General features: G+C 41.6%; 100 protein-coding genes, 1 tRNA gene and 1 other RNA gene (2 of these 102 cut by a window edge). 48 read left to right on the top strand and 54 right to left on the bottom strand.

The annotated features are described in order from the left end of the window. The 4 genes in view from I595_RS02710 to ribD are tightly spaced (at most 8 nt apart) and all read right to left on the bottom strand, a layout consistent with a single transcriptional unit that may run on beyond the window. Positions 1-302 carry the 5' end (the start) of an IMPACT family protein gene (locus I595_RS02710; protein ID WP_054557842.1) on the bottom strand. It extends 310 nt beyond the left edge of the window, so only the first 302 of its 612 coding nucleotides appear in the window; it begins with the start codon at positions 300-302; the stop codon falls past the left edge of the window. Between the two features lie 8 nt (positions 303-310). Next, positions 311-1,174 carry an EamA family transporter gene (locus I595_RS02705; protein WP_054557841.1) on the bottom strand — a complete coding sequence of 288 codons (864 nt, stop codon included), beginning with the start codon at positions 1,172-1,174 and terminating at the stop codon, positions 311-313. Continuing rightward, on the bottom strand, positions 1,174-1,776 hold the full coding sequence (locus I595_RS02700) for an HAD family hydrolase (protein ID WP_054557840.1): 603 nt from the start codon (positions 1,774-1,776) through the stop codon (positions 1,174-1,176). The genes I595_RS02705 and I595_RS02700 overlap by 1 nt, the downstream gene beginning before the upstream one ends. Next, a complete protein-coding gene (gene ribD, locus I595_RS02695) occupies positions 1,769-2,821 on the bottom strand; it encodes a bifunctional diaminohydroxyphosphoribosylaminopyrimidine deaminase/5-amino-6-(5-phosphoribosylamino)uracil reductase RibD (protein ID WP_054557839.1) in 1,053 nt (350 codons plus the stop codon). Before ribD ends, I595_RS02700 begins: the two co-directional genes overlap by 8 nt. A gap of 30 nt (positions 2,822-2,851) precedes the next feature. Between ribD and I595_RS02690 the strand changes: the two genes are divergently transcribed. From I595_RS02690 to ligA, 4 genes are read left to right on the top strand one after another with little or no spacing between them, the layout of a single operon-like run. Then, the gene (locus I595_RS02690; protein WP_054557838.1) at positions 2,852-3,340 is read left to right on the top strand and encodes a GNAT family N-acetyltransferase; all 489 of its coding nucleotides are present in this window, start codon (positions 2,852-2,854) and stop codon (positions 3,338-3,340) included. 3 nt (positions 3,341-3,343) lie between these two features. Continuing rightward, positions 3,344-4,201, top strand: a complete 858-nt coding sequence (gene prmC / locus I595_RS02685) for a peptide chain release factor N(5)-glutamine methyltransferase (RefSeq protein ID WP_054557837.1) — start codon at positions 3,344-3,346, stop codon at positions 4,199-4,201. Continuing rightward, positions 4,198-4,779, top strand: coding sequence for an LOG family protein (locus I595_RS02680; protein WP_054557836.1), 582 nt, complete (start codon positions 4,198-4,200; stop codon positions 4,777-4,779). The genes prmC and I595_RS02680 overlap by 4 nt, the downstream gene beginning before the upstream one ends. 16 nt (positions 4,780-4,795) lie before the next feature. Beyond that, a complete protein-coding gene (ligA, locus tag I595_RS02675) occupies positions 4,796-6,790 on the top strand; it encodes an NAD-dependent DNA ligase LigA (RefSeq protein ID WP_054557835.1) in 1,995 nt (664 codons plus the stop codon). A gap of 166 nt (positions 6,791-6,956) precedes the next feature. Here the strand turns inward: ligA and I595_RS02670 are convergent, their stop codons facing one another. The 4 genes from I595_RS02670 to I595_RS02655 all read right to left on the bottom strand — a co-directional run bounded on the left by I595_RS02670 (position 6,957) and on the right by I595_RS02655 (position 11,586). Continuing rightward, positions 6,957-8,003: a DUF3089 domain-containing protein gene (locus I595_RS02670; RefSeq protein WP_172675900.1), complete on the bottom strand. Its 1,047-nt coding sequence runs from the start codon at positions 8,001-8,003 to the stop codon at positions 6,957-6,959. A gap of 16 nt (positions 8,004-8,019) precedes the next feature. After that, positions 8,020-9,840: a Xaa-Pro dipeptidyl-peptidase gene (locus I595_RS02665; RefSeq protein ID WP_054557833.1), complete on the bottom strand. Its 1,821-nt coding sequence runs from the start codon at positions 9,838-9,840 to the stop codon at positions 8,020-8,022. 73 nt (positions 9,841-9,913) lie between these two features. Then, positions 9,914-10,828, bottom strand: coding sequence for a metallophosphatase (locus I595_RS02660; protein WP_054557832.1), 915 nt, complete (start codon positions 10,826-10,828; stop codon positions 9,914-9,916). After that, positions 10,825-11,586, bottom strand: coding sequence for a 5'-nucleotidase C-terminal domain-containing protein (locus I595_RS02655; RefSeq protein WP_054557831.1), 762 nt, complete (start codon positions 11,584-11,586; stop codon positions 10,825-10,827). The genes I595_RS02660 and I595_RS02655 overlap by 4 nt, the downstream gene beginning before the upstream one ends. A gap of 69 nt (positions 11,587-11,655) precedes the next feature. Here I595_RS02655 and I595_RS02650 point away from each other — a divergent pair, with 69 nt between their 5' ends. The 13 genes from I595_RS02650 (at position 11,656) to I595_RS02590 (ending at position 24,106) form a co-directional block, all read left to right on the top strand. Further along, positions 11,656-12,192 carry a DUF6913 domain-containing protein gene (locus I595_RS02650; protein WP_054557830.1) on the top strand — a complete coding sequence of 179 codons (537 nt, stop codon included), beginning with the start codon at positions 11,656-11,658 and terminating at the stop codon, positions 12,190-12,192. After that, positions 12,192-13,091, top strand: coding sequence for a 4-hydroxy-tetrahydrodipicolinate synthase (gene dapA / locus I595_RS02645; RefSeq protein ID WP_054557829.1), 900 nt, complete (start codon positions 12,192-12,194; stop codon positions 13,089-13,091). The genes I595_RS02650 and dapA overlap by 1 nt, the downstream gene beginning before the upstream one ends. Before the next feature lie 92 nt (positions 13,092-13,183). Then, entirely contained in the window at positions 13,184-14,017 is an 834-nt protein-coding gene (locus tag I595_RS02640) for an outer membrane protein assembly factor BamD (protein WP_054557828.1), read from the top strand. 15 nt (positions 14,018-14,032) lie between these two features. Further along, on the top strand, positions 14,033-14,359 hold the full coding sequence (locus I595_RS02635; protein WP_054557827.1) for a DNA-directed RNA polymerase subunit omega: 327 nt from the start codon (positions 14,033-14,035) through the stop codon (positions 14,357-14,359). Further along, on the top strand, positions 14,360-15,568 hold the full coding sequence (coaBC, locus tag I595_RS02630; protein WP_054557826.1) for a bifunctional phosphopantothenoylcysteine decarboxylase/phosphopantothenate--cysteine ligase CoaBC: 1,209 nt from the start codon (positions 14,360-14,362) through the stop codon (positions 15,566-15,568). Then, positions 15,561-16,451: a type IX secretion system protein PorD gene (gene porD / locus I595_RS02625; protein ID WP_054557825.1), complete on the top strand. Its 891-nt coding sequence runs from the start codon at positions 15,561-15,563 to the stop codon at positions 16,449-16,451. The genes coaBC and porD overlap by 8 nt, the downstream gene beginning before the upstream one ends. Positions 16,452-16,500: 49 nt before the next feature. Beyond that, the gene (gene recN, locus I595_RS02620) at positions 16,501-18,153 is read left to right on the top strand and encodes a DNA repair protein RecN (RefSeq protein ID WP_054557824.1); all 1,653 of its coding nucleotides are present in this window, start codon (positions 16,501-16,503) and stop codon (positions 18,151-18,153) included. Positions 18,154-18,200: 47 nt separating this feature from the next. Then, entirely contained in the window at positions 18,201-19,013 is an 813-nt protein-coding gene (locus I595_RS02615) for an enoyl-ACP reductase FabI (RefSeq protein WP_054557823.1), read from the top strand. Positions 19,014-19,180: 167 nt separating this feature from the next. Then, positions 19,181-20,194, top strand: a complete 1,014-nt coding sequence (locus I595_RS02610) for a glycosyltransferase family 2 protein (protein WP_054557822.1) — start codon at positions 19,181-19,183, stop codon at positions 20,192-20,194. A 41-nt stretch (positions 20,195-20,235) separates the two neighbouring features. Further along, the gene (locus I595_RS02605) at positions 20,236-21,144 is read left to right on the top strand and encodes a CdaR family protein (RefSeq protein ID WP_054557821.1); all 909 of its coding nucleotides are present in this window, start codon (positions 20,236-20,238) and stop codon (positions 21,142-21,144) included. Next, a complete protein-coding gene (coaE, locus tag I595_RS02600) occupies positions 21,141-21,731 on the top strand; it encodes a dephospho-CoA kinase (RefSeq protein WP_316934154.1) in 591 nt (196 codons plus the stop codon). Before I595_RS02605 ends, coaE begins: the two co-directional genes overlap by 4 nt. Before the next feature lie 71 nt (positions 21,732-21,802). Beyond that, on the top strand, positions 21,803-23,383 hold the full coding sequence (locus I595_RS02595) for a sensor histidine kinase (protein ID WP_054557819.1): 1,581 nt from the start codon (positions 21,803-21,805) through the stop codon (positions 23,381-23,383). Positions 23,384-23,389: 6 nt separating this feature from the next. Beyond that, positions 23,390-24,106, top strand: a complete 717-nt coding sequence (locus I595_RS02590; protein ID WP_054557818.1) for a response regulator transcription factor — start codon at positions 23,390-23,392, stop codon at positions 24,104-24,106. A 55-nt stretch (positions 24,107-24,161) separates the two neighbouring features. Here the strand turns inward: I595_RS02590 and I595_RS02585 are convergent, their stop codons facing one another. From I595_RS02585 to I595_RS02545, 9 genes are read right to left on the bottom strand one after another with little or no spacing between them, the layout of a single operon-like run. Further along, positions 24,162-25,496, bottom strand: a complete 1,335-nt coding sequence (locus I595_RS02585) for a GntP family permease (RefSeq protein ID WP_054557817.1) — start codon at positions 25,494-25,496, stop codon at positions 24,162-24,164. Next, a complete protein-coding gene (locus I595_RS02580; protein WP_054558021.1) occupies positions 25,496-25,996 on the bottom strand; it encodes a gluconokinase in 501 nt (166 codons plus the stop codon). The genes I595_RS02585 and I595_RS02580 overlap by 1 nt, the downstream gene beginning before the upstream one ends. Before the next feature lie 10 nt (positions 25,997-26,006). Next, positions 26,007-26,906: a tRNA (adenosine(37)-N6)-dimethylallyltransferase MiaA gene (miaA, locus tag I595_RS02575; RefSeq protein ID WP_054557816.1), complete on the bottom strand. Its 900-nt coding sequence runs from the start codon at positions 26,904-26,906 to the stop codon at positions 26,007-26,009. Continuing rightward, a complete protein-coding gene (locus I595_RS02570; RefSeq protein WP_054557815.1) occupies positions 26,903-27,745 on the bottom strand; it encodes an ion transporter in 843 nt (280 codons plus the stop codon). The genes miaA and I595_RS02570 overlap by 4 nt, the downstream gene beginning before the upstream one ends. 4 nt (positions 27,746-27,749) lie before the next feature. Continuing rightward, entirely contained in the window at positions 27,750-29,117 is a 1,368-nt protein-coding gene (locus I595_RS02565) for an exonuclease domain-containing protein (RefSeq protein WP_316934153.1), read from the bottom strand. Continuing rightward, positions 29,053-29,712, bottom strand: a complete 660-nt coding sequence (locus tag I595_RS02560) for a YggS family pyridoxal phosphate-dependent enzyme (protein WP_054557814.1) — start codon at positions 29,710-29,712, stop codon at positions 29,053-29,055. The genes I595_RS02565 and I595_RS02560 overlap by 65 nt, the downstream gene beginning before the upstream one ends. Before the next feature lie 10 nt (positions 29,713-29,722). Further along, a complete protein-coding gene (locus I595_RS02555) occupies positions 29,723-30,958 on the bottom strand; it encodes a DUF1015 domain-containing protein (RefSeq protein ID WP_054557813.1) in 1,236 nt (411 codons plus the stop codon). Position 30,959: 1 nt separating this feature from the next. Next, positions 30,960-31,847 carry a 3-hydroxyacyl-CoA dehydrogenase family protein gene (locus I595_RS02550; protein WP_054557812.1) on the bottom strand — a complete coding sequence of 296 codons (888 nt, stop codon included), beginning with the start codon at positions 31,845-31,847 and terminating at the stop codon, positions 30,960-30,962. A gap of 7 nt (positions 31,848-31,854) precedes the next feature. Further along, on the bottom strand, positions 31,855-32,817 hold the full coding sequence (locus tag I595_RS02545; RefSeq protein ID WP_054557811.1) for a Gfo/Idh/MocA family protein: 963 nt from the start codon (positions 32,815-32,817) through the stop codon (positions 31,855-31,857). A 103-nt stretch (positions 32,818-32,920) separates the two neighbouring features. Between I595_RS02545 and I595_RS02540 the strand changes: the two genes are divergently transcribed. Next, a complete protein-coding gene (locus I595_RS02540; RefSeq protein WP_054557810.1) occupies positions 32,921-33,562 on the top strand; it encodes a protein-L-isoaspartate(D-aspartate) O-methyltransferase in 642 nt (213 codons plus the stop codon). On the opposite strand, the gene I595_RS02535 is transcribed toward I595_RS02540, so the two are convergent. Beyond that, complete coding sequence (locus I595_RS02535; protein WP_054557809.1) at positions 33,559-36,036, bottom strand: DUF5686 and carboxypeptidase regulatory-like domain-containing protein; 2,478 nt, start codon at positions 36,034-36,036, stop codon at positions 33,559-33,561. The two genes, I595_RS02540 and I595_RS02535, sit on opposite strands and share 4 nt — an antisense overlap. A 55-nt stretch (positions 36,037-36,091) precedes the next feature. Continuing rightward, positions 36,092-36,553, bottom strand: a complete 462-nt coding sequence (smpB, locus tag I595_RS02530) for an SsrA-binding protein SmpB (RefSeq protein WP_054557808.1) — start codon at positions 36,551-36,553, stop codon at positions 36,092-36,094. A 44-nt stretch (positions 36,554-36,597) separates the two neighbouring features. On the opposite strand from smpB, the gene I595_RS02525 reads away from it, so the two are divergent. Continuing rightward, complete coding sequence (locus I595_RS02525; protein ID WP_054557807.1) at positions 36,598-37,350, top strand: DUF6503 family protein; 753 nt, start codon at positions 36,598-36,600, stop codon at positions 37,348-37,350. On the opposite strand, the gene I595_RS02520 is transcribed toward I595_RS02525, so the two are convergent. Continuing rightward, positions 37,347-37,883 carry a SixA phosphatase family protein gene (locus I595_RS02520; RefSeq protein ID WP_245628209.1) on the bottom strand — a complete coding sequence of 179 codons (537 nt, stop codon included), beginning with the start codon at positions 37,881-37,883 and terminating at the stop codon, positions 37,347-37,349. The two genes, I595_RS02525 and I595_RS02520, sit on opposite strands and share 4 nt — an antisense overlap. Positions 37,884-37,969: 86 nt before the next feature. Here I595_RS02520 and I595_RS02515 point away from each other — a divergent pair, with 86 nt between their 5' ends. Next, positions 37,970-39,391 carry a PorP/SprF family type IX secretion system membrane protein gene (locus tag I595_RS02515; RefSeq protein WP_054557805.1) on the top strand — a complete coding sequence of 474 codons (1,422 nt, stop codon included), beginning with the start codon at positions 37,970-37,972 and terminating at the stop codon, positions 39,389-39,391. Positions 39,392-39,394: 3 nt separating this feature from the next. On the opposite strand, the gene I595_RS02510 is transcribed toward I595_RS02515, so the two are convergent. Both I595_RS02510 and clpB read right to left on the bottom strand, forming a co-directional pair. Then, entirely contained in the window at positions 39,395-39,991 is a 597-nt protein-coding gene (locus I595_RS02510; RefSeq protein WP_054557804.1) for a TetR/AcrR family transcriptional regulator, read from the bottom strand. Between the two features lie 266 nt (positions 39,992-40,257). Beyond that, complete coding sequence (gene clpB, locus I595_RS02505) at positions 40,258-42,858, bottom strand: ATP-dependent chaperone ClpB (RefSeq protein ID WP_054557803.1); 2,601 nt, start codon at positions 42,856-42,858, stop codon at positions 40,258-40,260. Positions 42,859-42,999: 141 nt separating this feature from the next. Between clpB and ytxJ the strand changes: the two genes are divergently transcribed. Continuing rightward, positions 43,000-43,392, top strand: coding sequence for a bacillithiol system redox-active protein YtxJ (gene ytxJ, locus I595_RS02500; protein WP_054557802.1), 393 nt, complete (start codon positions 43,000-43,002; stop codon positions 43,390-43,392). Positions 43,393-43,407: 15 nt separating this feature from the next. On the opposite strand, the gene I595_RS02495 is transcribed toward ytxJ, so the two are convergent. Next, positions 43,408-44,595 carry a hypothetical protein gene (locus I595_RS02495; protein WP_083467468.1) on the bottom strand — a complete coding sequence of 396 codons (1,188 nt, stop codon included), beginning with the start codon at positions 44,593-44,595 and terminating at the stop codon, positions 43,408-43,410. Between the two features lie 229 nt (positions 44,596-44,824). Between I595_RS02495 and I595_RS02490 the strand changes: the two genes are divergently transcribed. Beyond that, positions 44,825-46,099 (top strand): serine hydroxymethyltransferase, encoded by a 1,275-nt coding sequence (locus I595_RS02490; RefSeq protein WP_054557801.1) that lies wholly within the window; start codon positions 44,825-44,827, stop codon positions 46,097-46,099. Between the two features lie 96 nt (positions 46,100-46,195). Here I595_RS02490 and I595_RS02485 read toward each other — a convergent pair whose 3' ends face one another. From I595_RS02485 to I595_RS02455, 8 genes are all read right to left on the bottom strand, one after another. Continuing rightward, on the bottom strand, positions 46,196-46,852 hold the full coding sequence (locus tag I595_RS02485; RefSeq protein ID WP_054557800.1) for a hypothetical protein: 657 nt from the start codon (positions 46,850-46,852) through the stop codon (positions 46,196-46,198). Positions 46,853-47,040: 188 nt separating this feature from the next. Further along, a complete protein-coding gene (locus I595_RS02480; RefSeq protein WP_054557799.1) occupies positions 47,041-47,709 on the bottom strand; it encodes a response regulator in 669 nt (222 codons plus the stop codon). 16 nt (positions 47,710-47,725) lie between these two features. Further along, positions 47,726-49,801, bottom strand: a complete 2,076-nt coding sequence (locus I595_RS02475; protein ID WP_054557798.1) for a tetratricopeptide repeat-containing sensor histidine kinase — start codon at positions 49,799-49,801, stop codon at positions 47,726-47,728. Between the two features lie 101 nt (positions 49,802-49,902). After that, a complete protein-coding gene (locus tag I595_RS17300) occupies positions 49,903-50,043 on the bottom strand; it encodes a hypothetical protein (RefSeq protein WP_157449628.1) in 141 nt (46 codons plus the stop codon). 149 nt (positions 50,044-50,192) lie between these two features. Then, a complete protein-coding gene (locus tag I595_RS02470) occupies positions 50,193-50,918 on the bottom strand; it encodes a LytR/AlgR family response regulator transcription factor (RefSeq protein WP_054557797.1) in 726 nt (241 codons plus the stop codon). Between the two features lie 289 nt (positions 50,919-51,207). Continuing rightward, complete coding sequence (locus I595_RS02465; protein ID WP_054557796.1) at positions 51,208-52,764, bottom strand: hypothetical protein; 1,557 nt, start codon at positions 52,762-52,764, stop codon at positions 51,208-51,210. Beyond that, positions 52,761-53,150, bottom strand: coding sequence for an acyl-CoA thioesterase (locus tag I595_RS02460; protein ID WP_054557795.1), 390 nt, complete (start codon positions 53,148-53,150; stop codon positions 52,761-52,763). The genes I595_RS02465 and I595_RS02460 overlap by 4 nt, the downstream gene beginning before the upstream one ends. Continuing rightward, positions 53,150-54,208, bottom strand: coding sequence for a glutaminyl-peptide cyclotransferase (locus I595_RS02455; protein ID WP_054557794.1), 1,059 nt, complete (start codon positions 54,206-54,208; stop codon positions 53,150-53,152). The genes I595_RS02460 and I595_RS02455 overlap by 1 nt, the downstream gene beginning before the upstream one ends. A 79-nt stretch (positions 54,209-54,287) precedes the next feature. Between I595_RS02455 and ffs the strand changes: the two genes are divergently transcribed. The 3 genes from ffs to fsa all read left to right on the top strand — a co-directional run bounded on the left by ffs (position 54,288) and on the right by fsa (position 56,219). Beyond that, positions 54,288-54,386, top strand: an RNA gene (gene ffs, locus I595_RS17065) — signal recognition particle sRNA small type. A gap of 251 nt (positions 54,387-54,637) precedes the next feature. Beyond that, positions 54,638-55,444 (top strand): SDR family oxidoreductase, encoded by an 807-nt coding sequence (locus I595_RS02450; RefSeq protein WP_054557793.1) that lies wholly within the window; start codon positions 54,638-54,640, stop codon positions 55,442-55,444. Between the two features lie 118 nt (positions 55,445-55,562). Further along, positions 55,563-56,219: a fructose-6-phosphate aldolase gene (fsa, locus tag I595_RS02445; RefSeq protein WP_054557792.1), complete on the top strand. Its 657-nt coding sequence runs from the start codon at positions 55,563-55,565 to the stop codon at positions 56,217-56,219. A 38-nt stretch (positions 56,220-56,257) separates the two neighbouring features. On the opposite strand, the gene I595_RS02440 is transcribed toward fsa, so the two are convergent. Then, entirely contained in the window at positions 56,258-57,676 is a 1,419-nt protein-coding gene (locus I595_RS02440; RefSeq protein WP_054557791.1) for a TlpA family protein disulfide reductase, read from the bottom strand. Positions 57,677-57,829: 153 nt separating this feature from the next. Between I595_RS02440 and I595_RS02435 the strand changes: the two genes are divergently transcribed. Further along, positions 57,830-59,458: an ABC-F family ATP-binding cassette domain-containing protein gene (locus I595_RS02435; protein ID WP_054557790.1), complete on the top strand. Its 1,629-nt coding sequence runs from the start codon at positions 57,830-57,832 to the stop codon at positions 59,456-59,458. Positions 59,459-59,473: 15 nt separating this feature from the next. Here I595_RS02435 and I595_RS02430 read toward each other — a convergent pair whose 3' ends face one another. Next, positions 59,474-60,190: a hypothetical protein gene (locus I595_RS02430; RefSeq protein WP_054557789.1), complete on the bottom strand. Its 717-nt coding sequence runs from the start codon at positions 60,188-60,190 to the stop codon at positions 59,474-59,476. A gap of 218 nt (positions 60,191-60,408) precedes the next feature. On the opposite strand from I595_RS02430, the gene I595_RS02425 reads away from it, so the two are divergent. Then, a complete protein-coding gene (locus I595_RS02425) occupies positions 60,409-60,978 on the top strand; it encodes a fasciclin domain-containing protein (protein ID WP_054557788.1) in 570 nt (189 codons plus the stop codon). 10 nt (positions 60,979-60,988) lie between these two features. On the opposite strand, the gene pheT is transcribed toward I595_RS02425, so the two are convergent. Beyond that, the gene (pheT, locus tag I595_RS02420; protein ID WP_054557787.1) at positions 60,989-63,415 is read right to left on the bottom strand and encodes a phenylalanine--tRNA ligase subunit beta; all 2,427 of its coding nucleotides are present in this window, start codon (positions 63,413-63,415) and stop codon (positions 60,989-60,991) included. A 130-nt stretch (positions 63,416-63,545) separates the two neighbouring features. On the opposite strand from pheT, the gene I595_RS02415 reads away from it, so the two are divergent. Continuing rightward, positions 63,546-64,769, top strand: a complete 1,224-nt coding sequence (locus I595_RS02415) for a TlpA family protein disulfide reductase (protein ID WP_054557786.1) — start codon at positions 63,546-63,548, stop codon at positions 64,767-64,769. Between the two features lie 69 nt (positions 64,770-64,838). Here the strand turns inward: I595_RS02415 and leuB are convergent, their stop codons facing one another. Both leuB and I595_RS02405 read right to left on the bottom strand, forming a co-directional pair. Further along, positions 64,839-65,957, bottom strand: a complete 1,119-nt coding sequence (leuB, locus tag I595_RS02410) for a 3-isopropylmalate dehydrogenase (RefSeq protein WP_054557785.1) — start codon at positions 65,955-65,957, stop codon at positions 64,839-64,841. A 9-nt stretch (positions 65,958-65,966) separates the two neighbouring features. Then, positions 65,967-67,139, bottom strand: a complete 1,173-nt coding sequence (locus tag I595_RS02405; protein ID WP_083467467.1) for a 2-isopropylmalate synthase — start codon at positions 67,137-67,139, stop codon at positions 65,967-65,969. Between the two features lie 146 nt (positions 67,140-67,285). Between I595_RS02405 and I595_RS02400 the strand changes: the two genes are divergently transcribed. Together I595_RS02400 and I595_RS02395 are read left to right on the top strand one after the other, a co-directional pair. After that, entirely contained in the window at positions 67,286-68,830 is a 1,545-nt protein-coding gene (locus I595_RS02400) for a hypothetical protein (protein WP_054557784.1), read from the top strand. Next, positions 68,831-69,697 (top strand): DMT family transporter, encoded by an 867-nt coding sequence (locus tag I595_RS02395; RefSeq protein ID WP_054557783.1) that lies wholly within the window; start codon positions 68,831-68,833, stop codon positions 69,695-69,697. A 60-nt stretch (positions 69,698-69,757) separates the two neighbouring features. On the opposite strand, the gene I595_RS02390 is transcribed toward I595_RS02395, so the two are convergent. From I595_RS02390 to panB, 3 genes are read right to left on the bottom strand one after another with little or no spacing between them, the layout of a single operon-like run. Continuing rightward, positions 69,758-70,279 (bottom strand): DUF4252 domain-containing protein, encoded by a 522-nt coding sequence (locus tag I595_RS02390; protein ID WP_054557782.1) that lies wholly within the window; start codon positions 70,277-70,279, stop codon positions 69,758-69,760. A 35-nt stretch (positions 70,280-70,314) separates the two neighbouring features. After that, entirely contained in the window at positions 70,315-71,016 is a 702-nt protein-coding gene (locus I595_RS02385) for an RluA family pseudouridine synthase (RefSeq protein WP_054557781.1), read from the bottom strand. A gap of 23 nt (positions 71,017-71,039) precedes the next feature. Continuing rightward, on the bottom strand, positions 71,040-71,858 hold the full coding sequence (gene panB / locus I595_RS02380; RefSeq protein WP_054557780.1) for a 3-methyl-2-oxobutanoate hydroxymethyltransferase: 819 nt from the start codon (positions 71,856-71,858) through the stop codon (positions 71,040-71,042). Positions 71,859-72,109: 251 nt separating this feature from the next. On the opposite strand from panB, the gene I595_RS02375 reads away from it, so the two are divergent. Next, positions 72,110-72,580, top strand: a complete 471-nt coding sequence (locus tag I595_RS02375) for a nuclear transport factor 2 family protein (protein ID WP_245628208.1) — start codon at positions 72,110-72,112, stop codon at positions 72,578-72,580. Between the two features lie 67 nt (positions 72,581-72,647). Here I595_RS02375 and I595_RS02370 read toward each other — a convergent pair whose 3' ends face one another. Further along, a complete protein-coding gene (locus I595_RS02370; protein ID WP_054557779.1) occupies positions 72,648-74,072 on the bottom strand; it encodes an L-serine ammonia-lyase in 1,425 nt (474 codons plus the stop codon). 475 nt (positions 74,073-74,547) lie between these two features. Here I595_RS02370 and dnaK point away from each other — a divergent pair, with 475 nt between their 5' ends. Then, a complete protein-coding gene (gene dnaK, locus I595_RS02360; RefSeq protein WP_054557777.1) occupies positions 74,548-76,464 on the top strand; it encodes a molecular chaperone DnaK in 1,917 nt (638 codons plus the stop codon). Positions 76,465-76,739: 275 nt separating this feature from the next. Here the strand turns inward: dnaK and I595_RS02355 are convergent, their stop codons facing one another. The 5 genes from I595_RS02355 to I595_RS02330 all read right to left on the bottom strand — a co-directional run bounded on the left by I595_RS02355 (position 76,740) and on the right by I595_RS02330 (position 82,029). Next, a complete protein-coding gene (locus I595_RS02355) occupies positions 76,740-77,369 on the bottom strand; it encodes a response regulator transcription factor (protein WP_054557776.1) in 630 nt (209 codons plus the stop codon). Positions 77,370-77,945: 576 nt separating this feature from the next. Further along, positions 77,946-79,586, bottom strand: coding sequence for a PorP/SprF family type IX secretion system membrane protein (locus I595_RS02345; protein ID WP_054557774.1), 1,641 nt, complete (start codon positions 79,584-79,586; stop codon positions 77,946-77,948). Between the two features lie 282 nt (positions 79,587-79,868). Further along, the gene (locus tag I595_RS02340) at positions 79,869-81,005 is read right to left on the bottom strand and encodes a TolB-like translocation protein (protein WP_083467466.1); all 1,137 of its coding nucleotides are present in this window, start codon (positions 81,003-81,005) and stop codon (positions 79,869-79,871) included. 149 nt (positions 81,006-81,154) lie between these two features. Then, a complete protein-coding gene (rluF, locus tag I595_RS02335; RefSeq protein ID WP_217997177.1) occupies positions 81,155-81,877 on the bottom strand; it encodes a 23S rRNA pseudouridine(2604) synthase RluF in 723 nt (240 codons plus the stop codon). 67 nt (positions 81,878-81,944) lie between these two features. After that, positions 81,945-82,029: transfer RNA gene (locus tag I595_RS02330), tRNA-Ser, on the bottom strand. 101 nt (positions 82,030-82,130) lie between these two features. On the opposite strand from I595_RS02330, the gene I595_RS02325 reads away from it, so the two are divergent. Then, positions 82,131-82,886, top strand: coding sequence for a sulfite exporter TauE/SafE family protein (locus I595_RS02325; RefSeq protein ID WP_054557772.1), 756 nt, complete (start codon positions 82,131-82,133; stop codon positions 82,884-82,886). A gap of 248 nt (positions 82,887-83,134) precedes the next feature. Continuing rightward, positions 83,135-84,331: a DegT/DnrJ/EryC1/StrS family aminotransferase gene (locus I595_RS02320; RefSeq protein ID WP_054557771.1), complete on the top strand. Its 1,197-nt coding sequence runs from the start codon at positions 83,135-83,137 to the stop codon at positions 84,329-84,331. Between the two features lie 44 nt (positions 84,332-84,375). Here I595_RS02320 and ribB read toward each other — a convergent pair whose 3' ends face one another. From ribB to I595_RS02280, 8 genes are all read right to left on the bottom strand, one after another. Then, on the bottom strand, positions 84,376-85,506 hold the full coding sequence (gene ribB, locus I595_RS02315; RefSeq protein WP_054557770.1) for a 3,4-dihydroxy-2-butanone-4-phosphate synthase: 1,131 nt from the start codon (positions 85,504-85,506) through the stop codon (positions 84,376-84,378). Positions 85,507-85,510: 4 nt separating this feature from the next. After that, positions 85,511-86,926, bottom strand: a complete 1,416-nt coding sequence (locus I595_RS02310; protein ID WP_054557769.1) for an LptF/LptG family permease — start codon at positions 86,924-86,926, stop codon at positions 85,511-85,513. A 132-nt stretch (positions 86,927-87,058) separates the two neighbouring features. After that, complete coding sequence (lolA1, locus tag I595_RS02305; RefSeq protein ID WP_054557768.1) at positions 87,059-87,709, bottom strand: outer membrane lipoprotein periplasmic chaperone LolA1; 651 nt, start codon at positions 87,707-87,709, stop codon at positions 87,059-87,061. A 2-nt stretch (positions 87,710-87,711) separates the two neighbouring features. After that, complete coding sequence (locus tag I595_RS02300; RefSeq protein ID WP_054557767.1) at positions 87,712-90,099, bottom strand: DNA translocase FtsK; 2,388 nt, start codon at positions 90,097-90,099, stop codon at positions 87,712-87,714. Positions 90,100-90,159: 60 nt separating this feature from the next. Continuing rightward, positions 90,160-90,525 (bottom strand): diacylglycerol kinase family protein, encoded by a 366-nt coding sequence (locus I595_RS02295; protein ID WP_054557766.1) that lies wholly within the window; start codon positions 90,523-90,525, stop codon positions 90,160-90,162. Then, on the bottom strand, positions 90,518-91,024 hold the full coding sequence (tpx, locus tag I595_RS02290) for a thiol peroxidase (RefSeq protein ID WP_054557765.1): 507 nt from the start codon (positions 91,022-91,024) through the stop codon (positions 90,518-90,520). Before tpx ends, I595_RS02295 begins: the two co-directional genes overlap by 8 nt. 85 nt (positions 91,025-91,109) lie before the next feature. Then, positions 91,110-92,585, bottom strand: a complete 1,476-nt coding sequence (gene nhaC, locus I595_RS02285) for a Na+/H+ antiporter NhaC (RefSeq protein ID WP_054557764.1) — start codon at positions 92,583-92,585, stop codon at positions 91,110-91,112. 70 nt (positions 92,586-92,655) lie between these two features. Further along, positions 92,656-93,879: an aminotransferase class I/II-fold pyridoxal phosphate-dependent enzyme gene (locus tag I595_RS02280; RefSeq protein WP_054557763.1), complete on the bottom strand. Its 1,224-nt coding sequence runs from the start codon at positions 93,877-93,879 to the stop codon at positions 92,656-92,658. A gap of 146 nt (positions 93,880-94,025) precedes the next feature. Between I595_RS02280 and I595_RS02275 the strand changes: the two genes are divergently transcribed. The 3 genes from I595_RS02275 (at position 94,026) to I595_RS02265 (ending at position 96,701) form a co-directional block, all read left to right on the top strand. Continuing rightward, positions 94,026-94,484 carry an Lrp/AsnC family transcriptional regulator gene (locus I595_RS02275; protein WP_054557762.1) on the top strand — a complete coding sequence of 153 codons (459 nt, stop codon included), beginning with the start codon at positions 94,026-94,028 and terminating at the stop codon, positions 94,482-94,484. A 77-nt stretch (positions 94,485-94,561) separates the two neighbouring features. Next, on the top strand, positions 94,562-95,968 hold the full coding sequence (gene lpdA, locus I595_RS02270; RefSeq protein ID WP_054557761.1) for a dihydrolipoyl dehydrogenase: 1,407 nt from the start codon (positions 94,562-94,564) through the stop codon (positions 95,966-95,968). A 10-nt stretch (positions 95,969-95,978) separates the two neighbouring features. Next, a complete protein-coding gene (locus I595_RS02265) occupies positions 95,979-96,701 on the top strand; it encodes a hypothetical protein (protein WP_054557760.1) in 723 nt (240 codons plus the stop codon). 403 nt (positions 96,702-97,104) lie between these two features. On the opposite strand, the gene I595_RS02260 is transcribed toward I595_RS02265, so the two are convergent. Beyond that, complete coding sequence (locus I595_RS02260) at positions 97,105-98,301, bottom strand: acyltransferase family protein (protein WP_054557759.1); 1,197 nt, start codon at positions 98,299-98,301, stop codon at positions 97,105-97,107. A 128-nt stretch (positions 98,302-98,429) separates the two neighbouring features. Between I595_RS02260 and I595_RS02255 the strand changes: the two genes are divergently transcribed. The 11 genes from I595_RS02255 to I595_RS02205 form a co-directional block, all read left to right on the top strand. Then, a complete protein-coding gene (locus I595_RS02255; protein ID WP_054557758.1) occupies positions 98,430-98,969 on the top strand; it encodes an NADPH-dependent FMN reductase in 540 nt (179 codons plus the stop codon). A gap of 3 nt (positions 98,970-98,972) precedes the next feature. Next, positions 98,973-100,289 carry an anthranilate synthase component I family protein gene (locus I595_RS02250; RefSeq protein WP_054557757.1) on the top strand — a complete coding sequence of 439 codons (1,317 nt, stop codon included), beginning with the start codon at positions 98,973-98,975 and terminating at the stop codon, positions 100,287-100,289. A gap of 9 nt (positions 100,290-100,298) precedes the next feature. Beyond that, positions 100,299-101,606 carry a tRNA lysidine(34) synthetase TilS gene (gene tilS / locus I595_RS02245; RefSeq protein WP_054557756.1) on the top strand — a complete coding sequence of 436 codons (1,308 nt, stop codon included), beginning with the start codon at positions 100,299-100,301 and terminating at the stop codon, positions 101,604-101,606. Continuing rightward, a complete protein-coding gene (locus I595_RS02240; protein ID WP_054557755.1) occupies positions 101,594-103,582 on the top strand; it encodes a protein-disulfide reductase DsbD family protein in 1,989 nt (662 codons plus the stop codon). The genes tilS and I595_RS02240 overlap by 13 nt, the downstream gene beginning before the upstream one ends. 143 nt (positions 103,583-103,725) lie before the next feature. After that, the gene (locus I595_RS02235; protein WP_054557754.1) at positions 103,726-106,119 is read left to right on the top strand and encodes a penicillin acylase family protein; all 2,394 of its coding nucleotides are present in this window, start codon (positions 103,726-103,728) and stop codon (positions 106,117-106,119) included. Positions 106,120-106,281: 162 nt separating this feature from the next. Further along, positions 106,282-109,032 (top strand): TonB-dependent receptor, encoded by a 2,751-nt coding sequence (locus tag I595_RS02230; RefSeq protein ID WP_316934152.1) that lies wholly within the window; start codon positions 106,282-106,284, stop codon positions 109,030-109,032. Between the two features lie 170 nt (positions 109,033-109,202). Continuing rightward, the gene (locus tag I595_RS02225) at positions 109,203-110,513 is read left to right on the top strand and encodes a DUF4249 family protein (protein ID WP_054557753.1); all 1,311 of its coding nucleotides are present in this window, start codon (positions 109,203-109,205) and stop codon (positions 110,511-110,513) included. Continuing rightward, on the top strand, positions 110,510-111,793 hold the full coding sequence (locus I595_RS02220; RefSeq protein ID WP_083467463.1) for a DUF4249 domain-containing protein: 1,284 nt from the start codon (positions 110,510-110,512) through the stop codon (positions 111,791-111,793). The genes I595_RS02225 and I595_RS02220 overlap by 4 nt, the downstream gene beginning before the upstream one ends. Beyond that, positions 111,790-113,148, top strand: a complete 1,359-nt coding sequence (locus I595_RS02215; protein ID WP_054557751.1) for a DUF4249 domain-containing protein — start codon at positions 111,790-111,792, stop codon at positions 113,146-113,148. The genes I595_RS02220 and I595_RS02215 overlap by 4 nt, the downstream gene beginning before the upstream one ends. Before the next feature lie 20 nt (positions 113,149-113,168). After that, positions 113,169-114,362, top strand: coding sequence for a DUF4249 domain-containing protein (locus I595_RS02210; protein ID WP_172675899.1), 1,194 nt, complete (start codon positions 113,169-113,171; stop codon positions 114,360-114,362). Positions 114,363-114,375: 13 nt separating this feature from the next. Then, a protein-coding gene (locus I595_RS02205) for a hypothetical protein (protein WP_054557749.1) crosses the window boundary here: on the top strand, positions 114,376-115,343 show its 5' portion. Its footprint extends 823 nt past the window's final position; 968 of the gene's 1,791 nt are visible here — the first part of the coding sequence; its start codon is at positions 114,376-114,378; its stop codon lies beyond the right edge, outside the window.

The raw sequence follows: 115,343 nt of genomic DNA, 5'->3' as shown, positions 1-115,343 counted from the left end.
GGTACGGCAACTAGAATATTGGTGTACCCAAAAGCTTTTATTTGGCCGTATATAGGCATCCCTGCGGAGTTATTGGGTTCGCCATCATCATTGGTACGATAGGTTACCGTATTCACCCCTAATTGCCAGGCAAAACAAACATGTCCGGCTGTGGGATGTCGTTTACGCAAATCCTCAATGATGGGTTTAACTTGATGCTCTTTGGTTATGGGATAGGCATACCCATAGAATTTACTTTTACGATTTTTGTATAAAATCTCTTGGGAAGCTTGCGCAATGGTCCTGTAACTATCCTTCTCCATAGCTTATTTTAGAATAATGCCACCAGCAGTATGCTGGCTATTGCCATCCCTATGCCAAGCCAGTTCTTCGTTCCCAATTTCTCCTTAAATAAGAGAATCCCAAGCAGGGTAGAAAACATGACTATGGCCACATTGTTTAGGGTAAAGACAGAGGCACTGTTCAATACATTATTTTGTAAGGCTCTTAATAAAAAGAAAATAGAGAAATAATTAGGGATGCCCAGTGCCAAACCACCTAAGATGTTTTTTACATTTATTTTTAAAGACTGTTTCATTGCTTTTAAACCAATAAATACAAAGCCGCTAATGGCTGCTGCCCCAAAAACGGTAGCAGAAAATAAAGGAAACTCATCTTCCGTTAATGCCGTTTGCCTAAAATAGTTAATACTGGCATCTATGATTCCAGAGCCCAAAAAAACCAAAATAGGCAGAATCAAAGTATTTTTTGAAAATTTGAAGTCCCTTTCTTTCATGGAGGCAAAATACACCGCGGCCATGGCCAATAAAATTCCAATGACCTTTAAAAAAGATAATTGCTCTTCGTAAGCAATCACTCCAACAAGTACAGGGATGACCAATGACATTTTTGTGGCCACCGAAGCTACGGAAACACCCACTGTCTGCGCCGTTTTAGCCATTATATTGAAGATGACAATAAATAAAACCCCTAACACTAAGGTTCCAAAAAACCAAGGTTTAGCAGGAATGGTTGCCAAATTAACCCCACTTTCATAAAAAAACAAACCTGTAGCGCAAGCAACCACATAATTGGTGATTATGGCAAAAAGTGTCTGTACCTTGTAGGTGTCAAATAGCTTAAAAACCACAAATATCAGTGAGGAACAAAGAACACTAAAACCTAAATCTATCATTATAGGTGCGCCTTTAAATCGGTAATATCTTCTTTCCCTACTTGTAAGTTCCAGACTTTTATACCTAAAGCCGCTGCTGAATCTGTATTCTCTTTGGTATCGTCCACAAAAAGCGTTTCTGAAGCTTTTAGTTTATTTTTCCTTAAAACAAATTGGAATATCTCTGTGTCCGGTTTGCGCATTCCCATTTCATAAGAAAGATAAAACACCTCAAAAGGGTTTTTAAAACGATTGAATTTTTCCTCTCCCATCGTTGCTTTCACATATTCAATATGGATGTCATTGGTATTGCTCAACAAAAACAGCCTGTATTTATTTTCCAATGCCAGTTTTTCCAAAAATTCCAAACGATAGTCCGGAAAATCCAAGAGAATGGCATTCCAAGAATCCGTCAGGTTTTGTTTAGTGGCCTTAGGAAACAATGCTCCCGTTGTTTCAAGAAATTCCTCAGAGGAAATCCCTCCCTTTTCATAGGTGTTAAAGAGTGTTTCAAGTTTTGGGGTAGTTTGCTTAAACCCATACTTTGTCATCTCCCTTGCTGTGGCTGTTTTGTCCAAATTGATAAAAATATCACCAAAATCAAGAATTATGTTTTTAATCATTTTTAAGGATGGTTAAGGTGTCGTTCAACACTTGTACTTTGCTTATAACTTTGCCTAGCCTTACAGGAGCTTTTAACCCTGTTTTAAAGACAACATCATTTTTAAATATTCGGGCTTCGTCCCATAGGTTGTTATCTATAAAGCTTTGTAAGGTTTTTGCCCCCCCTTCTACAATGACGCTGGTGATTTGGCGGCGGTGCATCATCGTGCAAAGTTGGGGTATTGGATCGTTGTTAAAATCCAAAGCCTCATAGTCAATACCATTAAAACCTAAAGGGGTATTTTGTATATCATGAACAACAATAGTGGGTGCATCAGGTTTAAAAATACGTTGATGCGGTTTAAGGCGTAGTTGCCTATCCAATATAATTCGGATGGGCGATTTTCCTTTCCAATCCCGGGCGGTCAATGAAGGATTGTCCTTAATTACTGTGTTGGTGCCAACCAGAATAGCCTGTTCCTGGCTCCGCCATTGATGGACCAGTTGTCTAGAGTAGGCATTGGTAATCCAGTAGGGTTCTGGTCTTAAATGACGTTTGGAAGTATCGGGTGCAAGATAACCATCCGCACTTTCTGCCCATTTTAAAATGATATAGGGACGGTTTTTGGTTTGGTACGTTAAGAACCTTTGATGGTGCTCTTCGCAATTTTTTTTAAGTACTCCTACATGAACCTCAATTCCGGCCTCGGTCAACTTTTTAATACCCTTTCCGGCAACTTTATCATGTGGGTCTTGAATGCCAATAACTACCTTGGGAATCTTATGTTTTATAATGACATCCGCACAAGGCGGAGTCTTGCCAAAATGGGAACAAGGTTCCAAAGTGACGTAAAGGGTAGCCGATGGAAGCAAGGATGTTTTGGACACACTTTCAATGGCATTGACCTCTGCATGTGGGCCGCCGTAGGCACTGGTGTAGCCTTCTCCAATAATTTTGCCATTTTGGACCAATACGGCACCTACCATAGGATTTGGTGCCGTAGTACCAAGTCCATTTTTAGCTAATTGAATGCAACGTAAAAGGTAGAATTCGTCTATATTCACACCGTAAAAATAGTATAATAAATCGGCAAGATGACAGGGCCAGTAATCCGTGAAATAGAAGCTAGGGATAATCTGCAGGTAGCAACCCTTATCCGCAGCGTTTTTGATGAGTTGGGAATTCCAAAGGTAGGAACCGCTTACCAAGACAAAGAGTTGGATAGGATGTTCCAAGCCTTTAAAGCTATTCCGAGGGCAAGCTATTATGTAATAGAGGAAGAAGGAAATATCATAGGTTGTGCAGGCGTTGCCCCTTTGGCCAACCAAGGTGAAAATATTTGCGAATTGCAAAAAATGTATTTTGACCCCGTGGCACGTGGTAGGGGGCTAGGTAGCCAGTTGATAGCCATTTGCTTAGATCAGGCAAGATCATATGGTTATGACCATTGTTATTTAGAAACCATGCCCTACATGGAATCTGCCCAAGCACTGTATAAGAAAAATGGGTTTGAGTATATTGATGCCCCCATGGGATGTACAGGACATAATGCCTGCCCAGTGTATATGCTCAAAAAGTTGTAGGGGATGCAGCTCAGGGCAATTAAAGATATCTTTCATAAAGAATTATTTCCCCAATACCCAAAAGGGGAGATAGATAGCTTTTTTTCCCTCTGTATTGAACATTTTCTAGGTCTTGGACAATTTACCCTTGTAATGCAGCCCGGTTACACCCTAACCCATGAGGAAGAAACCCCGTTGTTTCAAGCCCTAAGCAGATTAAAAACCAACGAACCAATCCAATACATTTTAGGTAAAGCCTATTTTAGGGATTTGATACTATCCGTGAATGAACATACCCTAATACCTAGACCTGAGACCGAAGAACTGGTGCAATGGGTGATCGATGATGTTAGGCATGCAACGGTAAACGATATCAAGATTTTGGATATTGGTACAGGTAGTGGTTGTATCGCCATTGCTTTGGCAAAAGAACTGTCCAATGCCCAGGTTTTTGCGCTGGATATAGCACCTGGAGCTTTAGAGTTGGCACAACAAAATGCGCAAGAAAACAAGGTAAAGGTTAATTTTATGGAGGCCGATGTGTTCCATATGAAATGGGACATGGAATTTGATATCATTGTTTCCAATCCGCCCTATGTCCGTGAAATGGAAAAAGTGCAAATGCATGAGAACGTTACATCCTACGAGCCAGGTACCGCACTTTTTGTGCCTGATAATGATGCCCTTAGGTATTATAGGGCCATTGCAGAATGTGCCCAAAAATGCCTAAGGCCAGATGGACTTCTTTATTTGGAAATTAACCAGTACCTCAGTACGGAGACCAAAACACTTTTTGAAGCACATTTGTTTCAGGAAAACCGGTTAAAAAAGGATATTTTTGGTAATTATCGTTTCTTGAGATGTAAAAAAATAGCAGAATGAAGCGGATTGTGGTTTTTTGCGGGAGTAGTCTTGGTGTGGAGCCAATGTATGCCAAGGAGGCTTATGCCTTGGGAAAAACCATGGCAAATAAACAGCTTACATTGGTTTATGGAGGTGCTAAAATTGGGGTTATGGGCGCCTTGGCAACTGGAGTTTTAGATCAAGGTGGTGAAGTCATCGGAGTGATTCCAGCGTTTTTGAAGAAAAAAGAGGTCTACCACCCTAATCTTACAGAACTCATCGTTACCCAAGATATGCACGAGCGAAAAATGAAAATGCACGAACTATCCGATGGAATTCTAATGTTGCCAGGAGGCTATGGCACCTTGGAAGAGTTTTTTGAAATGCTCACATGGGGACAGTTGGGCTTGCACAGCTATCCCATTGGTATATTAAACACCAACGGGTTTTATGATGCCCTGCTAAATATGCTTCAACATATGGTAAGCCAGGGGTTTGTGAAAGAAATAAATTACAGTATGCTTTTGGTGTCCAATAGTATTGATGGGGTTCTCCAAAAAATGGCAACCTACCAACCCATTCCCCTTCCACAGTGGATGACCAAGGACCAAACGTAAGTTGAATTTTTTTGTTATGGAAATAAAATCGAGGATTGAAGCCTTACGAAAAGAACTTAGGGAACATAACCACAACTATTATGTCCTAGATGCCCCTACGATTTCTGACTTTGAATTTGATGTAAAGCTCAAAGAGTTACAGGAAATGGAGGCCAAACATCCGGAATTTTATGATGCCAACTCGCCTACGCTTAGGGTTGGCGGGGCCATCACTAAAAATTTTGAAACGGTAAAGCATGAAACCAGAATGTATTCCCTTGACAATTCCTATTCCAAAGAGGATTTACAGGATTGGGAAAAAAGGATACAACGTAATTTGGGCGATGTGCCCATTGCATTTACCTGCGAGTTAAAATATGACGGAGCATCCATTAGCCTTACTTATGAAAGAGGACAACTACTTCGGGCGGTAACACGTGGCGATGGTTTTCAAGGAGATGATGTGACCAATAATATAAAGACCATAAAATCCGTTCCTTTACAATTAACAGGAGACTATCCAGAGAAATTTGATATAAGGGGAGAAATTATTTTAACCCTGGAAGGCTTTGCTAAAATGAACCGAGAGCGCTTGGCCAAGGGGGAAGAAGCGTACATGAATCCCAGAAACACAGCCTCTGGCAGTTTAAAACTACAAGATAGCGCAGAGGTGGCCAAACGTCCGCTGGAATGTTTGTTGTACAGCATCGTCGGAAAGGATTTAAATTTTAGCACCCAGTTTGACATGCTCCAAAAGGCACGTTCCTGGGGCTTTAAAGTGCCCACAGTGGCAAAACTTTGCAAAAACATGGATGAGGTTGTGCATTTTGTGGAAGAGTGGGACGTAAAACGGCATTCCCTACCTTATGAGACTGATGGCGTGGTGGTAAAGGTAAACAGGTTGCGGCATCAAGAGGAACTGGGCTTTACGTCCAAGGCACCGCGTTGGGCCATGGCCTACAAGTTTAAGGCGGAACAGGTCTCCACGGTTTTGCATAAAATCACCTACCAGGTTGGCCGTACGGGAGCCATTACTCCAGTTGCTAATTTAGAGCCTGTTTTGTTGGCAGGTACCACGGTAAAACGTGCCTCTTTGCATAATGCAGACCAAATAGCCAAATTGGACATTCGTGAAGGGGATACGGTTTTTGTTGAAAAAGGAGGTGAGATTATTCCAAAGATCATTGCCGTGGATTTCACGAAACGAACCTCAGATTCCCAGCCAACAGTTTACATTAGCCTATGCCCGGAATGTAACACGCCCTTGGAAAGAAAGGATGGGGAAGCACAGCATTTTTGTCCCAATGATACAGGTTGCCCCACGCAGATAACTGGCCGTATCCAACATTTTATTTCCAGAAAGGCAATGGATATTGAAGGTTTGGGGGCGGAAACGGTTGAGTTACTGTTTAAAGAGGGGCTCATTGCCAATTATGCGGATTTGTATACATTGACCAAGGAACAGATCATGCCGTTGGAACGGATGGCAGAGAAGTCCGCGGAAAATTTGGTGAACGGTGTTGCGGCATCAAAGGCAATTCCTTTTGAGCGTGTCCTTTTTGCATTGGGGATACGGTATGTGGGCGAGACCGTAGCAAAAAAGTTGGCAAAAGCTTATAAGAATATTGATGCTTTAATGGTGGCCACGCAGGAAGATTTGGTGCGCGTGGATGAAATTGGTGAACGCATTGCAGAAAGTGTGGTACAGTTTTTTTCCAATCCGGTTAACCAAGAAATTATAGCGCGTTTAAAGTCTTACGGACTAAGCTTTTCATTATCAGAGGAAGAATTGCAGAACCAGTCGGACACCTTTAAAGGGAAGACCTTTGTGGTTTCCGGTGTTTTTGAGAGCCTTGGCCGAACCGAGCTCAAGAAGTTAATTGAAGATAATGGGGGAAAGGTGGGGTCTTCCATATCTTCAAAAACCTCCTACCTCGTGGCCGGAGATAAAATGGGGCCTAGCAAGCGCACCAAAGCAACGGATTTGGGAGTTCCCATTATTACGGAACAAGATTTTTTGGGCATGCTGTGATTTTGTTACGGACTAGATTCCAACTGCTGTAAGCCGGTTGCCATGGACGATTCTCCGTGGACAAAACGGGCCATTTTATATCCTATGCTCCTGTGGATGTAATTATAAAAGTTGAGCTTAAAATATTGGTAGCCCAATAGAGGAATAAGCTGGCTAAAAGGATGGTTTAATTTCTGGCTTCCAACCATTTTTGCACCCTTAATTTGGCATTATTCCTAATGTCCACATAGTAGAAATTGATATCTGCGATATGATAATTCTTACGTCTCAATAAAAAACTCCAAGGGAATCTGGGTTTATTTGCCCAAAGAACACCCTCGTGAATTTGGGCATCCACCCGTTTTGTCAGGATTTTATTGAAATTACGTAGAACGGCACCTTCGTTTTTATTGGCCGAAACGTAGGTGGTATCCGTTGTCCAGCTCAACGGATTGGTAACCAAAATAGCGTCACCAACAGGCCTGTCGGTGGGGACGTATCCCTTTCTAAAAGTACGCCATGACGTAAAGCAATTTAAATCAGTTGGTGACTCGCATGGAAAAATTCGCTCAAAGTAGTCTTTGGATATTGGCATCCCCACAAGATAGGCGGCGACCAACTGCTGTTGAATTCTGCTGCCATCAAAGAACTCTTTGATTAAAGGACCTGCATGGGTGGTGCCTTGACTGTGGCTTGCAATGATTATTGGCCTGCCGTTATTGTAATATTTCAAATAATGTTCAAAAGCATTTTTCACATCGGCATATGCCAAAGCAAAGGCTTTTTTTGCAGAAAGCGTATCTGTACTGCTATAACTGACCAAGTGTGCCTGTCTATACCTTGGGGCAAACACACGTCCTGCAGCATTAAATGCGCTGGCTTGAAATTTAATGGTAGAATTGTCCACACGTTGATTTAGCTCCGTGTCATCGATACTGGGATTCCATGGTAAATCCTTGCCCTTGTCGTTATAAATGGTGGGGTGAATAAAGAATACATCCGCAGGCAAATTGCTTTTGGCAGTGCCATCAGAATCAGGAATCAAATCTGCATTATCCCGTTTATCCGGATGTGCTGCCCAGTTTCTTAGCTCCCCATAATTTATCCGTTTTGGATTTTGGTCGTTAAACACATTGACAGGTCCATAAGTCTTACAGCCCAAAAGGTTGATAACCAATACGGTAAAATAAAGTAATGGAATACGGATAAGGGTTGTTTTAGTTTTTAAAACCATCAAACCATAGGGTAGTTTAAAATTTAAATGATTCCTTACCATCAATTACGGGTAACGTTAGGGTAGTTTCATCTAAATCTACCGTTAGTTCCGTGCCTGGTTTAGGATGGAGCGTATATTCCTGGTCGCTACAAAATATCATGACCCCAATTTGCTGCCCCGCAGGGATAATCTGGTCATCCGGCATCAGTTCAAACTTCATCTCATAAAATTTTCCGGGTTGAAGTGGTTTGCTCTCAGTTAACGATTTGTAGTTTTGAGGGTCCGCCCACCCACGGGTAATTACGTTATCGGTAATTTTTGCTTTTGCATCACCATTCCACGGTAAGGACACCAACCAAACGGAAAGGTTTACCGCTGGTTTACTGCTAGCTACTTTAATTGCTATTTTTGGTGTTCCGGAGATGTTTATATCCTGTTGTAGTCTTGGGGTAACATATAACAACCGATGCTCGGAGGATGGCGAAGATGCTAATTGGCTACCGCTAACCTTGTAGTCATCAATCGCAGTTTCCTTGCCTTGTTTTTTAGTTTTCTTTAGACTTAGGCCGCCTAGGGTGTTTCCGCCATTGGTGGGGTAAAGCTTTACCATTTCCGCATTGGGATGTGGATAGTCCGGATATGCGGTGGGTTGGTCTTGTGCATCATTTTCCCTAACGATATATGCTTTTGGGTCTTGTTCCACCCCATTGTCCTCTCCATGCAGATACTTGGTGAACCAACGGTTCATTAAGCGTAATGGTGGCGGTCCGCCATGTCCGTTTTGGTGGTAGTAGATTTGCACGGGCAATCCTTTTTCTTTGGCGGCTTTGTAGATGCGGTAACTATGTTCTGGCATTACGTTCCAGTCGTTAAACCCATGGGACATCAACAAGGCTGCCTTCATGGGTCCCATGTCGTTGAGATAATCCCTGCCGGCCCAAAATTCATTATAATCCCCCGTAATTCTATCCATCCCATTTTTCATTTCCGTATCCCTTACGGTTTTGTTGTTGTAGGGACGTTTGGATTCCTCACCGCTATGGATAAAATCATACAGCACATCTATATCTTCCCCTAAGTATCCACCAGGGGAGCGTACCAAACCATTGGAGCGGTAATAGTGGTAATAAGAGGTGTTTGGAGCAATTGGGATAATGGCCTCCAATCCGTCCACACCAGTGGTTGCTGCTGCCAATGGTATGGTTCCGTTGTATGAGGTACCCGTCATACCCACCTTACCAGTGGACCAAAACGCTTCAACGGTTTCATCACCATAAGGCTCCGTGTAGCCCTTTGCACGTCCGTTTAACCAATCGATAACGGCTTTTGGCGCAAGGGATTCATTATCTCCCCCAACGGTTGGGGAGCCTTGGGATAATCCTGTTCCGGGAGAGGAGGAATGTACCACAATGTAACCCCGGGGAACCCATTTTTTAATATGGGAGTTGGAGATGATAGGACGTTCGCCCAGCCGTTTCACCTCTGGATGTACTCTGGGGTTTGGCATTTCCCCAAGCTCATGCTTTACGTCCCAAAAGAGCCCATCAACATTTGGGGCCACTCCCGCAAAATAAGGGCTTGACACATAAATTATTGGCAGCTTTAATCCTTGGGTTTCGGTTTGTTTTGGGCGGGTAACGGATACGTGCATCCTGTCCAATTTACCATCACCATCCGTATCAAATTCTGTTTCTACAAAAAGATCGTGGCGCAGCCATTCTGAAGGTTTTGAAAAAGCTGCTACAATTTGTGCTTCACCGTCTTTAAATATAGGTCTGGCTTCAGAAGCTCCCTGTCCAAAAGTGTTGATGGTGACCAACACTATTAAAAGGGTGTACCATGTTCTTAGTTTCATAAAAAAATTATTTACATTAAAAATACGAAAACCTGAAACAGGTTTCCCTCTGCTAGGATATTACATGCTGCCATTATATTTGTATGCTGACGCCTTCTGTGTTGCTGTTGTTCTGTTTATCAAAATAAAAATCAATTTTCCCCAAATGGAGCCCATAGCACCCTACTTGATTCACCAAAACGGGCTTGCCCACCGCGTTAGTCCTTACATCTGGCTTATCCAGAAAAGTATGGGTATGTCCTCCAATGATTAAATTGGTATGGTACGTGGCACTCGCTAGACGGACGTCATCCGGGCGGTTAGGGTTACCTTCATAATCATATCCTAGGTGGGATAGGCATATAATTAGGTCACATCCCTCATCTTCTTTTAAGATCCGTTCCATGTCCAAAGCCACTTCATACGGATCTTCATACTTAGTCTCTTTATAAAGTTTTGGGGTTACCAATCCATCCAAGGCAATGCCAAGGCCGTAAACTCCAACCTTAACCCCATCAACCGTAAAGATTTTGTAAGGTTTGACCACCCCATCCATCACGGTGTTTTTGAAGTCATAATTAGCGGAAAGAAGTTCAAATTTGGCATGTGGTGTTTGGGCATAGAGCCCATCAATGCCATTATCAAAATCATGGTTACCAATGGTTGCTGCATCATACTTTAGTAGGCTCATGAGCTTGAATTCCAATTCACCACCGTAAAAATTGAAGTAGGGTGTACCTTGGAAGATGTCGCCTGCATCAAATAGGAGGGTATTTGGGTTTTCCCGCCTAAGTTGTGTCACCAAGTTGGCCCGTCTGGCCAAACCGCCAAGATTGGCATAGCGGGCATGGTCACTTGGAAAGGGGTCGATATGGCTATGCACATCATTGGTGTGCAAAATGGTTATTTTTTTTGTTCCGTTAGGCTTGCAAGAGCCAAGTTGCATTCCTGCAAGGCCCAAAAAAGCACCTGTAGCTGTTGTTTTGGTAATAAAGGAACGTCTTTTCATGGTATTTGTATAAAACGGTCGTCAACATTGGCCGTAATGGTATCCATTTTTTTAAAATAATCTATGATGGCATTACGCACCAGGTAATCAAGATTGGTAATGCCACTACGGTTCTTAAAAAACCCCATATCATCCCCACCTTGCACTAAATAGTCATTGGTAGCCACAAAGTAGGTTTGGTTTTCATCAAACGGTTTGCCGTTGATTTCCATTTTGGTAAAAGTATTGGAGCCCTCTACAATCAACTTGGTATTGGCCACTGGGTGGGCCCTTCCAGAATTCGCTAAAAACGTAAAGAGGTCTTTTACCGAAGTCCCGCTCATTTCCACGACCACAATCGTATTCTCAAAGGGCATAAATTGATAGGCTGTGCGTGCATTGACGTTTCCTTTGGAGATGATGGAGCGGATTCCACCATGGTTAAGCACCACAAAATCTATCTGTTTCCCTGTTCTAGATGTAAAAATGGGATTGGCCTGTTCCAAAATGGCATCTGCCAAAAAGTTTCCCGCCGACGTATTGCGTTCACCGTCGTTTTTGACCAGGTCCTTGGGAACATACGCCAAGGTACTGTCTAAAACGGCATCAATTCGCTTTTTATAGGGAGCTATAAAAAATGTGATGGAATCATTCCCTATAATGCTATCGGAAACGGTTATTCTTGAGGCTTCAACTTTAGTCAGTTGTTGGGGATGTCGTTGGCAACCTACAGATAAAAAAGTTATAAATATAACAAAATGTTTTATTTTTAAACCCATTAGCTAAAGTATCTTCGTATTCGGATCGTTGGGATATTACCTACATTTGCAAAAATGCATAATTCGTAGATGATATTTCGTGCTATCCAGGATAAATTTAAGGTTAAGTCAGGTCTTAAATATTTAGAAGATGAGTTGCCCAAAAGAAAAGTGCCGGAAAACAGGCAAAAGGGCATACGTTCCATAGCCTGTATTGTAGATATGGACCATTTTCCAAACGCAGAGAAGTTTAATGCGCTTAAAAAGGAATTTGGGTTGCCGCCAAATGCCATCCAGATCATTGGTTACAGAAGGGGACAGGATAAAAATACACCGTTCTCCATTCAATTTTATACCGATAGAGATCTTGGCTGGAACGGTTCCATTGAAAACAGCCATGTGGCAGAATTTACCAGTAGGGACTATGATCTACTCATCAATTATTATGCGGAAGACCTATTGATGCTTAAGCTATTGACCGTAAAGGTAAACGCAAGGTTGCGCGTTGGTTTTTCCGGGGTAGCGAACAATATCAATGATTTAATGTTCAAAACGGACCTAAATGACTTTACCACCTTTACATCAGAACTAAAAAAGTATTTAAGGATTTTTAAAGAGATTGATTGATGGACAATGTAATAGGTACTGGCGTAGCATTGGTTACCCCGTTTGACGTTAAAGGTGGGGTTGATTTTGACGCCTTGACCAAAATTGTGGAATATCAAATTGCCAATGGAGTAGACTACTTGGTTGTATTGGGAACAACGGGAGAATCCGTAACCTTGACGACAGAGGAGAAAAAAAAGATCATGGCCCATGTTTCCTTGATCAATGCCGGAAGATTGCCCTTGGTGGTTGGGGTAGGAGGGAACAATACCCTTGCAGTGGTAGAGGAATTGGCCACCATGGACTATATGGATTTTGAGGCTGTTTTATCCGTTTCCCCAGCCTACAACAAGCCAACCCAAGAAGGCATTTACCAACATTTTAAGGCGCTCTCTGAAGCGTCTAAATTGCCTATCATCCTTTATAATGTGCCCTCAAGAACGGGTAGTAATATGCTACCGGAAACTACCCTGCGCTTGGCAAGGGATTTTGACAACATCATTGGGATTAAAGAGGCTTGTGGCAATATGCCGCAATTGGATATGCTACTTAAACACAAACCTGATGGTTTCCATATTATTTCTGGTGATGATTTTACGGCATTGGCCACTGTTCTTGCGGGTGGGAGCGGGGTCATTTCAGTACTGGGCCAAGGGTTGCCCGGTCCATTCTCTAAGATGATCCAGCTGGGATTGCAAGGTGAATCTGAGCAGGCTTATGAAATCCACCAAAGCCTGCTAAACGGTATGCACTTAATTTTTGAAGAAGGCAATCCCGCGGGAATAAAAAGCGTTTTTGCAGAACTTGGTTTTATGAATTCCGCGGTGCGTCTTCCACTGGTGAAAGTTTCCGTGGATTTAAGAAAACGGATTGCGTCTTTTCTAAAGGCGTTTCAGCCTACCATTGCTGCCGCACGTTAAAGTTTGCTAAAAGCAGGCATGCCATAAACATATGGTGTTACTTTAATCGCTATAAAACTTTGATTTCTACTTAGAATCATTAATTTTGCAGGATGTTTTTAAAAATGGCAAGGCAGTTTACCGCAATGGTTTGCTTCTCTTTATTTCTTCTTTCGTGCAATGAGTACCAAAAGGTGCTCAAGAATACCGAGGTGAAGCCAAAGTATGATATGGCCGAGAAGTTTTATAATGATGGGGACTATATGCGCGCCAAACGGTTATTTGAGCAAATTATGCCAAAGTATGTGGGCAAGCCGCAAGGTGAGCGGGTCATGTTCTTTTTCGCGGATTCCTATTTTAAGGATGGGGATTACTATCTCTCTGGATATCAATTTGAGCGATTCATCAAATCCTACCCTCAAAGCGAAAAGTTACAAGAAGCCCTGTTTTTGGAAGCCAAGAGTTATTATATGGTTTCCCCAAAATACTCATTGGACCAGACGGATACCAACAAGGCACTTGCCAAGTTACAGAACTTTATAAATACCTATCCAGATTCGGAATATTTTGAGGAGGCCAATACCATGGCACAGGAACTTACCAGAAAAAAACAAAAGAAGGAAATTGAAATTGCCAAACAGTATGAAAAGATTGGTGAATTTGATTTGCCAAGGTTGGTTTCCGCTGTTGCGGCCCTTAATAATTTTATTAGTGAAAATCCTGGATCCATCTACAAAGAGGATGCCCTTTATTATCGATTAAAAGCGGCCACATTTTGGGCAGAGAATAGTATTTTCTCCAGACAACCAGAACGTTTTCAAGAGGCTAAAGACTTTTATGAGGATTTAATAAAGGCTTATCCAGATACTAAGTTTGAAAAAGAAGCTTCCAGTTTGCTTAAAAAAATTGAAAAAAACCTGAACAGGGACAAAGCCCTGTCCAAATAACCTAGTTGTAATTCTATGAACGATTTAAAAAACACCAAGGCGCCGGTTTCAACCATTACCCATAATAAGAACGAGTTTGATGCGCCCACAGAAAATATCTACGAGGCCATTTCCATTGCGGCAAAACGTGCAGTCCAAATAAATTCTGAAATCAAGAAGGAACTGTTGGAAAAGTTGGAGGAGTTTGCTACGTACAGTGATAGCCTAGAAGAGGTTTTTGAGAATAAAGAACAGATAGAGGTTTCCAAATTTTACGAAAAACTGCCAAAGCCACACGCCTTGGCGGTGCAGGAATGGTTAGATGACAAAATCTACCACAGAAATACGGAGAAAGACTCATAAATGTTAAGCGGAAAAAATGTTCTCTTAGGGATTACCGGGGGAATCGCTGCTTATAAAACAACGTTTTTAGTCCGATTATTGATAAAAGCTGGTGCTGAGGTCAAGGTAATCCTTACCCAAAGTGCCAGCTCTTTTGTTTCTCCCTTAACGCTCTCTACCCTGTCCAAAAATCCCGTACTTATGGATTTTGTTAAGGAAGAGGATGGGAGTTTGTCTTGGAACAACCATGTAGACCTTGGCCTGTGGGCAGATATTTTCCTCATTGCCCCTGCCACGGCAAACACACTTTCTAAAATGGCCACTGGCAATTGTGATAATTTGCTCATGGCCACCTACCTTTCCGCTAAATGTCCGGTATTTTTTGCTCCGGCAATGGATTTGGATATGTACAAACATCCTTCTACCAAACAATCATTTAGGCAATTGTTAAGTTTTGGCAATACCATGATTCCCGCGGAGACTGGCGAATTGGCCAGTGGTCTTAGCGGCGAAGGCAGGATGGCAGAACCAGAAAACATCCTCCTTTTTTTAAAAAGGTCCTTGGCGGCGGGGTTGCCCCTAAACGGTAAAAAGGTTTTAATTACCGCGGGTCCAACGCATGAAGCTATTGACCCTGTGCGGTATTTAGGTAATAAATCCACGGGTACCATGGGTTTTGAACTGGCCAAGAAGGCTGCTGATCTTGGGGCTCAGGTGTTTCTAATTGCTGGTCCTACCGCCCTTACCGTTGCACACCATTCTATTTCGCTTATCCGTGTGACCTCTGCCGAAGAAATGTACCAAGCGGTGCACCAGCGTTTCGCTACGGTAAATATCGCTATTGGTGCGGCAGCGGTAGCAGATTATCGGCCTAAAGAAATTGCGGTCCAAAAAATTAAAAAAAAGAGCGATGCACCACTGACTCTGGCATTGGAACGTACCAAGGATATTTTGGCCGATATGGGCAAGCAAAAAGTACACCAGTATGTGGTGGGGTTTGCCCTGGAATCCCAAGATGGTCTAAAAAACGCCAAAATCAAACTTCAAAAGAAAAACCTTGATGCCATTGTGTTAAATTCCCTAGAGGATTCAGGGGCCGGTTTTGGTAGCAACACTAACAAAGTCACTTTTATAGACAAGAATTTGGTGGTTAAAGCGTTTAATTTGAAGGCGAAGTCAGAAGTAGCTTCCGACATTTGGGCAGAAATTATTCAGCGGATAGATGCGTAAAACAATTCTCTTATTAGTGTTGATGTGTGTGAATGCCATAAACTACGGGCAGGAACTTAATTGTGAGGTCACCGTAAATGCAGATCAGATTGCACAGACTAACCAACAGGTATTTGAGACCTTGGAACGCGAAATTGCGGATTTTGTCAATAAAAGCAAATGGACCAACAGGATTTATGAGGAGAATGAACGTGTAAATGCCCGGATTTTTATCACCATAACGGAGTTTGATTCCGATAGGTTTGAGGCTACCCTGCAGGTACAATCCTCTAGACCGGTATTTAACACCGCTTATGACACCTCTGTTTTTAATTATAAGGACAATGCCTTTAATTTTCAGTATCAGGAATTTGAGCCTTTGGTCTATAATCCAAATTCGTTCGACTCTAACCTTGTTGGCGTGTTGGCCTTCTATGTTTACATTATTCTAGGTTTGGATGCCGATACATTCGCATTGCAAGGAGGTGATGACTTCTTTAGGGAGGCGCAGAATATCGTTACGCAAGCACAGGGCACCAATTTCTCTGGTTGGGCACAGGAAACCGGGGAACGGACCAGGTTTGAACTGGTGGACAACCTCATGTCCAACACCTTTAGGGAATACCGCATCGCCATGTACAATTACCACCGCAAGGGACTGGATATTTTGGGAGATAACAATAGTAATGGCAAACAGGTCATCGCTGGCAGTTTGCGCCTATTTGAAACTTTGATAAAACGTAGGCCAAACGCCTTTTTGATACAAACTTTTTTTGATGCCAAAGCCGAAGAAATCCAGAATATTTTTTCCGATGGACCAAAGGTGGATATCGTAAAATTAAAAGAAAGCCTAAACAAGGTGGCACCGTTTTATTCCAATACCTGGAATAAAATCAAGTATTGATATATTTCCCGTCTATCAACTATCTTTGCGCACTTAAATGCGATAGGTAGTGCTAAACCAACTTTCCATACAGAATTATGCCTTAATTGATGCCCTTGAGGTGCATTTTAATCAAGGTTTTACCACCATCACGGGGGAAACAGGTGCTGGAAAGTCTATACTGCTAGGCGGCCTGTCCTTGGTCTTGGGTAAACGTGCAGACCTATCCGCCCTAAAGGAAAATTCAAGAAAATGCGTCATTGAAGCCCAGTTTGGTATTGCGGGTTATGGGCTGCAACCGTTTTTTAAAGTCAATGATCTGGACTACGAGCCACAGACCATACTTAGAAGGGAGATTTTACCAAGCGGCAAGTCTAGGGCCTTTATCAACGATACTCCGGTAACCTTGCAGATATTATCCAGTTTAGGGTCACGGTTGGTGGATGTACACTCCCAGCACCAAACCATGCAGCTTACGGAGAATGAGTTTCAGTTTAGGGTGTTAGATGCCCTCGCTGACAACGGCAAGCTGCTGCAAGATTACACCATTAACCTGCAAGAATTTAAAAAGGTGGAAAAATCCTTAAATTCCTTACTGGACAAAAAAGCAAATACCTTAAAAGAGTTGGATTATAATACCTTTCTCCTAGAAGAATTGGAAAAGGTAACGTTAAGAAGTGGCATGCTGGAAGCCTTGGAGGAGGAGCAGGAACAATTAAGTAACGTAGAAGATATTATGTTACTGTTGAGCCAAAGTGATCAGTTGCTCAATGAAGAGCAAATTGGGTTGCTGGCCAGTTTAAATGGCTTGCAACAAGCTTTTCAAAGATTAAAAGGTTTTGGCCAGTCCTATGCTTCCTTGAACGAGCGCATACAGGCTGTTCGTATTGAGTTGGATGACATAAGAGGTGAGTTGGATACATTAAAAGACGGGGTTGAGGCCGATCCACAAAGACTTGAAGAGGTCAATGGCGTGTTGCAACAACTAAACGATTTATTTAAAAAACATCAGACCGATAGTGTGGAGGGCCTTATGGCCATTAAGGAAACCTTATCGGACAAGGTAGCAATCTCGATAACCATTGATTCTGATATTGAGGCCCATGAGCAACAACAAGAAAAAATTAGGCTACAATTAGAAAAATTGGCTAGCGAGATTAGAAGCAGGAGGAAAGCCGTTATTCCTGAACTTAAAAAATCGCTTCATGAACGTATGTCCTCCTTGGGGATGGCTGCGGCCCAATTTAAGGTGGAAATTCAAGAGGCCAGTGATTTTAAACCAAACGGAAAGGATAACTTAAGTTTTTTGTTTTCGGCCAATAAGGGGTCTTCTTTTGGAGCGCTTAAAAAAGTGGCCTCTGGAGGGGAGTTGTCCAGGATCATGTTGACCATAAAATCCATTTTGGCCAAGTATGAACAATTGCCCACCTTAATGTTCGATGAGATTGATACTGGGGTCTCTGGCGAAATTTCGAATAAAATGGGGGATATTATGCAGGAAATGGGGGAATCCATGCAGGTTTTCTCAATAACACATTTGCCACAAGTAGCCGCCAAGGGCGCTTCACAGTTCAAAGTGTTCAAAACAGTGGAGGGAAATACTACAGCAACGGGAATGAGGCTTTTGACCAAAGAAGAACGCGTCCAAGAACTGGCCGAAATGCTCGGGGGTAAAAACTTAACAGATTCTGCCCTTGCACATGCAAAACAGCTTTTGGGCTAAAGCATTCTTTTTTAAATATCTTTGTTGATAAACCAATTTTAAACTACATGGCATATAATTTATTAAAAGGAAAACGCGGGATTATTTTTGGAGCCTTGGATGAAAACTCCATAGCTTGGAAAACAGCGGAAAGAATTCATGAAGAAGGGGGAACCTTTGTTTTAACTAACGCTCCCATTGCAATGCGCATGGGGCAAATAAAAACTTTGGCAGAGAAAACAGGCTCGGAGATTATCCCTGCCGATGCCACCAATGAGGAAGATTTGGAAAACTTGGTGACCAAATCCATGGAAATTTTAGGGGGAAAACTGGATTTTGTGTTGCATTCCATTGGGATGTCCGTTAATGTGAGAAAAGGTAGGGCCTATACGGATGAGAAATATGATTTTACGGCTAAAGGCTGGGATGTATCTGCACTTTCCTTCCATAAAGTGATGCAGTCTTTGTACAAGGCAGATGCTATGAATGAGTGGGGCAGTATTGTGGCATTAACATATATGGCTGCCCAACGGACCTTCCCAGATTACAATGATATGGCAGACAATAAAGCCTATTTGGAGTCTGTTGCCCGTAGTTTTGGTTATTTCTTTGGAAAGGAAAAGAAAGTACGTGTCAATACCATATCCCAATCGCCAACCCCAACAACCGCGGGACAAGGGGTTAAAGGTTTTGATGGTTTTATTGCCTATGCTGAAAAAATGTCGCCCTTGGGCAACGCCACTGCTGCCGATTGTGCGGATTATACGGTATCCTTGTTTTCAGACCTAACCCGTAAGGTGACCATGCAAAACTTATTTCATGATGGCGGATTTTCCAATACCGGCGTGAGTCAGGAAGTTATAGATGTTTTTACCGAGTAGCCGCTTTTAATGGAATTTGGGTCCAGATGGCGTCTTAGGTGATAGGAAAGCAATAACAAACAGGCCATCCCCGTGAAGGGATGGTTTTTTTACAGCATCCTTTGCTCGGTTGCTTTTTGTTGTTTTAAATGCTAATCAACCCTTGTTGGTTTGGTGAATAAAAATTGATGGAGCAGTATTTTTCTTTTATCATTCCTGTTTACAATCGTCCTCAAGAGATTAAAGAGCTTTTGGATAGCATACTCCGTTTAAATTACCAAACACCTTTTGAAGTTGTTATTGTTGAGGATGGTTCTGGCATCGCATCATATGACGTTGTGGAATCTTTCAAAAAACAATTAGATATATCCTATTTTAGAAAGGAAAATACTGGCCCAGGTGATTCTAGAAACTTTGGTATGAAAAGGGCTAAGGGCAATTACTTCATCATTCTTGATTCTGATTGTTTGCTACCGGAAAACTATTTGAAAGAAGTAGAAAAAGAGCTTTCTACCAAATACGTGGATTGTTTTGGCGGGCCAGATGCGGCGCACGAGTCTTTTACGTTAACCCAAAAGGCTATTAATTATAGCATGACCTCTTTTTTTACCACGGGCGGTATTAGGGGAGGAAAAGCCCAACTGGACAAGTTTCAGCCCCGTAGCTTTAATATGGGTATTTCTAAAAAAGCCTTTGAGGCTACAGGCGGATTTGGAAATATCCATCCAGGTGAAGACCCTGACCTTACATTTAGAATCTGGGATTCCGGATTTGAAACCCGGCTGTTTTCCAAGGCCTATGTCTATCACAAAAGACGTGTCAATTGGAACAAGTTTTTCACACAGGTACATAAGTTTGGAAAAGTAAGACCAATTTTGAACACTTGGCATCCTGGCACTCGTAGGATTACCTACTGGTTGCCCACGGTTTTCTTTTTAGTTTTTTGTTTGGGCCTTATTTTATTGCTCTTAGGGAACAGTTTTTTAATATGGGCTTATATACTGTATTTTTTGGCCGTGCTGTTACACGCAACCACGCAGAATAAGAGTGTTCTTATTGGAGTTCTTGCAGTATTTGCCACTATGGTTCAATTATTTGGGTATGGTATAGGATTTCTTACGTCCACGGTTTACCTTATGGTAGGAAATAAGCCAGCAGAACAGCTATTTCCTGAATTGTTTTTCACCAAAAATCAAAGCTAGTGAGGTCATTCTTTAGGCAAATCAATAAACGTAAGTTTAAGATGTTTCTAGTTTTTTTAGCTGCATCCTCCCTGGCTTGGACCATTAGTCAACTGTCCGAAACCTACGAAGCTAGGGCCGTATTTCCCGTACAGATGCAACACCTTCCAGATAGTTTGTTGTTAGATGCTGAGGTTACTCCCATGTTGAGTACTAAACTAAGAAGCAGTGGATTTCAATTTTTAAGATACGCACTTTGGAGTAAAACCCTAGTGGTAGATGTTCAGAAGGTTAAAGAGGTTGACGGTAATTTTTACTTAACGGATGAACAGTTAAAACCCCAACTAGAAAGACAACTACCAAATAATGTATCCCTCTTGCCGCTCGATCAAAGGCGATATATGCTCAACCTAGACAAGGTCATGGTGAAAAGGGTTCCGGTAAAGCCTAGATTGGAGCTACAATTGGCTCCAAACTATATATTGAGGGAAAAATTATCGCTAAGACCGGATAGCGTTACCATAAAAGGTCCGGTGGCAGAGTTGTCAGGTATCCAAAGTATTGAGACTGAACCATCGAAACTGGAAAATGTAACGGCCAATTTCTCTAAAAATGTGCAATTAGTTGCTCCCGAAGGTTTTGTAAAAAGTGAACTTTTGGAGGCTACCACAGAAATTTCTGGGATAGTTGAAAGCTTTTCAGAAAAAGAGTTTGAACTAAGGATTATACCGTTAGAAGTGCCAGAAGGGTATCGGGCGCGTATTTTTCCCAGTACCGTAAAGTTAATTTGCAAAGCCAGTATGGATAGGTTAAAGGTATTGTCTTCTGGTGATTTTAAGGTAGTGGTTAATTTGGGGGCCATGCAAGCTGGAAGCAACATATTGCCCTTACATCTTGCAAAGTCTCCAAAAGAAGTATATTCGGTACGTTTGTTGCACGACAACGTGGAATTTGTATTGGAAAAATTATGATAGTAGGGCTTACTGGAGGTATTGGTAGTGGAAAAAGCACGGTGGCACGTTTTTTCATGGATTTAGGTGTCCCAGTTTATGATTCCGATTCAGAAGCAAAGCGGTTGATGAATACCTCAAAACATCTACGGAAGCGCATCGTTTCCTTATTTGGTGAACAAGCGTACCATGGCCAAACATTGAACAAAAAGTATCTGGCCTCGGTGGTTTTTGCAGATGACGAGCAACTGGATAAACTCAATGCAATAGTACATCCTGCCGTTAGGAGCCATTTTGAAGCATGGGCAAAAAAGCAGCAGTTTGCCTATGTTATCCAAGAAACCGCCTTGATTTTCGAAAATAACGCTCAAGAACGCTACGATGCCGTAATCCTCGTGGTATCGCCTTTAGAAACAAGAATAAAGCGGGTTATGGAGAGGGATGGGGTGCAAAAAGAGATGGTATTGGAACGGATGTCGCATCAACTTTTAGACGCGGAGAAAATGCCTTTGGCCAATTTTGTGATTACCAACACAGACTTGGAAATAACAAAAAAAACCGTTCTTGAAATTCACGCCCAGTTATTAAAATTTAGTCATAAAATCTAAATTTTAACATTTTTGTTAAGGTTAGGTTAAACGCTGATTTGCCTAAATGTTAAATCTCTAATTTTACTTCAATGAACAAAAAACGGTTTGTTCTTCTAGTGGTTTTAATGAGTTTGTCGCTCATTGGTATCATTTCTGTTCAGGTGTACTGGATTCAACAATCTGTTGATGATAAAAGAGAACAATTCTCCAGTGCCGTTGAGGACGTTCTTGATAAGGTTGCCCTTAGGGTAGAAGCAAGGGAACGTAAGGATTATTCAGATAAGTTAGCGGAGCTCATAGACAGTGTAGGCAAACCAAAGAGTTCACAGTATAACAATATCTTTTTCGTAGATAGGGATATTAGTTCGGATGAAATAAAGTTTTATCAGCATGGTATCCTAGAGGAGGATTACGGAGTTTCCTCCATGTTCTTTGACAGTGACAGTGGAAATGATTCCACCTTGATTAAAAGTTTTACCAGTAAGCGGACCACTACGATTTTTAAGGAAGATTTTGGATTGGACGGCAAACGGTACGGGCTTACACCAATAGAAAAGATTGAAAGAATAGGAAACCTATCTTCCATTGAAAAGGCCCAGTATGACGATTTGTTTCGGGAAATGGCCAAAAAGAAACCCATACATGAACGTATATCCAATGCGGAGATAGAATTGTTGTTGGGAGATGAACTTCAAAATAGAGGGGTTGGTATAGATTTTGAATATGGTATCTATAGTCAAGGTTTTCCCACTAAGGTGAAGTCCAAGAAATTTAAGTTTGCAGAGACTTCCATTTATGAAACCCCCATTTTTAGGGATAGTGAGGGCAAAACAGACTTTTCATTACTGGTTTCCTTTCCAAAGAAAAAGAAGTTTTTGTTCAATAGCGTGATGACCATGGCGGTGCTCTCCCTGTTGTTCACCTTAGTCATCGTAATCGCATATTCTAGTGCCATTTATCAATTGATACAGCAGAAACAGATTTCTGAAATTAAGTCTGATTTTATCAATAATATGACACACGAGTTTAAGACGCCAATTGCCACCATAAACTTGGCCGTTGAGGCCATTAGAAACCCCAAGTCCATTGAGGACAAGGACAAGGTGTTGCGTTACTTGGGAATGATACGCGATGAGAACAAACGCATGCACGCCCAGGTGGAAAATGTACTACGGATATCTAAATTGGAAAAAAATCAGCTTGATATCAGTAAGGACAGGGTAGACCTGCACGACATTATAACGGATGCCATAGCGCACGTGGAGCTTATTGTTGAGGACAGGGGGGGATATATACATACAGATTTAATGGCAGAGCGTAGTGAGGTATTGGCCAACGAAATGCACTTTACCAATGTCATCGTAAATATTTTGGACAATGCCGTTAAGTATTCTCCAGAAGCACCAAAAATTAACGTAATGACGGAGGTGGTAAAGAATTCCATTGTCATTAAAGTAGAGGACCATGGAGCTGGCATGAGCAAGGCGGTCTTAAAGAAAGTATTTGAAAAGTTCTACAGGGAACACACGGGAAATTTACACAATGTCAAAGGTCACGGTTTAGGTCTGGCATATGTGAAGAAAATAGTAGATGATCATCAGGGTGAAGTATATGCAGAAAGTGAAAAGGGTAAAGGAAGTACTTTCTACATTAAGTTGCCTTTAATTTAAAAGATTATGGAAACAGAAAACAAAAAAATATTATTGGTAGAGGACGATCCCAACTTTGGAATCGTACTTAAGGATTATTTGCAGATGAATGATTTTGATGTCGTTCTGGCAAAGAATGGAATGGAAGGTTTTGAAAAATTCAAAAAAGACAATTACGATGTCTGTATATTGGACGTTATGATGCCTTACAAAGACGGCTTTACCCTTGCTAAGGAAATTAGGGAAAAGAATGAAAATGTCCCTATCATTTTTTTGACGGCCAAAACAATGAAGGAAGACGTTTTAAAGGGATATAAGGCAGGGGCGGATGATTACTTGAACAAGCCTTTTGATTCTGAGGTACTTTTATTAAAATTAAAGGCCTTGATGCAACGCAAGGCATCCAATACCTTGGCGGATAGCAAACAGTTTGAGTTTGAAATTGGGAACTTCCATTTAAATTCAAAACTACGGTTTTTAAAATACAAGGATGAGGAGCCGATAAAACTATCCCCAAAAGAAAATGAACTACTCCGTCTATTGGCTTTGCATGAAAATGATTTAATGCCAAGGGAACTGGCACTCACCAAGATATGGAGAGATGATAATTACTTCACCTCCAGAAGTATGGACGTGTATATCGCCAAATTAAGAAAATATTTAAAACGGGATGACGTAGTAGAAATTTTGAATATCCATGGGGAAGGTTTTCGTTTGGTCGTGAAGACAGATAGCGAAAGTTAGTCCTTATCCAAACATAAGAGACAGCCCTCTTAGTTATAAGCTATGAGGGCTTTTTTTATGCAATAAAATAAAGGAGGGAAACGCTTAGCATGCCAGTAAGGGCCAACAGCGTTGTCATCATGGTCCATGACCTAAAAGTTTGCTTCTCGCTGATGCCACAATACTGTCCTACGAGCCAAAATCCACTATCATTTACATGGGAAAAAATACTGGCACCGGATGCAATGGCAATAACAAGGCAAGCTAATTTCCAATCGCTCAATGGTGCATTTTCCAATAATGGCGAAATGAGTCCCGCAGCGGTAATCATGGCCACTGTGGAGGACCCCTGGATAATCCTTACGATTGCCGCGCTTATAAATGCAAATAAGAGAATGGGGAACCCTATGTTACTTAAAGAGACAGCCAATAGTTCACCGGCCCCCGTATTGGTAAGCACCTGTTTAAAGACACCACCAGCACCTGTCAATAAAATAATGGACCCTGCCGGAGCCAAAGACTTACCAGTAATCTTAAACAATTGATTCTTGGTATACCCACGCCTTATTCCAAAAAAATACCAAGCCAAAAAGTTGGCCAACAATAAGGCACTAAAAGGGTGCCCAAGTAAAGCGATAATGTCTAGCACCAATGGATGCGTGATGCCAAAAGCCCCTGATTTGGTTACGGTATTTAACACGATAAGAAATATTGGAACACAAATAACGCTTAGGGTCAGCCCGATATTTGGTTGCGCTTGATGTTGGTCTTGGGTTACCTGCTCTGGTGCGATCACATGAATTTTTTTTGAAATAATCTTACCAAATAACAGCCCACTGACCAAGGCCGTAGGGATACCAACCGTAAACCCCACCACTATGACCCATCCCAATTCCGCACCAATTATGTCCGCAACGGCTATTGGGCCAGGAGTAGGGGGAATAAAGGCGTGGGTTATGGCCAACCCCGCTAGCAAAGGAATGGCATAGAGCAATAAAGACTTTCCTGTTTTACGCTGTAATGCGTACACCATGGGAACAAGTATAATAAAGGCAACATCAAAAAATACGGGAATGGCAATTAAAAAACCGGAAATCACCATAGCCGCAGGCGCATTTTTTAGTCCAAATTTTTTCACCATAAAATCCGCAATGGTCTTGGCTCCTCCTGAGGCTTCCAAAATAGCCCCGAACATAGCCCCTAGACCTACCACGGTAGCCACAAAACCAAGGGTATTCCCCATGCCCTTTTCAATGGTTGCTATTATTTGATTAGCATCAAGCCCTGCCAGTAATCCCACGGCAATACTGGCCATTAATAGTGCGATAAAGGCATTAATCTTTAATCGTAAGATTAGGAACAATAACAGTGCAATACCTCCCAGAACCGCCATGATAAGTTGTACATCCATTAGTCCAATGTTTTTAATTGTTGGGAAAGCTGGGTGAGTACCGTTTCAACATCATCTTCCACAGATACGGTAATAGCTTCCGGGGCAGTGGGTGGTTCTAAGGTTGCAAACTGGGATTCCAAGAGGCTTAAAGGCATAAAATGGCCTTTTCTGTGCTGCAATCGGGATTTTATGGTTTTGAACGAGGCTTGTAAAAAGATGAACATAACTTGGCCTTCCATGCGCATCTTCAAGGTTTCCCTGTATTTTTGTTTAAGGGCAGAGCAGGCAATGACCGCTCCGTCCCGCTGCATTAGGGCTAGGTTATTGAGGGCCAACAGCCATTCCTGTCTATCGCTATCATTCAAGGGTTTTCCAGAGGTCATTTTCTCCACATTGGTTGTAGGGTGATAATCATCCCCGTCATAAAAGGGTATATCCAGTATTTTTGCCCATGCCTGGCCAATGGTGGTCTTTCCGGTTCCAGAAACCCCCATAATAAAATAGACGGTTTTTCTCATCTTCAGTTGGTTAGACATTTAATTGCTTTAGGACATCCTCAATGGGCAGGTCGTGCGGAAACCATTGAATTTCCTTGTTTTTTCTTAACCAAGTCAGCTGTCTTTTTGCGAATCTACGGGTGTTTTTTTTAATTTCTTCGATAGCGGTATCCAAATTAATGACACCCTCAAAGTATTTGAAAAGCTCTTGATAACCAACGGTTTGTAATGCGTTCAGGTTCTTATGGGGCAGTAAGGTTTTAGCCTCTTCCACCAAACCTGCCTGTAACATTTGATCTACACGTGCATTGATGCGGTCGTAAACCATGGTACGTTCCGCTTGTAGTCCCAAATAAATGGTTTTAAAAGGTCGTTCTTTCTTTTTTTGTGATAGATAGGAACTGTAGGGCCTTTTGGTTCCAACACATATTTCCAATGCCCTGATTACGCGGTAAGGATTATTGAGGTCTACTTTTTGGTAATAGTTGGGGTCCAGTTGTTTTAATTGTTGCTGTAGGTAAGGAAGACCTTGAGCCTTCCATTCCATGTTTAGATTTTCACGTATACTGGGAGCTACTTTTGGAAAGACATCCAAACCGTTGATGACAGCATCTACATAAAGTCCGCTGCCACCCACCAAAATAACAATGCCTTTATGCTCAAACAGTTGTTCCAATAGCCTTAGGGCATCGGACTCAAAATGACCAACACTATACGCGTCAAAAATGCTTTTATGTTGAATAAAATGATGTTTGGTTGCGTTCAACTCTTCTTTGGAGGGTACTGCCGTACCTATATGCATTTCTTTATAGAATTGCCTAGAGTCTGCGGATAATATCTCTGTATCAAATGTATTTGCCAAATCAATTGCCCTTGCGGTTTTACCAATAGCGGTTGGCCCAACAACTGCAATTACCGTTTTAGTATTCATAAATGGTCTCCGCAATTGTAACAATATTTGGCGCCATCCCGGTGGCCTTCGGCGGCACATGATGGGCAGCATTGTGTATTGGTATGTACTATTGCATTGCCTGAATTTCTATTTTTTCCGTATTTGGAAAACTCTACGGTTACTATGCCTGTTGGAACGGCGATGATACCATAACCCAATATCATAATAACGGTGGCAATAAACTGTCCCAAATTGGTCTGTGGTGCTATATCCCCGTAGCCTACCGTGGTTAAGGTTACTATGGTCCAATAAATACTTCTTGGAATACTCGTAAAGCCCGCTTCATCTCCTTCAATTAGGTACATTATCGTGCCCATAATTATGGATAGAATCACCACAACGTAGATAAAAACAGCTATTTTGGCCCTACTCGCCTTTAAGGCAGCGCGCAACTGTGAGGCCTCTCCCAAAAACTTCACCAATTTTAAAATTCTGAATATCCTTAACAAACGCAGTGCCCTAACGGCAATTAGCGCTTGGGAACCCACAAAAAAATAAGACAAATACAATGGTAGGGTAGACAGCAAATCAACCATACCATAAAAACTAAAAATATACTTAAAAGGTTTTTTAATGCTTATGATTCTTGCGAAATACTCAAAAGTGAAAAATATGGTGACCACCCATTCCAGTATCAAAAGCGGTTGGTGGAATTTGGCGTCTATACCTTTAATGCTTTCCAACATGACCAGCATCACACTAAGCACTATCAAGACAACCAAGGTAATATCAAAAATCTTGCCCGCAGGTGTATCTGCTTCGTAGATAATTGTATGCAACTCATGTCGCCAACCAGAATGAACTTCCTCTCTTTCCAAAAAATTAATTTAGGTCCACTACCTTAAGCCTATGCTTTCTTCGTAAAACCGATTCTATTATAAACGTAGCGTAATCATTGCCATTGATAGGCGTAATCAGATTTTCTAAGATACTAATATTATTTAGTTGGTGATTTAATTCCGTGAATCCATAGCCTCTAAACCTCCCTTTTTGGATTAAAACCACACCTTTTTCTCCTTGGGCTCTTCCCTTGTCGATTAGGATGGCGTTTCTACCGTCTATACTGTACCTTAAAAATAGCGCTTGTAGCGCGTTTTGTTGTTCCTCTGTTGTTTTGTTACTATATCCCCTAAGTTCCATGTTTATTTTCTGGGCAAAATCCGCTGCCGCTTTTTTGGAGGCGAAACTACTTAGCCTATTGGGCTGTCCATAATTTTTTTCTACCCGAAAAAAGCCCTCCCCTGCGGAACCTCCTGTTAAATAAACTCCGTATTGAAATCCTGTTTTTACCTTATCGGGTTGAAGTTTTGGGCGGTTATTTTCTTTTTCAAACTGTTCCTTTAATAGGGCTATTACATCACTTCCCGTGATTTCAAACGTTACTTCCTTGGTTTCTTTTTGCAGTTTTCTGGCTAAATCCCCCACATTGGTAAAATGTTGGTTCACCCTTTTTTTTATGTTTTTTGTCTTGCCAATATATAGTAGTTCCCCTTTTTTACTGTAGAGGTAATAGACGCCGGTCTCAGAGGGCAGCTGTTCTACCATATCTAGCTGTTTGTGGGAGAGTTCCCCCGAACTTTCTTCCCGTATGACCTCTGTGATGATTGTCTTACCGCTATCTTTGGTAAGCAATAGTTTAAAAAGTTTTAAGGTGGCCAAAGCGTCCCCATTGGCACGGTGCCTATCTGTAACGGGAATGCCAAGGGAGCGCACCAACTTGCCCAGACTGTGTGATTCTGCATCTGGTAATAGTTTTTTGGAAAGATCTACGGTACAGAGTGTTTTTCGCTTATAGTCATATCCCAGTCGTCTAAATTCTGTTCTTAATATACGGTAATCAAACTGGGCGTTATGGGCCACAATTACAGCATTGTCAGTAATCTCAATAATGCGCTTGGCCACTTCATGGAATTTTGGTGCAGATTGCAACATTTTATTGTTTATTCCCGTGAGGTTTGCCACAAAAGGTTGTATTTTCCTTTCAGGATTTATTAAACCAATAAATTTATCTTCTACTTGTAGTCCATTGAACCGGTGTATGGCAATTTCCATAATTCCTTCTTCATTGTACTTTCCCCCCGTACTTTCTATGTCTAATATGGCATATATCAATCCTACGCTGCTTTTAGTTGTAATTTCTTGCACCAAAGATACTGCTTCCAATACGCACCATGGTACTACCTTCGTCAACGGCAATGGTATAATCCCCGCTCATACCCATGGAAAGTACATGAATTTCTGGCAGTTGTTCTTTTAGCCCTTCAAAGGTAGTTTTAAGTCCTTTGAATTCCCTACGCACCTGTTCCAAATCCTTGGTAAATGTTGCCATTCCCATTAATCCTTCAATTTTTATGTTTTGGAGCGATTTAAATTCATCATCATTAACCAGTGCTATCAATTCATCTTGGTCCAGCCCAAATTTAGTATCCTCTTCGGCAATATGCATTTGAAGCAGACAGGAGATGGTGCGGTTGTGCTTAAGGGCTTGTTTATTTATTTCCTTTAGGAGTTTAAGGCTATCCACCCCATGGATCAAATCCACATACTCGGCCATATATTTTACTTTGTTGCGTTGCACGTGCCCAATCATATGCCATTGAATATCTTTGGGCAATACCTCCCATTTTTGGGTCATTTCCTGAATTTTATTTTCCCCAAATACTCGTTGCCCTGCCTCATAGGCTACCAAGAGGTCTTCTGTGGGCTTGGTTTTGGAAACGGCGACAAGTACAACGTTTCCGGGAAGGGTGTTTTTAATGGAATGTAGTTTTTCTGCTATGGACATATCAAAATTCCTAGAGTTCATAAATAGCTAGCCCGCTGCGTAATTTGGGTTCTATATAAGTGCTTTTAGGCGGCATTACCAAATCCGCATCCGCAACGGCCATGATTTCTTCAATGGTTAGGGGCAGTAATCCAAAACCTACCGTAAATTCCCCTTGGTCTATGGCATCCTTCATTTTTAAAATGTTGTATTTGCCATGGCGGTAGGCAATGCGTTTATCATTCCGCAGATCTTGTATCCCCAAAATTGGTTCTAAAATGGTTTTGAACAATATTTGTGTATCCAAAGCACTTAAAGGGTCATCCATATCGTACACCTTTTTTCTTAGGTACAGCGAATAGTATTGACCATCCAAGTACATGCTAAAATGATGTTTTTGTGATGGATTATAGGGATCATCTTTTTTTTCTTCAATCCGATAAAAAGTGTCGAGCTGTATCAAAAACTCTTCTTTTGAGAGGCCGTTCAGGCCCCTAATGAGGCGATTGTATTCATAAATCCTTATTTCCGATTCAGGGATTAGATAAGACATAAAATAATTATAGGCCTCCGTTCCCATATGGTTGGGATTATTGGATTTTCTTTCCTCGGAGAGCAAATAGGATGATGCACTTCTGTGATGGCCATCTGCAATGTACAGCGATGGCATCTCACTAAAGATATTCTCTATTTCCGTAACTATCTTGGGTGCATCAATACGCCAGATTTGGTGTTTGGCCCGGTCCGTGGTCGTGAAATCATAAAGTGGTTGCTCCTTAATCTTTCTGGCCCAAATTGCTGCAAGGCGTTTATCATCCTTGTGGGCCATCAATACAGGTTCTGCATTAAAGCCAACCGTGTTCAGGTAGTCCGCAAAAAGCACTTCACGGTCCTCTAGGGTGTCCTCATGTTTTTTTATGATACCGGTTTCATAATCTTTTACGCTGGTGGCACAGAAAAAACCTAAACTTTTATGCCCTTGGTCCTCTATTTGATAGAGATAGAAAGACGGTGTTTCTTCTTGGATAAAAATTTGGTCTTCCAGAAATTCCAAATAGCGGTTATGCACCAGTCTAAAACGTTCTTTGCCCCCAACGTCTTGATGGAACTTATATCCCGGATTGATGATATGTAAAAACGAAAATGGGTTATACGTTAAGATGGCGTCACGTTCTACGGGGTCATAGGCTTCATAGGATTTAGAAGCTACGTGCACCACCTTATCCCTTGTTGGGCGTATGGCCTTAAAAGGTTTGACTATCGCCATTCTAAGCAAATTGTGCGGACACCTTTTCCGCTTTTTTACCCTGGGAATAGTCATAAAAACCTTCGCCAGACTTTACGCCGAGTTTACCCGCCATGACCATATTTACCAATAAGGGACAGGGTGCATATTTAGGGTTTTTGAACCCCTGGTACATCACTTTAAGAATAGACAGGCATACATCCAGCCCAATAAAGTCTGCAAGTTGTAGTGGCCCCATAGGATGCGCCATACCTAATTTCATCACCGTATCAATTTCTTGAACCCCCGCCACTTGGTGGTATAGTGTCTCTATGGCTTCATTGATCATGGGCATGAGAATACGATTGGCCACAAAACCCGGATAATCGTTAACCTCGGTAGCTGTTTTGCCTAAATTTTTTGAAAGCTCCATGATAGTATTGGTGACTTCGTCAGAAGTACTGTATCCCCTAATAATTTCAACCAATCGCATTATTGGAACGGGATTCATGAAGTGCATGCCTATTACCTTGTCCGGTCTGTTGGTTGCGGCACCAATCTGGGTGATGGATATGGAGGATGTGTTGGAAGCCAAAATGGTGGATGTCTCACAGTGCTCATCAAGGGTTTTAAAGATGTCCAGTTTAATGTCAAGGTTTTCTGTGGCAGCTTCCACCACCAAATCAACCTCGGCCACCCCATCCTTGATTTCCGTGAAGGTCCTAATCTGGGAAAGGGTATTGTTTTTGATTTGCTGAGTGATTTTTTCTTTTGCCACCATTCTATCTAGGTTGGAGGCAATAGTGGCTAAGCCTTTGTTCAAAGAGGCTTGGTTCACATCTATGAGCTTCACCTTGTACCCATGCTGGGCGAAAACATGGGCTATTCCATTTCCCATGGTTCCCGCGCCTATTACCGCTATATTTTTCATTTATTAGTTAATTAAATTCTTGTATGATTTGTAGTGCTACCCGCAGCGCCTTTGTTCCTTGTTCCAAAGTTACTATGGGCGTAGTGTTGTTTTGTATGGCATCTGCAAAGCTGTTGAGCTCATCCAAAATGGCATTGTTTGGGGCTATGTCCGGGTTTTCAAAATAAATTTGTTTTTTTATTCCCTCGGCGTTTTGCAGTATCATATCAAAATCCCCTGGGGTTTCCGGAGCCTCCTTCATTTTCACCACTTCCACCTTTTTTTCCAGAAAATCTACCGAGATATAGGCATCTTTTTGGAAAAATCGTGATTTCCGCATATTTTTTAGGGATATCCTACTTGCTGTTAAGTTGGCAACGCAACCATTTTCAAAAGCAATTCTTGCATTGGCAATGTCTGGGGAACTGCTTATGACAGAAACACCACTGGCATTGATTTGTCTAACGTTAGAATGTACCACGCTTAGAATGGCATCTATATCATGAATCATCAGGTCCAGGACTACGGGAACATCCGTACCACGTGGATTAAATTCTGCCAATCGGTGGGTTTCAATGAACATTGGTTGTTGAATTTTGTCCTTAACAGCGGTGAATGCGGGATTAAACCTTTCCACATGCCCAACCTGCCCCTTTACCCCAAACTTTTTCTGAAAACCAACTAGTTGTTCGGCCTCTTCCAAGGTATTGGTGATAGGTTTTTCAATAAAGATATGTTTCCCATTTTCCATGGCCTTTTTGGCACAATCAAAATGGGAAAGGGTAGGGGTCACAATGTCTACCACATCAACAGCTGCAATTAAATCGTTGATGTTTTCAAAATAGCGGTATCCAAATTCGTCCACTACTTTTTTTGCGCTAATTTCATCTGGGTCGTGGAATCCTACCAATTCATATTTTTCGGATTCATTCAAAAGTCGCAGGTGTATTTTCCCCAGATGTCCAGCCCCTAAAACGCCAGCTTTCAGCATAATTCGTAAGTTTTTCCAAAAATAGGGATAACCACAGAATTGTATGCCCCAAGTGGTGCCCAGAATTGCCGAAGTTTCATAATTTCGTAAACCAAACTAGACTATGCAGGATACACTTAGGCACCAAGGACTGCGCAATCAACTGGCAGAATTATTAAGTACAAAAGGGATTGTGGACCTTCAGGTGCTCCATGCTATAAGACAAGTGCCCAGACATTTGTTTTTGGATAGCGGTTTTGAAGCACATGCGTACCAAGACAAGGCTTTTCCCATTGGGGCGGACCAAACTATTTCACAACCGTATACCGTAGCTTTCCAGACCCAGTTGTTACATGTAAAACCTCAACAAAAAATATTGGAAATAGGGACTGGTTGTGGCTATCAAACCGCGGTGTTATTGGAACTTAAGGCCAAGGTGTTTACGGTGGAGCGACAAGGCGCCCTATTTAAAAGAACCAAGCTTTTCTTTGGTAAAATGGGCTACAGGCCAAAAAAAACCGTTTTTGGCGATGGATACAAAGGTTTACCGGAACACGCACCTTTTGATGGTATTATTGTTACGGCCGGTGCACCTGAGGTGCCAAAGGCGCTGCTGTCCCAATTAAAAATTGGAGGGAGATTGGTAATACCAGTCGGTGCCGATAGCCAAGTAATGACCTTGTTTGAAAGGACCTCCGAAAAGGAATTTAAGAAGACGGAATATGGTGATTTTAGGTTTGTTCCCTTATTAGAGGATAAAAACTAAAATTGAATGCCAAAGTTTACCCCACGTTCTGTGATGCCTTGAAAGTGTCCTTGAACGAAGCCCACCCTTAGGAATCTGAACTTTTTCCAGCCCAAATTGCCCAACGCAACACCAAACTCTGTGTATGCACTGGTATTTTCTGTGGACAGCACTTTTCCGCTGATAATCAAATGGCTGCCCAACTTTTTAAGCAATGGAATCTTGTTCATGATAAACCCCTGAAAGTTATGCTCCGCATGTCCCTCAAAATATTGCCCATTGGTGCTAAAGTCATAGTATGGCAAAAAGAAAAAGGAGTTTAGGTAATTCAATCTTGTTACCCTTGTTCTATTCCCGTTAAAATGTTGGAAGTCCACAAAGGAAATATTGTCCGCATTTATGAATGTTCCCGCTTTTAGGTTGTAGAAAAAACGGCCCTTATCACCTACAGGGAAATCTTGGGCCAAACGAGCTTTAAATTGGCTATAATTATTGGATGGATTGCTACTGGCAAAACCGGTTTCATAGCCCAAGTATAGCGTAGGATAACTATCATTCGTTAGGTTAAATTTTCCGTCCGGGTAGTTTTGGTATTTTTGACCAAAACGTATCCTGGTGGTAAGGCTTAGCTTTATAATTTCATGGGTCGCAATGGCGGGGTCCACAAAATTGTCTGGTTGTAGAGGATTGTTGGAAGTGTAGACGTCGTCCTCATCATCAATGAGAACATAGTCAGCGGTATTAAAAAGCGGTTGCCTTTTCTCAAACCCAACATTCAAAAAAGTGTATATTCCATTGACTATTTCCTGTTGATAGTACACTTCGGCAAATGTTTTGTCATAGAATTTGGCTAGGTTATCTTCAAAGAATAAGCTGGCAAAGGTGTTCCCCAAAGGCTTAATGGGTTCCTCATTGTTAAACTGCAACGCCTGGTTGCCCACCCTTAGCCTTAAGAATGGCCGAGAAAACGTATTGAATCTGTAGGAAACCGAGCCAACCGGTCTAAAGCGCCTATCAGAAAAACCATAATCGAAATCAATTCCCAAATTTAAGCGGGTCCCTTTTTCTTCGTTCAATTTTGTATAGTCAAAATTTAGGCCCGTATGCCATCCTTGGACGGTATTGAACTGTAAAGCGGAAATTAGGGAAGATACCGTAAAATACTTTTCTTTAAACGTATTGCTATGGGTGTATCCAAAAAAAAGCGAACCTATCCCAAACTTATTGCCTTTTGCATCAACCGAATCCAGATATTGTTGGGATTCTCTTATAACTTGAAGGCTATCCTTGACCACATAATCCGAACGTTCTTCTTGGGTTAGGGGAACAGGCCTTACCGTATTCCAAAAAATGGAGTCTTTTTTATTCGCATTGTCCACAAAACTTAAAACTTCGTTCCCAAACGTTTTTTTTGTAAAATTGGGTTGTAGTTCATAGTTCTTGTATCCTGCGGTAAAACGCCCCTCACCTTTAAAACCAAAGATATTGTACTTAAAATCAAAACTTTGCAATGTTTTTAGCCATGTGTCCGCGCTTTTAAGGTAGTTAAAACTCTGTTTTATAAAAAAAGTGTCCACGGGTATTATTTTGGCCTGTTCGCCGGTCACCGCAAGTTCTACGGCGTAGATGGCCCAATTATCTTCAATGATATAGATAGTTCCATTAAAAACACGGTCCTTAGGTCTTCGTGGTATCACTTGGATTTGATTCACCAAATTGCCCAGGTCGTCATAAAATGTTCCCAACAGACGGTACCTGTAGTAGTTGAAGGCATTGTCCGCGATAGGAGAAATCAGTTGGTTGCCCAGTTCCACGGTATTTTCATAAAATGAAAAGTTGACATCTGTGGATGTGTTGAAGCTGAATCCGTTATCATCCCCGCTTACCTTGGACGCTATGATTTTTTCCTTAAAGTCGTTATTCCTTTTTGATATGTCCGAAATAGTCTCGGACAGATACACAATGCCTGACCGGGTAGAGTCCAACCCTCCGCCCAAGTCCCCAACATCCTGGCCCAAAATTCTTTCTGGCGCGTCCTTAATTTTTATCAGTCCTTTGGAATAAAAGCTAGCGGTAAAATTTTGAAGTTCCTTTTGATATTTTTTACGGCTTTCTATCGCATTTTGTATCACCCTGTTCGCCGGATTTTCCTTGGCCGTAATAGCAACCTCATTGAGGGTTATGTTTTCTGGTTCTAAGCTAATGTTTAAAGTGAATGCTGTACCAGTTACCGTAATTTGCTTTTTTTTAGTCGTGAACCCTAAGTATTTAAAGACAATGGTATATGTCCCAGGTGAGGCAACCTCCAACTCATAGAACCCATTATCATTGGAGATGGTTCCGTTAATGCTACCTTCATAATAGATACTGACAAATGGTAAGGGGTTGTTTTCCCCATCCGTTACCTGTCCTTTGATTTGCCCATTGGAAGTATGATGAAAAAAGAGGAAACAAAAGAAAAAATAAAGCAGACGAAAAAGATTGGTACGAAGCATAGAACAATATTACATCAATCGTAAAACGGTTCAAGTTTAGTAAATGTTAAATAAATTAGTTGTTGAAACTTTTTTTAATACGTGCCAAATTCTTCTTGTTGTCCCTATCCTTAATGGTCTCACGTTTGTCGTAAAGTTTTTTCCCTTTGGCCAATCCTATGTTTACCTTGGCCAACCCACGATCATTTATGAACATTTTTAAGGGTACAATGGTAAGGCCGCTTGTGGCTACTTCCTTACGTAGTTTTTTAAGCTCCCTTTTGTTCAAGAGTAATTTACGTTCTGCCTTTGGTTTGTGGTTGTAGTGACCACCATGGCTGTATTCATCTATTTGCATATTAATGACAAAAAGCTCTCCATTGTCATTAAATTCGCAAAAACTTTGTGAAATGGAGGCCTTGCCCAGTCTTATGGACTTAATTTCCGTTCCACCTAGCACAATACCAGCGGTAAAGGTTTCTAAAATCTCGTAATCAAAACGAGCTCTTTTGTTTTTAATGTTAATGTTTGCTTGCATACACGACAAAAATAAACTAATTGGCCTGTTTTTACTTGAATTCTATGAGAATGAAATATGATATGTTAGCATTTATGATGCTAATGCTCTTTTTTTCATGTACGGAGCAAAAGGAGCCTATTACCGCCAAATTTATCGTAGATAAGGGAATTGCGGTCAGTGGAGGGGAACAGTATGCCACTTCCAAGGTGCGTTTTAAGTTTAGGGATGCGTATTACGAAAGTGAGTTAAAGCAAGGCAAAAAACTGTTAAAGCGCATTACCATGGTTAAGGGTGTTGAAACCACTGATGTAAGGTTGGGAGACAGTTTTCAGCGCTTTGTGAATGATTCTGTGGTTCCACTAACGGATTCCTTGGCCAACGGGTATTCCAATTCCGTGAATTCCGTTCACTATTTTTCAAGATTGCCCTATGGTCTTAATGACCCCGCGGTGCACAAAAAATTACTGGGTAAGGAAGCCATTAAGGATGTTACTTATTTTAAGCTACAAGTAACCTTTAGCAAGGATAATGGAGGCGACGATTTTGATGATGTCTATGTATACTGGTTTGACGTAAAAACGTTTAAACCAAAATACCTTGCCTATACCTTTCAGGTCAATGGCGGTGGGATTCGTTTTCGGGAGGCGGTAAACGAGCGCTACGTGAATGGTATACGCTTTGTAGATTATAACAACTACCGCCCAAAAAGTCCTTTAAAAGACGTTGTAAAAGTTGGCCAGTGGTTTGAAGCGGACAGCTTGGAGTTGCTTTCTAAAATTGAAATAGAAAACATCCAGGTAATTGGTAACGACTAGTTGATCTGTAGCCTGATATCCGTGGCAACGCCATCCACAATCTGGACGATGAACAATGCCCCATTGTTGGTATCGTCCATAGGGCTATATTTTTCTTCACCCAATAGTTTGTTGACCATATTTGGAGTGGTATTACTATGTCCCACAATTAAAACTTGAAGCCCTGAATTATCTTTTTTAAAGGTTTCAATGTCCATAGTGCTAGGGTCATAATAATCTATGTCCAGGTCTTGTTTCACGGAAACTGGTGCCGCGGTCATCCTTGTGCGTTCAAAATTTGTCGAATACAGCGCATCAAGAGGAATGTTATCAAATATATTGGCCCAGTTCATTGCCCTGCCCAAACCATCTTGGTTCAACTCCGGATCTGCGTTATTGGGATCCGTTCTATCCTTTTCTGCATGTCTAATTAAATAAAAAGTAGAAATTGTGGGTTCCTTGTTTATTTCTATATCTTTATTCCCACTATTTTTCTTGTCATTACATGAGATTAGTCCTACACCAATTACGGTTAGAATTACCAAAGGTTTCAAGAAAAATTTTGTAATAGTTAGATGCGACGCCCCCATATTTTATTATCAGATTTAAGTTAAAAGTACCACTAATTTTAATCAACCTAATGGCTAAGTTACTTACTACAACGTTTATTGTACTGCTAATATTTTCCTCCAATGCACAGGACGGGGCATTGCCACCAGACATTAGGCAGCATAACCTCACACAGTTTAATGCAAGTTTGTTTAACCCGGCCTTTTCTTTTGACCGCAATAAACCGCGTTCTGTGGCGCTTTGGTCCCGTTGGCAGTGGCAAACCATTGATACAGATCCGTCTACGATGTTTTTTAACTATACCCAGCGTTTTGGGGCACAATCTTCTGGTGGTATTGGTTTTTTTCAGAATAATACCGGGTTGTTTTTAAATAGGGGTGGGGTATTGAATTATGCCTTTGCGATACCCTTGGGTGAGGAGGTGAATTTAATATTTGGTGCCAATGTGCTGGGATATCAGCAAGAACTTGCAGATACAAGAGTTATATTGGGTAATCAACCCTTACCGTTTCCAAACAATGATGACCCACGTTTTATTGCAGAGCTGGCTCCAGGTCTTAGACTGCAGGCAAAAAGTTTTAGTATGGGCATGTCCGTTGAGAATGCTTTAAATTTTGATTTCACCAATAGCGAGCGCTTGGAAACCGAGCGTATTTTTTCAGGAAGTATTAGCAATGACTTTCCGGTGTATCTTTTTGATGAACTGAGTTATGTAAGGCCTATACTATATGCCCGTTCCATACCAAATCAAGATTTTCAGTACGGGCTGGCTACCCTTTTTACCACCCCAAAATTTTGGGTGCAAGGCGGTTATAACAGCTTTTATGGTGTATCTGGAGGGGTAGGGGCAACCTTTTTTAAAAAATTGTCCCTTGGTGCCTTGGTGGAAAGTGGCCTAAATGAGGCCATCCAGAATGAAGACCCTACATTTGAGTTGGTCTTGGCGTATCACTTTGGCGAGCAAATGTATGAGCCAAAAGAAAAGGAAGAAAAACTATCTCCTGAGGAAAAAATGGAGGAAATTGAAAAGCAACGCCAGCAAGAAGAGGCTGAAAAAGAAAGACTACGCTTGGCCGAAGAAGCACGTCTTGCCCAATTAGAGAAAGAAGCTATGTCAAAAAGGCGGGCAGAGGAACTGGCCGCAGTGAAAGAACAACTACGGCAAGATAGTATTGCCAAAGTAGCAAGGACCAAGGAAGTGGAAATCATGCCCAATGAAAAATACCAAGAGGTAAATTCCGCAGAAGGACTGCAGCCTGGGTTCTATTTAATCGCCAATGTTTTTGGCACTAAAAAATATCTTGAAAACTTTAAGAGTAAATTAGAGGCACAAGGCTTGCTACCCAAATCCTTCTATAGGAGCGTTAACAAATTTAATTATGTTTATTTGGCCAGGTATGAGACCATTGACGAGGCTAGGGCTGCACGTGCCAGCAAGTTTGGTGGCAAATACAAAGACGCCTTGTGGATTTTTAGGGTAAGGGGAGAATAAGCACTATTTTTTAATTTCTTGGCCTACCAAGTAAGATAAGTAAGTGGTGGTGTTCATTAAATACTTTCTATCCCTTGTCATGGTGCCCATGGCCACAGCACCCTGCAAAATAGTATATAGTTGTTTGGCAAACTGAAGCGGTGGTACGGGTAGCTTTATTTCCGCTGCCTTTGCCCCATTTTCCAGGACCAGTGCAATTTTTCCTTCAATTTCTTTTGCTGTTTCCTTAACCGCAGCGGACAGCAATGGATTGTTATGATGTGCATCTACGCCTGTATTTAATATGGGGCACCCCCCCAGGTTTAAGGTAAAAACGTCATATTGCTTATAAAACAATAATAAAGCTTCAATTTTGGCCATAGCAGACCCGTCAACGGATAGCACTTCATCAATTTTGGCCAATAATAAATTTTTGTTGTATTCAAACGCAGCGAGTGCCAAAGCTTCCTTGTTTTCAAAGTTCCCGTAAATGGCACCTTTGGTCAACCCGGTAGCTTCCGTTAAATGGCTCATACTGGTTCCTATATACCCATGTTTATTAAAGATGGGGGCCACCGTCTCAATGATAAATCTTGTGGTTCTTTCGGCTTTTGTACTCATATCTGATGGTCTCGCTAGTTAAGGGCAAAGCATATCTCCAATTATTTCTATCCTATTTGTAATTTCAATATATAAGGTATAGATTTCTGTTACAGTGATGGGGTATAAAGTATCCCCTGGGGGCTAAGATATAAAAAATATATACTGTATGGTATGAAAAAAAAGGTGTCCATATATACATGGACACCTTTTACACCTTTACACAACTTACAGTTCTAAAACTATAGCTACGCTATCTGGTTTGCTGGAGCCTATCTTAGGTGGTTTTAGCCTACCAGTTCATTTTGGTTTCTAAAAACAAGTTGATTGTCAAAACAATCCAGTAAGACAATACTGTCCCGCTTTACCTTTCCGGATAGTAGGTCCTTGGATAGCTGGTTAAGCACCTCTTTTTGTACTAGGCGTTTAATTGGCCTTGCTCCGTATTGCGGGTCATACCCTTTGTTGGATAGGTATTTAAGGGCTTCATCCGTTGCGTCCAAGGTAATCTGCTGTTTGGACAGTTGTCGCTTTAGCTGGTCTATCTGTAATCCCACTATTTTAAAAATATCTTTTTTGCTCAGTGGGGTAAACATAATGATGTCATCTATACGATTTAAAAACTCTGGTCTAATGGTTTTTCTGAGCAATGCCATGATTTCTATTCTGGCGGACTCTGATGCGCTATAAACATCTGGGTTGTTATCAAATTTTTCTTGGATGATGGTACTGCCTAAATTACTGGTCATGATAATGATGGTATTCTTAAAATCTGCAACCCTTCCTTTATTGTCCGTTAGCCTGCCCTCATCCAATACTTGTAATAAAATATTAAAAGTATCGGGGTGTGCTTTTTCAATTTCATCCAAAAGCACCACCGAATAAGGTTTTCTTCTTACCGCTTCTGTTAGTTGTCCTCCTTCATCATAGCCTACATATCCTGGAGGGGCACCAACAAGCCTACTGGCTGCATGTTTTTCTTGATACTCGCTCATATCAATTCTGGTCATCGCATTTTCATCATCAAACAAATAAGCGGCCAAGGTTTTGGCGAGTTCCGTTTTGCCTACCCCCGTGGTTCCTAAAAATAAGAAGGAACCTATGGGCCTTTTGGCATCCTGTAATCCCGCCCTACTGCGTCTTATGGCATCGGACACGGCTTCTATGGCCTCTTCTTGCCCTACAACGCGTTTGTGGAGCACGTTTTCCAGTTTTAACAGCTTATCCTTTTCGCTCTGTAGCATTTTGGTCACCGGGATTCCCGTCCATTTGGCAACCACCTCGGCAATATCATCATTGGTGACTTCCTCTTTTATTAATGTATTGGTCTGCTGTTGTTCTTGTAAGGTAACATTCAATTGTTCCAGGGATTCTTGGGCTTCTTTAATTTTTCCATAGCGCAGCTCCGCGACCTTGCCATAATCACCATTACGTTCTGCACGTTCTGCTTCTAATTTAAACTGCTCAATATCCTGTTTTATTTTTTGGATGTTATCCACCACGGATTTTTCACTTTCCCATTGGGCAAAAACACCATGGCGCTCCTCTTTAAGATTGGCGAGCTCTAAATTCAACGATTTTAATTTGGTTTCGTCATTTTCCCTTTTGATAGCTTCAATTTCAATTTCCAGTTGCATTATCTTTCGATCAAGGACATCCAGCTCTTCTGGTTTGGAGTTGATTTCCATCCGTAATTTTGATGCGGCCTCATCAATGAGGTCAATGGCTTTGTCCGGCAAGAACCTGTTGGTAATATACCGCTGGGATAGGGTAACGGCAGATATGACCGCCTCATCCTTTATCCTTACCTTGTGGTGTGCCTCATATTTTTCTTTGATGCCCCTTAGGATGGAAATGGCACTTTCCGTATCTGGTTCATCCACCACTACTTTCTGGAATCTTCTTTCCAAGGCTTTATCCTTTTCAAAATACTTTTGATACTCATCCAAAGTAGTTGCCCCAATGGCCCTTAACTCGCCCCTTGCAAGGGCCGGCTTTAGGATGTTTGCTGCATCCATGGCACCTTGCCCACCGCCGGCACCCACCAAAGTGTGGATTTCGTCTATAAACAATACAATGTCTCCGTCAGAGGTGGTGACCTCCTTGATAACCGCTTTTAATCGTTCTTCAAACTCGCCTTTGTATTTGGCACCCGCGATAAGTGCGCCCATGTCCAAAGAATAAATAGTTTTGTCCTTTAAGTTTTCTGGAACGTCTCCTTGAACGATACGGTGGGCGAGGCCCTCTGCGATGGCAGTTTTGCCAACACCGGGCTCACCAACTAACATGGGATTGTTTTTTGTCCTTCTGGATAGAATTTGCAAGATTCGCCTTATTTCCTCATCGCGTCCAATGACGGGGTCCAGTTTACCGGAGTCTGCAAGCTGATTCAGGTTTTTGGCATATTTCTCCAAAGAATTGTAGGTTTCCTCGGCACTCGCCGATGTTACCTTGTCCCCCTTTCGCAATTCATTAATAGCCGCTTTTAGCGTATCCACTTTAATCCCCTGATCTTTTAGGATTTGACCAATTTTACTTTTAGATTGTAAAATGGCCAGAACCAAATGCTCAATGGAGACAAACTCATCACCCATTTTTTTTGCAATGTTGCTGGCTTCTCCCAGTGTTTTCCCGGCTTCCCTAGAGAGCATGATATCCGCTCCAGAGACCTTGGGAAAACGCTCCAATTCCTTGTCCAAAATTTGATACATCAAAGATGTATTGACACCCATTTTTTTCAGTAGAAATGGTAAAACATTCTCGTCTACTTGTGTGATGCCTTTAAATAAGTGTTCATTTTCTATTTGTTGATGACCAAAGCCCTGGGCAATTTGCTGCCCTTGCTGTATGGCCTCCTGTGATTTTATGGTATAATTATTAAAATTCATGTTTTTGTTTTTCCTTTAAAAAGCAAGAATTTCACCAAAACTGTTATACTGGCAAAATGTCCGGTAATCAGTTGTTTTTCACGACATTTAGTCAGGTTATTGAGGTCTTGACAAGTGATTGGGAAGTCTTAACTTTGTCCTATGGGATTATTTAACAACTTGTTTTCTGGAGGTAATGGAGATGATGCCCCTAACGCTAAGATTGCTTGGACAGTTTTAGAGAATGAAAGCCAACTGGAAACCATTTTACGGGACTCTAAAACCAAGACACAAGTAATTTTTAAACACTCCACAACCTGTGGCATTAGTAGAATGGCACTTAATAGGTTTACGGCCAACTTTAGTTTGGCACCCAATCTGGCAACCATGTATTTTTTGGACTTACATGCTTTTAGGAAGGTATCTAATACGGTTGCCGCAAAATTTAATGTGATTCATCAGTCACCACAACTCATTATTATACGAAATGGAGCGGTAGTTTTCCACACTTCTCACGGGGCTATTCCAGAAGTAAACTTGGAAACTTACGTTTAAGGGTTTTCACCATGATTAATCAAACCTGTTTCGGCTTAAAATACCCTTTAGCTTGTTTTTGATGTCTTCACCTGCATTATAGACCATCTGTTCATCTGTAGGAAAGGGAACTGCTGCCAGGTCCAATAAGGCAACCAAATCATTGTCCAGTGCCCTGCGGTCACCATCCACATTGGCATACATATGCTCAAAAATAAACTGGGTGTTTATAGGATAAGCATTTAAGACTTGACCGTTCTGTAAATCTAGGAAGCGCACTTTGGCTCCTACATCTGCCGTTTTAATTTGGGCAAAGCGATAAAAGTTACAGCGCACTTTTCGCATTTTATCTACCTTAATATCATTTCCCAAACTATCTTTTGCCACGTTACCGTTGGCATCAAGCACATATTCAAAGCCATCTTTTATGAGTTTTTCCTTAATTAACTGGGTTTCGTTAACACGTTCAGGGGAAATATTGATTTGTTGAAAATCTAGCTGCATTTCATAGTCATATACTATATCTTCGAGTGGATTCGTGTGGTATTCTGTCCATAAATCATTGATTCCAAAAGCATTAAAGTCCAACAATTCTGCTTCCAAGCGTGCGGGAATTACTTTGTCCGTGGCATTGGTTACGGCCACCTTTACAAAGGAAAGCCCTTTTTGATAGGCCTCCTCCATTTTACCATTAAGGCTGCCATACCCTGGGTTGATTTCAGAAAGGTATTTTAAATCATCATAGGCCTTTCTATAATCTAGCTTGGTTTGCGCATTTTCTAAGATTGCCGTGGCATTCTGATATAAAAAATCCGATAATTTATCTTTAGATGTTAAAATAGGGACATCGTAATTTTTAAAATTAAACCGTGCATTCCTATCTTCTGCATATACGGGAAGTGGGAGTAGGGGCTTTATGCGTTCTTGAACCTTGTTCAGGCCCACATAGGTTACATAAATTTTTTCCAAATGGGCTGGGTTTCCGTCCTTTTTCCAAAAGTTGATTTGTTGTAATTCCCGCTCCACTTTCTTTTCAAAGGCCTCTTCCAATAAATACACAAAATCTTGGTGGCCACGTTTGGTTTTGTTATCCCGCAACTGTTTTATGGAACGATTAATGGCGTTGTCATAGTCCCCGCTGTTTAAAGCCTCTTGGGTTCTTTTTACTCCTCCACAGGAAATCAGGAAAATAACCGCTAAAATGGTCGTGTATTTTTTTATCATGATGCTGCTATTTATTGGTGTAACTTTCAATTGGTATGCCAAATCGTTTCAATGGGTTAACGAAAAACGATGAACCGTAGTATAATTCCTATGAATTAATTGAATTAAGGTACCCAACACCTTAGTACCATTGTTAATTGTTATTTGATAAAATCACCGAATTTAGAAGCATTGGTAGCTCTGCGTTGATAGGGTATTTGTATTTTTGCAATCTAAAATTCAAATTCGTATGCAACGGGATACTTTGGTATTTGACCTGATAGAGAAGGAAAGGGAAAGACAGACAAACGGTATTGAACTAATTGCCTCGGAGAATTTTGCAAGCCCACAGGTAATGGAGGCCGCAGGTTCCGTGCTAACCAATAAATATGCGGAAGGTTATCCCGGAAAAAGGTATTATGGAGGTTGTGCCGTAGTAGATGAGGTAGAGCAATTGGCCATAGACCGCGCCAAAGAACTATTTGGTGCCGTTTATGCCAATGTGCAACCGCACTCAGGATCACAGGCCAATGCCTCCGTATATCACGCATGTCTGAAACCAGGAGACACTATTTTAGGGTTTGATTTATCCCATGGAGGGCACTTAACCCATGGATCTCCGGTTAATTTTTCGGGCAGGTTATACAGGCCAACATTTTATGGGGTTGATAGGGAAACGGGAAGGTTGGATTACGAGGCCATTGAGGAGATTGCCAACCGTGAGAAGCCTAAAATGATTATTGCCGGAGCCTCTGCCTATTCCAGGGACATAGATTTTAAAAGGTTTAGGGAAATTGCCGATAGTGTAGGCGCATTATTGTTGGCCGATATCTCACATCCATCCGGACTAATTGCCAAGGGTTTGCTCAATAATCCCATACCACATTGCCATATTGTTACCACAACCACACACAAGACACTAAGAGGACCTAGAGGTGGCTTAATTATGATGGGGGAGAATTTTGAAAACCCTTTTGGTATTCGGCTTAAGAATGGCAATCTTAGAAAAATGTCTGGACTGTTGGATTTGGCCGTTTTTCCTGGAAATCAGGGTGGGCCGTTGGAACATATTATCGCAGCCAAAGCGGTGGCTTTCGGGGAAGCATTAAGTGACCAATTCCTTGCCTACATGCAACAGGTGAAAGATAATGCATCGGCCATGGCAAAGGCTTTTATGGATAGGGATTACCAGGTGATTTCAGGAGGTACGGACAATCATATGATGTTGATAGACCTTAGAAATAAAAACATCACCGGTAAAGATGCCGAAAAGGCCTTGGAGCTGGCCGATATTACAGCAAACAAAAATATGGTTCCTTTTGATGACCAGTCACCATTTGTAACCTCAGGTATTCGTTTTGGAACCCCGGCAATTACCACAAGGGGTCTTAAAGAGCGTGATATGGAAACCATAGTGGGGTATATTGATGAAATCATCAAAGCTGCGCAAGACGAAAAACAAATTGTAGCGGTAAAGCATAAAGTGAATCAGCTTATGGCAAATAGGCCACTGTTCAACGCTTAACCAGACTTAAACGGAACGTTTTACTTTTTGGTTAAACCAGATGGGCAGTATCTTCGGACCTTATGGAACGATTAACGATTTTTAGCTTTATTCTATTTAGTCGTTTAAAAGGTAGAGTGAGGCGTCCTTCGCTTCTAAAATGACCTTATTCTCCACATCGTAAACGTAAGAATCTTGTTTTGAGGGGAAGTACAATTCCCAAAAGCGCATATAATCGTTTTCTGCTTTGTCAGGCGAGAATTTATGGTCGTTTCCGTAATGCCCACCATCTTCAAAAATTGGAACATAAATCTCATAAGGCAATTCGGATAGGCCTTTGGTTAGATACACATAGTTAGCACTAATGGTTCCCAACAGCTTGCAAAATTCATCAGGTATGCTATAGTCAAAAATTCTTGTGATGATAATGGAGGTGTCTCTAAGACAAATGGTTATTTCCTTAATATCCACAGGAAAAGTATTTTCATTTGCTAATTTCAACAGCTCTGACGCCAGGGAGGACGTCGCCTCCTGGGAATCATTACAATTACCCCAATTGCCATTATTAAGATGGAACAGGCTCTCGGTTAAGCAAAGATTACTTCGCAGGGTAATTACCAAATCAATTTTTTCCCTATTTGGTGTTGCATGTATGTTTGCATCCGCAAAAAAAAGACGTTCCAATGCCTTCTTAAACCCATAAAGTCCGTTGATGGAGTTGGCAGATGTACTATGTTTCTTAGAACCATAATCAAAATCGTCATAACCAGCCATTAGCAGCTATTTTAGTTTAGGACGAATTTAAAATCTTATTCAGGTTTACCCCTACATAATAACCTTAAAAATTCTGGGGTTTTTACCCAAAATCAGCCTTTTTAAGTTAAAAAAATGTTAAATAAAAATAAAATGAATTGATTTCTAAGGTTTGTGAACTGCTTTTAAAAAGAAATGAATGGTAAATACTAAATAAAACCTCTCTTTTTGGCCGCCACAATAAGCGATAGGTCGTTTTCCTTTTCGATTCCAAAAAGTGACTTTAAGTGGCGTTTCCTGTTTTCTATTGAAGAGGAGGATAAACCAACATATTGCTCCAAATCTTTGGTTTTGGTGCCTGTGGATATATGGTAGAGGATTTTCCTGTCGTTCTCGTCCAACTCAATCGTATTTGCCATTTTTTTTCTGATTGCGGCAAGGGCCTTTGCAGAATAGTATGGGGGTTCATACACCACTGTTTTCACTGCCTCTTCCAAAGATCTGGGGTCTATGTCCGTCTTTACCATGTAGCCGTCAGGATCCACGGATTTTAAGATGCTATTGATTCGGTAATTATCACTAAAGGAAGACATAAAGACAATCTTTGAGGAAGGGGATAATTTCCTTGCCAGCAGGCCCAAGTCCTCGCCGGTATGTGGTTGTTGCTCATTAGGCGGAAACAGTTGTACATCTAAAAAGATGATATCATACCTGAATGAGTATACGGATTCTTCAATTTTATCCTTTCCACCTTCATAGGTGTTTGCCGTATCTACCAAAATGTTGTAATCATCAAATACAATACGTTCCAGAATGAACTTATAACCCAACATGGTCATTTCGTGATCGTCAACGGCTAAAATTCGTAATGTTTTCATGTGCTTTGTTTTGGTGCTAAGCAGGCTGTTTGCTGGTTTGGGGATAAACGATGCTGGTTTCGCTTGGTTTTTTAAAGGTGACTTTTATTTGCGTCCCTTTACTCGGTAGGGAGGTGATATGTAATAGTCCTGATAATTTTTTTGTTCTGGAATGGATGTTTTTGAACCCTATCCCTGTTTTATTGGCTTTGCTATTAAAACCGATACCGTCATCTGTTATTGTTAAAGTTAAGTTTTTTTTCTCACTATGGAAACCTACGCTGATATTTTTGCAGTTTGAGTGCTTTATGCAGTTGCTCAACCCTTCTTGAATAATACGGTAGCTATTTATTTTTGTTTCGCTGGGCAGACCGTCCCAATTAAAATCCTCACTATGGTCAAAAGCAATGCTGATATCCTTGGAGGCAGTTTTGGTATTGTCTATCAATTCTTGGATGGAACGCATGAAATTATCTACTTTTCCATAGGATGCCTCGTTAAGTTCATGGGAAATGGTCCTGATTTCCTCTTCTACTTCCTGCAATTTGTCAATAAGCCCCGCACGTTGCTGTATAGAGTCCTCATCCGTTCTATCATTTAGGCCGCTCATAATTAACCGTATTCCCAACATCTGCCCTAAAATACCATCGTGCAACTCTTCGGACATTCTTTTTTGTTCGGATTTTTTACCTTCCTCCAGTTTCTCTTTTTGGCTCAACAGTAATTTGTATATCTCCTGGTTGCTTTCCTGCTGTTTTTGTTTAAATAGTAGTTTTTGGTTTTTGATGCGTTGCACCACAATGGTAACCACCCCCAGACCGGCCACGATTATGGCCAGCACTAAGCCGGCATAAAGTTCATTACGTTTTTTTAGCTTGGCATTGTTGGCAATGACATCATCCGTCTCCATACGTATCAACGCAAATTTTTCTTGGATGTCACTCTCCTTTTGGGCAATTTCTTTGGCCAGCCTAAAATAATCTTTTGCATGCGCTGTACTGTGCTCTTTATCCATTAATGTTAAAAACTGTAGCGAACTCAACAGCCGTTCATTGTTTTGTGTGGTTTGTGCGATGCTTTTTGCCTGGGAGGCCGCTGCTATACTATTTATCGTATCCCCTTCTTTGGCCCATATCCGCGCCAAGTATTCATAGTTCCTAGCTTTTGCATAGTTGTTTTCAATACTGTCAAGAATTTGATTGGACGTACGGAGATCAATCAAGGCTTCCTCTTTAGATAGGGCTCCGCTCAAATATCCAGCATATCCTCGGCTTGCTAATAGTTTTGCATACCTTAGGGTTTTAGTTTGCAAAAAGCTTTTCTCATTTACCAAGGAATCAAATTGGATGAATGCGGTATGATATTCTTTTTTACTGAGGTAAACCGATGCCATGTTGTTGGCATTGATAAATGCGTGCAAAGCTTGTTTGGACTTCTGGGATTTGGAAATAAAAGATTTTGCCTTTTGGTGATACGCCAAGGATTTATCAAAGCGGTTCAGGTCTTTTTGGGTGATGGCCAAGGAATTATAGGCATTAAAAAGCCGGTCTGTTCGTTGGGTTGTTTCAAAATAATTGATGGCTTCCACTTGGTCTCGTTCCGCCCCAAAGTAATCCTTGATGCCATTTTTAAGATTGGCAATGTCCAGCAAAACCACGCCTGGGTAGTGGGTAGCGGTGTCTTCAAGTGGAATTTCCGTAAATATTCCGTAGGCTTTTTGGTAGTGGTAAAAGGCGCTGTCCGGCAAGCTACGTTTTAAAAAATCGGCCAAATCCCAATGGGCCACACCTTTGGCATAGGCTGTAGTTTGGTTAATGGGCAGGTCTAGCACCCTTCTGTTATAGGTTCTAAAAAGAGCGGAATCGCCAGAACGTAAGGTTGCGGAGGATAATAGATGCAGTTGTTCTGGGGAGCTGCTTTGGTAAAATTCCCAAAGTTCGCTGGCAATGTTGGCTTTATCCAAAGTTTTTAAGGAATCTGGGGCACGCAAAGCCTGTAATAGACTTTCTGGCTCCGTATTTTTGGGGTTCTTGGCTGCCCCATCTTGGCCATAGATGGTTGTAAGCTCCCCATTAGCCAACAGCAAAACAAGTAAATAGACCCCAAATCTCATACCCAAATAAATACGAATGTAACGTTTTACTTACATACAAGATACAAAAAAACCCCTAACCTTTAATTTAGGGGTTCATATTCGTGGTTATCGTTATCCGTTTAGTCTCGGCTATTATCCGTCATGTCATCATCACTTGCGTTGATGTACAACTGCTCATCTTCCGCTGCGGTATCATTGGTGCAAGAAAAGAATCCTAAGGTCATTACGGCTACTGCTACTATACTAACTACTTTTTTCATGATTTTAATTTTTAGGTGAATTAATTTGTTCTTTATTATAGCTGCAAGCTAAAGTCATTTGGCATTTTACGGAATGAACTAGAGCATGTTGTAGTATTTTTCCTAGAAGTATGAGTAAATGGTCTAGTTCTGCAAGAATTTAAGAATGCCTATTGGTTTAAGGCATTTTTGGAAAGTAGCTGTTTAAGATTGTCTATACGGTCTTTGTAAGATTTGGAAAAGGGAAGTTTATGCTCTTGGTCGCGAAGGGTACAGGTAGACTTTCCATAGTCTATCCTAGAGACGTATTTTATATTTAGAATATAACTTTGATGGATACGGATAAAGTTATTGGGCAGCTGCTCTTCAAAGGTTTTTAAGGTTTTGTAGGCGCTTATCTTGGAACCGTTCTTCATTACAAAGTCTGTGGTGTTATTGTCCGCTTTTAGGTATAAAATTTCATTGGTATCCAAATAATGGTAATCCCGGTAGGTTTTTAAACAAAGTGTAGCGGGGACACTTTCCTTGGGCATTTGCTTTCTTAGTTTAAAGATGGTCTTACGGACTTCAAACTCATTGTAGGGACTTAACCAGTAATCAAAGAATCCATGTTTTATGGCGTCATAGCTATGCGTCTTTGTTTTTGATACCGCAATTAATACAGGTAAGCGCTGCATGTATTGGTGCAGTTCCGATACCATTTTTAAGAGGCTTGCCGTATGTTCATTTAAATGGACGATCACTACGTCCGGTAGGAACTTTAAGATTTGGTTAAGCCCATCTTCCGCATGCGCTGCGGTGGTAACACAGCTAAAATCAGTGTACGGCTCAAGAATTGCTTGGAGCTGTAACGCACTTGTTGCATTGGAATCAATAATGGTAAATGTGTAATCCATACCTTTAAATACCTCATTACCAAATTACTAATGCTTATTGAGAATGGGTTAAACGTTTACCACAAAAAAACTATGGGTTTTCTATAAAAATACGTTCCGTTATCCGCTGTATATGTTGATTTCCGCAACCAACAAAATATCCCTTGGATTTAATTTTCCACAAGCGATGCAAAGGGGAAATTGTATCCAGAACCTTTGCAACACGCACGGGTTCTTGATACCAATCTTTGCTTGTATAAAAATTCATCCTAGGTGAAAACATGTATAAAAATGCCAAAGAGTTATGGCCTTATTCTTGCAAAAGAAATTGATATGCCCCTAAATCCGGTCGCTCCGTTCTGTTGTTTCCCAAGATATCCAAAGGTACGGAAGTAGCCGTATCCATATCCCCAAGACCTAGGATTTGGGAGGTGTCATCCAAGCGAAAGTCTCCAGATGTGGGTTGTACAAAACCAATGTTACGGTTCAAAAATGGGTTGACAAAGGAAGGATTACCGTTAAAGTCCAATAGTGGAGTAGTACCGGTATCCACACCATCCGTATCATACTTAATGGAACAGTTTACAAATGAAATTTGGAATCCGGCCTCTGGGTTGCCCAACAGACTTATTTCACGGTTACGGTTTCCGTCTATGATACAATTGGCAAAACTAGCCAGTGCCAAATCCTCAACCAAAATGGTGGTGTCGTCCAAAGCTAAAAAATTATCAAGCTTTAGGGCAGGGGCACTTCTAAATCCGTTCACCCAGTAGTTGGCAATGGTACAATGTTTAAAATGATAAGCTCCCCCTAGATTCCCATACACGGAGGCGTCCCCAGCATTGCCAAATACGCAATTAGTGGCCTCAACCATGCTGCTAAGGCTCCAAAGGTTGTGAAGGCTGCTGTTCAAAATTTGTGAATTAGAAATGGTGAGGTTTATAACGTCAGTATCAGTATCAGTACCTCCTTCCACGAACAAACCTAATGTAGCATTTTTGAGGGTTAAATAAGCGATTGAATTATTTTCGCTACCGGCAGCCAGCCATACTGTTCCCCATTGCCCTGGCACATCATTAAATTCTGGTTCTAAACGGTCTCCTTCAAAAATTACCTCATTTTCCAGTAGTTCGGGGTCTTCGCTCAACGCTCCGTTAATGGTGACACGAGCTTGGTTACCCACCAACAAGCCCGAATTTTCATGAAAATGTACCCTTGTGCCCGCCTCAATATTGAGGGTGCTATTGGGAGGAACAGCGGCATAACCATAAATTACGTAGGGCTTTTCATTCGTAAATTCAAGCTCCTGGTCATCCAAGAAAAACCCCTCTAAACGCAGTTCGTTTCCTTGTGCATCGTTTCCTAAAACTAAGGTTTCCGTTACCCCAAAGCTATCCCGCTCAGGATACAGAAATATGGCATCCTTTATCAAGGTAACCAAAGGAATCTGTTGGGTGTTGGTGGTGCCTTGGAAAACAAGGGCATCCGTGTATAAAAAATTAGTTTGTTCCTGTGTGGACACATCAAAAGTCACTTCAATAAAAATAAACAGGCTATCCTTTGCCAATAGTGGAATGTTTTCAAAATTCCGTCCAGCTTCTCCATCAACATTTAGTCGATACCCACTGGATTCTCCATTTTCTAACCTAATGGAAGGTATATAAATGTCTTCATCATCAGGATTGAACACTTTTAAACTGTAGGTACTGCTCCCTATATTGGTGAATACCGTATCCAAATACACCGTATCCTTGGAAAAAATTAAATTTCCAGGACTTGGGTTAAAATCAAAGTCTTTTCTACAAGACCCTAGTCCTAAGATTAAGAGGAACAGCGGCGGAATTAGGATGTATGCTTTTGGTCTCAATTGTTGAATAGATTCTGAATTTCATTGGGCACCCTGGTAGGCAGCAAGGTTTCTGGGTGCAAAAGGCACCACGAGGTCAGGGATGTAACCACCTTTTCTTGGGTGTTTAGATTTTTCATCTCTACCTGCCTATTGGACAATGCCCCTTTTGTGGAAAGTATCTTAGTGGTCAATTCCAAGACATCCCCCAAATAAGCTGGACTGTAATAGGTAATGTTATGGTTACGCACCACCCAAATATAGGAAGCAATGGAATTGCCATTTACTACGCTTTGCCAATGCTCTTTGGAAATTTCCTGAATCCATTCCACATACCTTACGTTGTTTACATGCCCTAGATCATCCAAATCGGTACTGCTTACCGTTATTTTTTTGGTGTGGAACATTAGGGCATTTTTTTGATGATGTTCACTTCAAAAAGGGTATCCCAGTTTTTTCCTGTTACAAAAAAGGTGTCCCGTTCTGGATGGTAGGCAACGCCGTTCAATACGGAGTTGGCATCGTCCCAATTCCCATCTTTTTTCACCTTATCCTTTAATCCACCAAAATTGATTACTCCTTCTATGGCACCACTGTTGGCGTCCAAAATCATCATGCTCTCTTTTCCATACACATTGGCATAAAGCTTTCCATCCACAAATTCCAGCTCATTGGCCCTATTGAATAAAGAGGTGTTGGTGGCGATTTCCAAATGCCCCTCCTCTGCCAAGGTTGTAGGGTCAAGAAACCATATTTTCTCTGTTCCATCACTTTTAAAAAGTTTTTGTCCGTCATTGGCCAAGCCCCAACCTTGCTTGCTTTCTCCGTAGTTAAACGTGCTGGTTTGCTCAAAACTGTCTTTGTCATACACATAGCCGACGCCACTTTGCCAGGTTAAAAGAAAAATCTTGTCATCAAGTATGGTAAGCCCTTCCCCAAATACCTTTGGGTCCAAGTCTATCTTCTGTAAGATTTCTCCGGTTTCAAAATCTACTTTCCTCAATGTGGATGCACCTACTTTGCCTGTGCTTTCGTACAAAAACCCTTCATTGAATTCCAAACCCTGGGTGTAGGCTTTTGTATCGTGCGGATAGGTGTTGACAATGGAATAGGTATACACCTCTGGGGCCTTATTGGAGAGTACGATAATATCTTTGCTAATTTCAATAATGGCATCATTGTAGCTAAAATTTGCCTTCAATGATTTTCTTCCCAATCCTTTGGTGTTAATGGTGATTTTATTATTGCTTATGGGCAGGGTTTCGCCGTCCAACGTATAGGTTACCGTGCCCATTTCTTTTTGTTTTTTGTTAAGGATGGTAATGCCTATGGTCTCCCCATTTTTAATACTACTTTTTTTGTTTTGAAGCTGAATTTCAAACAATTGGGAGGGCGGTAAATTTTCCCCGCAAGATTTCATTAAAAAGAAAAGAAATAGGATACAGGAATATTTCATTGTTTTCATGGGATGTTCAATAGTTTAGATAGCCAAATTAAGGATGTCATTTGATTGCAACAAATTTAAAAGATTGTATATTTGCCATTGGCAAGTCCTACACGACCAGCTCCTGCAAAATCCCCCAGGGTGGGAACGCAGCAAGGGTATGCGGTCGTAGCGGTGCGATGTAGGTAGCTTGCCTTTTTTTATGCCCTAAATCCAAGGGTGTAAATCCGCAGAACATTTGAAAGAGGGGTTGGAATAATGATGTATTTTCCCTAGCTTCTAGGTTGTTTGGTATTGCCATGCTTGCCACTTTCAATGACTGTTTCCCCTTAACCCTTTTTTGGTGAGAAGAACCAATACCTACTTTGCTTAGGAGCTCAATACCTCATATGTGCCAACAATTGTTCCATGCATATCATCCTTTAATATGGCTTTGTTTATTTTTGTACGATGGGCAAGAAAATAGTATTTATCACTGGTGGTTCTTCCGGAATTGGCAAGGCAACGGGAATGTATTTGAAATCCAAGGGATACAAGGTATATGGGACAACCCGAGAACCATCTAAATATCCCAATTTTTCTCATTTTGAACTTGTACAACTAAATGTAACTGATGCCAATAGTATTGTCAAGGCTGTTGAGCATGTCATAGCCAAGGAAGGCCGCATAGATGTTTTGGTGAATAATGCAGGAGTGGGCATTACAGGTCCCGTTGAGGAAACCCCAATAACCGAAATTAATAATGCTTTTAACGTAAACTTAAATGGCCCTATCCGTGTGGCCAATGCAGTTATGCCACATATGCGTGCTGCAAACTATGGTCTTATCATTAATATTACCTCCATTGCAGGGTATATGGGCCTGCCATATAGGGGTATTTACTCTGCCACCAAAGGGGCATTGAATATTGTTACGGAGGCCATGCGCATGGAATTAAAAGAATTTGGGATTCAGATGACCTCTTTGGCACCAGGTGATTTTGCCACCAATATCAGTGCGGGCCGTTATCATGCCCCTATTCTCGAAACTTCTCCATACACCAATTATGAAAAGTCGTTACGTCTCATCAATGAGCATGTTTCTAGTGCGGCCGATCCTATTTTGGTGGCGCAAAAAATATATCACATCATCAATACTAAAAAAGTTAAGGTACACTACAGGGTTGGAGATTTTACGCAACGCTTTTCGTTGATTTTAAAACGTTTATTGCCCGATAAACTATATGAAAGACTATTGCTTAACCATTATAAGTTGTAGTTTTACGTCTTAAAACGGTGGGTAAAAGAGTTACACGTATAAGGACTTTTTAACCCCGAATATTTGTTTGTTGAACGTAGTTCAATCAATTAACTCTTAAACGAAAAACCAATAGCCTATGAAATTTTTTATTGATACTGCAAATCTTGCTCAAATCAAAGAAGCCCAAGATTTAGGGGTACTGGATGGCGTAACCACCAATCCTTCCCTAATGGCCAAGGAAGGTATTACGGGAACCGAGAATATTTTAAAACATTATGTGGATATCTGTACCATTGTTGATGGGGATGTTTCCGCGGAGGTGGTTTCCACAGATTTTGATGGGATGGTGAAAGAGGGAGAGGCGTTGGCCAAACTACACGATCAAATTGTTGTAAAGATTCCCATGATTCGTGATGGTGTTAAAGCACTTAAATATTTTTCAGATAAAGGTATACGTACCAATTGTACCCTTATTTTTTCCGCGGGCCAAGCCCTCTTGGCGGCTAAAGCGGGAGCAACCTATGTATCTCCCTTTTTGGGGAGGTTGGACGATATTTCAACAGACGGCCTTAACCTAATTGCTGAAATTCGTTTAATCTATGACAATTATGCGTTCAATACCCAAATATTGGCCGCCTCCATAAGACATACAATGCACGTTATAGACTGTGCCAAGTTAGGCGCTGACGTCATGACAGGGCCCTTATCATCTATTGAAGGACTATTAAAACATCCACTTACGGATATTGGTTTAGAGAAATTTTTAGCAGATTATAGAAAAGGGAATCAATAGCACCCAAAAGCTAGGTTTATCCATTAAATAAGCCTTGGTCAATTTACGGCCAGGGCTTTTTGGGTTTTTGGTTGGAATGATTTAAAAATGTTTGCAAAGCCATCTACTATAATGGAGTCTTTGGCAATTACACATTTGTTTAAATTATCGATAAGGAGCGTTTGTTGGATTTTGTCAAAATCACCGCCCCAAAATTGTTCATGTTCATTTAAGCCTTGCTCCTTTATCAAAGACGCCCATTGTTTTTTGCCTGTTTTTAAGCTGATGCCTACAAATTGGTGGTCTGGATAATCCTGCTTTAATTTAGAAAGGCGCCTGGTAACGTTTCTAAAATGTCTTTTCCTAGATGCCGTCCAAAAATAAAAAACCGTAGTATGTTGCTTGGAGATACTTTTAAGCGTTACACTTTGTCCTTCTGCGTTTTGAACAATGATATTGGGCAAACTTTTATTTTCCTGAAGTTCTTCAATGGCTGTAAAAAGCTGTACAATTTCATTTTTATGGCCTGAATTATTTGAAAGCTTATGGAACTTATCTATGAAGGTATAGGTATCTCCATCAATCTTGTGGATGTTCAATAAATAATCTACGGCCACATTTCTAAAAAGATTGTCCCTTAAATCCTTATTTTCTACTAGGCTATCAATGAGCTGTATTTTATGCTTGTTAAGGTGTAAATGTTTGTTTTCCCCACCTTTAATCATCGATTTACAATTATTTTGGCAACTCATATAAGAAAGATTGCCAAAATGGTTGATCATAAATTCATAATACGGTCTAAAAAAAGCCAACTCCGCATTATTAAAATCAAGTTTTGATCGATAATCATAAAAAGAGGAATCTAAAGCGTGTAGAATAGACTCATTACTACTTTTTTTATGGTAAAATGGGTATTTTTCTTTGTAAATGTAGCTGTTGTAGTCTATTGTTGCCCTGGCCATGGCATATGCGTTGGAAGACAAATCTTCTCCTATAATCAGGTTGTGCAACTCTTCAATTTTTTGTTCCCGTAGGGAGTCTATTTTAAAATCAAATTCTTTGGGGGACAATTTGTAAAAGGATTGAATCAATTGCTCCTCATCTTCATAATTCAAGAACATCTCTATCATAAAGTTATTCACTTGCTCGTTGGTACCAGAAAACACCAATGATTCATCAAAAGCCATGGTATTTAAACGAATCAGCATGCTATCACCTTTTTCAAGAAAGACGTATTGTTGTTCTGGATTATGGTCAAAATGATGCAGACCTTCATCAATATCCAAAAGGGTAAAATTGAACCTGTTGTTTTCATCCAAACGGGCAGAATCTACAACTTGGTCGTTTTTGTACAATACCACATATTCGTTGGTTGGGTTTACGATTTGCCCAGAAAGTATTACAGCTTCGGAACTGCTTCGTTCAGATTGACAACTCAGAAATACCAGGAAAAAAATTAAGGGTAAAAATCTTATCATATAAAACAATCCATCAACAAATCTATGAATCGGTCAACCCTATTGCTGTTAAGGCCTAGTTAAATAATGTTAAGCATTTCTTGTTTAGGATTTGCGCTATGCTGTTGTGCTAGCCTTAGGTTTTCCGTACTTTTGCAAAAATATTAGAGGGATATGTTATCAGTTTCAAATTTATCGGTTCAGTTTGGGAAAAGGGTTCTTTTTGATGAAGTAAACGTAGCTTTTACCCACGGCAACTGCTATGGCATCATAGGTGCCAATGGCGCTGGAAAATCTACTTTTTTAAAGATTCTGGCAAAGAAACAAGATCCCACCTCTGGGCACGTGCATTTGGAACCTGGAAAGCGTATGTCCGTTTTGGAACAGAACCATAATGCGTATGATGCCAATACCGTTTTGGAGTCCGTTGTGATGGGCAACACCCCCCTTTTTGAAATCAAGAACCAAATTGATGCGCTTTATGCGGACTATACTGATGAAAATGCAGAAAAGATAGGGGAATTGCAGGTACAATTTGAAGAGATGGATGGTTGGAACGCCGAGAGTAATGCCGCAGCATTGTTATCTAACCTGGGTATTACGGAAGACCTACACTATACCATCATGGCAGATTTGGACAGTAAATTAAAGGTGCGTGTGCTATTGGCACAGGCGCTTTTTGGTAATCCTGATGTATTGGTAATGGATGAGCCTACGAATGATTTGGATTATGATACTATTAGTTGGTTAGAGAATTTTTTGGCCAATTATGATAATACGGTCATTGTGGTTTCCCATGATAGGCATTTTCTAGATGCCGTATGCACCCATATTGCAGATATTGATTTTGGTAAAATCAATCTTTATTCCGGAAATTATACATTTTGGTACGAAAGTAGCCAACTGGCTGCACGCCAACGTGCCCAGCAAAATAAAAAATCAGAGGAAAAAGCCAAGGAACTTCAAGAGTTTATACAACGTTTTAGTGCAAATGTTGCAAAAAGCAAACAGGCTACATCTAGGCGCAAAATGCTGGACAAGTTAAAGATTGACGACATTAAGCCCTCTAGCCGGCGTTATCCTGCCATTATCTTTGACCGCGAGCGCGAGGCGGGAGACCAAATACTTAACGTGGAAAAACTGACTGCGACCACGGAAGAGGGAGAGCTACTTTTTAAGGACGTTAGCATAAATCTAGCAAAAGGGGACAAGGTGGCATTGATTTCCAAGGATTCTAGGGCAACAACGGCATTTTATCAAATTGTTTCAGGTGCCAAAAACCAAAATGGGGGTAGTTTTCAATGGGGAGTTACCACAACACAGTCTTACCTTCCTGCGGATAACGATACATATTTTCAGGACGATATGAACCTGGTGGATTGGTTGCGGCAATGGACCAAAACGGAAGAGGAAAGGGAAGAGGTTTATGTTCGTGGATTTTTGGGCAAAATGCTTTTTAGTGGAGAGGAAGCGTTAAAGAAATGCACCGTACTTTCTGGTGGGGAAAAGGTAAGGTGCATGTTAAGCCGCATGATGCTCTTGCGAGCCAATGTCCTGATGTTGGACGAACCTACCAACCACTTAGATTTGGAAAGTATAACTGCTTTTAATAACTCCTTAAAGAATTTTAAGGGTACTGTCCTATTAACCACGCACGACCATGAATTTGTGCAGACTGTGACCAACCGCGTTATTGAACTTACACCCAATGGAACTATTGATAGGTATTTGAGCTTTGATGAATATATGTCTGACAAATCCATCAAAGCCCATCGTGAAAAGCTATATACCGTGTCCGTTTAACAAATTTTACTTTGTTTAGGCATTAAAATACTTGCTGTCCCAAATTATCGGGTTAAAGTTTTTACCCAAAGCAAAACCATAGAAGATGACCACCGCGGCAATGGATTTAAACATAAAAAAGAAAATAATCCAAAATTCCGCAGCACTGGCCGTTTTGGAAAAAAGCCCACTGGGCACCAATAAGGTAGCAAAGTAACTTATAACTAGGGTTACTAAGGCTAAATTGACCACATTTTTAAAGGGCCATACCATAATTCTTCTCAATGGGTGTAGGTCGTTGCCCCATTTGTGGATTAAATAGTAATACCCATTGCCTATAGGCGCAAACAAAAGCGGATCGTCCTTATCCTCCAATTTAAAGAGTTTGGAAGGGGCCATGATTTTAAATCCTTTAAGCTCAATATTGTGTGCCCTTTCCAATTGCTTTACCTTTTGGATACCTTCCTGTGGAATTTCTCCCTTAAAATATTTGGAATCCAAAAAGCGTAATCTGTAATCAACACAAATTTTCTTTATGTCGTTAATATGGTAAATCTTATCCGTTTCCAACAGGTCAAACTCAAAAGGATTGGAGGTAACTTTGGAGGGGGAGCCAAGACGTTTGGCTATCAACTCCTCCTTCATGTCGTCCTGTTTTAAAATAGAGTGCACTTCTTTTAAAACAACATCAGAATCATGGGAATTGGATACGCGTTGTAGTGCACGCTCAATGTTCGTGTTACGGAATATCATATTTTCTTTTTTAGCAATTACCCAAAGTTAAGGAATGTTGAATATCAAAAAAAAGCACAGCACTAATTTCAAAAGTTAAAAAAATGTTAATAATAATACGACATGGCATAATTTCATGAGATGGTTTAAGAAAAAAGTTATCTTGGCGATGAAATAAGGCCGTTCGTCGAGAACCGGATGTAAGCCCTTGTTTTTGCTCCAAATAAATTAGAACACTTATGAAATTCCCCCAACAAGCGCTGGTATCGCTTCTATGCTATTTTTCTATCTCTTATTGTGCTGCGCAGACAAAAAACTTGGTTGCCCTAACACCCATGGCGTTTGCCTTGGAGAAAGATGAAAACCTGCTGCAGACCACTGCCAATACCAACGACTTGCGAACCCTGTATACGACATTGGAAAAAGTGAACCTATCCTCTTTATTGGAAGAAGAAGGTCCGTTTACGTTCTTTACACCAAATAACAATGCTTTTAAACATTTGATTCATATAGGATTAGAGGATTTGCTCATGGAAGAAAATCTTCCTAAACTTAAAGCCATTCTCTCCCATCACATCATTAAAGGGCAGTTGAGTGCTGCCCAGATGTTAAAACAATTGACTAATAACGGCGGAGCTGTCACTTATGAAACACTACACGGAACTAAAATTTATGCGGTTTTCAAAGACGGGGAGATCCTAATACAGGATGGTTTTGGTAATTGCGCTAAAATCGTCAAGGCAGATTTGAACCGCTCCAATGGCATTATCCACAAGGTAGATCATCTTGTTTTTCCTTCTAACTTTTAGACCAATCTCATTAACGTAATTCCGCCCCTAATTTTTCCGTTAACTGATGTTGAATTTTTGACATGATTTTTTCTACCTGTTTATCCGTTAAGGTTTTACGGTCATCCTGGAAGGTTAAGCTAATTGCATAAGATTTTTTTCCTTCTGGCAGCTTGTTCCCTCGGTATACATCAAACAGGTTAACTTCCTTAAGTAATTTACGCTCTGTTTGATAGGCCAATTGTTCAATGTCTTGATAGGAAATATCCTCATGTATCAACAGTGCCAGATCCCGGTTGACCGCTGGATATTTAGGTACCTCTTGGTATACAATTGCTGTTTTTGTGATTGATTTTTGGATATTGTCCCAATTCATATCCGCAAAAAACACCTCCGTTTTTATACCAAATTTGGAGGTTATACCTGTGGAAACCATTCCAATAGTAACCAATTCCCTGTTTTTGCTGGTTATGCTTATCCCATCGCTCATTTCCTTGCTGCTAATCGCCTGTTCTTGCCTTTGGTGAATGCCCAAACGATCTAATATGGCGCTCACTACACCTTTTAAAAAGAAAAACTCAGCGACTATCGACTTTTCCAACCAATGGTCCTTGGTTTTGTTACCGGTGACCCATAGGCTCAAATGTGCGTTTTCGCCGTGGCCATTAGCCTTTGTCACATACGTTTTTCCAAATTCAAAGAGTTTTAGATCTTGTTTTCTTCTGTTTTGGTTGTGAGCCACCGCCTGCATCCCAGACAAGAGCATGGAGGTGCGCATCACGGATAGATCTTGGCTTAATGGATTTAGCATTTTAACTGCTTTGGTTGCATGATCTTCGCTCAAAGCCGCCAGATTCTTCTCTGCCTCTAAGCTATTGGTCATGATTTCATAGAAACCTCTAGATACTAAAAAATCACCAATGGTATCTTGAAGTTTATGATTTTCATGGGTGGTGGTGCCGGCTACCGAGGCTGTAAACTTAGAACCAAACTTGATTTTATTATACCCGTATACACGCAAAATCTCTTCAATGACATCAACCTCCCGCTGTACATCTGACCTGTAGGAAGGAATGGTCAATCCCAAACCGGACTCAGTGACATTATTTACCTTAATTTCCAAGGAAGCAAGAATGGATTTTATGGTATCCGATGGAATTTCTTCCCCGATTAGTTTGTTTATCTTATCAAATGTCAGGAAAACCTGAAAATCTTTTTTCTTATTTGGATAAAAGTCCATGACGTCAGAGCTAATTTCCCCTCCGGCAATTTCTTTGATCAACTGTGCCGCTCTAATCAGGGCGTATTCACAGAGGTTAATATCTATTCCCCTCTCAAAACGGAATGACGCATCGGTATTTAATCCATGACGTTTTGCGGTTTTCCTTATGCTTATGGGGTCAAAATAAGCACTTTCCAAAAAGATACTAGTCGTATTTTCTGTAACGGCGGAATGTTCACCACCAAATACCCCAGCGATACACATGGGTTTATCGCTATCACAAATCATAAGGTCTTCTTCATGCAACTTGCGTTCCACCCCATCTAGAGTAACAAACTTAGTGCCCTTAGGCAATGTTTTTACCTTTACCTTACTGCCTTTAATTTTTGCGGCATCAAAAGCGTGCAATGGCTGCCCAAGTTCATGCAGAACATAGTTGGTAACGTCCACAATATTGTTTATGGGCGTAAGACCTATGGCTTGCAACCGTACCTTTAACCAATCTGGTGATTCTTGGACAATGAGCTTGGAAATGGTTACCCCACAGTATCTGGGTGCTAAATCGTAATCATCTACTTCAATGTCTATTTTTAGTGAGCGGTTGTCTATGAGAAAATTACTGGTAGATGGTGTGATTAGCTTAAGGCTTACCTCTTGCTGCTCTAGCCCCGCCTTAAGGTCCCTAGCCACTCCAAAATGGCTCATGGCATCGGAGCGGTTTGGGGTTAGGCCTATTTCAAAAACCTGGTCTTTTTCAACTTTATAAATCTCGGACAATGGTGTTCCCGGAGTTAACGTATCATCAAGGACCATAATGCCGTCATGGCTTTTGCCCAATCCCAATTCATCTTCTGCACATATCATTCCATGACTGAACTCTCCCCGGATTTTACCTTTTTTAATGGCCCAAGGTTGTCCATCTTCGGCATACAGGGTAGTTCCTACCGTGGCCACGGGGACCTTTTGACCGGCCGCTACGTTTGGTGCGCCACAAACAATTTGTAATGGCGCTCCCTGGCCAATATCTACGGTGGTTAATTTTAATCGATCTGCATTGGGATGTTGAATACAGGTTTGTACGTGGCCCACGACCACCCCTTGGAGTCTGCCCTTGACCGATTCAAATTCGGATATCCCTTCAACTTCTAAGCCTAAATCGGTAAGCAGCTCCCCAGTTTTCTCAGCAGGCCAGTCAATAGTGATAAATTGCCTTAGCCAGTTGTACGAAATATTCATCGGTTAGTTTTAAGGCAGCAAATATAAAACAATGCTTTCTGACATTCAACGCAGTTAGGTATCAAACATTTTAACGACAGTTTCCAACTTAACGCTTAACTTTATCTCCTTTACCGATTAATACGAGGCAATGTTAAAACTATTTTACTTTTTTGGTCTATGTTTTCTTTTTTTGGGTTGTACCCAAAGTCCCAAAACACAGTTAAAAGCTGGCATGTGGCGGGCTGTCATAGAAGTTGGGGATGGGCAGGAGCTGCCCTTTAATTTTGAACTTACCAAAATTGATAATACCCAATGGACCCTAGAAATAAGGAATGCAGAGGAGCGTATACTGGTTGAAGAAATCAACGTACAAGGAGATTCCATCTTTATACAAATGCCGGTTTTTGAAGGGCGAATAACCGGCGCATTTACATCAGAAAAGATTTCCGGGGTTTTTACTAAGGAGAGTTTGGACAGGACAATGCCCTTTACCGCAAGTTTTGGGGAGGCTGAAAGGTTTGCCAGCATTGACCAAGCAAAATTCAATATTTCTGGCGTGTGGGAAACCACTTTTAGCCAGGGTACGGACAGTGCCTATGTGGCCAAAGGAATTTTTTATCAGAAGGATAATGAAGTAACCGGAACATTTAGAACAAAAACAGGGGATTACAGATTTTTGCAAGGGGTGGTTGACGGTAATGAGGTAAAGCTTTCGGCCTTTGATGGTGCCCATGCTTTTTTGTTTACGGCAACTTTGGATGGTGAAGCGCTTTTTGGAACATTTTATTCTGATAATCATTGGATAGAACCATTTGTAGCAAAACGAAACGAAGCTTTTGAACTGCCCGATGCAGATTCCCTAACTTATTTAAAAGATGGGTTTGATGCGTTTGAATTCACTTTTCCACATCAGGATGGAGCGCTGGTGGGCCTTAAAGATGAATATTTTGAAAATAAGGTGGTCTTGGTCCAAATTATGGGAACTTGGTGCCCAAACTGTTTGGACGAAACTAAGTTTTATGTGGACTACCTTAGACAACAAAAAAATGCCGATTTAAAAATGGTAGCCTTGGCGTTTGAGTCTGCCAAGACCAAGGAAAAGGCCTTTGCTGCCATTGACCGTCTTGTTAAAAGGGTGGGAGTGCCCTATCCCGTGCTGCTGGCACAATATGGAACAACAAGTAAAACCAAGGCCAATGAAAAATTGCCCATGCTCAACGCAGTACTATCCTATCCAACCACTATTTATATCGATAAAAAAGGACGCGTACGAAAGATTCACACCGGCTTCAACGGTCCTGCTACGGGAGAAAAATATGAGCAATTTAAGCTAGAATTTTCCAAGACCATAAATATGCTGCTTGCAGAATAGCGTGCAGGGTCCACTATGGTGGGCAGTTAGATTTTATCGCTTACAATTAGCGCGGGACCCCATAAGGTGCTAGATAATGGTAGATCTGCCCAATCCAATATTTTCATCGTTCATGGTGACCTCATCATGATGGTCCACGATGAAATCTGCAATAAAGTCACCAACATGGGAGGTACCGTATTTGGTTTTGTTATTTACATCTGGAGTTACAATTCCTTTGGTCAGAGCCCTGTCTACCCCCTCACGAATCACCATGGCCTCCTCAAAAAGGGAAAAATGTTCCAACAACATAGCAGCCGATAATATGGCGGCTATAGGGTTGGCTATGTTCTTTCCTTTAGCTGTTGAGAAACTACCGTGAATAGGCTCGAACAATACATTTTTTGCACCTATGGACGCCGAAGGTAAAAGACCGATGGTTCCACTAATTACACTGGCCTCATCAGATAAAATATCGCCAAACATGTTATCTGTTAAAATCACGTCAAAGGAATTGGGTTGCAATACCAGGCGCATGGCCGCATGGTCTACATAGCAAAATTCCAAGTTTACCTCCGGATAGCTTTCGCCAATAGCGCTAACCACACGCCGCCATAGCAAGGACGATTCCAGGACATTGGCCTTGTCGATAAGGGTTAGTTTTTTTCTTCTGTTTCTAGCGGATTTAAAAGCTAAGTGCGCAATCCGGCTAATTTCCTTTTCACTGTATTCACAAACATCCGAAGCTTTTCTGCCCTGGTCCCAAGTTTTTTTCTCCCCAAAATAAATGCCCCCGGTAAGCTCCCGGTATATAATAAAGTCGGTATTCTCAACAATATGTTTTTTAAGAGGGGACCGGTCATAAAGTGGCTTATAGGCCTTTACCGGTCTAATATTGGCAAAAAGATCAAGCTCCTTTCTTAATTTTAATAAGCCATGCTCTGGACGTAGTCTAGTGTCTAAATTATGATCAAATTGCCGGTTGCCAATAGCCCCAAAAAGAATGGCGTCAGAATTTTTACAAAGTTCAAGGGTTTTTTGGGGTAGGGGGTCATTTACGGTTTCTATACCAAGTGCGCCCACGGCCGCTTCCTTATAGCTAAAGGTATGGTCAAAGCTTTCCTCAATGGCCTCTAGGCAACGTATGGCTTGTTGTATGACCTCTGGACCAATTCCGTCCCCTGGCAATACCGCAATTTTTAAATTCATAACCACATTTTAAGCCAAATTAGACATATCTATTTGACTTGTCTCTATAATTTCGTGGATATCTGCATCAACAATTTCTTTTTTGCGATCGGCAAATTTTAGAAAGTTATCATATACCGCATCCAGTTGAAGCTTGGTAAGTTCATAGCCTACATTTTTGGCACGATAGGCTAGTGCTGCCCTTCCGCTCCTAGCTGTAAGCACAATGGAAGATTCACTCACACCCACATCTTTTGGGTCAATGATCTCATAGGTTTCCCTGTTTTTGATTACCCCATCTTGGTGTATCCCGGAGCTATGGGCAAATGCATTGGAGCCTACAATGGCTTTGTTGGGCTGTACCACCATGCCCATTTTATCGGACACCATAAGGCTGGTATCGTATAGCAATTTACTGTTGATGTTGGTATCCAAATTTAAATCAGGATGCTGTCTAAGTATCATGACCACTTCCTCCAAAGAAGTGTTTCCCGCACGTTCCCCTATACCATTGATGGTACACTCTATCTGCCTAGCCCCGTTAATTACCCCTGCAATGGAGTTTGCTGTGGCCAAACCCAGATCGTTGTGGCAATGACAGGACAAAATGGCCTTATCAATCCCCGTCACATTTTCTTTAAGGTATTTTATTTTTGTCCCGTATTCCTCCGGAAGGCAATAGCCTGTGGTATCCGGGATATTGAGTACCGTGGCACCTGCCTTTATAACGGCTTCGCAAACACGTGCCAAATATTCGTTATCCGTACGCCCAGCATCCTCAGCATAAAATTCTACATCTTCCACAAATGTCTTGGCATAGGCAACGGCAGCAACAGCGCGCTCTATAATATCTTCTTGGGTTGATTTAAATTTATGTTTGATGTGCGATTCAGATGTCCCAATACCCGTATGTATTCTAGGTCTTTTAGCACCTTTTATGGCCTCCGCAGCTACTTCAATATCTTTTTTTACAGAGCGCGTAAGCCCGCAAACGGTAGCATTATTTACAAGAGCGGCAATTTCTTGTACGGATTTAAAATCTCCAGGGCTGGAAATGGGAAAGCCTGCCTCTATGACATCAACACCTAAGGAATCCAGTCTCTCAGCAATCACTAGTTTTTGCTTGGTGTCAAGTTTACAGCCGGGTACTTGCTCACCGTCCCTTAGTGTTGTATCAAATATTTGTACCTTATCTTTACTCATTATTTTTTGAAATTTTCACGGGCACTTACGAAGATAAAGTACCCCTTTTCAGGTGTAGTGGTGCCTTGTGTGCCATTACAACGTTAAATAGTTTTTAGGAATAGATAAAGCATTGTTAATCAACGTTATAAATAATAATTTTTACGATGACAAATACCCAGAAGGACGCTTTGTTCATATTGGTAAAATCCCTTTCTAAATCGGAAAAACGGCAATTTAAGCTGTATGTGGGTCGCCTAGGGGTAAACACCGATGCCAAATTCTTGGCCTTGTTCAATCTTTTGGATAAAATGAAGGGGTATCATGAAAAGCAGATTTTGGACAGCGGAATCGTAAAAAAATCACAACTGTCCAATTTAAAGGCACACCTGTATAAACAAATCTTAGTAAGTCTTCGTCTAAATCCTGTGAATCAGAACATCCGGGTACAAATTAGGGAGCAATTGGATTTTGCAACGATATTGTATCAAAAAGGACTTTACAAACAGGCCTTAAAGATTTTGGACAAGGTCAAGAGTGTTGCTATAGAGCATGAAGAAAAAAATGTGGCCTACGAAATCGTGGAGCTGGAGAAGATTATAGAAACGCAGTACATTACAAGAAGCATACCGGCTAGGGCAGATGAACTGGCGGTGCAGGCAAAAACACTTTCTTCCCAAAATGCCATGACCAGTAAATTATCCAACCTGTCTTTACAGCTTTACGGTATGATGCTCAAGGTAGGATATGTGCGGAATGATGAGGATTTACAACAGGTGCGCAATTATTTTGAGAAACAATTGCCCAATTACCGGATGGAAGACCTTGGTTTTAGGGAAAAATTGTGGTTGTACAAAGCACATTTATGGTATAGTTTCTTAACCCAAGACTTCCTATCCTCTTATAAATATGCAACAAAATGGGTAGACCTGTTTTATGAAAATGAAGAGATGATAGGGTTAAATCCCGTATTCTTTTTAAAAGGAAACCACTATTTATTGGAGTCTTTGTTTTACGTGAAATACCCTTCCCAATTCAAGGATACCCTAGAGCGATTGGAAAATTGGAGTAAGGATAAGTCCTTCCCAAAAAATGACAACATCACTTCCTTAGCCTTTCTTTATATCAACTCCAACAGGTTAAACCTCCATTTTCTGGAAGGTACCTTTGAGAAGGGGCTGTACTTGGTGAACATTGTGGAGTATGGTATCAAGAAACATAAAGACCGCATAGACGAGCACCATATTATGCTGCTCTATTATAAGATTGCGTGCCTGTATTTTGGAAACGGGGATAACAAGAATTGTATAGCCTACCTAAAACGAATCATAAGCAATAAGAACTTAAAAATGCGAGAGGATCTCATGTGTTTTGCCAGGGTCTTAAGTCTGGTGGCCCACTATGAGGCCGGTATGGACTACCATCTTGAGGTTCAGCTAAAGAGCACCTACAAATTCTTGTTAAAAATGAATGACTTGCAAGCGGTGCAGAAAGAGATGATCAAATTCCTGAGAGGTTTGGGGGATATTTATCCCACGGATCTAAAAAATGAATTTCGGAAATTATATGATGAACTTAAAAAGTATGAACACCATCCCTACGAAAAAAGGGCCTTTCTTTATCTGGACGTCCTGTCTTGGTTAGAGAGCCATTTGACGGGAAAACCTGTAAAAGAGGTTATTAGACTAAAGGCGCAGGCCATAACCCGATAAATGTTGAAAGCTAATAAGACCTCATTAACCCATCTGCTACAAATAAATCTTGCGATGGTATTCGTCAGCACCTCGGGTGCATTGGGCAGGTTTATTGATTTACCGGTACCACTTACGATTGCAGGGAGATCACTTTTGGCAGGCCTTGTTCTGTTTGCTTATTGCCGCTACCGTGGTTTTTCCTTTTTGTTGAAAAAAGAATCCATTTTTCCTGTGGTGACAAGCGGTCTTTTTTTAGGCTTGCATTGGATTACGTATTTCTATGCCTTAAAGCTTTCTAATGTGGCCATAGGTATGCTTTCCCTATTTACCTACCCCATTTTAACATCTTTTCTGGAGCCGTTGTTGCTCAAGACCAAGTTTGAGAATATTCATTTGCTTTTGGGTGGCTTGGTTTTGGCTGGGATATATTTTTTAGTGCCAAGTTTTAATTTGGATGATTCCAATACCATTGCCGTAGGTATAGGGCTGATGTCCGCACTTTTTTACGCCTTAAGAAATATCTTGTTAAAAAAGCAAGTGAAACAGCATAACGGATCTACCTTAATGTGTGTACAACTTGGGGTAATTACACTTGTCTTATCGCCGGTGTTTTTTTATTATGATTTAACCCCTTTAAAAGCACAATGGCACGGTTTATTTACCCTCGCCATCCTTACCACGGCCATTGGCCACACGCTGTTTCTAAATAGCTTTAAACACTTTACCATTACCACTGCAAGTATCTTAAGCAGCATTCAGCCTGTTTTTGGGATTATCATTGCCGCCATTTTTTTAAATGAAATTCCAGAACCTATGACCCTTGTAGGCGGGATGTTAATTTTAGGTTCCGTAGTAATAGAAAGTGCAAGATCGTACACCAATTAAACGATGATTTTTAACCTTGTACCAACAGCAAAGAAGATAGTAAGTTGATGTATTAAAACGTTAGTCCTCTATTACGGGTTGGTTTAGGTTTAATTGGGGGACTAGGGTATTGGATAATTCTTGAAAGTTGTTGTTATTGGCTAATTTTCTAACTTGGTTCGGGTCAAAGTTGCCGTTGAAATATAGAAAGGAACCAAAAACATTGTCATTGTTGTAAATAAGGATTTCTTTTACTACATCTCGCCTTTCACGGATGGAAACCACGTTTCTTTTACTCTCGTCATTTTTTCGGAACACCTCAATAAACGAACCGGAGCCAAAAGCGTTCATTTGGTCGTTCAAGAAATTGGTTTGTGAGGGCGTAACGCTTGGAAACTTCATATATCTTAGGTCTCGGGTATTTCCAATCAAACTTTGCATTTCCGGTGACATTTTGGACAATAAACTAAACATAAACTTAGGCACCCTTACCGCCGTTACTTGGTCATCATTTTTATGGATTTCATAAAAGCTATCGATTGTGTTGTAGCTGCCGCAACCAAAAGGTAACATAAAGGCGATAGTGACGAAGAAATATTTCATGAGGGTAGTGTTTTTGTAAAAATAGGCAAATCACGTTAACCTTGAAGGCAAGCGTCCCAAATGGGGTCCTTTGGTGGCGGCGCGGAAAAATGTATGTCTTCTTTTTTAACAGGGTGTGTAAACGTTAGCTGCCTTGCGTGTAAATGGATACTTCCATTTTTATTACTGCGTTGTGCACCGTATTTTAAATCGCCTTTAATAGCACAACCTATGGCAGCCAGTTGTGCCCTAATTTGGTGGTGTCTCCCAGTTTTTAAATCTATTTCCAATAACGTATAGTTGTCCATGGTTTTAAGGATACGGTAGCTTAAAATGGCTTTTTTACTGTCTGGAACCTGCTTTGTGTGGGCGTAAGATTTGTTTTGTTTAGGGTTGCGTACCAACCAATGCTCAAGAGTTTCCGTTTCTTTGTTTGGCCTATTTTTGACCACGGCCCAGTAGGTTTTTTTTGTTTTACCCTCCGCGAATAAGGCATTTAATCTGGGCAGTGCTTTGGATGTTTTTGCAAAAACCAGAATACCGGAAGTTGGTCTATCCAGCCGATGTACTACCCCTAAATACACGTTCCCAGGTTTGTTGTATTGATATTTTAAATAGTCTTTAACTGTTTCACTCAGTGGAACATCCCCAGTTTTGTCTCCTTGAACAATATCTCCGGGCCTTTTATTTACCACAATGATATGGTTATCTTCATGGAGAACCTGCAGGTTCTCCTTATTGGAGTGTTGTGAAAGCATAGAGGTGGGTATTTGTTGCCGAGCTAATACTGCTCATTTTTATTTGGGAAGTCCTTTTCTTTTACATCAGCTACATACTGACCGATGGCGGCGCTCATATCATCATAGAGACTCATATAGCGCCTTAGAAACCTTGGGTTAAATTCATGGGTCATTCCCAAAAGGTCATGCACTACAAGTACTTGCCCATCAACCCCATTTCCTGCACCAATACCAATAACAGGGATAGCGACACTTTCAGCAACCTCTTTTGCCAGTTTGGCAGGTATTTTTTCCAAAACCAGCCCAAAGCACCCCATTTTTTCCAACATTTTGGCGTCTTCCTTTAATTTTTCTGCCTCGGCCACTTCTTTGGCCCTAACGGTGTAGGTGCCAAATTTATAAATGGATTGGGGCGTTAATCCCAGATGGCCCATTACGGGAATGCCCGCACCAATGATACGTTTAACGGAATCCTTGATTTCCGCGCCACCTTCTACCTTTACTGCATGACCGCCACTTTCCTTCATGATGCGTATGGCAGACCGCAAGGCTTCTTTGGAGTCACTTTGGTAACTTCCAAAGGGAATATCAACAACAATGAGTGCCCTGTTGGCCGCCCGCACCACGGAGCTAGCGTGATAGATCATTTGATCGAGGGTAATGGGTAAGGTGGTTTCATGACCGGCCATGACATTGCTTGCGGAATCCCCAACGAGAATCACGTCCACATTTGCCGCATCTACGATCTTGGCCATGGAATAGTCGTAAGCGGTTAGCATGGAAATTTTCTCCCCGTTCTGTTTCATTTCAACCAAGGATTTTACCGTGACCCTTTTATATTCTTTTTTGGCAGTAGACATGTATTGGATTTTTGTGGCCTAAATGTAAGTAGTTTTGTTTAAATTTCACTTAAATATACGCTTTCGGCATTTTGATGAATTTTACAGATTTAAGTCATTTAAACTCACATACGCATTGAAATTTGTATCGAAAATCAAAATTTCAACTAGAGAAACCGTTCTCAATTCTATTTTGGTAACTAAAATTCTGTCAGTCTGGGATATTGTGGTTTAAACAAGTCAAAATGTATAAAGGATTAAAAATTATATGGATGATGAAGAAGGTTATTTTTCTCTTGATATGCCTTGTCATGTCTGCTAACGTAAACGGCCAAACCTCATTCAAATCTATCAAAGCAACCATAGAAACGTTTTTTGAGGGCTTTCACAATCAAGATTCCGTGTTGATGAAGTCGGTTTTGGCAGATAATGTACTTCTCCAAACAACGGGCAGGGACAGTGCAGGAAAAACAACATTTTCTTCCATGCCCATCCAAAGACTAATGGTATCCATCACTGGTATTCCCGATTCCGTTCAATTTCAGGAAAAATTAACGAGCTGGTCTATTCAACAAGACCGGACCATGGCCAACGCTTGGGTGGGTTATGAATTCTGGTATAACAATGTCTTAAGCCATTGCGGCATTAATTCGTTTCAGCTCGTCAATTTCAATGGGGATTGGAAAATTGTCTATCTCATTGACACCAGGGGGAGGGAAGGATGCAATGGCATTGAGGAGTAAAAACCAAAGTAAATCGTTGCTGCTTCCGGCACTATGGTCTTTTTTGTTTTATCGGACGGGAGAGCTTTTAACAATCACTCAGAAAAACCCCTACGGCCAATCCACCCTCAGAAGTTTCTTTGTATTTACTATTCATATCCTTGGCGGTTTCCCACATGGTATTCACTACCTTATCAAGGGGAACTTTAGCATCTTTTGGGTCTGCGTCCATGGCAAGTTCTGCCGCATTGATTGCTTTTATGGCCCCCATGGCATTACGCTCAATACAGGGAACCTGCACCAATCCCCCAATAGGGTCACAGGTAAGCCCTAGATGATGTTCCATGGCAATTTCAGCGGCCATCAATACTTGGTCCGGTGTTCCGCCCATAAGTTCTGTAAGTGCTCCTGCGGCCATGGAAGAAGATACCCCAATTTCCGCTTGGCACCCACCCATAGCAGCAGAAATGGTTGCCCCTTTTTTAAAAATGCTCCCAATTTCACCGGCTACCAACAAAAATTTCTTGATATCATCAAAATCACCATCATGGTTTTCAATGACTAAATAATACATTAACACCGCTGGTATAACACCAGCACTGCCATTGGTGGGTGCCGTTACCACACGTCCCAAGGATGCGTTCACCTCATTTACGGCAAGTGCAAAACAACTTACCCACTTAATGATTTGTCGGAATCTAACTGTAGTGTTTCTAATACTTTCTAACCACTCTTGTGGATTGCTGTAAGGCGCATTCCCATGTAATTTTTCGTGTATTTCAAAGGCTCGCCGCTTAACGTTCAATCCGCCTGGTAAAGTTCCCTTGGTATGGCAGCCGGTGTACATACAATCCAGCATGGTGTGCCATATATGGCGTATTTCAGTATCTATTTCGGCATCCCCTCTTAAGGACCGCTCATTGCGCAATACTACATCAGAAATAGAGGTCTGTTCTTGTTTGCAATACTGTAATAGTTCATTGCCTGTTGTAATTGGATAGGGGAAGGATTTAAAAACGGCCTTATTTATTTTGGAGTTGGGTCTTTCTTCTATTACTACAAAACCTCCTCCTATGGAATAATAAGTTTCTTGTGCGAACTCACCATTGGCAAGCGTAGCAATGAACTTCATACCATTGGCATGAAACGGTAAAAACTCACGTTTAAATGTAATCGCCTTTGCTTTATCAAACGGTATGGGAATGATACCACCAAATAACAACGTCCGTGTGGTTTCAACTTCTTCCAATAGGGATGTAATAGCTTCAATTGGGACATGAACAGGATCTGTACCCAGTAATCCCAAAATTATGGCTGTATCTGTTGCATGGCCTTTTCCTGTCAAGGATAAGGAACCATATAAATGTACATTGACCTCTACTACTTGATTAAAAATATGTGCATCCTTTAACTCTGCTATCCATCTTTCTGCTGCACGCCAAGGCCCTAGGGTATGGGAACTGGACGGACCCACCCCAATCTTAAGCATGTCAAAAACACTGATACATTCCATGCCCCAATGTTACTTCATTATAAGAATTAATCCTAGTCTTATTTTCATGTAAATCAAATAAAAAATCAGTTAAAGGAACATGAGTTAGTTCAATACAAAATGTTGATTTTGGTATCTACGTATGTTAGATGTTTGGTGCAGATAAAAACACTTCCCTCACCACAGGGTGGTGTATCCTGCTAAATTGTAGGTATCCCTTTACGTATTTTGATTTTCAAAACGAATTTTATCCCTTACATCAGAATAAATCCTTCTACTTGATGATTTTTTTAAAATACACAACGGGTTATAAGAATATTGGAATATCCGCCATTTTTCCTATTACGGCTGTCAGTAACTTGTTGGTTTTAAAGTTTACGGACCACTATTACGGCCATTGGTCTGTCACCTTGTCATAATTTTTGTCATGGCATAGTGATTGACCAATGTAGGGCGAGTATAATAGCATATAAATAGAAAGCATAATAACATACACATGAGTAAAATAATCGGAATTGATTTAGGGACAACCAACTCTTGCGTTTCCGTAATGGAAGGTAACGAGCCAGTGGTGATACCTAACGCAGAAGGAAAAAGAACAACCCCATCCGTAATCGCCTTTGTGGAGGGTGGAGAAATTAAAGTGGGTGATCCTGCAAAACGCCAAGCGGTTACCAATCCGCATAAAACCATTTATTCCATTAAAAGGTTTATGGGAAACAAGTTCTCGGAGTCTGCCAAAGAAGTAGATCGGGTACCCTATAAAGTGTTGAAAGGAGATAATGATACCCCACGGGTAGATATCGATGGACGCCTGTATTCCCCTCAGGAATTGTCTGCAATGATTCTTCAAAAAATGAAGAAAACTGCGGAGGACTATTTGGGACAGGACGTAACCAGAGCCGTAATTACAGTACCTGCATATTTTAACGATTCGCAACGCCAAGCTACCAAAGAAGCTGGGGAGATTGCCGGGTTAACCGTAGAACGTATTATAAATGAGCCAACAGCAGCCTCGTTGGCATACGGACTTGATAAAAAGGACACGGACCAAAAAATCGTGGTCTTTGATTTTGGTGGTGGTACGCATGATGTTTCCATTCTAGAATTGGGAGATGGGGTCTTTGAGGTTCTTTCTACCGACGGTGATACCCACCTAGGTGGTGATGACGTTGATCAAAAAATCATTGATTGGTTGGCAGAAGAGTTTAAAAAAGATGAGTCCATGGACCTACGTGAAGATGCCATGGCACTACAACGGTTGCGGGAAGCAGCAGAGAAGGCAAAAATCGAGCTTTCGTCCTCTGCGCAAACAGAGATTAACCTTCCCTACGTAACCGCCACGGCATCCGGGCCAAAGCACTTGGTACGCACGTTGACCCGTTCCAAGTTTGAGCAGTTAATTGCGGATTTGGTAGCAAGAACAATAGAGCCTTGCCAAACTGCCTTAAAATCGGCAGGTTTGTCCAAAAGCGATATTGATGAAATTATTTTGGTAGGTGGTTCCACCAGAATTCCGGCGGTGCAAGAGGCCGTTGAAAAATTCTTTGGAAAAAAACCTTCCAAAGGAGTGAATCCTGATGAGGTGGTAGCCGTAGGTGCTGCTATCCAGGGCGGTGTATTGACAGGAGATGTTAAGGACGTACTATTGTTGGATGTGACCCCACTGTCTTTGGGTATTGAGACCATGGGCGGAGTTTCCACTAAATTGATAGAGGCCAACACTACCATACCCACTAAGAAATCCCAAGTGTTCTCCACCGCGGCGGATAACCAGCCATCCGTAGAGATTCACGTGCTTCAAGGGGAGCGTCCTATGGCGGCCGATAATAAAACCATAGGTAAGTTCCATTTAGACGGAATACCACCAGCGCCAAGGGGTACGCCTCAAATTGAAGTAACCTTTGATATTGATGCCAACGGTATCATCAAGGTTTCCGCTACGGATAAAGCAACAGGTAAATCACAGGATATCCGTATTGAAGCCTCATCTGGTCTTACTGACGAGGAAATCCAGAAAATGAAAGCTGAGGCCGAGGTCAATGCGGAGGCAGATGCAAAAGCAAAGGAAACCGCTGATAAACTAAACGAGGCAGACGGGATGATTTTCCAGACCGAAAAGCAGCTTAAGGAATTTGGTGATAAATTATCCGATGATAAGAAAAAACCAATTGAAGAAGCTTTGGCAGAATTGAAAACGGCTTACGAAACCAAGGATTTGGCGGTTATTACACCAGCTTTGGACAAAATTAACGAAGCTTGGAAAGTGGCGTCTGAAGAAATGTACAAAGCACAGGCAGCCGCCCAACAGGCCGGGGGTGATGCAACGGCAAATGCCACTGGGGACGCGAATTCAGGTGGTGCCGCTGAAGGCGATAATGTTGAAGATGTTGATTTTGAAGAAGTGAAGTAAGCAGATCCCTTTTTGTAAAAGCAGAAATGCATCAAGCTGATACCAAGGGAAGCCTAGCGACCTTGGGAAGCATATAAAGCTAAAAAGACCCTGGTGTAACAACCCAGGGTTTTTTTATTCCCTAAGTTTATAGGTATGGAAACCTTTTACCAAACAAACATTGTCCAGGGGTATTTTGTTTGCATCTGATGGTGATATCGCTACCTATGTCATTTTACTGTCGGGGAGTTAATTGAAAAAGTCCTAGGTACCCTGCCTAGGACTTTTTTCTATTCTTACGAGGCCATTAACAACCGAAGTTTTTCCAAAGCCTCCGATTTGGAATTGACGTTAAGTTTTAAATAGATATTCTGAATGTGAAAGTTCACCGTACTTGTGGTAACAAAAAGCTTTTTGGCAATACTTTTATAGGTTTCTCCTTGTCCAAGGTATTCTGCAATTTGATTCTCTCGGTTGGACAATTGTGGGTACCGTTTTTTCTGAAACATCGTAACAACCTTCTTGGCCACATCATAACTTAGGGCAGCACCTTGATCTTCCACTGCTTTTAGGGCATCCACTAAACGGTCTTTGGTAATGGGTTTGGTAAGATAGCCATTGGCACCAGCTTTAAACGCTCGTTTGATAAGTTCAAAATCGTTTTCTGAGCTTACCACGATAATCTTAACCTGTCCATCCCTCTTACTTAAAAGTTTAATACCGTCAATACCGGAAATTCCGAGTAAGGAAACTTCCGTAACAATGATGTCTGGATTGCAAGAACCAATCATTTTTAGTGCCTCGGGAATGGTTTGGCAACAGCCTACCAGCTGAATATTTTCAATATCCTGAAAATAGTTACCATAGGTTTGATGCATCTGGAAATCACTGTCAATAACCATAGCTTTGAGTTCTACATTTTTCATTATGAAATAGATTTGGGGTTACACTTTTGAGTTAGGTGACTGGCTGCCACCCTTGTAGTTAATTATAGTCAGTTGTTAGTTTGCACGTTAGTAGGTAACGTGAAATTACATATACAATCCTTAGATGTTCCGTAATACGGGTTGGCTGGAGTTTTAGGTTATGAACCGGCCCGTCCGTGGGTAATGCGGTGAATCACCTTGTTGAAAAAACAATTGATGTTGGGGCGTTTGTAAACTGTCATAATTCGGGGTTTTAGTAAGGTATCTAGTACTAGATATTCTATTGGGCAATATATCTTTTTTGGTATAGCGTCAAAAATATTCGTAGGTTTTTTCGTTCAATTGCATGGATTTTTAATGATGAAGAAATATTCCAAGACCAAATCTGCGGATAGTACATATCCCAGATGGTGCCAAGCCATTGGTTTTTAATATGAGGCAACCTAATGATGCGGTACCAATTTTTGGTCAATTAAAAAAGGCCGTTCCAATAAGAACAGCCTTTTATCAAAAGCATCCGGTGCATTACTTCATAATGACCCAAAAATCAACCCCGATTTCAGACAGCTTTTGTTTTTAATTGTCAAAACTAATATCGGCTGTTGCCATAGGATTATATACTTCCATAATCCATTTTTCGTCCTTATAATTGCCATTTAAGTTATTAACATAAGCTAGAGATGCGTCATTCTTGGTTTTAAAATCTGCCAAATACACGTAATACAATCCGTTTTCTTTATTGTAAAAATGTTGGCCCTTTACACCTCTATCCTCAAGGTCTGCTAAAAATGCGTTTAGGTAATTTTTGTTTTTAAAAACATTGGCTATCATGTAGTACCCGGATTTTACTCCAATGGCGGCAGAAGCTGCCTGCCCTTTAAATTTAATTTCCTTAAACCTACCATCTGCATTATCCTTCACCTTAGAAGTCTTTGTATCCATCGCGATTCCGGTTTGGTGGTACCTATTGGCAACGCGTTCCTTTGGAAGGGCCTTTTGTTCTGCGCGTATTTCATGCCGTAACAGCCGTACCATGGTTTCAAAGCGCCTTTCCAGCATTTTATCCCTAGCTCTTTCAATAGAATCTTGCCTGAGCATGAGTTCATCCAGCACCAATCTGTTTTCATAGGCCAAGGACTCTTTGTCTGTTGGGAGTATAGAAGTTTTCTTCATTTCTTCTTTTAATGCAAGTATTTGCTCCTCATAATTACGAACTATTTGGTCTACCCGCGCATCTTCAGAACTTGCAATATTCACATCTACACCAATTCCCCTTAAGTCGTCGTTAAAGGAGTACCCTAGTGATAGTTCATGGTTCCAACCAAGATTGGCATTGGAATCAGAAGTATTTTTTTCCATTAAGTACCCTAGGGATAGTTTTTTACTAAGGTTGAACCCAATTCCAGAGGAAAAACCAAAATTGGTGTCATAGGTTGTTTGTAGCCAACCAAATTTTGGGAGTTCCATCAATAAGGAGCCTGTATATTCTAGAAATTTGTTTTCATCAAGGCCTAATTGTACCAAGGGCATTAGTCTCCCTCCTTCAAACAAACCATAGCTATTTTTAAATTTATGGCTGTACTGCAGGGTTGTCTTTATGCCAGTCTCATTGAAACTGGTTAATAGCTCCTCCGTTGTCTGGTTGTAACGCACCACATCATCCAGATGTATCCCAAAGTCAAAATTGCCCAAGGACAGGTTAATGCCAGGTGCAATGGAAATAATATTTTCTTTTTGTACATCCTCAATAACGGGGTCATTCTCATTAATGACGATTCTATTTTGGTCCAATCCTTGGCTTACATAACCTATGTTGGCCCCAAAGGAGAGGGCACTTTTTTCTCCTAATTGTACCGCAGTGGCATAGTTTGCATTGAATCCAAATTCTTGGACTACCCCAGACCAATTGCCATAAATCCCTATCCCCATAGCAGTGTTTTCATTTAATTTATTGCTAAAACCCAAAAAGTAATTTTGATTGTTATCTTGGAACGTGGAAGCTTGGTTTCGCATTAGAACATTGAGGTACGATTTGTTTTCACGTACCAAGGAATACGTGGGGTTGATCAAAAACCGGTTAAAAAATAACTGGTTGTGAAATGGACTGGAAATTCTGTATTGATTTTCCACTTGCTGGGCGTTGGCGTTGCCGTATCCCAATATAGATAGCGCCAGTAATAGATGGCAAGAGTATATATGTAATTTAACATGTTTCATTGTCTCGGGGTTTAAGGGTAGGGGTATTTTTATTTTCGATATATTGTGTTTAAAGAGATGTATGCTGTTGAAAAAGAAACCTATGACAACAAGAATGGGTTCAGTGGTGTCTTCAAGGGAATTTTTTACCAAGCATCTTTACAAGTCATTTTTTTTTAAGGTCTTTTCCAATGTCAAAAGATTCATTTGCCAAGGCAAGGGCTTAGGTAGTTAAAGCGCCTACCTTCTCTATTAAAAATTAGGACCATGGAAAAGTCACCTTGGTGATTAGCCCATTTTATTTCAATGTTCAAAAACAGTGGCGGAGTAATCTGTTTCATTGGAGTCATTGAGTACTTTTAAGAGTTTTGACTCATCTTTTTCCACGGTTTTATAATCAGTTGTAATGCTATAGGTAAAGGCAATTTGGGTCGGTTTTTGGGCATTTTCCCTATTGCTCATCACATAGCCCATTTTTTTCTCGGGTACAAAAGACAGGGCATATTCATCATGTTTACTATTTATTTTATTACCTAGATTAAAGGCCTTACCTACCTTGTCATCTTTAATTTCAGCAGCGTAGAGGTCAAGCCCACCGTAACCTTCCCTACCCGAAGAGGCAAAAACCAACACGGAATTATCGGTTAGGTTGGGGTAGAGGTCGTCCTTCCTGGTATTTACCTTAGGGCCTAGATTCTTTGCTACGCCTACGGTACCGTCTGGTAAAATATCCGAGACATAAATATCATAGTCGCCATAGGAGCCTCTCATATTTGAGGCAAAAAACAAGCGCTTACCATCTTTGGAGAGCGTTGGGTGCTTAGCAGAGGCGTATTTTGGGCAAACGTCCAATTTTTTGATATTTCTCCATGCGTTGCCTATACGTTCGGCGCTGTAGATTTCGTAAACAGTTTCTTTTTTGGAAAAAATTCCTGTATCCGGTTTTCGTTGAATTGCTTGGCTAAAGTAAGCTACGGTACCGTCTGCGGATAGTGCAACATCTGGGGTAAATTGCTCCTCCATTCCCTTGGGCAGCGATGGTGGGGCCATGGTTAAGGCAAGTGCAGATTGGTTCTTTTGGTATTCTGCGGCGATGGACGCAACCCATTGTTGCTGTTTTTCCGAAGGTGGTGCCACACCTGTGGCCATGGCCATGGCAAATGCATACCGTTCTTTTATTGCGCTACCCAAGCTTTCTCTCCGTGCGGCCTTAAATAATTTCTCATACCAAAATGCGGCACTCTCATAGTTTTCCGTTAGAAAATTTACATTTCCTAAGTCTTGGAAGATTTCAATTTCTGAATACCCTTGTTGAAGGAGTTCCAAATAGTCATCCACACGTTTTGTGTGTTCGCTGGTCAGTTGCTGTGCATTCATCGTGATGCAAAACAATAAAAGTGCACTGCTAAGAGTTAAGGAAAAGATAGGGGAAGTTTTCATAGCATAAATGTTTATGATGTTAATACCTTACAAATATCCATAGAGTTTTTAAGCAAATACTTATGAAAAATTCATAGGTTTTGCATTTTAACGTAGAAATAAGCTGTTAAACGGAGATAAATCGACTTAAAATAGACAGACTGGTATGGTCAATAATGTGTTTTGGAAGAGGTAGCCACCAGCTTATTAATTTCAGCTAGTTCGTTTTTAGTGAGGTCGCGCCATTTGCCCAGCGGTACATCCAGTTCAACATTCATGATGCGCACCCGTTTTAGCCTTTTTACCCTATATCCCAAATGTTCACACATTCTTCTGATTTGTCTGTTAAGGCCTTGGGTGAGTACGATTTTAAACTGTTTTTCCCCTAATTGGCTTATTTCACAAGGACAGGTTACCGTATCCAAAATAGGTACTCCCTTGCCCATGGCGGCAATAAAATCTGGTGTTACTGGCTTATTTACCCAAACATTGTACTCCTTTTCGTGCCCATTACGTGCCCTTAGGATTTTATTTACAATATCCCCGTCGTTGGTTAGGAAAATAAGTCCTTCACTAGGTTTATCCAATCTGCCGATAGGAAAAATACGAGTCGGATAATTGATAAAGTCGATAATATTGTCTTTTTCAACCCTAGTATCCGTGGTACACACAATGCCCCTAGGTTTGTTAAAGGCAATATAAACGGATTTTCCCTTGGGTGGAGACACCAATTCACCATCCACCCTAACGGTATCACCTTCCACAATTTTGGTTCCCATCTCCGGAACCTTCCCGTTAATGGTCACACGCCCTTGTTCAATAAGCTTATCTGCGGCCCTCCTTGAACAATGGCCTACTTCGCTTAAATATTTGTTGATACGTGTTTCTTTCAATTTAAGAACTAAGAGAAGTGTTAAGATACGAACAAAAAAGCCCACAACAGTAGTTGTAGGCCTTAAGCGGAGGAAGAGGGATTCGAACCCCCGGAGGTGTGACCCTCAACAGTTTTCAAGACTGCCGCATTCGACCACTCTGCCATTCCTCCAATGCGGCTGCAAATATAGCAACCTTTTTAGTTTTGTAAAACCTTTTGTTTCTTTTTTAGAATGCCCTTAATTAATTAGGTTTAATAGGTATTTTTAACCCATGCAAGAATGGTATCACCACCTGTTATTGATAGTGGTTGGCTTTATAGTGGGGTTCATTAATACCGTGGCGGGTGGTGCATCCTTGATATCTTTACCGACACTTATTTTTTTGGGATTGCCCCCTGCGGTGGCCAACGGCACTAATCGTGTCGCAATTATTGTGCAGACGGCGATGGCTACCGCTGGATTTAAAAGTAAGGGTGTCAGCACTTTTCCGTTCAACATCTATCTGGGGATTTCCGCCTTTTTTGGAGCTATCATTGGGGCACGGATTGCTGTGGATGTAGATGGGGAGGTTTTTAACCGTATTTTGGCCATGGTCATGGTTGCTGTGGTGCTGGTCATTGTTTTTAAACCAAAAATAAAGCTCACCCAATTACAGGAAAGACTTACCGGAAAACACCTATGGTTAGGTATCACAGTATTCTTTTTTTTTGGAATTTATGGAGGTTTTATTAATGCCGGCTTGGGTTTTTTAATGTTACTGTTCCTTCATTTTGTAAATAATTTAAGTCTGGTAAGAGCTAATGCTACCAAGGTAGTTGTAGTTTTTATCTATATGTTGTCCGCCTTAGCGGTTTTTGCGTATAATGATAAGGTAGATTGGTGGATAGGTTTGGTTCTGGCCATTGGAAACGGTACTGGTGCTTGGGTTGCCAGCAGGTTTTCGGTCAAAAGGGGAGATGGCTTTATTAAGTCATTTTTAATTGTCATGGTACTGATCATGGCCATTAAGCTCTGGTTTTTTACCTAAATATGTCACAAACGTGGAGGATTTTGACCAAGAATCAGTCGTAATGATTTAGAAATACATATGTTAGGTCAAGGATGGGATGGGTTAGAAAAGCACACCTTAGACCAGTATAGATGGGTACATTCTAGGCCGTGGATTAAAAAGAAATAAGGGTCGTAACAAAACCATGTTTTTTATTTGTTCAGCGGTTTGTATTTTTATCGAATGTTATTTTTTGCCATCAACCATCAATTAACACCTTAAATGATATGCCAGGATTTGAGTTTTTTGGAGCGGAGGAGAAGCGTCACGTACAGGATGTGCTGGATAATGGCGTTTTAATGCGATACGGGTTTGATGGTATGCGAAACGGCCATTGGAAGGCCAAACAACTAGAGGCTGCAGTGGCCAAACGCATGCAGACCAATTTTGCGCAAGTTTTAAGCAGTGGAACGGCCGCATTAACCGTTGCTTTGGCAAGTGCTGGTATAGGGGCAGGGGATGAGGTTATTATGCCCACCTTCACCTTTGTGGCAAGTTTTGAATCTATTTTAGCCCTTGGGGCCATTCCTGTTTTGGTTGATGTGGATGATACCCTCACGCTAGACCCTAAAGCCGTACAAAAGGCCATAGGGCCCAAGACCAAAGTAGTGATGCCCGTACATATGTGCGGCTCCATGGCAGATTTAAATGCCTTGCGTTCTATTTGTAAGGAACACGGTCTTTTATTGTTGGAAGATGCCTGCCAGGCCATTGGCGGTAGTTATCAAGGCAAACCCCTGGGAAGTATCGGGGATTTGGGCTGTTTTTCGTTCGATTTTGTCAAGACCATTACCTGTGGTGAAGGGGGAGCCATGATTACCAATAATGAAACCTATGCCAAAAATGCAGACCATTATTCCGATCATGGACATGATCATTACGGTATGGATAGGGGAGCGGAAGGCCATCCATTTTTAGGCTATAATTTTAGGATTTCGGAATTGAATGCTGCCGTGGGTTGTGCTCAGATTCAACGTTTGGATGAGTTTGTGGCCATACAACAAAAGCACTATTCCATACTTAGAAATGCACTTAGTGAAATCCCCGAAATTACGTTTAGACGGGTTCCTGAAGGGGGAGTGGAAAACTATTCCTTTTTAAATTTCTTTTTACCCACGGAGGAGCTGGCACGTAAAGCCCATCTAGCTTTGGGAGAGGCAGGGGTAGCTGCTTGCTTTTATTGGTATGATAACAATTGGCATTATTACAAAAAATGGCAACATCTTATAGAGAAGAAAGCCTTGGGCAAACTTCCGGAAGAGGTGCTAAGTGGAATGCCGGATTATACCCGAGCCAATTTTTCCGCGTCGGACCATTGGATGGGAAGAACAATCTCTAGCTTGGTGAAGCTTAGTTGGACGGCGGAAGAAGTACAGCAGCGAGCCAGTAATATGGTTAAAATAATTCGCTCTACCCTTAATTGACGGGATGGAGATCCATACAGATTAAACATCCATTTGAATTGGGTCTAATAGCCCACATACTCCACAATTTCCAAACCATATCCTACAATACCTACGCGTTTGGTATGTTCAGAGTTGGATAGTAGTCTTATTTTAGAGATGTTTAAATCATGCAAGATTTGTGCCCCTACACCAAAGTCCTTGGCATCCATATCAATTTTTGGGGCTTTGATGACACCAGTACCTTGTAATTTTTTAAGCTCCTGTAGCCTGCCCAAAAGGTTCATTGCGTTACTTTCCTGGTTGATAAACACGATAGCCCCTTTCTCTTCGGTATTTATCGCTTGGAACATATCATGGAGTTTGTCCTCTGCGTTATTGGTTAAGGTACCCAGAATATCATTGTTTACTAGCGTGGAATTAATTCTGGTGAGCACCAATTCTTCTTTTTTCCAAGATCCTTTGGTAAGGGCCAAATGAACCAAGTCATTTGTGGTCTGTTTATAGGCACGTAACCTAAATTTCCCGAAACGGGTATGTACGTTAAAGTCCTCCTTTTTTTCAATAAGACTATCATGTTCCATTCTGTAGGCCACTAAGTCCTCAATGGAGACAATTTTCAAATCAAACTTTTTGGCCACCTCCATCAATTGTGGTAAACGCGCCATAGAACCGTCCTCATTCATAATTTCCACGATAACACCAGCCGGTTGCAATCCGGCAAGACGCGCAAAATCAATGGCCGCCTCTGTATGTCCTGTCCGGCGCAGTACCCCGCCTTCTTTGGCAATTAACGGGAACACATGCCCAGGCCTGGCAAGTTCATGGGGTTTGGTCGCTTTATCCGTAAGTGCAAGAACGGTTTTGGCACGGTCGGCTGCGGAAATCCCGGTGGTCACCCCATTTCCCCTCAGGTCCACGGAAACCGTAAAAGCCGTCTCCAAGGGATCGGTATTGTGGCTGACCATTTTATGAAGGCCAAGGCTTTCACATCTGCCCTCGGTCAAGGGCGCACAGATCAATCCCCTTCCATGGGTGGCCATAAAGTTGATGGTCTCCGGGGTAATCAACTCAGCTGCCGCTAGGAAGTCGCCTTCATTTTCCCGATTTTCATCATCCACCACGATAATGACTTTTCCTGCTTTGATATCGGCTATGGCTTCTTCAATAGTGTCCAACTGTATGCTTGTGTTCATAAGGTTATTTAGGTTCTTTTTTACTTTTTCGACTTTTGAAAAATCTTGTGATTTTATCGGTGACAACGGCAAAACTCATCAACCCCCTGTCCGCAGTTGCCCTTTTGGTCAACGATATTCCCAAAGGCAACATGATCAATGTGGACAACCATGCTCCCAAAATTGGGTGCCAGGCCCCTTTTTTGGCGTAATTGTCCGCAAATACCCCAATAAAATAATACACCAGAAACAATACAATAGCAATGACCATGGGTAAGCCCAATCCTCCCTTTCTAATGATGGCACCTAAGGGCGCCCCAACAAAAAACAGAATAATGCAGGAGAAAGCCAGTGCAAATTTTTTATGTAGGGATAAAATATGCCTGTTGTAAATCTCATACCTTTTGTTCAATTCCACTTTTTTACTGGAAACCGTATTTATGATATTGCTTACCGCATTTTTGGCATTGCTAAACAGCTGGCTTTGCTGCCATTCCGGAACCCAGGATGCAATATTTGCCTTATTGAGGGTAGTGTCCATTTCCTCTTTTGTTTCCGCTGTTTTGGCTGCATTTGTACCCTTGGTGCTATCCTTTTTCTTCATGAGAAAGGCACCCATCCGTGCCGTAATGTTTTTTGAAAACGCCCTGACTTGCTTGATGTTGTTTTGTTCCAGTGAATCTATATCCTTTATTAACCTAACCACATTTTTCATTTTATCCGTGGTGATATCGGATTCTTCCTCAATATTTTGATCGTTGAGTGAGGAGATATCAATATTATTTTCGTAGACCCCAAACTTAGCCCTGGTAAAAGGTTGCTTAGCCCTATCTTTATTGGATTTAGGCTGCATTTCCTCATAATAATAACCGTCGTACAATACCAATTGTATAATATTAGACGCCTCACTGCTGATGAGTTCTCCTTTTTCCGCTTTGATCACGGTGGTATTTTGCCCGTTACGACCCTTTTGGTGGATAATTACATCTTCCAAAAACCTATCGTTCTCTCCATATTTTTTGGCAACTTTCATATTCATGTCCGTCCCCTCAATATCACTAAAAACCCCTTCCACAATGACCGCTGCCGGTTTCACTTTGGCAATATTGCGCCGCATGTTAAAGATTTTCTGTTCTGATGCGGGGATAACATTGTTGGCAAAGAAAAAGGTGACGCCCCCCAATAAGATTACAAAGACAATTAAATAACGCATGGCACGCTGAAGCGAAATTCCGGAGGCTTTCATAGCGGCAAATTCGTAGTTCTCCGCAAATGTCCCAAAGGTTAAAATGCTGGATAACAGCACGGTTAGGGGAAGCACTTTTTCCGTGAGGTTGGGCAACAGATAGAAAAGAAACTTTCCAATAATAATGGGGTCTAGGTCTTTGCCCGCCAAATCATCAATAAACAGCCATACGGTCTGAAAAATGAAGATGACCATTAAAATCACGAACGAAGCGACAAAATTATAAAGAAAGCGGCTTAAGATGTAACGGTCGAGAAGCTTCAATGCCTTTAGTGCGTCTTATGGTTAAAACCTACTTTATCCCAGATGGGAGGTGGTGCAATTACATCAGTTCCTAATAATGTAATAGCCCTCTGATTTGTATTTGGCCTCATCAAAGGTAAATAAGCTTTTTGATAGGGGCTGGTTGGTTTTGAAAGAATTAACTGTAATGGTGGTTTTTGTACCGCTTTTACCCGTTTCTATCAGTTTGTGGATATGTTTGGTCTCCGCATCAATACCCAGTAAAATGCTAGCTATTTCCGTATTGGTATCAATAGGGGTAAGTTTAACGAACTGGATTTTCCTGCCTTGGACATTCTGCAAAATATCCCAGGCATAGCGGTGTCCTTCCTTGTAAAACGTTAACATTTTGGAGGGGGTTACCGTGTTTTCCCCTTCACTTGGGTTTTCAATGGTAACCTCTTCATTGTCCGGCACGATGGTATACACTTTAGAGCCATCAAACATGGCCTGAGCCCCAAAAAGGTCTACCAAGTATTTATCCCCATTTAGGAAGGCTTTACCCTGCACCTCACTTTTGGTATTGGTTTCAGCGTTTTCCAAGGTATAGTTGAACGCGATTTCAATGTTGTCATAGCTAATCACTTTACTATATACCTCATCCAGTAGTGCTTTTGCTTTTTGTGCATTCTGTGCGTTTAGGGAAAACGCCGTGGTCATTAGCGCCAAGAACCCTATTCCTATTTTTTTGCTCATCATTATGGTGTGTTTTTTTCGTTCTCTAACAATTGTTCCAAGGCCATTAAATCCGGTACCAAGACCTGTCTGGCCTTACTTCCTTCAAACGGACCTACAATGCCTGCCGCCTCTAGTTGATCAATGATTCTGCCGGCCCTATTGTATCCCAGTTTTAATTTTCTTTGGATAAGTGACGCGGAGCCTTGTTGTGCGATTACAATAACCTCTGCGGCTTCCTTAAAAAGGCCATCCCTATCCGATATATTGTAATCAACACTCGTGCCAGAATCCTCGCCTACATATTCCGGTAGTTCGTGCGCACTTGGATAGGCGCGTTGAGACCCAATAAATTCCGTGATCTTAGCAACTTCTGGAGTGTCCACAAAAGCACACTGTATCCGGGTTACGTCATTTCCTTGGGTATAGAGCATATCGCCACGTCCTATCAATTGGTCTGCGCCCTGTGCATCCAAAATGGTTCTGGAATCTATCTTAGAGGTGACCCTGAATGCGATGCGCGCAGGAAAATTTGCTTTAATAAGTCCGGTAATCACGTTTACCGATGGCCGTTGGGTGGCGATGATCAAATGAATTCCTATGGCCCTGGCCAATTGTGCCAATCTGGCAATGGGCGCTTCAACTTCCTTTCCAGCCGTCATGATCAAATCTGCAAACTCATCCACCACTAAGATAATGTAGGGCAAAAATTTATGACCATCATTTGGGTTAAGTTTTCTTGCCTTAAATTTAGTATTGTATTCCTTTAGATTACGGACCATTGCCAATTTCAGAAGTTCATAGCGATTGTCCATTTCAATACATAGGGAATTTAAGGTATTGATGACCTTGGTATTGTCCGTAATAATAGCTTCTTCTGAATCTGGTAGCTTCGCCAGAAAGTGCCGCTCTATCTTATTGAATAATGTGAGTTCTACCTTCTTAGGGTCTACCAACACAAATTTTATTTCAGCAGGATGCTTTTTGTACAACAGCGAGGTGATAACAGCGTTAAGACCAACGGATTTTCCCTGTCCGGTGGCACCCGCCATCAATAAATGCGGCATCTTGGCCAAATCTACCACAAAGGTCTCATTGCTTATGGTCTTGCCAAAGGCTATGGGCAGTTGCATTTCGGCCTCTTGAAACTTCTTGGACGCTATGACGGAACGCATGGAAACAATGGTCGCATTTTTATTGGGAACTTCAATACCTATGGTCCCTTTTCCGGGAATTGGGGCAATGATTCTAATCCCTAGGGCTGCCAAGGAAAGTGCAATGTCATCCTCCAGGTTTTTGATTTTTGAAATGCGGATACCTGCTTCTGGTACAATTTCATATAAGGTGACGGTGGGTCCAATAGTGGCTTTGATCTGTGCAATCCCAATTTTGTAATTTTTTAGGGTATTGACAATACGGTCCTTGTTCTCTTCCAGCTCTGCTTGGTTGATGGTGATGCCACCAGTTACGCCATGGGGGTCTAAAAGATCTAGGGTAGGGAATTTGTAGTTGCCCAATTCCAACCTTGGGTCAAACTCTCCAAAATCCTTCACCAACTGTTCCGCCTTTAAGGTTCCCTCTTCCTTTTCCTCTGCCACCTCGCTTACCTCTAAATCTATATGTTCCTCCTCTTGTGGTAGGTTGACATCCAATCCCGATTCTGGGTTTAGGGGGGGGATGTCCTTTTTATGCGTGTAGGTGTCCAATTTTAATTCTTCCTCTTCTTCCAAAGCACTATCGGTCTGTAATGTTATACTCCCATTGTTTGCCGCAGGTTGTAAAGGGGTATCCTCGGATTTAAATTCCGTCTGTAGTTGTTTTCTCTTGTCACTGAAAAATTTCCCAATAGCCTCTGGTGAAAAATTAAAAAGACGTACCAGGATGGTAATGAGCGCAAAGGCCAGTACCAATAGAATTCCAATATTTCCGATGTAATCCTGCAAGAAATCATTCATCTCATAACCCACAAGCCCTCCAAGCAAGGGTCGTTCATCAGCAAAAAAGCCAAGGGCGATAGATATCCAAATTAGCATGATCAAACCCCAAATCCATTTGCTCCAAAGCTTTAACTTGTCTAGTCCAAAGAATAGATAAAGCCCGGTAAGGGAGATTAAAATGGGAAATATAAATGCAGAAAGCCCAAACCCCTTGTAAATAAAAAAATGGCCAACAGAGGCCCCAAATTTTCGCAAAAGGTTGGTAGTTTCCGCATTGCGGTCACTAAATGCGCTAAGTCGGCTTTGGTCTTCTTGCCAGGTAAAAAAGTAGGAGATAAAAGAAATGAACAACGCTACGCTAAGGGCCATAAAAAAGGCACCAATGATGATTTTATTCTTTTTGCTAAGCTTTAGGGATACCTTTTTAGGTGCGGTTTTTGTCCCAGCTTTTGATGTTCTCCTTTTTTTGGCCATGGTGGTCGTTACAAAGCGGTAAAAGTACAAATTTACTAGGCGGCTTGCACGGAAATCAAATTAAACAAATTTTGGCAAATAAATCAGCAGGCCTACAATAACGGCAATAATTGAGGCGAGCATCACGGCCCCCGCAGAAATATCCTTGATAAGCCCAATTTTTTTATCAAAATTGGGCTGTATGTAGTCCGCTATCTTTTCAACCGCGGTATTGAGCCCTTCAATACCCATCACCAAACCAATGGAAAGGCACTGTAGTGCCCATTCTGTTGTAGAAATATTAAAATAAAGGCCTAGAGCGGTGACCATAGTGCCAATGCACAGCTGAATTTGAATACTTGCCTCGGTGCGCAGGAGTATAAACAGTCCCTTAAAGGCGTACCCGATACTTTTTAGACGATTTATGAGAAAGGGTTCCTTAGGCATCCATCAAGGCAACTAAGGCCGCTTTGTAGTTTGGTTCATCCACAATTTCACCTACCTGCTCGTTGTAAACTACCTCTCCTTTACCATTAAGTACCACTACTGCACGAGAATGAAGGCCTTGTAGGGGCCCATCCACAAACGTGACGTTATAGGCCTTGCCAAAGTTACCGTCCCTAAAGTCCGATAAGGTTTCCACCTCGTTCAAACCTTCTGCGCCACAAAACCTAGCTTGCGCAAAAGGTAGGTCCTTAGAAATGCATAAGATTTTGGTGTTTTCCAAGGCCGCCGCTTCTTGGTTGAACTGTCTGACGGATTGGGCACAAGTACCTGTGTCTATACTTGGAAAAATGTTGAGCACTACTTTCTGTCCTTTATAATCGTCAAGGGAAGCTGTGGACAAGTCGTTTTTGACCAGTGAAAAATTAGGTGCTTGGTTGCCCACTTTGGGGAGTTCACCAAGGGTATTGATGCTGTTTCCTTTTAAGGTTACTGTTGCCATATTATGGGATTTTTTATCAGGTGTGAAGGTATAAAAGTACCGTGGCAAAACCAATAAGAGTTGACCTAAAATTAACAGTTGCCGTTTAAGCCAATTTTTTTATCTTAATCTTCAGGGCCGCAAATATCATGGTCATGATAGGACTGAGCCAATTAAAAATAGCGTAGATAAAATATTCGCCCACGCCAACACCTAGAACCCCGCTATGATAGGCACCACAGGTATTCCAAGGTACCAATACGGAGGTGACCGTTCCGGTATCCTCAAGGGTCCTACTTAGATTTTCGGGGGCAAGCCCACGTTCCGCATAGGCTTTTGAAAACATTTTCCCAGGAACCACAATGGCCAGATACTGATCGGAAGCGGTCCCGTTCAGTACCACACAACTTACTCCTGTGCTTGCAAAAAGACCTACGTCAGAGGTCACCATATTTAAGAGTGATTTTGTAATTCTGGCCAATGCACCAATACCGTCCATAATACCCCCAAAAACCATGGCGCATACTATGAGCCAAATGGTACCAAGCATTCCCGCCATTCCTCCGGAAGAAAAAAGATCGTTAAGCGCGGGGTCGGTGGTTTCTATGGCGGTATCTATAGTTATGGCGTTTAGAATACCCTTGTAGCTGGATTCAAAATCCAAATGGCCCCCACCGCCTATGGAAGTGACAATGTCCGGCTGAAAAATTAAGGCGAAAACAGCTCCCAATAGGGTCCCAATCAATAAGGCCAAAAGAGGTGGTGCTTTTTTTACAATCATAAAAATGACACCCAAAGGAACCAAAAATAACCAGCCATTAATGTTAAAAGTGCCATCAATAGTTTGTAAAATGGCCTCTGTATCCGCCACACCGGAAGTATCTATGGTGAAACCAAGAATAATAAAGACGATCAAGGTAACGGTAATGGTAGGAACGGTGGTCCAGGTCATATATTTAATGTGGCTAAACAGTTCTCCTCCCGCCATGGCCGGTGCTAAGTTAGTGGTGTCGCTCAGAGGCGATAGTTTATCCCCAAAGTAAGCGCCTGACAAAACCGCACCAGCGGTCATTCCCATAGAAATCCCAAGGGCCTCCCCAATACCTACCAGTGCAATGCCAACCGTAGCTGCGGTTGTCCAACTGCTGCCCGTAGCTATGGAAATAATGGCGCAGATAATAACGCAGGCCGCCAAAAAAATGGTTGGGTTTAGAATTTGAAGTCCATAATAGATCATGGCAGGAATAATGCCACTAATGAGCCATGTTCCGGAAAGGGCACCCACCATGAGTAAAATCAATAAGGCCCCTGTGGTGGAACGCACATTCTCACCAACCTCCGCAATCATTTGTTTGTAGGATACCTTATTAAAAAATCCGACAACAGCGGCCACGGCCCCGCCTAGAAGTAAAATAAACTGATTGGAGCCACTGAGTGCATCGTCACCAAAGACGTATACGTTATAGGCCAACATACCCACCAATACAAATACGGGCAACAAAGCCTCCCAAATGCTTAATTCCTGGTTTTCAACAACCTCTTCATTTTCTCTGTATCTAGGCTTGTTTGGCTTTTGTGACATTTGGCTGGGTTTAGCAAAAAGGTAATATTACGATTTTGCCCCATGATCTGCAAGCCAACGGGCCAATTGGTCATGCAGGAACGCCTACTTCCCGTAAAATACCCAGTTGTTCCATACATTGCCTCATGGAAAGATAGGTTTGGTGAATGTCATGATCAAGTCCAATACTAAAGCGAATTAATCCGTCCGTTAATCCCATTTCCCTTTGCTCCACTTCTGGTATTTCGGAAGATGTGGAGGAACCCGGAGCACTAAACAGTGTCTTGTAAAAACCAAGGCTTACGGCCAAATACCCAAGTCTCTTTTTTTGCATGAGTTCCATAAGAGAATTGGCTTTCTTCAAAGACCCTACATCCAAGGTCATAAGTCCCCCAAAACCATAATTGGTATCCATCTGTTTTTGGAAAATATGGTGGCTAGGATGCGATGTTAAACCAGGGTAAACGACTTTTAGGCCATCTTTCTCAAATTGGGTAGCAAGGTATAGGGTGTTTTCGCTATGCTTTTTTATACGGATATGCAGGGTTCGCATATTTTTTAAAATGGAGGCAGCCCTAAGGCTGTCCAAGGTGCTTCCAAATAACATTCCTGCGCCATCGTTGACATCCTTTAGGGCCAGACAAAAATCGGTACTGGCACAGACTGCTCCCGCTACCGTGTCACTGGTCCCGTTGATAAATTTAGTTAAGCTATGTATCACAATGTCCGCACCCAATTTAGCAGCACTTATGCTTAGGGGAGAGAAGGTATTGTCCACTACCAGCGGGATACCATGCTTTTTTGCCAAACGGGAGAGTGCTTGGATATCCGCAACTTCAAGCAATGGATTGCTCACGGCCTCACAATAGATGCATTTGGTATTTTCCGTAATCTGCGCAGCAACGTTCTCTACCTTGGTAATGTCTACAAACGAAGTATGTATGTTATAGTTTTTGAGAAAATTTTTCATAAAAGCATAGGTGCCTCCGTAAATGGTCCTACTGCTGATTATATGATCTCCGGCATTGCAAAGTTGCATCAATACCGCACTTATAGCACCCATACCGCTGGCGAAAACGTTAGCACTTTCTGTTCCTTCCAAAGCAGCAAGGGCTTCGCCAAGGTATAAATTGGAAGGGGAAGAGTGCCGGCTGTAAAGGTAACATCCCTCTGTATTTCCCTCAAAAGTATCAAACATGGTCTTTGCCGATAAAAAAGTGTAGGTAGAAGAGTCGGATATGGATGGGTTAACCCCTCCAAACTCCCCAAAGTACTGTAAGGCCTGAATCCCTTCTGCAGCTTTATTCTGGTGCATAGCTTTATATTTATTCTTTAAAAATAAATTTATTTAAACAATTTATCAATTAATAATTTATTATATAGATAATAAAACTAAATTTATACATTATTTTAGGTAAATAGTTTAAAAATGTTCTATAATTTCAACTAAACCAGAACACTATTCTTATGGATGCATTGGATAAAAAATTGCTAGGACTCTTACAAGCAGACTGTAAAAAGACCACTAAAGAATATGCCCATGCACTTGGGCTTTCCACTACCGCCGTTTATGAGCGCATCAAAAGATTGGAACGGGAGGGGGTCATTACCAACTATGTGGCGTTGGTGGACAAGAAAAAAGTAGGACGGGACTTTACGGTGCTGTGCCATGTGCGGTTGATCCAACATACTAAAGACAATATTCTACGTTTTGAAAAACAAGTGCAACAACTTGATGAAGTTTCTGAATGTCATCACGTTAGCGGTGATTATGACTATATTTTAACCATCAATGTGGCAGATATGAATGCTTACCGCTTATTTATGGTCAACAAATTAACGGCAATAGATCAAATTGGGAGCACACAGAGTTCATTTGTCATTAATGCCATCAAAAAATCTACCGCGGTATATTTTTAAGAAGTGGAAAACGGCAATTTTTGTCGTTAAAAACATTTGTATTTTTGTGCTTTAAAATGCGAGATAAAAAATAAGATATGAGTCAATTTGATGTAGTGGTAATAGGTTCTGGTCCCGGTGGGTATGTAGCGGCAATTCGTTGTGCACAATTGGGAATGAAAACTGCTATCGTAGAAAAATACAGTACGTTGGGGGGAACTTGTTTAAATGTTGGTTGTATTCCCTCAAAGGCGCTTTTGGATTCTTCCCACCATTATGAGGATGCAGTAAAGCATTTTGAGGAGCACGGCATTGAGCTTCCTGGTGAGGTAAAGGTGAATCTAGAAAAAATGATAGGTAGGAAACAGGCCGTAGTAGACCAAACTACCAAAGGGATTGAGTTCCTAATGTCCAAGAATGATATTACGGTGTTTGAGGGTGTTGGAAGTTTTAAGGATGCTACCCATATTTTGGTAAAGAAAGCAGATGGCACCGAAGCCGTTCTTGAAGCAAAATATACCATTATTGCAACGGGATCCAAACCGTCTACCTTGCCCTTTATCAAAATTGACAAGGAACGGGTAATTACTTCTACCGAGGCCTTAAAGCTCAAGGAAATTCCAAAACATATGGTTATCATAGGTGGTGGGGTCATTGGTTTGGAGCTGGGCCAAGTCTATAAACGATTGGGGGCAGAGGTGTCCGTTGTGGAGTATATGGATCGGATTATCCCCGGAATGGATGCAGCACTTTCTAAAGAATTGATGAAGGTGATGAAAAAGCAGAAAGTAAAATTCCACCTCTCACACAAGGTAAAGTCCGTTGAACGAAAAGGCAACGAAGTCATTATTAAAGCAGATAATAAAAAAGGGGAAGAAGTGGTCTTTACGGGTGATTATTGTTTGGTTTCCGTAGGCAGACGGCCCTTTACCGATGGATTAAATGCCGATGCTGCTGGAGTAGAGTTAGATGACCGTGGAAGGATAGCGGTAAATGCACATCTACAGACTAGTACGGCAAACATTTATGCTATTGGTGATGTGGTCAAAGGTGCCATGTTGGCCCATAAGGCAGAGGAGGAGGGAACCATGGTCGCCGAAATTTTGGCCGGCCAGAAACCTCATATTGATTATAACCTAATCCCCGGAGTGGTATATACCTGGCCCGAGGTAGCCGCAGTGGGCAAGACTGAAGAAGAATTAAAAGATGCAGGTATTAGCTACAAAGTTGGCCAGTTTCCAATGCGTGCCTTAGGGAGGGCAAGGGCAAGTACAGATATTGATGGCTTTGTAAAAATATTGGCCGACGCCAAAACGGATGAGATCCTAGGGGTCCATATGATAGGGGCCCGATGTGCAGATTTGATTACGGAGGCGGTAACGGCCATGGAGTTTAGGGCCTCTGCAGAAGATTTGGCAAGGATGAGCCATGCCCACCCAACCTACGCTGAGGCCGTTAAGGAAGCTGCTTTGGCGGCAACTGAAGATCGTGCCCTACATATTTAAATTAAGACCGATGCGCCTTAGAACATTGTGGGTTGTTGCATTGATTGTTTTGGTCTCATGTAGTGAGGACAATGAAGATGCGATAAGAACGGAGCTCACATCAGAGGAAGTGGATTTTATAGCTGAATATGAATATGTTACCTTTAAACTGGATCCAACTTCCTTTGGTGCTCCCCTTAGTGAAAAATGGGCCAATGAGGTTAGGGTATTTCTTGATGGAGGCATTACCCCAGCATATCAAAATGAAATTGTCCAGGAATTGAATGCCATCAACACTTGGCTTACCGATGGCACCAATGTGCGCTTGGCAAACAGTTTGGCAGATGCCGATGTGCATTTATATTTAGGTCCCTCTTCTGAAATAGAAAACCTATGGCCAGATTTTTTCGGTATTGTATCCAATAGCTCATTTTCTGGCTATGCCAGCTATAGTTTTAATGCCAATTACCAGATTACCACGGGAAGGATTTGGGTCAGAACTAACGGGATGCCCATTTTTAGACATGAGTTGGGTCACATTCTTGGATTTGGTCACGGTAGCCAAACCTATTGTGGTTCTGAGTCTGCGAATACCAGAAGTTTTATGTGCTCCGGGCTTGCCCCCAACTATTCGGACTTTGATAGAGCCATTATCCAGACCCTTTACCATCCCGATATTACGGTAGGCAATAGTTTTCCGGAATTGCAGCCCACCATAGAAACGTTATTGCTGTCCGGAGAAATAACCATTTAGGTTTTGGCAAAGTTAATTTGAAAGTAACCATGATTTTCTTTATCGAAAGCGGTATTTACAATGGTTTTAAGGGATACTGGATTTTAGGCTTGTAATGAGTGTGTCCATAGGCCAATAATCCATTCACCTTATCCCTAAAAAAAAGACCGAATCATTTGAGATTCGGCCTTTTTGCATTTGGTTGGTTCGGGAAACATTTTAAGATTTGGGGAATCTTATAAAGTGGTTTTGATGTTATTTCCAACACAAATATAGACAAGCAAGTTTGCTGCGAGCGGGATTTACCGGCCAAGGGAATAATGTTGTAGTTAATTGGCAACTTATCATAGACGAAAAGAGGTTGCCCAGAGGTACCTTGGCTAAAACCCAAAATTGCGGAAAGCGTGTCTAGCTAAATAAAATGCTATCTTTTTACGGTCTTAAACAGTCTTTGCAGTACAAACCTAAGTTTCATGGCAAGGTCTGCCCCCAGCGGTTTTAGTTGTTTCCCTAGGTATGTAATATGATGGATTGCTTCATGGGTGTTTTTAGATAGTTGCGCCTTTATCAAAGCTTCGTTTTTATGATATCGCAGCGCTAGATAGGTGCACACCAGCATAAATAATAATGCTCCGATAATGGCGACGGTAGGACTGAGTTCATTGTGAAAAAATCGGTAAAGACCTAACCCGGTAAAACTACCATAGAGAATGATAAAATGTATCACATAAATTGCCAAGGTAGAACTTCCAACGTCCAAAATAATCTTATGGGTAAGGAATTGTCTGGCCGCCATAAAGAGGGAGAAAATCACCAACACATCCCCCAACCGGATAAATAAATAATTGTTTTGCTCAATGGCCTTGAACAATTCTAGCCCGGTCATACTATGCAATCCAAGGAACGCATCAGAAGAAGTAATAATAAGCAGCAGGCCCATGATTACCCCAAGCGCAATGGAAATGGGATATAGCTGTTTCACATTTTTAGATTTACTAAAAATATAGGAAAGGAACGCACCAATGGTAGCGTAGCCCAACCAAGGGATAATAGTGAAAACAGAACCGTTGGCCTTGGTAAAATAGTTTGCCGCCAATGGAGGTAAAAATTCAAAAGACCATGTTTTATATATGGGTTCAAAAAGAAACAGCACCAAGGTTGTAAGCAATAAAAGTGTAGGAAACACCCAAGGTTGTTTGCCCCAGGTAGTACTGTATAGCCCAATAATGGCCAAAATGGATAAGCCTATGCAATGAAGGACATCTACCAAATAAAAACTTTGGTACAACTCTCCGGAGAACAGACCAAAAATATTGAGACGTAGTAAGTAGCCAATCATCAGCAATTGTAAGCCGCGGCGGATTCCCTTTTTTATTCTAGGGTTATCTTTAAAATTCCCAGGTTTCTTTATTAATAGATAGGTGAACACAAAGCCAGAAACGGTAAAGAACACGGGAGCGGTAATGCCCCTAAAATACAACCAGATGTGGTACGGCAAAGACGCGGAATCCCGGAAAAGGGGGTCCAAGAGGCCGTCTATAAAATGCCCTTGTAACATCATAAGGATGGCCCAAGCCCTTATGGCATCTAAAAAATATAGTCTGGAAGACGCTTGTTGCATGACTTATATTTCATCCTATATACTTGTAAATGCGTACGTTTGGATGTTCTGGGCGCAAAATTAGATAAAATTCCAACAGTACTTTACATTTTGCGGTAATTTAGCGGAAAAGACAACTTTAGATAATTATGGCAAAGATTTTAGCATTTGCTGGTAGTAATTCTTCCACTTCCATCAACCATAAATTAGTAAAATTCACCGCATCCCTAATTAGCGAACATGATATTGAGGTGCTGGATATGACGCGATATCCTTTTGAAATGTATAGTGAGGATGCGGAACAAACACACGGTTTTTCCAACTCGCTCATAGAACTAAAAAAGGAATTTCAAGAGGCAAAGGGACTTATAATTTCCGTAAATGAACATAATGGCAACATGTCTGCCTATTTTAAGAATACCATGGATTGGCTTTCAAGGTTAGACCGTAAATTTATGGCAGATACCAAGCTGTTCTTAATGGCCACTTCCAACGGAAAACGAGGTGCCAGCACTTCTTTGGAACTCGCGGAAAAACTACTGAGCCGTTTTGGTGCCGAGACCGTTGCCCTGTTCTCGTTACCTTCTTTCTCCGAACAACTTGGGGACACTTCTGTAATCAAAGATGAGGAACTTGCCAAAGCACATGCAGATGCCCTGCAAAAATTCTTAGTTTCCTTGAAGTCATAGTTAGTGCGCACAGCAAAGACCTTTATCATTGAGGACATAGCCACCTTTAAAAAGCGTCTGCTGTATTGGAGTCATCAAAATACTCATGTGAGTTTTTTGGATACCAATGCGCACCGTATGGATACTTCTTCTTTTGAGGCTATTTGTGCGGTTGGAGCAGAGGAGGTCTTGGCAGTTAGTGAAGCCAATGCGCTACAACTACTCAGGGACTTCAAGAAAAAAACACAAGATTGGCTTTTTGGCTACATTTCCTATGATGTAAAAAACGAAATTGAAGACCTATCGTCCCAAAATTGCGATAGATTGGGTTTTAACCAACTCAGTTTTTTTAGACCTAAAAAAATCATTCTCATTAGGGAAGCCAAGGTGGAATTCCTTTATCTAAATGCGTATAAAGATAGTATCGATGCAGATTTTGAAGCGATAGGTAGGCAAACATTTTTATCCCTATCCTCCTCTGGTGACCCAACCCCACCACCTCCCAAAATTAAATTGCGGGTTACTAGGGATGCCTACCTAAATACCTTGGAAAAAGTTTTGGAAAAAATTTATCGTGGCGATATTTATGAGGTAAATATCTGTCAAGAATTTTACGCGGAAGGGACCACGATTGATGTGTTAAAAACATTTTGGCATTTGAACCAAATATCAGAAGCTCCATTTAGCTGTTTTCTAAAGGAACATGACCATTATGTTTTATGCGCATCACCGGAACGATACCTTAAAAGGGAGGGTACTCGGGTGATTTCCCAACCCATTAAGGGCACTGCTGCCAGATCTGGGAATCCAGAGGTGGATGCACACTTAAAAGGGGAATTGGCGAAAGATTTAAAAGAACGTTCTGAAAATATAATGATCGTTGATCTGGTGCGTAATGACCTTTCTCGTGTGGCTAAGGTTGGAAGTGTGGATGTAGATGAACTTTGCGCCGTTTATTCCTTTAAACAGGTACACCAAATGATTTCCACCGTTAGTGCCGAAGTAGACAAGGGGATGGATAGCATAGATATTATAAAGGCCTCCTTTCCCATGGGGAGTATGACCGGGGCGCCAAAAGTTGCTGCCATGGAAATCATCGAGGAAATGGAGCAGACCAAAAGAGGGGTGTATAGTGGGGCCGTAGGGTATTTTACACCCACCGATGATTTTGATTTTAATGTGGTCATTAGAACCATACTTTACAACAGCGATAGCAACTATGTTTCCTTTACCGTTGGGAGCGCAATTACCGCCAAGGCTATACCTTCACAGGAGTATGCAGAGTGCCTTTTAAAGGCAAAAGCAATGCGTGAGGCATTGGAATCTTCCGGAGATGCTTAATTTTGGAATATGCTAGAGGCATTTCAGGCACATATGCAAAAGACTTTTCAAGTCACTAAGGAAGATGCCTTATTGGTAGCTTTCAGCGGTGGTTTGGACAGCACCGTTCTTGCGGCTTTGTGTCTCTATTCTGGCTATAATATCGCCCTTGCCCATTGCAATTTCCATTTACGTGGGACAGAGAGCGATGGGGACGAGACATTTGTAAAACAATGGGCTGCGGAAAAGGGAGTGAAACTACATTGCAAATCTTTTAATACCAGAGAAACCAAAAAAGCAAATAACGGTTCCATTCAAATGATTGCCAGAAAGTTACGGTATGAATGGTTTGCCCAAATCATGCAAGAGGAATCCTATGGTTACCTGCTTACCGCCCACCATGCAGATGATGTTTTGGAGACTTTCCTAATTAATCTTTCCAGAGCATCGGGTCTTAAGGGCTTAACCGGAATCCCCGAAAAAAATGGCCAAATCATAAGGCCCTTACTTCCATTTAGTAAAGAGGAACTTCAAAAATTTGCCAGGGGCAAACAACTCCAATGGCGGGAAGATAGTAGTAATCTCAACACCAAATATTTACGAAATGGAATTCGGCATAATATTGTTCCACAGCTAAAAAGCTCAATCCCAAGTTTTATGTTGGCGTTTCAACAGAGCATCAACCATTTGCAAGAAGCTCAGGACGTACTTAAAAGTACACGGCTGCGGTTGCAAGCCTCCCTTTTTGTTGCAGAAAGGAATGCGGTAAGGATATCCGTTAATGAGCTGCAAAAATTAAGGCCGGCCAAGGCTTATATGCATTTGTTGTTTAAAGAGTTTGGCTTTACCGCTTGGGAAGATGTAACCGCCTTGTTACATGCGGACACCGGAAAGGTAATACAATCCAAAAGCCATAGACTTTTAAAGGATAGGAATCATCTATTACTTGCAGAGCTTAAGGATGATAAGGAAATTGAACACCACATCCAAGACAGTAAAGCTTATTTTTTGGGGCCGATGGCCATGCGATTTTCTTTGGTATCCGAAATTGGGGAAACCCATAGGAATGTTGCCTATGTGGATAAGGATTTGTTGAGTTATCCGTTAGTGTTAAGAAAGCGACAAAAAGGCGACTATTTTTATCCCTTTGGGATGAACGGAAAAAAAAAGGTCTCCAAATTTTTAAAGGACGAAAAAGTAAATGGTTTTGAAAAGAAGAACCAATGGTTACTCTGCTCTGCCGGAGCAGTGGTCTGGTTGGTGGGCCGCAGGGCGGATAATCGTTTTAAAGTAACCTTTGGAACCAAAAACATACTGAAAATAACATGGGAAGAGTGATAACGTTTTTAGGCATAAGCTTTGCTTTGCTAACCAGTTTTGGTGTTTTTGCCCAAACAGAAGAACAGCCTGCCAGTTGGAAACATAGCGTTAACTCGCTGGGAAACGAGGAATACCACCTCATCTTTGAGGCAGATATCAAGGAAGAATGGTTTATTTACTCGCTTTATACTGCGGAAGGGGGCTCTATGCCAAGTGAGTTTGAGTTTAAAAAGGCAGGTGAGGATTATGCCTTGTTGGGACCCACCGAAGAAGGGAAAACCTACAAAAAGTATACAGAGGTATTTGATGTAGAGGAAACTTTTTTTAAGGAAAAGGCTCTTTTTAAACAACGCATCAAGCGCCTACGTCCAGAGGTAAATCAAATAGAAGTGGTCTTGTATTACCAAATTTGCAAGGAAGTCTGTATTTTAAAAGAGGAGGTTTTTAACATAGCATTGGACGGTTCCACTGTTGACGCTTCACCAACAAAGGGCACTTTAGATGAACGCAGCTTGTCCATGACCAAAGCGTTAAAGCTCAATTTAAAAAATAAGGAAATCCTGAATGAAAGCAGTAGGGATGACCAAGAAGGGACATCCCAGTTATGGTTGATTTTTAGCCTGGGTTTCTTGGGAGGATTTATCGCTCTGTTTACCCCTTGCGTGTTTCCAATGATACCGTTAACGGTGTCGTTTTTTACGAAACAATCACATACCAAAGGTAAAGGGGTGGCCAATGCGCTGCTCTACGGTCTTTTTATCACCTTAATCTACTTTTTGTTAAGTCTTCCATTTCATTTGTTTGATTCTGTAGATTCACAGATACTCAACACCATTGCTACCAACATTTGGCTAAACATATTGTTCTTTGTCATTTTTGTTGTTTTTGCATTTTCTTTTTTTGGGTATTATGAGCTTACCCTTCCCAGTTCCTGGGCCAATAAGATGGATGCTGCTTCCAATAAGGTTGGTGGCGCCTTGGGCATCTTTTTTATGGCAACCACGTTGGCCATAGTTTCCTTCTCCTGTACTGGCCCCATATTGGGCGGATTACTGGGGAGCACTACTTTGGCAGAGGGTGAGGTTGCTACCAATCTTACTGCGGGCATGACAGGTTTTGGTCTGGCATTGGCCTTGCCGTTTATGTTGTTTGCCCTGTTTCCCGCTTGGTTAAACAGCCTGCCCAAATCTGGCGGCTGGATGACCACCGTTAAGGTAGTTCTGGGCTTTTTGGAATTGGCGCTGGCCTTTAAATTTCTCTCCAACGCAGACTTGGTGGGCAACTGGGGAATTCTTAAGAGAGAACTCTTCCTAGGTATCTGGATAGTTCTTTTTGTACTGCTAACGCTGTACTTATTGGGCATATTAAGATTTCCGCATGATGGCCCCCGGGCAAAATTATCGGTTGCAAGGAAAGCCATGGCAGTAGTAAGCATAGGGGTAGTGGTCTATCTTTCCCTTGGATTGTTCAAAGTATTGGATTTAAAAGTCTTAAGCGGTTTTCCACCCCCGGATTTTTATAGTTATCAGCAATCTAAAAGTGATTGCCCTCTTGGACTTAACTGCTTTAAGGATTTTGAAGAAGGGGTTGCCTACGCCAAGGCCAACCAAAAACCTATCTTATTGGATTTTACCGGTTGGGCCTGTGTAAACTGCCGTAGGATGGAGGAAAATGTTTGGAGTGACCCGGCTATTTTTCCTTTGATCAATGAAGATTATGTGTTAATTTCACTTTATGTGGATGATAGAAAGCCTTTGGCCAAAGACGATCAATTTCAGTTTCAATATCCTAGTGGAAGAATTAAGCGCATAGAAACCATTGGTCAGAAATGGGGCACCTTCCAGACCATAAACTTTAACGCCGCCTCACAACCCTACTACGTACTTCTGAGTCCTGATTTGGAAATTTTGAACCATGCCGTGCAATATGTGGATGTAGCTACCTATGGAGCTTGGCTGCGTAAGGGGCTCGCAGTTTTTGAGCCAAAGAAATAACATTGGACTTCTAAGGCAAATACTATGGAACTGGTTTTAGTGCTCCAATACCATTGCCTTCCATAAACTTAAATTGAATTTGGGTTTACCTAAGCAATTTCTGTAGAATTGGCGTAATTTTAGGACACAACTAATTTTCCCTCATGAAGCTGTTAAAAAAAATCCTTGTAGGTCTGCTTATAGCGGTTGTTTTGTTTGTTTTTATTGGTTTGGTTTTTATCAACTCGCTTACGCCTACCTACTCCGGTGAGCAAGAACTTACGGATTTAACTGCTGATGTGAGCGTATATTTTGATGCTTACGGAATTCCCCATATTTACGGGGAAACAGAGGAAGATGCCCTTAGGGCTCTAGGTTACGTGCATGCACAAGATCGTTTGTGGCAGATGGAGCTACTTAGGCGTATTGCCAAGGGCCGGTTATCTGCTGTTTTTGGGGCAGATTTGGTAGAAACGGACATGTTTATGCTCACCTTGGGCATCGATGAGCATACCAACAAAACCATGTCCCATTTGGATATGGATAGTAAAACGGTGCAACTGGCGCAGGCCTATTTAGATGGGATTAACGCGTTTGTGGATAAAGGCCCCACTCCAGTGGAATTTTACCTAACGGGACTGGACAAGACACCATTTCAGCTAGAGGATGTGTACAATACCATTGGATATATGGCTTTTAGCTTTGCGATGGGCCATAAAACCGATCCATTGTTAACCGAATTGCGAAATAAACTTGGTGATGGGTACATCCAAGATTTGGCCATTACCTCGGATACCAGCTCTACCTGGATCAAAAACTATAAACTTCCATCAAGGGATTCTGTTTCTGCCTCGGTAACTGCCCAGGTTACCCAACTTCTTGAGAAATTGCCAGTTCCACAGTTTGTGGGCAGTAATAGTTGGGTACTGGCACCAGAAAAAACAAAAAATGGGAAGGTAATCTTGGCTAACGACCCACATATAGGTTTTGCACAACCATCCGTTTGGTATGAGGCCCATGTGACTGCAAAAAATTATGAGAAATACGGCTACCATATTGCCGGGATTCCCTTTCCATTATTGGGTCACGATAGGAATTTGGCCTATGGGTTGACCATGTTTCAAAACGACGACATTAATTTTTATTTTGAGGAGTACCATCCATCCGATAGTACTAAATACAAAACCGCAGCTGGTTATGCCTCTTTTGAAATTGTGACCAAAACCATTAAGGTAAAAGATGGGGAGGATGTGGAGTTTCAATTTAAAAAAACAAAGAACGGGCCCCTTTTAAACGGGGTCTCCAAACAACTTTACAGTGAGCGTCCCATAGCTGTATCCTGGGTCTATACACAGTTGGATAATCAGGTTATGGATGCCCTCTATGGAATGACCCATGCTACCAATATGGAGGAGTTTAAAAAGGCCTTGCCCAAAATACATGCACCTGGCCTTAATATCATGTATGGTGATGCCGAGGGTAATGTGGCATGGTGGGCAACGGCCAAGCTTTTTGAAATGCCGGACAGCCTATCCACCAAATTTATCCTCAATGGGGCTGTAGCAAACGAGCAACCTTTGAACTATCTGGATTTTTCGGAAAACCCAAGTGCCGTAAATCCCCCATGGCAATACGTTTATTCCGCCAACAACCAGCCAGATTCCGTTAACGGTAAATTGGTGCCAGGATATTATCTGCCGGAAAACAGGGCAAAGCGTATTGTGTCCTTATTGGAAGGAAAAGACAAATGGGATAAATCAGAGGCCGCTAAAATGATTTTGGACGTAACATCATCTGTAAACCCAAGCCTGGTAGCAGAAATGATTCGCTTGGTAGACATCAAGGAGTTGTCTCCAGAACAAACGAAACAAATGGACTTGTTAAAAAATTGGGACGGTAGTTACCAACTAAACAGCACCGCTGCAACCTTGTATCACCGTGCCGAATATCGGGTGGTCAAAAATATTTTTGAAGATGAAATGGGTGAGGGGCTTTTTCAGGATTTTTTGAAAACCCATCTATTCAAACGTCAGATTGCCCATATTGCTAAAAAGGACCATTCTCCATGGTGGGATAACATCAACACTCCAGATGTTAAGGAAGATAAAGCGAGCATCGCTACCGTATCCTTCAAGGAAGCTTGGGAGTCTTTAGTGGAGGATTTTGGGCCAAATCCTGACGAATGGACGTGGGATAAAGTCCATACCGTGGAACATGAGCACCCTATTGGGCAGGTAGAAAGTCTCCGAACCTATTTTAACGTAGGACCCTTTCCCATTCATGGAAGCAGGGAAGTAATCAATAACCTATCTTTTGGGTATGATGATACCGGATTTTATAAGGTAACCGTTGGCCCTTCTACCCGCAGAATTATCGACTTTTCGGATATTGAAAATAGCATTAGTATTTTACCCACGGGACAATCTGGCAATCCGTTGAGCAAGCATTACAAAGACCAAGCGCTGCTATACGTCAATGGGGAATTCAGAAAAATGATGATGAACAAGGAAGAGATTATCAGGGAAAGTACAGATATTTTGCTATTTGCTCCTAAATAATCAAATTCAAAGTTTAAAGTTACGGTTGGTCTAGATTCTTTTGTATATTCTTGGACTAAATAGACCTTCTTTATGTACCATCCTTTCTATTGGCCAAAGTTGTTAAATCCACTTAGGCCTGGTAACTTTTCAGTCAGTCGGCCGGCGCTATTCGTCTTTATTTTGGTTCTTTCTTTTTCCGTAAACGTACGCGGCCAGGACAGTTTAAAAATTTCAGGAAGTTATACCGCCACCGCACTGCAAACCGTGCTTAATGACCTAGAGGCAAAAACCCCATACCGTTTTTATTTTTTGGAGGATTGGATAGCATCGGATTCCATAACCGTTGAATTTAAGGACATCACCATGGATGAAGCCTTAACTAAAATTCTTGCTAATACAGAACTCAATTTTTTTAAAACCTCGGAGAATAGCATCGTACTTCTAGAGAATACCATTATTTATAAGGAGCTGCCCCAGTTCTTTTTTGGTAGGGAGGATGGCGGGATGGCCGTGGGCAAAAATGAGGAGCGGTCTGTTGGTTTACCACCACCAACATTTTACAATAATGATGTAAGACGCACCAATAAGGATTATGGCGTTTTAAAAATAGGTAAGAGCGACCCCAATAATCTTAAAAATACCTATGTGCTAAGAGGAAAGGCACTAAATGCAAGGACTGGGGAGCCTATCCAAGATTTGGCGCTAAGGGTCAAGAACACTTCCATTGTCACGGTGAGTGATATCAATGGCAATTTTTCCATGGAACTGCCTGCCGGATATAATATAATTACGGCCAGGGCAATGGGGATAGCCTCCACGGAACGAGAAGTGCTCATGTATAATAATGGACAATTAAATTTAATTCTAGAGGAAGGGTTGCAACAGTTGGATGAGGTGGTGGTAGAGGCAGATGCAGCAAAAAATGTAGAGGACACCACCACGGGAAGCGAAGAGATAAACTCGGAGGCATCCAAGAACATACCGTTGGTGCTCGGTGAACGCGATATTTTACAGGTAGCCAAAGCATTGCCCGGTATTTCCTCCGCTGGGGAGGGAGCAACCGGCCTCAACGTCCGTGGGGGTAAAACAGACCAAAACTTGGTACTGTTGGATGATGCCGTTATTTATAATCCACAACACTTTTTTGGTATTTTCCAAGCCTTAAACCCTTTTACCACGGAAGGTGTGGAGATATATAAAGGAGCCGTTCCCATGGAGTTTGGGGGGCGCTTATCATCCGTATTCGATATTAGAACTAAAAATGGCAATGTTGAGGAACTTTCAGGAGAGGGTTCCATAGGACCGGTGACCGGTAATCTTGCATTGGAAATCCCAATCAAAAAAGAACGGTCCTCCCTAGTGGTTGGAGGCCGTGGGGCTTATGCCGATTGGATTTTACGATCGCTGGATGAGGAATCTTTGAACAATAGTAATGCCTCCTTTTTTGATGGAATCATTAAATACCATGACAAAATAGACCAGGACAATGAGGTAAAGGCTACAGCTTATTTTAGTAGGGATGCTTTTAGTATAACCTCAGACTCTCTATACAATTATAGCAATAGGCTTTTTTCTGCCCGTTGGGACCATCAATACAATCAAAAAACAAATGGCGCCTTAATGCTTGCCAATAGCGATTACCGGTTTGGAATAGATTTTGACGGAACCGCCAATACGGATTTTGACTTGGCCTATGCCATTAATGAAACGGAGGTGAAATACAAACTCCGTACCCGTCTGAACGATACAAATTCTTTGGATTACGGGGTTTCTGCAAAACTATATTCCGTTAATCCCGGGAGCATTGAGCCAATAGGTGGGGACTCTGATATTGCGCCTGTTTTTATAGACAGGGAACAGGCCTTGGAAGGTGCCCTATTTGTTGGCGATCAAATTGATGTCAATGAGAAACTACGATTGGATGTAGGGGTGCGCTATGCCTTTTTTGCAGCCTTGGGTGCCGGTAGCCAAAGGACCTATCAAGAAGGGTTGCCCAGAAATGAGTCCACCGTTCTGGACACCTTGGATTTTAGTGCTGGGGAAGTGGTGAAAACCTACGGTGGGCCTGAATTTAGGGTTGCTGGGCGGTATCTTTTAGCTCCCGATTTTTCGGTAAAGGCAAGTTTCAACAATTCGTACCAATTTCTGCACACTTTGTCCAATAATACCACCGTATCCCCAATAGATACCTGGAAACTCTCAGATTTAAATATACAACCACAACAAGGGTACCAAGCTTCCTTGGGGTTCTACAAAAATTTTAAGGACAACGAGTATGAGTTAAGTTTGGAAGGTTATTACAAGCGTATGGACAACGTGCTCGATTTTAAAACGGGTGCAGACCTGTTTCTGAACGAAAATGTGGAGACCGAGGTACTACAAGGTGACGGTAAAGCTTATGGCGTGGAGTTTTTGCTGAAGAAAAATAAGGGAGACCTTAATGGTTGGTTAAGCTATACCTATTCACGATCGCTTTATAGATTTGATAGCGAGTTTAGTGAAAACCGTATCAATAATGGAGATTTTTTCGCCTCCAATTTTGACAAGCCCCATGATGTAAGCCTTATTACCAACTATAAGTTTAGCAGACGGTACAGTGTATCGGCCAACTTTGTGTACCAGACAGGCCGGCCGGTTACCTATCCTATTGGTACTTTTAGATTTAATAATGCGGATTTTGTCGCATTCAGTGATCGCAATGCGTTTAGGATACCGGATTTCTATAGGCTTGATTTAGGGGTAAATATTGAAGGAAACCACAAAAAGAACAAATTGGCCCATAGTTTTGTCACAATTTCAGTATACAATGTTTTGGGAAGAAATAATCCGTATTCTGTATTTTTTGTTACGGAAAATGGGGAGGTAAAAGCATTACAGAGCTCCATATTTGCCATACCTATTCCTTCCATAACCTATAATTTTAAATTTTAAGCATATGGATTTCCTAGACCAAAACAGAGGGATACACCGCTTGCCGTGGCTTATTTGGAATTAAAAATGGCAAGGCGTAAAAAAAATTATGCAAATAGATACAGTGAAATTAAATGATTTTAGTGCGTGAACCCAAGTGTAAAGGGTTTAGGCCTTAAAGTTTAAGAGGTATGTTTGGCAAAAATAGATTAGTTTTTGGTTTTCTACTGTTTCTAAGCAGTTGCGTGGAGGAGGTAGACCTTAGCATTACCGAGGTGGTTACCAATATTGAGAATATTTTAATTGTTGAGGGTACGGTCACCAATGAACTAAAGAACCAGCGGATAACGCTTTCTAAAATCGATACTATTTTGGATACCCAAATAGATTCCGTGTTCAATCCTTTTACACCAATTAGGGATATTGATAGGGATTTGGTACGTTATGAGGAAAATGCACAGGTAACGGTAGAGGATGATGCAGGATTGCGTTACCCTTTTAATGAAATAGGGCCAGGAATTTATGAATCTGCCCAACCCTTTGCCGCAGAAATAGGGAGAGCTTATCAATTACGTGTTATCCGCGCAAACGGACAACGTTTTTTTTCTACACCAATGCAAATAGAAGGATTCTCCAATTTAGAAAACGTTTACGCGGAAAAGGTAGTTAATAACGATGGGGAAGAAGGGATAGGAATTTTCATTGACAATGTTAGCGAGATGGGCGTATCCGAAAATTTTAGGTTCAAATATGAAGAAACGTATAAGATTATAGCGCCTAATTGGACTCCTTTTCAGTTTCAATTGACCAATTACGATCCATGTGCGCTGCCCGTCCCAACCTATGATTTGGACATTGTGGAGCGCTCACGGGAAGAACGTGTTTGTTATAGAACAGAAGTTTCAAATAGGATCGTGCAGGCGCAATTGGCCGGTGATAATGGGAGCGGAATCAAAAGATTTATGGTCCGTTTTATATCCAAGGATAATTTTGCCATTTCGCACAGGTACAGTATTGAAGTGGAGCAATTGGTTGCCGGTTTAGCATCTTTTGGTTTCTATGAGCAACTCAACAACTTTAGCCAGACCGGAAATATATTTTCCCAGGTCCAACCAGGCTTTTTAGAGGGTAACATCCTCTCGGAAGAGGGAACTGGTGGTACGGTTTTAGGTTTTTTTGATGTGGTTTCCAGCACCAAGAAACGATTGTTTTTTAACTATACGGATTTTTATCCGAATGAGCCCTTGCCGCCCTTCCCCTTTAATTGTAACCCTACCTCTGCACCGGAGTCACATGTTTCTTATTGCTTTCAGGGGTTTTCCATGAACAATTGCCCACAGTCTATTATTGAAAGGGTAAATCTTGGATTAATCAGTTTTACAGGGAACAACGGCTCTAACATTGGGGCCTGCCCTGGTCCTTTTACGTTTGTACCCACTGTTTGCGGGGATTGTACGCAACTAGGAAGTAATAGTGAACCTGAATTCTGGACCGAAGAATGAAAAGAATATTTCTGTATATCGTAAGCTGTTCTTGGTTCTTTGGTTGTGTGGAGGCCTTTGACCCAGTGGATATCGTAGACGTGCTGGACGGAGCGCTGGTAGTAGACGCCAGGCTACATGATGGCGCTATGGAACAGGATATTTTTCTAACACGCACCTTTAATTTGTCCGACTCAGGTCCGCTACCTGAAACTGGGGCTCTTGTAAAGCTGATGCCATCAGATGGTGCAACCATTGAATTTGCTGAACAGGAAAATGGGCGTTATACCTCCGTTGTTCCGCTAGATTTACAATCAGGCAAAAGCTACCAATTGCAAATTATCACCAAAGATGGGGTACAATATCTTTCGGATTCCACCATAATGCCACCAAAAGCACCTATGAATGGCATTCGTGCAGAGCGTCGTCTAAATGGTTTTGAGACCGATGGGGTCGCCATCTTGGTGGATACTGAAGTTCCTTTGGATGGTCAAGCTTACTTTAGATTCGAGTTTGAGGAAACCTATAGGATTATAGCTCCGGACCCCAATCCTTTTGATTGGGATCAAATTGATTATGACATTAATGACGGGGATGGTTGGGAGGTGACCGTTGCCCCACGGAATGGATTGGTGCATATTTGTTATGGAAACAACAGCTCCAATTCCATTGTTTTAGCTTCAACGGAAGGCCTTACCACCAATACCTTAAAGGATTTTCAAGTCCGTTTTATAGCTAGTACCAATTACGCCCTTTCCCATCGGTATAGTATTTTGGTAAGGCAATACCACCATGATGGTAATGCAGCCTCCTTTTTTGGGTCCTTGCAGGATTTTTCTAGTGTGGAAAGTGTGTTCAGTAATGTGCAAACCGGGCGTTTAGAAGGTAATATTAGGGTTCAAAATTCAAGCGTAGCCCAAGTATTTGGGTATTTTGAATTGAGCTCGGTAAGCGTTAAAAGGTTGTTTTTTAATCATGATGATATTTTTCCGGGAGAGGAAAAACCAGAATATTTGATTAACTGCAGCACGGGTTTACCTCCCTTGTACCCAGAGGGATTTCATATTACACCAGCCCCAAGTGGTGATGGTTTTGTAGTGGACGGCAATGGAAATTCCCCCTTGATAGAAGGTATTTTGGCTGGTTTGTATGCCTATCATGCAGAAAATGAAGATTATGAAGAGTGGTTGCAAACAGAGGGTTTGGGAGGGGCGGCCCCATTTCTGGTGAAACCTAAGGGCTGTGTGGATTGTACTGTTTTTGGGGGCACCCAACCACCGGAATTTTGGATAGAAGAATGAGAAAACCCATACACATATCACTGTTAACACTCTGCATCTGCCTGACAAGCTGCGTTGAGGAAATTTCGGTGGTGCCTTTGTCGGCAGTATCCCAAGATGGTCAGGGTATTTTGGTGGTAGAGGCCAACCTTACCGATAACGGTGAACCACAAAGGGTCCTGCTCAGTAGGTCCAGACAGGTGGAAAGTGATAGTACGGTAAACGTGCCAGAACAAGTGCTCTTTAATCCAAACTCCCCGTTTATATCGCCCAAAGGGCTAGACGTATTGCCAGAGGAAAATGCCTCGGTACGCGTAAGCACCAATGGCGGTCCGGAATTTGTGTTCATGGAAAGTGAACCAGGAATTTACGTGTCGCCTGCGGACTTTCGGCCCACTTTTGACGTTGGTTACACCCTTTCGGTAAGCACGTCCAATGGGGACCGCTACCGCTCCAACGAAATGCGTATGGCAGGGACTTCAAGCATAGATAGCCTTTATGCAGAACCTACCATTGCCGGCAGCGGTGCGGCAGGTGTTGGTATTTTTGTGGATAGCTCCATGGATTCCGCTTTAGGCGAGGCAGCCTATTACAGATACACCTTTGAGGAGACCTACAAAATCATCGCGCCAAACTGGACACCCTTTGAGTTTGAGATCATCAGGGAAAACCAAGAGTTGATGGTCGATGCAAACGGTGATGTGATAGATATTTTATATCCAGACGTGAGGTTAGTGCCAAGGGCAAGGGAAGAAAGGGTCTGTTTTAAGACCGATGCCTCACAAGACATTCTATTGTTTGATGGAACCACATTGAACGGGGGTCCCGTCATTAAAAATCAGCTGCGATTTATAAAAAGTGACAACCCTATCATTTCCCACAGGTACAGCATTCTGGTGAAACAAATGGCCATTTCTTTTGAAGCTTTTCAGTTTTATGAAAATTTGAGGAACTTCAATCAAAGTGAGCTGGTCTTTAGCCAGGTACAGCCTGGACCGTTGGAAGGCAATGTCTTTAATATAGCGGGAGACCAACCGGTCATCGGTTTTTTTGATGTGAGCCATGCCACGGAAAGGCGGCTGTATTTTAACTATGTGGACTTTTATCCGGATGAACCGCTACCGCCTTATTTTGGGACTGTTAGGTGTGACCGTATTTTAGCGCCTATTTTAGGTAATCCAGAGCGGGACGGTCCAATTCCGCCAAATGCCAGTTGTCCTGCCTTGTTGCCAGGGGTAAAGCTAGGTTTGTTGGAGTATGTAAGCAGTAATGAACCTGGTGAATGTGAAGGACCATACATCGTAACACCCACCATTTGCGGGGATTGTAACGTTGTAGGAACTAATGTTGTACCAGATTTTTGGATAGAGGAATGAATAAAAAGAGCCTATTTTATATGTTTTGTTGGTTTGGCCTTTTGGGTTGCGTAGAACCGTTTGAATTGGGCCAAGAGGTGCTGCAGACCGGGGATATCAATGCTATATTGGTCGTGGAGGCCAGCTTGACGAACGAACAAAAACAGCATGAGGTACTGCTGGGGCGTGGCAGGAGTTTTGCCAATGATACCGTCCAGCCCGCAGAACGGAATGCCAATGTCAGGATACTGGATGGCAATGGGAACAACCTTGTATTTGTAGAAGCGGAGCCCGGCAGGTACATCGCTACCGAACCTTTTGCGGTATTGCCAAACACTACATATCAATTACAAATACAAACCCAAGATGGAACATTCTACCAATCAGAAACCGTAACACCCCCTACTTCTGGTGGCATCGCAGATCTCTACGCGCAACGCGTAGAAAATGCCCAAGGTGTGGAGGGCATTGCCATCTATGTGGATGCAGAAATTCTACCTAATCAGCCCCCCTTTTTACGGTATACCTATGAGGAGACGTACAAAATCATTGCCCCGTTATGGCAGCCTTTTGATATCGTCATCACCAATACAGACCCGTTTTTGCCTACATTTGATCTGGCCCCACGGGAGCAAGAAGAACGGGTTTGTTACAATACCGTGGCCTCTGACCGAATCATTAAACCTACCAACCTTACGATATCTGGAGCGTTGTTGAAGCGGAATTTAATTCGGTTTATTCCTAGGGATGATTTTATCATCTCACATCGCTATAGCATTTTGGTCACCCAACTTGGCCAGACCCCAGATGCACACGCTTTTTACCGCGCCCTGAACGAACAAGCGGGGAACGAGAGTATTTTTACAGAGGTACAACCCGGCTTTATTTCCGGGAATATTACAAATCCTGAAGACCCTGACGAAAAAGTTTTGGGCTATTTTGAAGTTGCCCATAGTAGTACGGAACGCCTATTCTTTAATTACCAAGACTTTTTCCCCAATGAGCCATTGCCACCGTATATTTTAAATTGCAATTTTTTTGGAGCTCCCGAAACCATTAACGAAGGGGGTGGGTCGCCCTTACGGGATGCTGTTGAAAGTGGACTTTTTGTATACGCCGGCAATAATAACGGCCAAGTAGCGCCACCGGCAGGTCCCTATTTAACGGGACGCCGTGCTTGTGGGGATTGCACCGTACTGGGCAGTAATATGGTCCCTGATTTTTGGACAGAATAAATTAAGAACAATGATGAAACAAATTTTAGTTTTTGTGGTGGTGATGTTATTTCCAGTGGGTCTTATATCCCAATACATCATAAAGTCAAAAGAGGAATTGGAGAACCTTAAAAAACTTCCGCAGGAAAAAATGTACATAGACCATACGGGACCCGTAGTGCTTGCTGGGGAGTACCTGTACTATGCCACGTATACCTTTAACGCGCAAACCAATAAGCTTACGGATATTAGTACCGTAGGTTATGTGGCCTTGGTGGACCAGAACCAAAACTATGTTTTTGAACATAAAATTAAATTGACCAAAGGGCTGGGGCAAGGAGATTTTTTTGTGACAACCCAAGTTCCGTCCGGAACCTATAAGTTGTTGGGATATACCCAATGGATGAAAAATAATGGCCTAAAACAGGTTTTTAAGGATGATATCGTAATCATCAATCCCTATTTGGCAGATCAAGCAGCACTATTGGCCGGTGCTGGGGATTCCAAAGACGTTGACGCTTTGACCTCAACACCCAAAAAAGCGATACTGGATTCATCCACGGTTTCCATTACTACGGATAAAATGACGTATGCTAAAAGGGAAAAGGTAAAACTATCCGTCCGTAATTATAAAGGATATTTGGGTAACGGCGCTTACACGTTGGAAGTCAGGAAAAAAAGCCAATTGGAAACATTTAAGGCCATGGATGCCGCAGCCTATGCCAATGGTTATTTTAATGTGGATAAGGTGATACCCCAAAACGTGGGGGACAGTCTGTTCCTTCCAGAACAGCGGGGTGAGCTGTTCTTTGGCAAGGTTTTAAATACCTCCAATACTCCCATAGCCAACAAGCCAGTCGTTATTTCCGTTCCGGGAAAGGAATTTTTATTGAAGTTTTCACAAACGGATGACGATGGTAACTTTTATGCCTATTTCAAAAAAGATTATAAGACCCCGCGGGCCGTAGTACAGGTAGAGGAGGAGGAAAGCCAGTATACCAT

Origin of the sequence: Croceitalea dokdonensis DOKDO 023 (assembly GCF_001306415.1) — a bacterium.
GTDB classification, from domain to species: domain Bacteria; phylum Bacteroidota; class Bacteroidia; order Flavobacteriales; family Flavobacteriaceae; genus Croceitalea; species Croceitalea dokdonensis.
The sequence above is the reverse complement of the archived record's forward strand: the minus strand, read 5'-3'. Positions and strand labels throughout refer to the sequence as shown.

What these genes read in the sequence shown, in the direction of transcription:
- I595_RS02705 (WP_054557841.1), bottom strand. Translation starts at nt 1,174, where the DNA reads ATGATAGATTTAGGTTTTAGTGTTCTTTGTTCCTCACTGATATTTGTG.
- I595_RS02700 (WP_054557840.1), bottom strand. Translation starts at nt 1,776, where the DNA reads ATGATTAAAAACATAATTCTTGATTTTGGTGATATTTTTATCAATTTG.
- I595_RS02690 (WP_054557838.1), top strand. Translation starts at nt 2,852, where the DNA reads ATGACAGGGCCAGTAATCCGTGAAATAGAAGCTAGGGATAATCTGCAG.
- prmC (WP_054557837.1), top strand. Translation starts at nt 3,344, where the DNA reads ATGCAGCTCAGGGCAATTAAAGATATCTTTCATAAAGAATTATTTCCC.
- I595_RS02680 (WP_054557836.1), top strand. Translation starts at nt 4,198, where the DNA reads ATGAAGCGGATTGTGGTTTTTTGCGGGAGTAGTCTTGGTGTGGAGCCA.
- ligA (WP_054557835.1), top strand. Translation starts at nt 4,796, where the DNA reads ATGGAAATAAAATCGAGGATTGAAGCCTTACGAAAAGAACTTAGGGAA.
- I595_RS02670 (WP_172675900.1), bottom strand. Translation starts at nt 8,003, where the DNA reads ATGGTTTTAAAAACTAAAACAACCCTTATCCGTATTCCATTACTTTAT.
- I595_RS02665 (WP_054557833.1), bottom strand. Translation starts at nt 9,840, where the DNA reads ATGAAACTAAGAACATGGTACACCCTTTTAATAGTGTTGGTCACCATC.
- I595_RS02660 (WP_054557832.1), bottom strand. Translation starts at nt 10,828, where the DNA reads ATGAAAAGACGTTCCTTTATTACCAAAACAACAGCTACAGGTGCTTTT.
- I595_RS02655 (WP_054557831.1), bottom strand. Translation starts at nt 11,586, where the DNA reads ATGGGTTTAAAAATAAAACATTTTGTTATATTTATAACTTTTTTATCT.
- I595_RS02650 (WP_054557830.1), top strand. Translation starts at nt 11,656, where the DNA reads ATGATATTTCGTGCTATCCAGGATAAATTTAAGGTTAAGTCAGGTCTT.
- dapA (WP_054557829.1), top strand. Translation starts at nt 12,192, where the DNA reads ATGGACAATGTAATAGGTACTGGCGTAGCATTGGTTACCCCGTTTGAC.
- I595_RS02640 (WP_054557828.1), top strand. Translation starts at nt 13,184, where the DNA reads ATGTTTTTAAAAATGGCAAGGCAGTTTACCGCAATGGTTTGCTTCTCT.
- I595_RS02635 (WP_054557827.1), top strand. Translation starts at nt 14,033, where the DNA reads ATGAACGATTTAAAAAACACCAAGGCGCCGGTTTCAACCATTACCCAT.
- coaBC (WP_054557826.1), top strand. Translation starts at nt 14,360, where the DNA reads ATGTTAAGCGGAAAAAATGTTCTCTTAGGGATTACCGGGGGAATCGCT.
- porD (WP_054557825.1), top strand. Translation starts at nt 15,561, where the DNA reads ATGCGTAAAACAATTCTCTTATTAGTGTTGATGTGTGTGAATGCCATA.
- I595_RS02615 (WP_054557823.1), top strand. Translation starts at nt 18,201, where the DNA reads ATGGCATATAATTTATTAAAAGGAAAACGCGGGATTATTTTTGGAGCC.
- I595_RS02610 (WP_054557822.1), top strand. Translation starts at nt 19,181, where the DNA reads ATGGAGCAGTATTTTTCTTTTATCATTCCTGTTTACAATCGTCCTCAA.
- I595_RS02605 (WP_054557821.1), top strand. Translation starts at nt 20,236, where the DNA reads ATGTTTCTAGTTTTTTTAGCTGCATCCTCCCTGGCTTGGACCATTAGT.
- coaE (WP_316934154.1), top strand. Translation starts at nt 21,141, where the DNA reads ATGATAGTAGGGCTTACTGGAGGTATTGGTAGTGGAAAAAGCACGGTG.
- I595_RS02595 (WP_054557819.1), top strand. Translation starts at nt 21,803, where the DNA reads ATGAACAAAAAACGGTTTGTTCTTCTAGTGGTTTTAATGAGTTTGTCG.
- I595_RS02590 (WP_054557818.1), top strand. Translation starts at nt 23,390, where the DNA reads ATGGAAACAGAAAACAAAAAAATATTATTGGTAGAGGACGATCCCAAC.
- I595_RS02585 (WP_054557817.1), bottom strand. Translation starts at nt 25,496, where the DNA reads ATGGATGTACAACTTATCATGGCGGTTCTGGGAGGTATTGCACTGTTA.
- I595_RS02580 (WP_054558021.1), bottom strand. Translation starts at nt 25,996, where the DNA reads ATGAGAAAAACCGTCTATTTTATTATGGGGGTTTCTGGAACCGGAAAG.
- miaA (WP_054557816.1), bottom strand. Translation starts at nt 26,906, where the DNA reads ATGAATACTAAAACGGTAATTGCAGTTGTTGGGCCAACCGCTATTGGT.
- I595_RS02560 (WP_054557814.1), bottom strand. Translation starts at nt 29,712, where the DNA reads ATGTCCATAGCAGAAAAACTACATTCCATTAAAAACACCCTTCCCGGA.
- I595_RS02555 (WP_054557813.1), bottom strand. Translation starts at nt 30,958, where the DNA reads ATGGCGATAGTCAAACCTTTTAAGGCCATACGCCCAACAAGGGATAAG.
- I595_RS02550 (WP_054557812.1), bottom strand. Translation starts at nt 31,847, where the DNA reads ATGAAAAATATAGCGGTAATAGGCGCGGGAACCATGGGAAATGGAATA.
- I595_RS02545 (WP_054557811.1), bottom strand. Translation starts at nt 32,817, where the DNA reads ATGCTGAAAGCTGGCGTTTTAGGGGCTGGACATCTGGGGAAAATACAC.
- I595_RS02540 (WP_054557810.1), top strand. Translation starts at nt 32,921, where the DNA reads ATGCAGGATACACTTAGGCACCAAGGACTGCGCAATCAACTGGCAGAA.
- I595_RS02535 (WP_054557809.1), bottom strand. Translation starts at nt 36,036, where the DNA reads ATGCTTCGTACCAATCTTTTTCGTCTGCTTTATTTTTTCTTTTGTTTC.
- smpB (WP_054557808.1), bottom strand. Translation starts at nt 36,553, where the DNA reads ATGCAAGCAAACATTAACATTAAAAACAAAAGAGCTCGTTTTGATTAC.
- I595_RS02525 (WP_054557807.1), top strand. Translation starts at nt 36,598, where the DNA reads ATGAGAATGAAATATGATATGTTAGCATTTATGATGCTAATGCTCTTT.
- I595_RS02515 (WP_054557805.1), top strand. Translation starts at nt 37,970, where the DNA reads ATGGCTAAGTTACTTACTACAACGTTTATTGTACTGCTAATATTTTCC.
- I595_RS02510 (WP_054557804.1), bottom strand. Translation starts at nt 39,991, where the DNA reads ATGAGTACAAAAGCCGAAAGAACCACAAGATTTATCATTGAGACGGTG.
- clpB (WP_054557803.1), bottom strand. Translation starts at nt 42,858, where the DNA reads ATGAATTTTAATAATTATACCATAAAATCACAGGAGGCCATACAGCAA.
- ytxJ (WP_054557802.1), top strand. Translation starts at nt 43,000, where the DNA reads ATGGGATTATTTAACAACTTGTTTTCTGGAGGTAATGGAGATGATGCC.
- I595_RS02495 (WP_083467468.1), bottom strand. Translation starts at nt 44,595, where the DNA reads ATGATAAAAAAATACACGACCATTTTAGCGGTTATTTTCCTGATTTCC.
- I595_RS02490 (WP_054557801.1), top strand. Translation starts at nt 44,825, where the DNA reads ATGCAACGGGATACTTTGGTATTTGACCTGATAGAGAAGGAAAGGGAA.
- I595_RS02485 (WP_054557800.1), bottom strand. Translation starts at nt 46,852, where the DNA reads ATGGCTGGTTATGACGATTTTGATTATGGTTCTAAGAAACATAGTACA.
- I595_RS02480 (WP_054557799.1), bottom strand. Translation starts at nt 47,709, where the DNA reads ATGAAAACATTACGAATTTTAGCCGTTGACGATCACGAAATGACCATG.
- I595_RS02475 (WP_054557798.1), bottom strand. Translation starts at nt 49,801, where the DNA reads ATGAGATTTGGGGTCTATTTACTTGTTTTGCTGTTGGCTAATGGGGAG.
- I595_RS17300 (WP_157449628.1), bottom strand. Translation starts at nt 50,043, where the DNA reads ATGAAAAAAGTAGTTAGTATAGTAGCAGTAGCCGTAATGACCTTAGGA.
- I595_RS02470 (WP_054557797.1), bottom strand. Translation starts at nt 50,918, where the DNA reads ATGGATTACACATTTACCATTATTGATTCCAATGCAACAAGTGCGTTA.
- I595_RS02460 (WP_054557795.1), bottom strand. Translation starts at nt 53,150, where the DNA reads ATGTTCCACACCAAAAAAATAACGGTAAGCAGTACCGATTTGGATGAT.
- I595_RS02455 (WP_054557794.1), bottom strand. Translation starts at nt 54,208, where the DNA reads ATGAAAACAATGAAATATTCCTGTATCCTATTTCTTTTCTTTTTAATG.
- I595_RS02450 (WP_054557793.1), top strand. Translation starts at nt 54,638, where the DNA reads ATGGGCAAGAAAATAGTATTTATCACTGGTGGTTCTTCCGGAATTGGC.
- fsa (WP_054557792.1), top strand. Translation starts at nt 55,563, where the DNA reads ATGAAATTTTTTATTGATACTGCAAATCTTGCTCAAATCAAAGAAGCC.
- I595_RS02440 (WP_054557791.1), bottom strand. Translation starts at nt 57,676, where the DNA reads ATGATAAGATTTTTACCCTTAATTTTTTTCCTGGTATTTCTGAGTTGT.
- I595_RS02435 (WP_054557790.1), top strand. Translation starts at nt 57,830, where the DNA reads ATGTTATCAGTTTCAAATTTATCGGTTCAGTTTGGGAAAAGGGTTCTT.
- I595_RS02430 (WP_054557789.1), bottom strand. Translation starts at nt 60,190, where the DNA reads ATGATATTCCGTAACACGAACATTGAGCGTGCACTACAACGCGTATCC.
- I595_RS02425 (WP_054557788.1), top strand. Translation starts at nt 60,409, where the DNA reads ATGAAATTCCCCCAACAAGCGCTGGTATCGCTTCTATGCTATTTTTCT.
- pheT (WP_054557787.1), bottom strand. Translation starts at nt 63,415, where the DNA reads ATGAATATTTCGTACAACTGGCTAAGGCAATTTATCACTATTGACTGG.
- I595_RS02415 (WP_054557786.1), top strand. Translation starts at nt 63,546, where the DNA reads ATGTTAAAACTATTTTACTTTTTTGGTCTATGTTTTCTTTTTTTGGGT.
- leuB (WP_054557785.1), bottom strand. Translation starts at nt 65,957, where the DNA reads ATGAATTTAAAAATTGCGGTATTGCCAGGGGACGGAATTGGTCCAGAG.
- I595_RS02405 (WP_083467467.1), bottom strand. Translation starts at nt 67,139, where the DNA reads ATGAGTAAAGATAAGGTACAAATATTTGATACAACACTAAGGGACGGT.
- I595_RS02400 (WP_054557784.1), top strand. Translation starts at nt 67,286, where the DNA reads ATGACAAATACCCAGAAGGACGCTTTGTTCATATTGGTAAAATCCCTT.
- I595_RS02395 (WP_054557783.1), top strand. Translation starts at nt 68,831, where the DNA reads ATGTTGAAAGCTAATAAGACCTCATTAACCCATCTGCTACAAATAAAT.
- I595_RS02390 (WP_054557782.1), bottom strand. Translation starts at nt 70,279, where the DNA reads ATGAAATATTTCTTCGTCACTATCGCCTTTATGTTACCTTTTGGTTGC.
- I595_RS02385 (WP_054557781.1), bottom strand. Translation starts at nt 71,016, where the DNA reads ATGCTTTCACAACACTCCAATAAGGAGAACCTGCAGGTTCTCCATGAA.
- panB (WP_054557780.1), bottom strand. Translation starts at nt 71,858, where the DNA reads ATGTCTACTGCCAAAAAAGAATATAAAAGGGTCACGGTAAAATCCTTG.
- I595_RS02375 (WP_245628208.1), top strand. Translation starts at nt 72,110, where the DNA reads ATGATGAAGAAGGTTATTTTTCTCTTGATATGCCTTGTCATGTCTGCT.
- I595_RS02370 (WP_054557779.1), bottom strand. Translation starts at nt 74,072, where the DNA reads ATGGAATGTATCAGTGTTTTTGACATGCTTAAGATTGGGGTGGGTCCG.
- dnaK (WP_054557777.1), top strand. Translation starts at nt 74,548, where the DNA reads ATGAGTAAAATAATCGGAATTGATTTAGGGACAACCAACTCTTGCGTT.
- I595_RS02355 (WP_054557776.1), bottom strand. Translation starts at nt 77,369, where the DNA reads ATGAAAAATGTAGAACTCAAAGCTATGGTTATTGACAGTGATTTCCAG.
- I595_RS02345 (WP_054557774.1), bottom strand. Translation starts at nt 79,586, where the DNA reads ATGAAACATGTTAAATTACATATATACTCTTGCCATCTATTACTGGCG.
- I595_RS02340 (WP_083467466.1), bottom strand. Translation starts at nt 81,005, where the DNA reads ATGAAAACTTCCCCTATCTTTTCCTTAACTCTTAGCAGTGCACTTTTA.
- I595_RS02325 (WP_054557772.1), top strand. Translation starts at nt 82,131, where the DNA reads ATGCAAGAATGGTATCACCACCTGTTATTGATAGTGGTTGGCTTTATA.
- I595_RS02320 (WP_054557771.1), top strand. Translation starts at nt 83,135, where the DNA reads ATGCCAGGATTTGAGTTTTTTGGAGCGGAGGAGAAGCGTCACGTACAG.
- ribB (WP_054557770.1), bottom strand. Translation starts at nt 85,506, where the DNA reads ATGAACACAAGCATACAGTTGGACACTATTGAAGAAGCCATAGCCGAT.
- I595_RS02310 (WP_054557769.1), bottom strand. Translation starts at nt 86,926, where the DNA reads ATGGTCATCTTCATTTTTCAGACCGTATGGCTGTTTATTGATGATTTG.
- lolA1 (WP_054557768.1), bottom strand. Translation starts at nt 87,709, where the DNA reads ATGAGCAAAAAAATAGGAATAGGGTTCTTGGCGCTAATGACCACGGCG.
- I595_RS02300 (WP_054557767.1), bottom strand. Translation starts at nt 90,099, where the DNA reads ATGGCCAAAAAAAGGAGAACATCAAAAGCTGGGACAAAAACCGCACCT.
- I595_RS02295 (WP_054557766.1), bottom strand. Translation starts at nt 90,525, where the DNA reads ATGCCTAAGGAACCCTTTCTCATAAATCGTCTAAAAAGTATCGGGTAC.
- tpx (WP_054557765.1), bottom strand. Translation starts at nt 91,024, where the DNA reads ATGGCAACAGTAACCTTAAAAGGAAACAGCATCAATACCCTTGGTGAA.
- nhaC (WP_054557764.1), bottom strand. Translation starts at nt 92,585, where the DNA reads ATGTCACAAAAGCCAAACAAGCCTAGATACAGAGAAAATGAAGAGGTT.
- I595_RS02280 (WP_054557763.1), bottom strand. Translation starts at nt 93,879, where the DNA reads ATGCACCAGAATAAAGCTGCAGAAGGGATTCAGGCCTTACAGTACTTT.
- lpdA (WP_054557761.1), top strand. Translation starts at nt 94,562, where the DNA reads ATGAGTCAATTTGATGTAGTGGTAATAGGTTCTGGTCCCGGTGGGTAT.
- I595_RS02265 (WP_054557760.1), top strand. Translation starts at nt 95,979, where the DNA reads ATGCGCCTTAGAACATTGTGGGTTGTTGCATTGATTGTTTTGGTCTCA.
- I595_RS02260 (WP_054557759.1), bottom strand. Translation starts at nt 98,301, where the DNA reads ATGCAACAAGCGTCTTCCAGACTATATTTTTTAGATGCCATAAGGGCT.
- I595_RS02255 (WP_054557758.1), top strand. Translation starts at nt 98,430, where the DNA reads ATGGCAAAGATTTTAGCATTTGCTGGTAGTAATTCTTCCACTTCCATC.
- tilS (WP_054557756.1), top strand. Translation starts at nt 100,299, where the DNA reads ATGCTAGAGGCATTTCAGGCACATATGCAAAAGACTTTTCAAGTCACT.
- I595_RS02240 (WP_054557755.1), top strand. Translation starts at nt 101,594, where the DNA reads ATGGGAAGAGTGATAACGTTTTTAGGCATAAGCTTTGCTTTGCTAACC.
- I595_RS02235 (WP_054557754.1), top strand. Translation starts at nt 103,726, where the DNA reads ATGAAGCTGTTAAAAAAAATCCTTGTAGGTCTGCTTATAGCGGTTGTT.
- I595_RS02225 (WP_054557753.1), top strand. Translation starts at nt 109,203, where the DNA reads ATGTTTGGCAAAAATAGATTAGTTTTTGGTTTTCTACTGTTTCTAAGC.
- I595_RS02220 (WP_083467463.1), top strand. Translation starts at nt 110,510, where the DNA reads ATGAAAAGAATATTTCTGTATATCGTAAGCTGTTCTTGGTTCTTTGGT.
- I595_RS02215 (WP_054557751.1), top strand. Translation starts at nt 111,790, where the DNA reads ATGAGAAAACCCATACACATATCACTGTTAACACTCTGCATCTGCCTG.
- I595_RS02210 (WP_172675899.1), top strand. Translation starts at nt 113,169, where the DNA reads ATGTTTTGTTGGTTTGGCCTTTTGGGTTGCGTAGAACCGTTTGAATTG.